Origin of the sequence: Streptomyces bugieae, from assembly GCF_036352915.1 — a bacterium.
Taxonomy (GTDB): domain Bacteria; phylum Actinomycetota; class Actinomycetes; order Streptomycetales; family Streptomycetaceae; genus Streptomyces; species Streptomyces endophytica.
The window spans coordinates 1-111,557 of sequence record NZ_JAZBJP010000002.1 but is presented as its reverse complement, the minus strand read 5'-3'; the positions used below and the strand labels follow the sequence as shown (position 1 = coordinate 111,557).

The 111,557-nt window shown below is 69.3% G+C and carries 109 protein-coding genes and 2 pseudogenes (1 of these 111 running past the window's edge); 62 read left to right on the top strand and 49 right to left on the bottom strand.

Features of this window, described 5'->3' with window-relative positions:
• Window positions 1–1,080 carry the beginning of an AAA family ATPase gene (locus V2J85_RS05745; protein WP_261957968.1) on the bottom strand. It extends 1,758 nt beyond the left edge of the window, so the window shows 1,080 of its 2,838 coding nt (coding positions 1–1,080); its start codon is at window positions 1,078–1,080; its stop codon lies beyond the left edge, outside the window.
• 570 nt (window positions 1,081–1,650) lie between these two features.
• Here V2J85_RS05745 and V2J85_RS05740 point away from each other — a divergent pair.
• The 3 genes from V2J85_RS05740 to acs all read left to right on the top strand — a co-directional run bounded on the left by V2J85_RS05740 (window position 1,651) and on the right by acs (window position 5,747).
• Entirely contained in the window at window positions 1,651–2,085 is a 435-nt protein-coding gene (locus V2J85_RS05740) for a DUF485 domain-containing protein (RefSeq protein ID WP_330820808.1), read from the top strand.
• On the top strand, window positions 2,082–3,710 hold the full coding sequence (locus V2J85_RS05735) for a solute symporter family protein (protein WP_261957970.1): 1,629 nt from the start codon (window positions 2,082–2,084) through the stop codon (window positions 3,708–3,710). The genes V2J85_RS05740 and V2J85_RS05735 overlap by 4 nt, the downstream gene beginning before the upstream one ends.
• An 81-nt stretch (window positions 3,711–3,791) precedes the next feature.
• Window positions 3,792–5,747, top strand: coding sequence for an acetate--CoA ligase (gene acs / locus V2J85_RS05730; RefSeq protein WP_330820807.1), 1,956 nt, complete (start codon window positions 3,792–3,794; stop codon window positions 5,745–5,747).
• A gap of 524 nt (window positions 5,748–6,271) precedes the next feature.
• Here acs and V2J85_RS05725 read toward each other — a convergent pair.
• On the bottom strand, window positions 6,272–6,451 hold the full coding sequence (locus V2J85_RS05725) for a hypothetical protein (RefSeq protein ID WP_261957972.1): 180 nt from the start codon (window positions 6,449–6,451) through the stop codon (window positions 6,272–6,274).
• On the opposite strand from V2J85_RS05725, the gene V2J85_RS05720 reads away from it, so the two are divergent.
• Window positions 6,450–7,094 carry a metalloprotease gene (locus V2J85_RS05720; protein ID WP_261957973.1) on the top strand — a complete coding sequence of 215 codons (645 nt, stop codon included), beginning with the start codon at window positions 6,450–6,452 and terminating at the stop codon, window positions 7,092–7,094. The genes V2J85_RS05725 and V2J85_RS05720 overlap by 2 nt on opposite strands.
• A 120-nt stretch (window positions 7,095–7,214) precedes the next feature.
• On the opposite strand, the gene V2J85_RS05715 is transcribed toward V2J85_RS05720, so the two are convergent.
• Entirely contained in the window at window positions 7,215–7,742 is a 528-nt protein-coding gene (locus tag V2J85_RS05715; protein WP_261957974.1) for a DUF1648 domain-containing protein, read from the bottom strand.
• 197 nt (window positions 7,743–7,939) lie between these two features.
• On the opposite strand from V2J85_RS05715, the gene V2J85_RS05710 reads away from it, so the two are divergent.
• The 4 genes from V2J85_RS05710 to V2J85_RS05695 all read left to right on the top strand — a co-directional run bounded on the left by V2J85_RS05710 (window position 7,940) and on the right by V2J85_RS05695 (window position 11,778).
• Window positions 7,940–8,959, top strand: a complete 1,020-nt coding sequence (locus tag V2J85_RS05710) for a terpene synthase family protein (protein ID WP_261957975.1) — start codon at window positions 7,940–7,942, stop codon at window positions 8,957–8,959.
• 16 nt (window positions 8,960–8,975) lie between these two features.
• The gene (locus V2J85_RS05705) at window positions 8,976–9,605 is read left to right on the top strand and encodes an ABC transporter ATP-binding protein (RefSeq protein WP_261957976.1); all 630 of its coding nucleotides are present in this window, start codon (window positions 8,976–8,978) and stop codon (window positions 9,603–9,605) included.
• On the top strand, window positions 9,602–10,441 hold the full coding sequence (locus V2J85_RS05700) for an ABC transporter permease (protein WP_330820806.1): 840 nt from the start codon (window positions 9,602–9,604) through the stop codon (window positions 10,439–10,441). Before V2J85_RS05705 ends, V2J85_RS05700 begins: the two co-directional genes overlap by 4 nt.
• Before the next feature lie 452 nt (window positions 10,442–10,893).
• The gene (locus V2J85_RS05695; protein ID WP_261957978.1) at window positions 10,894–11,778 is read left to right on the top strand and encodes a LysR family transcriptional regulator; all 885 of its coding nucleotides are present in this window, start codon (window positions 10,894–10,896) and stop codon (window positions 11,776–11,778) included.
• 115 nt (window positions 11,779–11,893) lie between these two features.
• Here the strand turns inward: V2J85_RS05695 and V2J85_RS05690 are convergent, their stop codons facing one another.
• Window positions 11,894–12,352, bottom strand: coding sequence for a nucleoside deaminase (locus V2J85_RS05690; protein ID WP_261957979.1), 459 nt, complete (start codon window positions 12,350–12,352; stop codon window positions 11,894–11,896).
• 215 nt (window positions 12,353–12,567) lie between these two features.
• On the opposite strand from V2J85_RS05690, the gene V2J85_RS05685 reads away from it, so the two are divergent.
• Both V2J85_RS05685 and V2J85_RS05680 read left to right on the top strand, forming a co-directional pair.
• On the top strand, window positions 12,568–13,143 hold the full coding sequence (locus V2J85_RS05685) for a TIGR03086 family metal-binding protein (RefSeq protein ID WP_330820805.1): 576 nt from the start codon (window positions 12,568–12,570) through the stop codon (window positions 13,141–13,143).
• A 375-nt stretch (window positions 13,144–13,518) separates the two neighbouring features.
• Window positions 13,519–13,680, top strand: a complete 162-nt coding sequence (locus V2J85_RS05680) for a hypothetical protein (RefSeq protein ID WP_261957981.1) — start codon at window positions 13,519–13,521, stop codon at window positions 13,678–13,680.
• A 50-nt stretch (window positions 13,681–13,730) separates the two neighbouring features.
• Here V2J85_RS05680 and V2J85_RS05675 read toward each other — a convergent pair whose 3' ends face one another.
• Window positions 13,731–14,714: a GNAT family N-acetyltransferase gene (locus V2J85_RS05675; protein ID WP_330820804.1), complete on the bottom strand. Its 984-nt coding sequence runs from the start codon at window positions 14,712–14,714 to the stop codon at window positions 13,731–13,733.
• Window positions 14,715–14,767: 53 nt separating this feature from the next.
• On the opposite strand from V2J85_RS05675, the gene V2J85_RS05670 reads away from it, so the two are divergent.
• The 3 genes from V2J85_RS05670 to V2J85_RS05660 all read left to right on the top strand — a co-directional run bounded on the left by V2J85_RS05670 (window position 14,768) and on the right by V2J85_RS05660 (window position 17,022).
• Complete coding sequence (locus V2J85_RS05670) at window positions 14,768–15,412, top strand: TetR/AcrR family transcriptional regulator (RefSeq protein ID WP_330820803.1); 645 nt, start codon at window positions 14,768–14,770, stop codon at window positions 15,410–15,412.
• 30 nt (window positions 15,413–15,442) lie between these two features.
• Window positions 15,443–16,165 (top strand): GNAT family N-acetyltransferase, encoded by a 723-nt coding sequence (locus V2J85_RS05665; protein ID WP_261957984.1) that lies wholly within the window; start codon window positions 15,443–15,445, stop codon window positions 16,163–16,165.
• A 113-nt stretch (window positions 16,166–16,278) separates the two neighbouring features.
• A complete protein-coding gene (locus V2J85_RS05660) occupies window positions 16,279–17,022 on the top strand; it encodes a hypothetical protein (RefSeq protein ID WP_330820802.1) in 744 nt (247 codons plus the stop codon).
• A 206-nt stretch (window positions 17,023–17,228) separates the two neighbouring features.
• On the opposite strand, the gene V2J85_RS05655 is transcribed toward V2J85_RS05660, so the two are convergent.
• The 3 genes from V2J85_RS05655 to V2J85_RS05645 are packed head-to-tail and all read right to left on the bottom strand — an operon-like array spanning window position 17,229 to window position 19,357.
• Window positions 17,229–18,272 (bottom strand): hydroxymethylglutaryl-CoA reductase, encoded by a 1,044-nt coding sequence (locus tag V2J85_RS05655; protein ID WP_330820801.1) that lies wholly within the window; start codon window positions 18,270–18,272, stop codon window positions 17,229–17,231.
• Entirely contained in the window at window positions 18,269–18,967 is a 699-nt protein-coding gene (locus V2J85_RS05650) for a methyltransferase domain-containing protein (RefSeq protein WP_419836745.1), read from the bottom strand. The genes V2J85_RS05655 and V2J85_RS05650 overlap by 4 nt, the downstream gene beginning before the upstream one ends.
• Window positions 18,968–19,018: 51 nt before the next feature.
• Complete coding sequence (locus V2J85_RS05645; RefSeq protein WP_261957988.1) at window positions 19,019–19,357, bottom strand: STAS domain-containing protein; 339 nt, start codon at window positions 19,355–19,357, stop codon at window positions 19,019–19,021.
• 556 nt (window positions 19,358–19,913) lie between these two features.
• Here V2J85_RS05645 and V2J85_RS05640 point away from each other — a divergent pair.
• On the top strand, window positions 19,914–21,020 hold the full coding sequence (locus V2J85_RS05640; protein ID WP_261957989.1) for an FAD-dependent oxidoreductase: 1,107 nt from the start codon (window positions 19,914–19,916) through the stop codon (window positions 21,018–21,020).
• Between the two features lie 47 nt (window positions 21,021–21,067).
• On the opposite strand, the gene V2J85_RS05635 is transcribed toward V2J85_RS05640, so the two are convergent.
• Complete coding sequence (locus V2J85_RS05635) at window positions 21,068–22,330, bottom strand: MFS transporter (RefSeq protein ID WP_261957990.1); 1,263 nt, start codon at window positions 22,328–22,330, stop codon at window positions 21,068–21,070.
• Window positions 22,331–22,681: 351 nt separating this feature from the next.
• Here V2J85_RS05635 and V2J85_RS05630 point away from each other — a divergent pair, with 351 nt between their 5' ends.
• Window positions 22,682–23,938 (top strand): cytochrome P450 family protein, encoded by a 1,257-nt coding sequence (locus tag V2J85_RS05630; protein WP_330820799.1) that lies wholly within the window; start codon window positions 22,682–22,684, stop codon window positions 23,936–23,938.
• Window positions 23,939–23,987: 49 nt separating this feature from the next.
• On the opposite strand, the gene V2J85_RS05625 is transcribed toward V2J85_RS05630, so the two are convergent.
• Window positions 23,988–24,938 carry a GlxA family transcriptional regulator gene (locus tag V2J85_RS05625; protein ID WP_261957992.1) on the bottom strand — a complete coding sequence of 317 codons (951 nt, stop codon included), beginning with the start codon at window positions 24,936–24,938 and terminating at the stop codon, window positions 23,988–23,990.
• Between the two features lie 239 nt (window positions 24,939–25,177).
• Here V2J85_RS05625 and V2J85_RS05620 point away from each other — a divergent pair, with 239 nt between their 5' ends.
• Window positions 25,178–26,005: an alpha/beta fold hydrolase gene (locus V2J85_RS05620; protein ID WP_261957993.1), complete on the top strand. Its 828-nt coding sequence runs from the start codon at window positions 25,178–25,180 to the stop codon at window positions 26,003–26,005.
• A 190-nt stretch (window positions 26,006–26,195) separates the two neighbouring features.
• Here the strand turns inward: V2J85_RS05620 and V2J85_RS05615 are convergent, their stop codons facing one another.
• A complete protein-coding gene (locus V2J85_RS05615) occupies window positions 26,196–26,594 on the bottom strand; it encodes a VOC family protein (RefSeq protein WP_261957994.1) in 399 nt (132 codons plus the stop codon).
• Between the two features lie 92 nt (window positions 26,595–26,686).
• Between V2J85_RS05615 and V2J85_RS05610 the strand changes: the two genes are divergently transcribed.
• The 8 genes from V2J85_RS05610 to V2J85_RS05575 all read left to right on the top strand — a co-directional run bounded on the left by V2J85_RS05610 (window position 26,687) and on the right by V2J85_RS05575 (window position 35,170).
• Window positions 26,687–27,676 carry a helix-turn-helix transcriptional regulator gene (locus tag V2J85_RS05610; protein ID WP_330820798.1) on the top strand — a complete coding sequence of 330 codons (990 nt, stop codon included), beginning with the start codon at window positions 26,687–26,689 and terminating at the stop codon, window positions 27,674–27,676.
• A gap of 155 nt (window positions 27,677–27,831) precedes the next feature.
• Window positions 27,832–28,476, top strand: a complete 645-nt coding sequence (locus tag V2J85_RS05605) for a protein-L-isoaspartate(D-aspartate) O-methyltransferase (protein ID WP_261957996.1) — start codon at window positions 27,832–27,834, stop codon at window positions 28,474–28,476.
• 101 nt (window positions 28,477–28,577) lie between these two features.
• Window positions 28,578–29,747 carry a sensor histidine kinase gene (locus V2J85_RS05600; protein WP_261957997.1) on the top strand — a complete coding sequence of 390 codons (1,170 nt, stop codon included), beginning with the start codon at window positions 28,578–28,580 and terminating at the stop codon, window positions 29,745–29,747.
• A complete protein-coding gene (locus V2J85_RS05595) occupies window positions 29,744–30,403 on the top strand; it encodes a response regulator (RefSeq protein ID WP_261957998.1) in 660 nt (219 codons plus the stop codon). The genes V2J85_RS05600 and V2J85_RS05595 overlap by 4 nt, the downstream gene beginning before the upstream one ends.
• A 158-nt stretch (window positions 30,404–30,561) precedes the next feature.
• Window positions 30,562–31,200 carry a GOLPH3/VPS74 family protein gene (locus tag V2J85_RS05590; protein ID WP_330820797.1) on the top strand — a complete coding sequence of 213 codons (639 nt, stop codon included), beginning with the start codon at window positions 30,562–30,564 and terminating at the stop codon, window positions 31,198–31,200.
• Window positions 31,201–31,238: 38 nt separating this feature from the next.
• Window positions 31,239–32,831, top strand: a complete 1,593-nt coding sequence (locus V2J85_RS05585; RefSeq protein ID WP_330821406.1) for a carboxylesterase/lipase family protein — start codon at window positions 31,239–31,241, stop codon at window positions 32,829–32,831.
• A 498-nt stretch (window positions 32,832–33,329) separates the two neighbouring features.
• The gene (locus V2J85_RS05580) at window positions 33,330–34,055 is read left to right on the top strand and encodes a CDP-diacylglycerol diphosphatase (RefSeq protein WP_330820796.1); all 726 of its coding nucleotides are present in this window, start codon (window positions 33,330–33,332) and stop codon (window positions 34,053–34,055) included.
• Between the two features lie 395 nt (window positions 34,056–34,450).
• Complete coding sequence (locus V2J85_RS05575; protein WP_330820795.1) at window positions 34,451–35,170, top strand: tRNA-dependent cyclodipeptide synthase; 720 nt, start codon at window positions 34,451–34,453, stop codon at window positions 35,168–35,170.
• Between the two features lie 117 nt (window positions 35,171–35,287).
• On the opposite strand, the gene V2J85_RS05570 is transcribed toward V2J85_RS05575, so the two are convergent.
• The 4 genes from V2J85_RS05570 to V2J85_RS05555 all read right to left on the bottom strand — a co-directional run bounded on the left by V2J85_RS05570 (window position 35,288) and on the right by V2J85_RS05555 (window position 38,291).
• Window positions 35,288–36,529, bottom strand: coding sequence for a serine hydrolase domain-containing protein (locus tag V2J85_RS05570; RefSeq protein ID WP_261958003.1), 1,242 nt, complete (start codon window positions 36,527–36,529; stop codon window positions 35,288–35,290).
• A gap of 423 nt (window positions 36,530–36,952) precedes the next feature.
• Entirely contained in the window at window positions 36,953–37,342 is a 390-nt protein-coding gene (locus V2J85_RS05565) for a DUF1048 domain-containing protein (protein WP_330820794.1), read from the bottom strand.
• Between the two features lie 2 nt (window positions 37,343–37,344).
• Window positions 37,345–37,674, bottom strand: coding sequence for a PadR family transcriptional regulator (locus V2J85_RS05560; RefSeq protein ID WP_261958005.1), 330 nt, complete (start codon window positions 37,672–37,674; stop codon window positions 37,345–37,347).
• A 251-nt stretch (window positions 37,675–37,925) separates the two neighbouring features.
• Complete coding sequence (locus V2J85_RS05555; RefSeq protein ID WP_330821405.1) at window positions 37,926–38,291, bottom strand: STAS domain-containing protein; 366 nt, start codon at window positions 38,289–38,291, stop codon at window positions 37,926–37,928.
• A gap of 225 nt (window positions 38,292–38,516) precedes the next feature.
• Here V2J85_RS05555 and V2J85_RS05550 point away from each other — a divergent pair, with 225 nt between their 5' ends.
• The 4 genes from V2J85_RS05550 (at window position 38,517) to V2J85_RS05535 (ending at window position 40,315) form a co-directional block, all read left to right on the top strand.
• Window positions 38,517–38,945 carry an ATP-binding protein gene (locus V2J85_RS05550; protein WP_261958006.1) on the top strand — a complete coding sequence of 143 codons (429 nt, stop codon included), beginning with the start codon at window positions 38,517–38,519 and terminating at the stop codon, window positions 38,943–38,945.
• A 191-nt stretch (window positions 38,946–39,136) separates the two neighbouring features.
• A complete protein-coding gene (locus V2J85_RS05545) occupies window positions 39,137–39,625 on the top strand; it encodes a carboxymuconolactone decarboxylase family protein (RefSeq protein ID WP_261958007.1) in 489 nt (162 codons plus the stop codon).
• A 229-nt stretch (window positions 39,626–39,854) separates the two neighbouring features.
• Entirely contained in the window at window positions 39,855–40,025 is a 171-nt protein-coding gene (locus V2J85_RS05540) for a hydrophobic protein (protein WP_261958008.1), read from the top strand.
• A gap of 158 nt (window positions 40,026–40,183) precedes the next feature.
• Window positions 40,184–40,315: a hypothetical protein gene (locus V2J85_RS05535; RefSeq protein WP_261958009.1), complete on the top strand. Its 132-nt coding sequence runs from the start codon at window positions 40,184–40,186 to the stop codon at window positions 40,313–40,315.
• 31 nt (window positions 40,316–40,346) lie between these two features.
• Here V2J85_RS05535 and V2J85_RS05530 read toward each other — a convergent pair whose 3' ends face one another.
• The 4 genes from V2J85_RS05530 to V2J85_RS05515 form a co-directional block, all read right to left on the bottom strand.
• Window positions 40,347–41,057 carry a hypothetical protein gene (locus V2J85_RS05530; protein WP_330820793.1) on the bottom strand — a complete coding sequence of 237 codons (711 nt, stop codon included), beginning with the start codon at window positions 41,055–41,057 and terminating at the stop codon, window positions 40,347–40,349.
• Window positions 41,058–41,172: 115 nt separating this feature from the next.
• Window positions 41,173–41,988, bottom strand: coding sequence for a hypothetical protein (locus tag V2J85_RS05525; protein WP_330820792.1), 816 nt, complete (start codon window positions 41,986–41,988; stop codon window positions 41,173–41,175).
• Window positions 41,985–42,494, bottom strand: coding sequence for a WXG100-like domain-containing protein (locus tag V2J85_RS05520; RefSeq protein WP_330820791.1), 510 nt, complete (start codon window positions 42,492–42,494; stop codon window positions 41,985–41,987). Before V2J85_RS05520 ends, V2J85_RS05525 begins: the two co-directional genes overlap by 4 nt.
• A gap of 1 nt (window position 42,495) precedes the next feature.
• Window positions 42,496–42,732 (bottom strand): ESX-1 secretion-associated protein, encoded by a 237-nt coding sequence (locus tag V2J85_RS05515; RefSeq protein ID WP_261958013.1) that lies wholly within the window; start codon window positions 42,730–42,732, stop codon window positions 42,496–42,498.
• Between the two features lie 435 nt (window positions 42,733–43,167).
• Here V2J85_RS05515 and V2J85_RS05510 point away from each other — a divergent pair, with 435 nt between their 5' ends.
• From V2J85_RS05510 to V2J85_RS05485, 6 genes are all read left to right on the top strand, one after another.
• Window positions 43,168–43,701 (top strand): hypothetical protein, encoded by a 534-nt coding sequence (locus V2J85_RS05510; RefSeq protein WP_330820790.1) that lies wholly within the window; start codon window positions 43,168–43,170, stop codon window positions 43,699–43,701.
• 110 nt (window positions 43,702–43,811) lie between these two features.
• Window positions 43,812–44,702 (top strand): DUF4097 family beta strand repeat-containing protein, encoded by an 891-nt coding sequence (locus tag V2J85_RS05505; RefSeq protein ID WP_261958015.1) that lies wholly within the window; start codon window positions 43,812–43,814, stop codon window positions 44,700–44,702.
• A 41-nt stretch (window positions 44,703–44,743) separates the two neighbouring features.
• Window positions 44,744–45,748: an ATP-binding cassette domain-containing protein gene (locus V2J85_RS05500; RefSeq protein ID WP_330820789.1), complete on the top strand. Its 1,005-nt coding sequence runs from the start codon at window positions 44,744–44,746 to the stop codon at window positions 45,746–45,748.
• On the top strand, window positions 45,748–46,539 hold the full coding sequence (locus V2J85_RS05495) for an ABC transporter permease (protein WP_261958017.1): 792 nt from the start codon (window positions 45,748–45,750) through the stop codon (window positions 46,537–46,539). Before V2J85_RS05500 ends, V2J85_RS05495 begins: the two co-directional genes overlap by 1 nt.
• 75 nt (window positions 46,540–46,614) lie before the next feature.
• Window positions 46,615–47,871: a cytochrome P450 gene (locus V2J85_RS05490; protein ID WP_330820788.1), complete on the top strand. Its 1,257-nt coding sequence runs from the start codon at window positions 46,615–46,617 to the stop codon at window positions 47,869–47,871.
• A gap of 46 nt (window positions 47,872–47,917) precedes the next feature.
• Window positions 47,918–48,139: a ferredoxin gene (locus V2J85_RS05485; RefSeq protein WP_261958019.1), complete on the top strand. Its 222-nt coding sequence runs from the start codon at window positions 47,918–47,920 to the stop codon at window positions 48,137–48,139.
• A 127-nt stretch (window positions 48,140–48,266) separates the two neighbouring features.
• Here V2J85_RS05485 and V2J85_RS05480 read toward each other — a convergent pair whose 3' ends face one another.
• Together V2J85_RS05480 and V2J85_RS05475 are read right to left on the bottom strand one after the other, a co-directional pair.
• Entirely contained in the window at window positions 48,267–48,947 is a 681-nt protein-coding gene (locus V2J85_RS05480) for a DUF6445 family protein (RefSeq protein ID WP_330820787.1), read from the bottom strand.
• A 197-nt stretch (window positions 48,948–49,144) separates the two neighbouring features.
• The gene (locus V2J85_RS05475) at window positions 49,145–49,432 is read right to left on the bottom strand and encodes a MarR family winged helix-turn-helix transcriptional regulator (protein WP_261958021.1); all 288 of its coding nucleotides are present in this window, start codon (window positions 49,430–49,432) and stop codon (window positions 49,145–49,147) included.
• A gap of 214 nt (window positions 49,433–49,646) precedes the next feature.
• On the opposite strand from V2J85_RS05475, the gene V2J85_RS05470 reads away from it, so the two are divergent.
• The gene (locus V2J85_RS05470; RefSeq protein WP_261958022.1) at window positions 49,647–50,372 is read left to right on the top strand and encodes a dienelactone hydrolase family protein; all 726 of its coding nucleotides are present in this window, start codon (window positions 49,647–49,649) and stop codon (window positions 50,370–50,372) included.
• 438 nt (window positions 50,373–50,810) lie between these two features.
• Here V2J85_RS05470 and V2J85_RS05465 read toward each other — a convergent pair whose 3' ends face one another.
• The gene (locus tag V2J85_RS05465; protein ID WP_261958023.1) at window positions 50,811–51,401 is read right to left on the bottom strand and encodes a TetR/AcrR family transcriptional regulator; all 591 of its coding nucleotides are present in this window, start codon (window positions 51,399–51,401) and stop codon (window positions 50,811–50,813) included.
• An 86-nt stretch (window positions 51,402–51,487) separates the two neighbouring features.
• Here V2J85_RS05465 and V2J85_RS05460 point away from each other — a divergent pair, with 86 nt between their 5' ends.
• Together V2J85_RS05460 and V2J85_RS05455 are read left to right on the top strand one after the other, a co-directional pair.
• On the top strand, window positions 51,488–51,913 hold the full coding sequence (locus tag V2J85_RS05460) for a nuclear transport factor 2 family protein (RefSeq protein WP_261958024.1): 426 nt from the start codon (window positions 51,488–51,490) through the stop codon (window positions 51,911–51,913).
• Complete coding sequence (locus V2J85_RS05455; protein ID WP_261958025.1) at window positions 51,910–52,812, top strand: NmrA family NAD(P)-binding protein; 903 nt, start codon at window positions 51,910–51,912, stop codon at window positions 52,810–52,812. The genes V2J85_RS05460 and V2J85_RS05455 overlap by 4 nt, the downstream gene beginning before the upstream one ends.
• A 31-nt stretch (window positions 52,813–52,843) precedes the next feature.
• Here the strand turns inward: V2J85_RS05455 and V2J85_RS05450 are convergent, their stop codons facing one another.
• Complete coding sequence (locus tag V2J85_RS05450) at window positions 52,844–53,461, bottom strand: VC0807 family protein (protein WP_261958026.1); 618 nt, start codon at window positions 53,459–53,461, stop codon at window positions 52,844–52,846.
• A gap of 972 nt (window positions 53,462–54,433) precedes the next feature.
• Between V2J85_RS05450 and V2J85_RS05445 the strand changes: the two genes are divergently transcribed.
• A complete protein-coding gene (locus V2J85_RS05445; protein WP_330820786.1) occupies window positions 54,434–55,747 on the top strand; it encodes a multicopper oxidase family protein in 1,314 nt (437 codons plus the stop codon).
• Between the two features lie 242 nt (window positions 55,748–55,989).
• Complete coding sequence (locus V2J85_RS05440; protein ID WP_261958028.1) at window positions 55,990–56,526, top strand: hypothetical protein; 537 nt, start codon at window positions 55,990–55,992, stop codon at window positions 56,524–56,526.
• A 98-nt stretch (window positions 56,527–56,624) separates the two neighbouring features.
• Here V2J85_RS05440 and V2J85_RS05435 read toward each other — a convergent pair whose 3' ends face one another.
• The 3 genes from V2J85_RS05435 to V2J85_RS05425 form a co-directional block, all read right to left on the bottom strand.
• Entirely contained in the window at window positions 56,625–57,248 is a 624-nt protein-coding gene (locus V2J85_RS05435) for a histidine phosphatase family protein (protein WP_261958029.1), read from the bottom strand.
• A gap of 200 nt (window positions 57,249–57,448) precedes the next feature.
• Window positions 57,449–58,003, bottom strand: coding sequence for a DUF4262 domain-containing protein (locus V2J85_RS05430; protein ID WP_330820785.1), 555 nt, complete (start codon window positions 58,001–58,003; stop codon window positions 57,449–57,451).
• Between the two features lie 280 nt (window positions 58,004–58,283).
• Window positions 58,284–58,907: a TetR/AcrR family transcriptional regulator gene (locus V2J85_RS05425; protein WP_261958031.1), complete on the bottom strand. Its 624-nt coding sequence runs from the start codon at window positions 58,905–58,907 to the stop codon at window positions 58,284–58,286.
• 126 nt (window positions 58,908–59,033) lie between these two features.
• Between V2J85_RS05425 and V2J85_RS05420 the strand changes: the two genes are divergently transcribed.
• Window positions 59,034–59,705, top strand: coding sequence for a DUF998 domain-containing protein (locus V2J85_RS05420; protein ID WP_330820784.1), 672 nt, complete (start codon window positions 59,034–59,036; stop codon window positions 59,703–59,705).
• Window positions 59,706–59,822: 117 nt separating this feature from the next.
• Window positions 59,823–60,035: a DUF4287 domain-containing protein gene (locus tag V2J85_RS05415; protein WP_261958033.1), complete on the top strand. Its 213-nt coding sequence runs from the start codon at window positions 59,823–59,825 to the stop codon at window positions 60,033–60,035.
• Window positions 60,036–60,169: 134 nt separating this feature from the next.
• Here the strand turns inward: V2J85_RS05415 and V2J85_RS05410 are convergent, their stop codons facing one another.
• The gene (locus V2J85_RS05410; protein WP_330821404.1) at window positions 60,170–60,625 is read right to left on the bottom strand and encodes a GNAT family N-acetyltransferase; all 456 of its coding nucleotides are present in this window, start codon (window positions 60,623–60,625) and stop codon (window positions 60,170–60,172) included.
• Between the two features lie 496 nt (window positions 60,626–61,121).
• Between V2J85_RS05410 and V2J85_RS05405 the strand changes: the two genes are divergently transcribed.
• Together V2J85_RS05405 and V2J85_RS05400 are read left to right on the top strand one after the other, a co-directional pair.
• On the top strand, window positions 61,122–62,366 hold the full coding sequence (locus tag V2J85_RS05405; protein WP_330820783.1) for a methyltransferase domain-containing protein: 1,245 nt from the start codon (window positions 61,122–61,124) through the stop codon (window positions 62,364–62,366).
• Window positions 62,367–62,446: 80 nt separating this feature from the next.
• Complete coding sequence (locus V2J85_RS05400) at window positions 62,447–63,193, top strand: hypothetical protein (protein ID WP_330820782.1); 747 nt, start codon at window positions 62,447–62,449, stop codon at window positions 63,191–63,193.
• A 170-nt stretch (window positions 63,194–63,363) separates the two neighbouring features.
• On the opposite strand, the gene V2J85_RS05395 is transcribed toward V2J85_RS05400, so the two are convergent.
• Window positions 63,364–63,726 carry a hypothetical protein gene (locus V2J85_RS05395; RefSeq protein WP_261958037.1) on the bottom strand — a complete coding sequence of 121 codons (363 nt, stop codon included), beginning with the start codon at window positions 63,724–63,726 and terminating at the stop codon, window positions 63,364–63,366.
• Window positions 63,727–63,849: 123 nt separating this feature from the next.
• On the opposite strand from V2J85_RS05395, the gene V2J85_RS05390 reads away from it, so the two are divergent.
• On the top strand, window positions 63,850–64,557 hold the full coding sequence (locus tag V2J85_RS05390; RefSeq protein ID WP_330820781.1) for a carbon-nitrogen hydrolase family protein: 708 nt from the start codon (window positions 63,850–63,852) through the stop codon (window positions 64,555–64,557).
• A gap of 82 nt (window positions 64,558–64,639) precedes the next feature.
• On the opposite strand, the gene V2J85_RS05385 is transcribed toward V2J85_RS05390, so the two are convergent.
• Complete coding sequence (locus tag V2J85_RS05385; protein WP_261958039.1) at window positions 64,640–64,858, bottom strand: EF-hand domain-containing protein; 219 nt, start codon at window positions 64,856–64,858, stop codon at window positions 64,640–64,642.
• Window positions 64,859–65,153: 295 nt separating this feature from the next.
• Window positions 65,154–65,801 carry a class I SAM-dependent methyltransferase gene (locus tag V2J85_RS05380; protein WP_330820780.1) on the bottom strand — a complete coding sequence of 216 codons (648 nt, stop codon included), beginning with the start codon at window positions 65,799–65,801 and terminating at the stop codon, window positions 65,154–65,156.
• A gap of 327 nt (window positions 65,802–66,128) precedes the next feature.
• Here V2J85_RS05380 and V2J85_RS05375 point away from each other — a divergent pair, with 327 nt between their 5' ends.
• From V2J85_RS05375 to V2J85_RS05365, 3 genes are all read left to right on the top strand, one after another.
• Window positions 66,129–66,656: a hypothetical protein gene (locus V2J85_RS05375; protein ID WP_261958041.1), complete on the top strand. Its 528-nt coding sequence runs from the start codon at window positions 66,129–66,131 to the stop codon at window positions 66,654–66,656.
• Between the two features lie 468 nt (window positions 66,657–67,124).
• A complete protein-coding gene (locus tag V2J85_RS05370; protein WP_261958042.1) occupies window positions 67,125–67,328 on the top strand; it encodes a hypothetical protein in 204 nt (67 codons plus the stop codon).
• A 334-nt stretch (window positions 67,329–67,662) separates the two neighbouring features.
• Window positions 67,663–68,223 carry a cysteine hydrolase family protein gene (locus V2J85_RS05365; protein WP_261958043.1) on the top strand — a complete coding sequence of 187 codons (561 nt, stop codon included), beginning with the start codon at window positions 67,663–67,665 and terminating at the stop codon, window positions 68,221–68,223.
• A 1,447-nt stretch (window positions 68,224–69,670) separates the two neighbouring features.
• On the opposite strand, the gene V2J85_RS05360 is transcribed toward V2J85_RS05365, so the two are convergent.
• Complete coding sequence (locus tag V2J85_RS05360; protein WP_330820779.1) at window positions 69,671–71,110, bottom strand: MFS transporter; 1,440 nt, start codon at window positions 71,108–71,110, stop codon at window positions 69,671–69,673.
• Window positions 71,111–71,286: 176 nt separating this feature from the next.
• Here V2J85_RS05360 and V2J85_RS05355 point away from each other — a divergent pair, with 176 nt between their 5' ends.
• The 3 genes from V2J85_RS05355 (at window position 71,287) to V2J85_RS05345 (ending at window position 74,207) form a co-directional block, all read left to right on the top strand.
• Window positions 71,287–72,222: a LysR family transcriptional regulator gene (locus V2J85_RS05355; RefSeq protein ID WP_330820778.1), complete on the top strand. Its 936-nt coding sequence runs from the start codon at window positions 71,287–71,289 to the stop codon at window positions 72,220–72,222.
• A gap of 229 nt (window positions 72,223–72,451) precedes the next feature.
• Window positions 72,452–73,126: an SGNH/GDSL hydrolase family protein gene (locus tag V2J85_RS05350; protein WP_330820777.1), complete on the top strand. Its 675-nt coding sequence runs from the start codon at window positions 72,452–72,454 to the stop codon at window positions 73,124–73,126.
• A gap of 439 nt (window positions 73,127–73,565) precedes the next feature.
• On the top strand, window positions 73,566–74,207 hold the full coding sequence (locus tag V2J85_RS05345; RefSeq protein WP_261958047.1) for a TetR/AcrR family transcriptional regulator: 642 nt from the start codon (window positions 73,566–73,568) through the stop codon (window positions 74,205–74,207).
• 89 nt (window positions 74,208–74,296) lie between these two features.
• Here V2J85_RS05345 and V2J85_RS05340 read toward each other — a convergent pair whose 3' ends face one another.
• Together V2J85_RS05340 and V2J85_RS05335 are read right to left on the bottom strand one after the other, a co-directional pair.
• Window positions 74,297–75,673 carry an MFS transporter gene (locus tag V2J85_RS05340; protein ID WP_261958048.1) on the bottom strand — a complete coding sequence of 459 codons (1,377 nt, stop codon included), beginning with the start codon at window positions 75,671–75,673 and terminating at the stop codon, window positions 74,297–74,299.
• A 731-nt stretch (window positions 75,674–76,404) separates the two neighbouring features.
• Entirely contained in the window at window positions 76,405–76,896 is a 492-nt protein-coding gene (locus V2J85_RS05335) for a MarR family winged helix-turn-helix transcriptional regulator (protein WP_330820776.1), read from the bottom strand.
• A 139-nt stretch (window positions 76,897–77,035) separates the two neighbouring features.
• Between V2J85_RS05335 and V2J85_RS05330 the strand changes: the two genes are divergently transcribed.
• The 3 genes from V2J85_RS05330 to V2J85_RS05320 all read left to right on the top strand — a co-directional run bounded on the left by V2J85_RS05330 (window position 77,036) and on the right by V2J85_RS05320 (window position 79,851).
• Window positions 77,036–77,410, top strand: a complete 375-nt coding sequence (locus V2J85_RS05330; RefSeq protein WP_261958050.1) for a DoxX family protein — start codon at window positions 77,036–77,038, stop codon at window positions 77,408–77,410.
• Between the two features lie 393 nt (window positions 77,411–77,803).
• A complete protein-coding gene (locus V2J85_RS05325; RefSeq protein WP_330820775.1) occupies window positions 77,804–78,466 on the top strand; it encodes a response regulator transcription factor in 663 nt (220 codons plus the stop codon).
• Window positions 78,463–79,851: a sensor histidine kinase gene (locus V2J85_RS05320; protein WP_330820774.1), complete on the top strand. Its 1,389-nt coding sequence runs from the start codon at window positions 78,463–78,465 to the stop codon at window positions 79,849–79,851. Before V2J85_RS05325 ends, V2J85_RS05320 begins: the two co-directional genes overlap by 4 nt.
• Before the next feature lie 64 nt (window positions 79,852–79,915).
• Here the strand turns inward: V2J85_RS05320 and V2J85_RS05315 are convergent, their stop codons facing one another.
• The 3 genes from V2J85_RS05315 to V2J85_RS05305 all read right to left on the bottom strand — a co-directional run bounded on the left by V2J85_RS05315 (window position 79,916) and on the right by V2J85_RS05305 (window position 82,301).
• Window positions 79,916–80,794, bottom strand: a complete 879-nt coding sequence (locus V2J85_RS05315; RefSeq protein WP_330820773.1) for a COG4705 family protein — start codon at window positions 80,792–80,794, stop codon at window positions 79,916–79,918.
• A gap of 211 nt (window positions 80,795–81,005) precedes the next feature.
• Entirely contained in the window at window positions 81,006–81,848 is an 843-nt protein-coding gene (locus tag V2J85_RS05310) for a COG4705 family protein (RefSeq protein ID WP_261958054.1), read from the bottom strand.
• 69 nt (window positions 81,849–81,917) lie between these two features.
• Entirely contained in the window at window positions 81,918–82,301 is a 384-nt protein-coding gene (locus V2J85_RS05305) for a winged helix-turn-helix transcriptional regulator (RefSeq protein WP_261958055.1), read from the bottom strand.
• A gap of 175 nt (window positions 82,302–82,476) precedes the next feature.
• Between V2J85_RS05305 and V2J85_RS05300 the strand changes: the two genes are divergently transcribed.
• Window positions 82,477–82,965 carry a luciferase domain-containing protein gene (locus V2J85_RS05300; protein ID WP_261958056.1) on the top strand — a complete coding sequence of 163 codons (489 nt, stop codon included), beginning with the start codon at window positions 82,477–82,479 and terminating at the stop codon, window positions 82,963–82,965.
• Between the two features lie 195 nt (window positions 82,966–83,160).
• A complete protein-coding gene (locus tag V2J85_RS05295) occupies window positions 83,161–83,595 on the top strand; it encodes a DUF6640 family protein (RefSeq protein ID WP_261958057.1) in 435 nt (144 codons plus the stop codon).
• An 87-nt stretch (window positions 83,596–83,682) separates the two neighbouring features.
• On the opposite strand, the gene V2J85_RS05290 is transcribed toward V2J85_RS05295, so the two are convergent.
• Window positions 83,683–83,970, bottom strand: a complete 288-nt coding sequence (locus tag V2J85_RS05290) for a hypothetical protein (protein ID WP_261958058.1) — start codon at window positions 83,968–83,970, stop codon at window positions 83,683–83,685.
• A gap of 617 nt (window positions 83,971–84,587) precedes the next feature.
• On the opposite strand from V2J85_RS05290, the gene V2J85_RS05285 reads away from it, so the two are divergent.
• On the top strand, window positions 84,588–86,018 hold the full coding sequence (locus V2J85_RS05285) for an NAD-binding protein (protein ID WP_330820772.1): 1,431 nt from the start codon (window positions 84,588–84,590) through the stop codon (window positions 86,016–86,018).
• A gap of 161 nt (window positions 86,019–86,179) precedes the next feature.
• Here V2J85_RS05285 and V2J85_RS05280 read toward each other — a convergent pair whose 3' ends face one another.
• Genes V2J85_RS05280 through V2J85_RS05255 form a run of 6 tightly spaced genes read right to left on the bottom strand, consistent with a single transcriptional unit; the run spans window position 86,180 to window position 95,024 of the window.
• Window positions 86,180–87,532, bottom strand: a complete 1,353-nt coding sequence (locus V2J85_RS05280) for an MATE family efflux transporter (RefSeq protein ID WP_261958060.1) — start codon at window positions 87,530–87,532, stop codon at window positions 86,180–86,182.
• Window positions 87,529–88,323 (bottom strand): thioesterase II family protein, encoded by a 795-nt coding sequence (locus V2J85_RS05275; protein ID WP_261958061.1) that lies wholly within the window; start codon window positions 88,321–88,323, stop codon window positions 87,529–87,531. The genes V2J85_RS05280 and V2J85_RS05275 overlap by 4 nt, the downstream gene beginning before the upstream one ends.
• Window positions 88,317–89,825, bottom strand: coding sequence for a class I tRNA ligase family protein (locus tag V2J85_RS05270; RefSeq protein WP_330820771.1), 1,509 nt, complete (start codon window positions 89,823–89,825; stop codon window positions 88,317–88,319). Before V2J85_RS05270 ends, V2J85_RS05275 begins: the two co-directional genes overlap by 7 nt.
• On the bottom strand, window positions 89,822–90,178 hold the full coding sequence (locus V2J85_RS05265) for a cupin domain-containing protein (RefSeq protein ID WP_330820770.1): 357 nt from the start codon (window positions 90,176–90,178) through the stop codon (window positions 89,822–89,824). The genes V2J85_RS05270 and V2J85_RS05265 overlap by 4 nt, the downstream gene beginning before the upstream one ends.
• Window positions 90,175–91,545 carry a lysine N(6)-hydroxylase/L-ornithine N(5)-oxygenase family protein gene (locus V2J85_RS05260; protein ID WP_330820769.1) on the bottom strand — a complete coding sequence of 457 codons (1,371 nt, stop codon included), beginning with the start codon at window positions 91,543–91,545 and terminating at the stop codon, window positions 90,175–90,177. The genes V2J85_RS05265 and V2J85_RS05260 overlap by 4 nt, the downstream gene beginning before the upstream one ends.
• Window positions 91,542–95,024, bottom strand: coding sequence for an amino acid adenylation domain-containing protein (locus tag V2J85_RS05255; protein WP_261958065.1), 3,483 nt, complete (start codon window positions 95,022–95,024; stop codon window positions 91,542–91,544). The genes V2J85_RS05260 and V2J85_RS05255 overlap by 4 nt, the downstream gene beginning before the upstream one ends.
• Before the next feature lie 1,143 nt (window positions 95,025–96,167).
• Here V2J85_RS05255 and dnaE point away from each other — a divergent pair.
• Together dnaE and V2J85_RS05245 are read left to right on the top strand one after the other, a co-directional pair.
• Window positions 96,168–99,764: a DNA polymerase III subunit alpha gene (gene dnaE, locus V2J85_RS05250; protein WP_330820768.1), complete on the top strand. Its 3,597-nt coding sequence runs from the start codon at window positions 96,168–96,170 to the stop codon at window positions 99,762–99,764.
• Complete coding sequence (locus V2J85_RS05245; protein WP_330820767.1) at window positions 99,761–100,117, top strand: DUF6300 family protein; 357 nt, start codon at window positions 99,761–99,763, stop codon at window positions 100,115–100,117. The genes dnaE and V2J85_RS05245 overlap by 4 nt, the downstream gene beginning before the upstream one ends.
• 130 nt (window positions 100,118–100,247) lie before the next feature.
• On the opposite strand, the gene V2J85_RS05240 is transcribed toward V2J85_RS05245, so the two are convergent.
• The 5 genes and pseudogenes from V2J85_RS05240 to V2J85_RS05220 form a co-directional block, all read right to left on the bottom strand.
• Window positions 100,248–100,523, bottom strand: a complete 276-nt coding sequence (locus tag V2J85_RS05240) for a hypothetical protein (protein ID WP_330820766.1) — start codon at window positions 100,521–100,523, stop codon at window positions 100,248–100,250.
• 161 nt (window positions 100,524–100,684) lie between these two features.
• Window positions 100,685–100,999, bottom strand: a pseudogene (locus V2J85_RS05235) (VOC family protein); the annotation flags it as partial.
• Between the two features lie 335 nt (window positions 101,000–101,334).
• Window positions 101,335–102,451: pseudogene (locus tag V2J85_RS05230) on the bottom strand (xanthine dehydrogenase family protein molybdopterin-binding subunit); the annotation flags it as partial.
• A gap of 115 nt (window positions 102,452–102,566) precedes the next feature.
• Entirely contained in the window at window positions 102,567–102,926 is a 360-nt protein-coding gene (locus V2J85_RS05225; protein WP_261958068.1) for a nuclear transport factor 2-like protein, read from the bottom strand.
• A gap of 24 nt (window positions 102,927–102,950) precedes the next feature.
• Window positions 102,951–103,736 (bottom strand): SDR family oxidoreductase, encoded by a 786-nt coding sequence (locus tag V2J85_RS05220; protein WP_261958069.1) that lies wholly within the window; start codon window positions 103,734–103,736, stop codon window positions 102,951–102,953.
• A gap of 95 nt (window positions 103,737–103,831) precedes the next feature.
• On the opposite strand from V2J85_RS05220, the gene V2J85_RS05215 reads away from it, so the two are divergent.
• Window positions 103,832–104,368, top strand: coding sequence for a winged helix-turn-helix transcriptional regulator (locus tag V2J85_RS05215; protein WP_330820765.1), 537 nt, complete (start codon window positions 103,832–103,834; stop codon window positions 104,366–104,368).
• A 101-nt stretch (window positions 104,369–104,469) separates the two neighbouring features.
• Here V2J85_RS05215 and V2J85_RS05210 read toward each other — a convergent pair whose 3' ends face one another.
• Entirely contained in the window at window positions 104,470–107,382 is a 2,913-nt protein-coding gene (locus tag V2J85_RS05210; protein WP_330820764.1) for a tetratricopeptide repeat protein, read from the bottom strand.
• Window positions 107,383–107,510: 128 nt separating this feature from the next.
• On the opposite strand from V2J85_RS05210, the gene V2J85_RS05205 reads away from it, so the two are divergent.
• The 3 genes from V2J85_RS05205 (at window position 107,511) to V2J85_RS05195 (ending at window position 111,429) form a co-directional block, all read left to right on the top strand.
• Entirely contained in the window at window positions 107,511–107,720 is a 210-nt protein-coding gene (locus tag V2J85_RS05205; protein WP_261958072.1) for a hypothetical protein, read from the top strand.
• A 765-nt stretch (window positions 107,721–108,485) separates the two neighbouring features.
• Window positions 108,486–110,864 (top strand): DNA/RNA non-specific endonuclease, encoded by a 2,379-nt coding sequence (locus V2J85_RS05200; protein WP_330820763.1) that lies wholly within the window; start codon window positions 108,486–108,488, stop codon window positions 110,862–110,864.
• Between the two features lie 16 nt (window positions 110,865–110,880).
• Window positions 110,881–111,429 carry a hypothetical protein gene (locus tag V2J85_RS05195; protein WP_261958074.1) on the top strand — a complete coding sequence of 183 codons (549 nt, stop codon included), beginning with the start codon at window positions 110,881–110,883 and terminating at the stop codon, window positions 111,427–111,429.
• The last annotated feature ends 128 nt before the right edge of the window (window positions 111,430–111,557 follow it).

The window sequence follows — 111,557 nt, the reverse complement described above, 5'->3', positions numbered from 1 at the left end:
CGCCCGGAGGTGGAGGTCCATCCGCCGGCTCGGCAGCACCACCGCGGCGACCGCCGCCGACAGGACGTCGCAGACGAAGGACAGGCCGTGCTCCGTCCCGGTCATCCAACCCGTGCCCACCAGCCGGTGCGCGGCGTCCGCGACGGCCGGCTCCGGCAGGCCGGTGACCTCAGTGATCAGGTCGGTGCCCGGCGCGTCGCCGAGCACCGCGACGGCCTGGGCCGTGGTCACGGCGTGCGGATCGACGTCCTGCATCCGGGTGAGCACGGCCGAGCCGAGGCCGGCCGGGACATGGTCGGTGATCCGGTCCGCCAGTTCCGTCCGGGGGCGCTGCCCGGAAGTCCGGAGCTCGCGCAGCACGGCATGCAGCAGGAGGGGGTTGCCGGCGGTGGCCTCCCGGCAGGCGACGGTGAACGGCCGCTCCGGGGCCTCACCCAGCACCTGGGTCGCCAGAGCCTCGACGGCGTCGTCGGCGAGGCCGTCGAGCGTCAGTCGGTGCCGGAACAGCGACTCGACGGCGGCCACGGCAGGCGCATGCGGATGGGCATCCCTGGGCCCGAGGGTGGCGAGGACGACCAGCGGCAGGTTGTCGGCCCTGCGCAGCAGGTACCGCAGCCAGAGGAGGGAGTGCGGATCGGCCCACTGGAGATCGTCGACGGCGATCAACAGCCGTCTCTCATCCGCCAGTCGGACCGACAGCCGGTACAGGCTGTCGAGGATCTCCGCGTCCTGCCCGGTCACCGTGGACGCCGGCCCGTCCGGCCGCTGCGCCCAGGGGGCGAGCACCCGGGCGGCGTCCAGAGTCCCGTCGCGGAACGGCGGAACCGACGGGTCGTCCGCAGTCAGGTGCTCGAAGAGCCGGCGGACCACGCCGAAGGGCAGGTCGCGCTCCAGCGGGTCCGCGACCGCCGACACGACGCAGGTTCCGGGGTCCTGACGGATGTCCGCCAGGGCGGCCCGCAGCAGTGCGGTCTTCCCGCTTCCCCAACTCCCGCTGATGACAGCGGAGTCACCGCCGGTCCAGGGGGCCCCGAGCAGCCGAGCGAGCGCGCTCAGCTCACGTTCCCGCCCGATCAGCACCGGACCACGCCCCGTTCCGTAGGGGGAGCGGTCTCTGCGGGGTTGGTCGGCATGTCACACCACGACTGTCTGGAGGGCGGCCCCATCCGGTGACGGGGACACGCTGTCTTACCTGGCTGTGGAGCGGCCGGCCCAACGGCGACATGCAGGGGGCCACGTTTCGCCGGGGCCGGCAGCTCTGCCCAGAAGGGTGGCCTCGGCGTGTAAGGAATCGATAATTTTCCGGTAAGGGGGCCGGGACGGCTCGCAACGGCCCGCGGCCGCGAGATCTTTCGGTGCGTTGCCCCGTACAGCGGTCCCTTAATCCTTCGGTACGGCCCGTCATCCATCGTGGCCGGTCCAGCCCCACACTTTGGCTGAACAAGGGTCATGCGACCGGGTGCCGTGCAACACCGCGTGGCTGTCAGGAGCCGGCTCATCCTGTCCCGTGCTCCGCGCCGACCCGAGTCCCCCCGCCGCTCACCGACCGGCGGGGGTGCCCGTTCACCGCCGCCGTGAACCGGCGAGCACCACCGCCCCGTGGCCAGTCCGGCTGCCGGGCCACACCGAGCCCCACCACTGGAAAGGCCCATGACCACGCACGCCTCCCTTCCCGGCAGCCCCACGGCCGACGCGCCCGGCAGCACGGGAACCCCGCCCGCCACGGACGACCTCACCGCCACGGTGTTCCGGACAGCGCAGCAGGGCCGGCCGTTCGCCGAACTCCGGCGCTCGCAGCGGGTGTTCGCCGCGGTGGCGACCACCGCGGTGCTCAGCCTGTACCTGCTGTACGTCCTGCTGTCCAGCTACGCGCCCGGCCTCATGACCGGCAAGGTCGTCGGCAATCTGAATGTCGCGCTCTTCCTGGGACTCGCCCAGTTCGCCGCGACCTTCCTGGCCGCGTGGCTCTACACGCGGCATGCGAACCGCCGGCGGGACCCCCTCGCGGAACAGATCAGGGAAGGCGTCGAGCAGGCCCGGATCCGTGCGCACAGCCACGTCGGGGCGGAGGGAACCGCGGCATGATCACTCACCTTCGACAGACAGCCCTGGCCGCCCCGGGTGCGGACGGCGGCCGTTGGCTGACCATCGGCCTGTTCCTGGCCGTGGTGGCGGCCACGCTGGGCGTCACCCTGTGGGCGAGCCGGCAGACCAAGGGCACCACGGACTTCTACACCGGCGGCCGATCGTTCTCAGGGTTCCAGAACGGCCTGGCCATCTCCGGCGACTACATGTCGGCCGCCTCGTTCCTGGGTGTCACCGGCACCATCGCGCTCTTCGGGTACGACGGTTTCCTGTACTCCGTCGGCTTCCTCGTCGCCTGGATCCTGGCGCTGGTCCTGGTGGCCGAACCACTGCGCAATGCGGGCCGGTTCACCATGGCCGATGTCCTCGCGTTCCGTCTGCGCCAGCGGCCGGTGCGTACCGCCGCGGGCATCTCGACCATCGTGGTATCCGTGGTCTACCTCCTCGCCCAGATGGTTGGCGCGGGTTCCCTGGTGGCCCTGCTGCTCGGCGTCTCCGGTGACGCGCCCAGGAAGTGGATCATCCTGGGCGTCGGCATCCTGATGATCCTCTACGTCGTCGTGGGCGGCATGAAGGGCACCACCTGGGTGCAGATCGTCAAGGCCGCGATGCTGATGGTCGGAACGCTGGTGCTGACCGTTCTGGTGATGAGCAAGTTCGGGTGGAACCTCTCCTCGCTCCTCGGCTCGGCGGCCGAGGCCAGCGGCAAGGGCCATGCCTTCCTCTCGCCCGGCCTGAAGTACGGCGCCGGCCCGACCACCAAGCTGGACTTCATCAGCCTCGGTGTCGCGCTGGTCCTGGGCACCGCGGGCCTGCCGCACATCCTGGTCCGCTTCTACACGGTGCCGACCGCCAAGACTGCCCGGACCTCGGTGAACTGGGCGATCGGCCTCATCGGCGGCTTCTACCTGATGACTCTCGTGCTGGGCTTCGGCGCGGCGGCGCTGGTGGGGCACTCGGCGATCGAGGCCGCCAACCCGGCGGGCACCACGGCCGCGCCGATGCTGGCCGAAGCGCTAGGCGGCGGCCCCGGATCCACCATGGGCGCCACACTGCTGGCGGTGACCTCCGCAGTTGCCTTCGCCACGATCCTGGCGGTGGTGGCCGGCCTCACCCTCACCTCGTCCGCCTCCTTCGCCCACGACCTGTTCGCCCACGCGGTGCGCAAGGGGAAGGCGAGTGAGCGCGAGGAGATCAGAACGGCGCGGTTCGCCGCGGTCGGGATCGGCATGGTGGCCGTCGTACTGAGCATGTTCGCCGACAAGCTCAACACCGCTGCGCTGGTGGCACTGGCCTTCGCCGTCGCGGCGTCGGCCAATCTGCCGACGATCCTGTACAGCCTGTTCTGGAAGCGGTTCAACACCACCGGCGCGTTGTGCAGCATCTACGGCGGCCTGCTGACCTCGGTGGTGCTGGTGATCTTCTCCCCGGTCGTCTCCGGCACCCCGGCGTCGCTGGTGCCCGGTGCGGACTTCCACTGGTTCCCCCTGGAGAACCCCGGCCTGGTCTCCATCCCGATCGGCTTCCTGGCCGGCTGGCTGGGCACCCTCGCCTCCCGCGAGACCGACCCGGACAAGTACGCGGAGCTGGAAGTCCGTTCCCTCACCGGTGCCGGCGCGCACTGACCCCCGGCTCCGCGACGCCGTGGCCACCGCACCGCACCCCCTGGTCCTCACCCGACGAACCACTGCAAGGAGCAGCACGTCGTGAACAACGCAAGCCTGGCGAACCTCCTCCATGAGGAACGGAGGTTCGCCCCGCCGGCCGCCCTGGCGGCGGATGCCAACGTCACCGCCGACGCCTACCAGAAGGCCGACGCCGACCGGCTCGGCTTCTGGGCGGAGCAGGCCCGCCGCCTCAGCTGGGCGGTGGCGCCGACCGAGACGCTGGACTGGTCCGACCCGCCCTTCGCCTCCTGGTTCGCCGACGGCAAGCTGAACGTCGCCTACAACTGCGTCGACCGCCATGTGGAGAACGGCCTGGGCGATCGGGTCGCCCTCCACTTCGAGGGCGAGCCGGGCGACAGCCGCTCGATCACGTACGCCGAGCTCCAGCGCGAGGTCGTCAAGGCCGCCAACGCGTTGACGGAGCTCGGTGTGCACGCGGGCGACCGGGTCGCGATCTACCTGCCGATGATCCCCGAAGCGGTCATCGCCATGCTGGCCTGCGCCCGCCTGGGCGCCCCGCACTCCGTCGTCTTCGGCGGCTTCTCCGCCGAAGCGGTCGCCGCCCGCATCCAGGACGCGGACGCCAAGCTGGTCATCACCGCCGACGGCGGCTACCGCCGCGGCAAGCCCTCGGCTCTCAAGCCGGCCATCGACCGCGCGGTGACGAAGTGCCCCACCGTCGAGCACGTCCTGGTGGTGCGCCGTACGGGCGGGCCGACCGTCTGGCACGGGGGCCGCGACGTGTGGTGGCACGACATCGTCGACCGGCAGAGCGAGACGCACACCCCCGAGGCGTTCCCCGCCGAGCACCCGCTGTTCATTCTCTACACCTCCGGGACGACGGGTAAGCCCAAGGGCATCCTGCACACCACCGGCGGCTACCTCACCCAGGTGTCGTACACCCACCACGCCGTCTTCGACCTCAAGCCGGAGACCGACGTCTACTGGTGCACCGCCGACGTCGGCTGGGTGACGGGCCACTCGTACATCACCTACGGCCCCCTCTCCAACGGCGCCACCCAAGTCCTGTACGAGGGCACCCCGGACACCCCGCACCAGGGCCGCTTCTGGGAGATCGTCGAGAAGTACGGTGTCACCATCCTGTACACCGCCCCCACCGCCATCCGCACCTTCATGAAGTGGGGCGACCACATACCGGCCGAGTACGACCTGTCGTCGCTGCGCGTTCTGGGTTCGGTCGGCGAGCCGATCAACCCCGAGGCATGGGTCTGGTACCGGGAGCACATCGGCGGCGGCCGATGCCCGATCGTGGACACCTGGTGGCAGACCGAGACCGGCGCGATGATGCTCAGCCCGCTGCCGGGCGTCACGGCCACCAAGCCCGGCTCCGCACAGCTGCCGCTGCCCGGCATCTCGGCGACCGTCGTGGACGACGACGCCAACGAGGTCCCCGACGGCGCCGGTGGCTACCTCGTCCTGACCGAGCCGTGGCCGTCGATGCTGCGCACGATCTGGGGCGACGACCAGCGCTACCTCGACACGTACTGGTCCCGCTTCGAGGGCAAGTACTTCGCCGGTGACGGCGCGAAGAAGGACCAGGACGGCGACATCTGGCTGCTCGGCCGGGTCGACGACGTGATGCTGGTCTCCGGCCACAACATCTCCACCACCGAGGTCGAGTCCGCCCTCGTCTCCCACCCCGCGGTCGCCGAGGCGGCCGTGGTCGGCGCGAACGACCCGACCACCGGCCAGGCCATCTGCGCCTTCGTCATCCTGCGCGGCACCGCTTCGGAGTCCGACGCCCTCGCGGAAGAACTCCGCACACACGTCGCCGGGGAACTCGGCCCGATCGCCAAACCCAAGCGCATCCTCACGGTGACCGCCCTGCCCACCACTCGCTCGGGCAAGATCATGCGCCGCCTCCTCCGCGATGTGGCGGAAAACCGCGCCCTGGGCGACGTCAGCACCCTCACCGATGCCTCGGTCATGGATCTCATCCAGGCCGCACTGCCCACCGCCCCGGACGAGGACTGACGACCGACGCCCCGGCCGTCAACAAGCGGTAGCGGGGCCCCGCGCGGGGTGTGAGCCCCGGGCGGGGCCCCGCGCCGTGCGGCGGCGCGACCGTCGGCCCGCCGGAGGCATCGCGGCCGCGAGCGGCAGTGCCGTCGCCGGACTCACCCTCGCCGGTGTTTCCACGTCGGGCCGTCTTGGCAATGACGACCAGAGAGTTCCACCATGCATCAAGCAAAAGACCGCTTTCTCCTGAAAAGGCTTGTCCTGGCAGGCTGTGGAGTCGCCCTGACAGCAGCCGCCGCCCTCTCCATTTCCCTGCTCTCCGGCGGGGCCAGTGCGGCCTCCGAGAAGATCTGCCTGACCGGCTCCCTCCACTTTGACTACCGGTCAGCCGAGAGCGGACCCGAAAAACCGTGGCAGACCAGACCGGTACGCAACGCCAACGTCGAACTGTGGGGCCGGGAAGGCGCGTTGGGCAGCGCGCGAAAACTCAACACCCAAGCCCTGTTCACGGATGTCGCCAACGGCGGCTTCAAGGCGTGCTACACCCCCGAGAGATCGCGGGCGATGGACATGATGTGGGTCCGGGTCTCGGCGGAGAGCAGCAGGCTCTGGAAGGTCACCAACGGCAAAGGAGCCACCTTCACCTGGAACTCTCCGATACAGACCGCCGTTTCGGCCAGCAGATCGTTGGGAACCAGGAGGCCGCGGTCCGGTGACATGCGTGCCTGGCATGCCTTCGACACCGGAAACGAACTGTGGTGGAAGCGTGGCAACCCGAAGAGCAACTGCTGGAGCGCCCGCGAGACCGACGACAACGAATGCACCGAACTGACCATGCAATGGGTCTCATCGGCACCGTCCGGTACCGTCTACGACCCCCAGCACAACACCGTCCACCTGACCGGTGACGCGCCCGACTCCGAACACACGGTGCTGCACGAGAGCGCGCACTTCCTCCAGCACAGGCTGTTCGGCGGCTGGTTCCCGCAGGTCACCCGCTGTATCAGGCACTGGGTCGACAAGGCGAGTTCCGAAACCTGCGCGTGGACGGAAGCCTTCGCCGACTCGGCCGCCGCCTACGTCCTGGGCGACTACCGATACGTCGGGCCGAACGGAATACCCATCAGCTTCGCTCACGGCCCCACGTACGACGACGGCGACACGGTCCAGGGCAACGTGGGCGGCTCACTGCTCGACCTGTGGCGCAACGTCGACGGCGGCACCTGGAACCGCACCATCGCACTGCTGAGCACCCACAACATCTCCACGTTCCGCGAGTACTTCACATTGCGGCCCACCGCACACCTCGTCACTGACGACAAGGCCCGCCAGATCCTGCGGAACCACACCATCAACTACTGAGACCTCTCCTCATGTGGCCGGCTGAGTCGGTTGTCGGTCGTGGTGGGGATCGTTGAACGACTGGTGTCCGAGGTCAGCACAGGGGGCCGCGCAGCGTGCTGCCACTCCCGCGTGCTCAGCTCACGGGGTTCGCCGATCGCGCACCGCGGCCGCCACTGTCAGAGCGGTACCGATGAGGATGGGCAGAATCATCGCGGCGAACAGCCAGCCGGGTACTTCGGGATCGGTGGTGGAACGCCACAGCACTCCGGAGCCGATCAGGAGCGAGATGCCCGTGCAGGCGTTGAGGGCCAACAATGCCCGGGCGATGCGGAGTGCCGAGGCGCGGGTGCGAGGCCGGTTGAGCGAGGACTGCACCAGCCCGTTGCCGAACGGCGCGGTCCCTTTCGGCAGCTCGGCCTGCGGGGTCACCCGCAAGGTCAGTTCCGCGCAGGCGGTCAGCAGAACCGTCGCCCCGAGGTACACGAACACGGGCACAAACGCGCTGCCGATCGACCGGTCCGTCCAGGCGTCCACCCGGTCGATGCCGATGTGCTGCGGTATACGGCTCGGCAGGTGGGGATAGCGGAGGATGCCCCAGAGGGCCAGTGCGGCGAGCAGTGTGACATTGGGAAGGAGCCACCGTCGGACGGGAGATGAGAAGACCATGGAGCCAATTGTCCAATGGTGACGGGTTATTGATGGTGCTGCCTCGCGTATGAGCCCTGACAATAAGGGTGTTGGGAAGACCGGTCGGTTCTGCCTGATCGGTCCCTGGACCGGTTTGTGCGGCTTTCCGGGTTACTTCATGAGGTGGTCCTCGTTGTCAGGACGAGCCGACGACGGAACGCCTGAAGGAGATGCGTGTGACCGCTGGGGACCGTACTCATCCGGAGGGTGTGGCACTGGATCTTCCATTGGGAGGGACGATCCTCCCGCTGGACCGGGTCAACCCGCAGCACGCGCACCTGCGTGCGCAGCACGACCAGTGGTTTGCCGAGCGACTGATCGGACGGCGACGCGACAAGGTGCTGGACCAAATCAAGCGGCACGACATGATCGGGCTCGCCACGCGGGCGGCCCCCTCGGCGGACACCGGCTATCTCCTGGATGCCGCCCTGTTCACCACGACCGGGTTCATCGTGGATGACGTCCTGGAGGATCCGGAGACCTCGCCGCTTCTGATCGACGCCTACCTGGCCGTTGCTGACGAGTCCGACATGACTGTGGAGTCGGAGGACCTGCGTCTGTGGGCGGACTCGCTGACGCAGGCACGAGCACATCTCACACCGGGGCAGAAGGCCCGTCACTGCCGAGGACTCTCCGAGTGGGTGAGGTGCCATGCCGGGAGGGGGCGGCAGTTGGAGCACACGCGGGACCTCAGCTCCTACCTGGACTTCCGCCGCACGGACTCCGGCTTCACCTTCCTCACGGTGGGTGTGGAACGCAGTATCGGTGTCGATCTGGAGCAGGTGACGTACTCGCCGGACCTGGAGAGGCTGCACGCCGCGTGCTTGGCACATGGAACGCTGGTCAACGACCTGTTCTCCTATCGCAAAGAGCGCGACGCGCCAGTTCCCATGAACGCCGTGCACGTGTTGCAGCGCACCGAGGGCCTCACCCTGCAGGGAGCCGTGGACAAAGTCTGCGGGCTGATCCGCGAAGCCGAGCGCGATGTCGACCGTCTCCTGCGAGTCTGGAAAGAGGCAGACGGAGCTGCGCAGGCGCTGTACGCCTATGCGCATGCCTGGTGGGAGCTTCTGGGGGGTCATCTGCGCTGGACGTTGGAAAGCGAGCGGTACCACGGCCGCGGCCATGTCTGGGACGGAACGGTTCCCACCGCAATGGTGCTGTACCCGGACCGCACCGTTCTTCTGGCGGCGTGAGAACGGACCGGCCGGCATGCACCTCGCGAACGGCGCCACCCTTGAGGTGCGGGGGCTGCGCCACGCCTACGGGCGTCGTGTCGTCCTACGCGGCGTCGACCTCACCGTACGGCCGGGCGCGCTGGTCGGAGTCGTGGGTGAGAACGGTACGGGCAAGTCGACCCTGCTGAAGATCCTCTCCGGTGAACTGCGCCCGCAGCGCGGCAATGTCCGCCGCGCGGGCCGCTTCGGGTACTGCCCCCAGGACGTCGTGCTCAACGACGCACTGACTGTCCGCCAGCACCTGGAGTTCTTCCGAACGGCGTTCGCCCTGTCCGACCTGCGGTACACGGACGAGATCATGGAGGTCTTGAGGTTCTCCGAGTACGCCGACGAGCGTGCCGGGCTGCTCAGCGGCGGGACGCGACAGAAACTGAACCTCACCCTCGCGCTCATGCACGATCCCCGGCTGCTGCTCCTGGACGAGCCCTACCAGGGGTTCGACTGGGAGACGTACCAGCGGTTTTGGCATCTCGCGGCCCGGCTGCGCGATGCCGGCCGATCCGTTCTGGTCGTCTCCCACCTGGCCTACGACGCCGAACGCCTCGACGAACTGTGGCGCCTGCAGGACGGTGTGCTGCACTCCGTGAGCGAGGTGCCTGAGTGAGACGACACCTCGCCCTGTTCGCCACGGCCACCAGGTATCACCTCGTCGAGCACGCCCGCAACCGCTTCGCCATGTTCCTGGTGGTCCTCTACATCCCCACCTGGGTCACCCTCTGCTACGCCAACGTCCCCGACAAGCCGACCCCGTACCGGCTCCGGGACACCGGCCGGATACTGGCGCCCCCGGGCAATGAACTCACCCAGATCTCCGGCGCCATCAACGCCGTCACCCTGATCACCGGATTCATGATGTTCGCCGCCACCTTCGCCGGCGGTCGCTTCGACCGCCGCCTGGTCATGGCCGGCTATCCCCGTACGCACCTCGCGCTCGCCAAGATCACCTCACTGGCCCTCGCCTCCGCCGCCGTCGCCGCCTACGCCACCGCCGTCATGTGGCCCGCCTGGCCCTCGCGTCAGCCCCTCCTCCTGGCCACCGTGCTCTTCGGCGACGCCATGACCTACGGCGCGCTCGGCGTCATCTTCGGGTCCCTCCTCCGCCGGGAGGTGGAGGGCATGTTCGCGATGCTTATGACCAGCGTCATCGACATCGCCCTGCAAAGCCCCCTGGCGAACTCCGGTGTCGACAGCGCCTTCGTCCGCTTCCTGCCGTCCTGGAGTGCCATGCAAGCGGCGGTCACCGCAGGCTTCTCCGACGACTCCGTTTCCGCCTACCTCATGGTCCAACTCGCCTGGTTCACCACCACCGCTCTCCTCGCCCTCCTCGCATTCCACCACCGCACCCGCAACGCCCTTCCGAAGGCAGTGCGGTCACCCACCGCCCCGCTGCCGCACCACGACACGCGGACAACTGCTCGCCGAGCCGCCGACCCACGGTGATGCCCGCCGAAGGCCGATGGGTGCGACTGGACGGGGCGGTGCTCAGCGCTGCTGCGGGGTGCGCAGTGCGTGCTCCCAGTGCTGGGTGTCCGCGTACTCGCGGGCCTCGGTGATTTTGCCGTCGTGGACGACGAACACCGCGATGTTGCGGTTGTCGTAGGGGTTGCCGTTCTTGACCGTGGCACGCGAGGTCCACTCGACCAGGTTGCGTCCTCGGCGAAGCTGTCCCGGACAATCGCGTCCTTGCCGCCTGCCAGAGCGTCGAAGTAGCGAAGAACGACCTTCTCGGCATCGGCGCGGGGCGTGTTCATGAGCGTCTCCCTCTTCCCCTGGGTGCGGTGTGAACCGCTGCGCGTTGTGAGGGGTCCAGTTCACCGCAACGGGCGGGTGCGTCCAAGGCGCACTTTGTTCGTAGACTCATCGAGGTTCGTGATGAATGAGGGGTGATCGGGGTGGAGCTGCGACAGGTCCGGTACTTTTTGGCGGTTGCCGAGGAGTTGCACTTCGGGCGGGCCGCCGAACGGTTGCACGTCGTCCAGCCCACCGTCAGCCAACAGATCCGGAGGCTGGAACGCGAGCTCGGCCTGGAGCTGTTCGACCGCACCACCCGCCACGTCACGCTGACCACCGCAGGCAGCGCGTTCCTGCCCCACGCCCGCACGATCACGGGGGCAGAGCAGGCGGCGTTGGAAACCATGGCTGCCCTGCGCGCCGAACAGGAAACGGTGCTGCGCATCGGCACCAATGTCGGCCTGGGCGTACGCCTGGAACACCTCCTCACGACGCTGGCCGAGCGGGCTCCGCACGTCACGGTGGAACTCACCAGCGCCGAGCCCGCCACGCGGCTGCAACACGTACGGGACGGCGAGCTGGACGCCGCCTTCGTCCGCGGGGTCGATCAGAGCCCCGGCCTCGACCTCATCCCCGTCTGGCAGGATCCCCTCGTGGTGGCGCTCCCCGCCGCCCACCCGCTGGCCGCTCAACAGACCGTCGACATCGCTGACCTGGCCGCCATGCCCTTGCGTATCGTCCCCCGCGCGTCCAATCCCCACCTGGTCGATCTGGTCACCGCCGCCTGCCGGGACGCCGGCTTCGAACCCGTCCTGGGGCCCGCCTTCACCACCGACCAGGACACCCTCGCCGCCATCGGTACCGGCAAACCCGCCTGGACCGTCTTCTATGCCACCCAGGCCGAACTCCTGCCGACCACCCGCACCGTCTTCCGGCCCTTCACCCCACCCGCGCCGGCCATGGACACGTACCTTGCCGTGCGCCCCACCACACCCGCCCGCCGTCTCGCCCCCCTCCTGGACGCCTGCCAAACCCATCGGACCTGAGCGCCCAACGGCGCCACTGCACCTTGACCAGCCATTGGGAGTGTTGCCAGTCGCCATCGTCGAGCGAGGCCCGGCCCAGGGTGTGGAACACCCCGTTGCCGCTGGTCGCAGTCGGCTACGGCTCCGGCTCCCCGATGTCCTCCAGCCAGAGTTCCGGTCGGGCCGCGATGAAGTCGCGCATCAGCGCCACGCATTCGGCGTCGTCCAGCACCACGATCTGCACACCGTGCTCCGCGAGCCATGCCTGGCCACCGTCAAAGGACCGGGCCTCTCCGATCACCACCCGCGAGATGCCGAACTGCCGCACGAGGCCGGAGCAGTACCAGCACGGGGCGAGCGTCGTGACCATGGTCGTCCCGCTGTACGTACGCTGCCGTCCGGCTGCCCGGAAGGCGGCAGTCTCGGCGTGCATGGAGGGATCACCGTCCTGCACACGCCGGTTTCGCCCCCTCCCGAGCAGGGCACCGTCCGCGCCGTACAGCGCCGCCCCGATGGGGATGCCGCCCTCCTTCAGCCCAACTCGGGCCTCCTCCAGTGCGACGTCGAGCAGGGCACGTTCCCGAATGAGATCCATGTCCCCATTGTTCTCTTTGGGGGTTTCGTACTCAATGGAGCGAGCGGCTGAAGGCGGACAGCGCTGGCAGAGCGACACAGACCGGGCGGCACCCGGGACGGCAGCCGGGCGTTTCCGCGTAGTGAGGCCGATAACTTGACGGTAGGTGTCAGGTATCTCCCGCAGAGTGAACCCATCGGCCCGCACACCGTCGGGCACGTACGAAAGGTGCCTCCATGAACGCGCTCGACCCCCGTCCCCCGTTCCTCAACGCACTGAAGCAGTTGGAGGAGCTGCTGAAAGACCTCGACCCCGCCCTCCTCGGCCGGCCGACCCCCTGCGACGCGTACGACTTGCGGGCACTGCTGAGCCACACGGTCGGCGCGATCCACCGGATCGCCTACATCGGCGAGGGCGGCCGCGGCATGGATGTCCCCGCGGCGGCCGGTGTCATCGCCGACACCGACTGGGCCGGGGCGCTCGGCCGGGCCCGCGCCCGCGCGGCAGCGGCCTGGGCGGACGACGACAAGCTCGACCGGGACTTCGAGGTGCCGTGGGGCGTGGCCGCGGGCCGGATCGCCCTGAGCGGCTATGTGATGGAGATCGTCACCCATACCTGGGACATCGCCCAGGTCATCGCCCCCGAGGCCGAGCTCGACGAGGGGCTGGGCCACTTGGCCTTCACCATCGCGCAGAAGGTCCTGCCGGCGGAGCCGCGTGGTGGTGAGATGCCCTTCGCCGCGGTCCGCCCCGTCCCGGACGACGCCGACATCCACCGCCGACTGGCCGGCTGGCTCGGCCGCGCCGTCTGACCCTCCCTGTCTGGGCGCGAGCCGGCTCCTTCTCGGAGGCGGCTGCGAGACGGCAACGGCTGCGAGACGGCAGCGGCAGAGGTGGGCAGCCGCTGGGTGGGGTGTGCGCAGGGCATCATCGCCGCAGAGCCTCATGTCGCGGGCTGCGCGGCCGAGGTGCCGCCAGGAGGCGAGCCCGAGCTCGTGCACCCCACGCGGCTGAGCGGCTGATGTTCTTCCGGTCGGCATGCACCGGTGCTGGGTACACGTTCGGGTGACATGGCGTTAGCTCCGTACGACGGACAGGAAAGCCTTTGTCGGATCCGCTACATCCCACGGGTGCGCCTTGATCGAAAGACCACGCGGCCGCCCGCGCACCGACAGAAGGGGCCTGCTTTGCAGCGCATTTTCCGCACGCTGGTGACCGCCGCCCTCCTCGCCCTCGCCATCATCGCGCTTGCCGCTCCCGCTCAAGCGGTTGGTCATATCGGCGGTGGCGTCGGCGTGGGCCTTGGTGCCCTGGTTGGCCTGGTGTCAGCTCTCGGTGTGCGGCTCTGACTGGTCGTTTCGGAATCAGGTGCGCAGGTGCCTCAGGCAGAGAGGCACGGTCATTCGGTGACGGTGGCGGGCACGTCGTCCCAGGCCATGGAGGACATCCGCCACCCTGACGGGGTCCGGAGGAACTGGGTGGTCTTGCGGCCGGAGCCCTCGAACCACTCGCCGTGGTGGAAGCCGGATTTGCGGTATTCGCTGAACCGGTGCGCGATCGATCCGAAGATCTCGGTCCGCTCGGCGACCTCCCATTCGCGGAATTCCGTCAGCGTCCCGTCTGTGAGCATCTTCTGCCGGGGCTCGATGAACGCGTCGAGGTCGTAGATCACGGGCTCGTCCTCGACGTTCGCGATGATCCTCCCCTGCGGAATGAAGACATCGCGGATGACCCCGAGTTCCGGCCGGCCGCCGCCGGTGTTGTTGAAGGCGCCCATGAACACGCCCATCAGCCGATCGAGCTCTGCCTGGATGCGGGACCCGGACACGTCCCCGAGAGACGGAGACGGCCATTCTTGGGAAAGGACCGACCAGACCTCGCTGTCGTGCCGCGTGCCTCGGTACGACGAATGCTGCCGCAGCACGCCGTCGCGGGTCATGCCCAGTCGGCGCGCGACGTCGATGCTGCGGGTGTTGCCCGCCGCGACCCACCATTCGACGCGGCTCATCCCGCGTTCCTGGAAGGCCCAGTCGATCAACATCCGGCAGGCCTGGGTCACCAGGCCCTTTCCCTCCCCGGCCTGCTCCAGCCAGCAGCCGATCTCGCACACCCCGGAGGCGCTGTCGAAGCGGGTGAACATGACGCCGCCGACCAGCGTGCCGTCCAGCCAGATTCCGTAGATCCGGCCGGCGTCCTGGGCCAGACGGTCGGCGTAGCGCTGGAGAGTGGCCGTGGCCGAGTCCAGGTCGGTGCTGAACGTCGCCCAGGGTATCCACGGGTCCACGGAGACCCGGGCGCGGTCGATATGGGCGAGGAACTCCGGTGCCTGCCAGGGCTCCAGGGGCCGGAGTTGGGCATGGTCGCCGAGCGGAAGGGTGAACATGGAAGCCTCGCTCTCTGGATGCATAACAAGCGTTCGGTACGTAAGCTAGCAGCATGCCGCCCGCACCCGGAGACCGTGAAGCCCGCCGCAAGGACGTATCCGAGGCGGTGTGGCACGTACTCGCCGACAGGGGCTTCGGCGGGCTGACCCTGCGTGCCGTCGCCGCTGCGATGGGGGCCTCGACCGGGATGCTCATGCACTACTTCCCGACCAAACGGGCCCTGATCACACACGCCTTGGACCTGCTGGAGAAGCGCACCGCGGAGAGGCCCCGCCGCGCGCATCCCGCCGCGGGCCTCGCCACCGTGCGCGCCATGCTCCTGGACATCCTGCCGCTGACCCCGGACGACACCGCCCGCAACCGCATCTGGGTCAGCTCCTGGGACCTCTCCCTCGCCGACGACGGGCTGACCACGGACCAGGCCGACCGCTACACCCGGCTGCGCTCGACGCTGCGCCCACACCTCGAAGCCGCACGCGACCTCGGCGAGTTCCCCGCGGCCGCCGACCCGGACCAACTTGCGGCCAGCGCCGTCGCCTTCACCCACGGCCTCGTCGTCCAGGCACTCTTCGACCCCGGCCGATTCCCCCGGGACGTACAGATCACCATGCTCGACGACTTCCTCGCCTCGACCGCGCTGCCCCGGTCCGACGGAGGCAGCCGACCGGACGCTGGTATCAGCGTGCGGTCTTACTGATCACTGAGGAATGAGGTGCGCAGTCGGCTCATGATGTACTCCACCGCCCCCCTCGACGATCCGGTGGGGCAATCACTCGGTCACCACCACGCGCACTTCGCCCGCCGACGCGGCCAGGTCGCCGTCTACCTGCCCGAAGTCGCGACCTTCTGCGCCGTGTCCGCCGACCCCACCGGGGCGGAATGGGCCGATCTGGCGCGGCTGCTCGGCCCCGGTGAGCTGGCCGACATGTTCAGCTGCCCGGCCACCCCGCCGGCCGACTGGGAGCCTGTCTTCGTCCTCGAAGGCCGTCAGATGATCCGGCCCGCCGGCAACCGCCCCGATCGTCGTCATGTCGAGACCGGCACTGATGTCGTCGAACTGGGTGCGGACAGTGTGCCCGAGATGCTCGACCTCGTCGCGCGGACCCGACCGGGGCCCTTCTGGCCGCGCACCCATGAACTGGGCACGTATCTCGGCATTCGCGACAACGGCACGTTGGTGGCCATGGCAGGCGAACGGCTCAGGCCGCCGGGATGGTCCGAGATCAGCGCCGTCTGCACGGCTCCCGAGGCACGCGGACGAGGCTACGCCGCACGCCTGGTCAACGCGCTCGTCGCACGTATCGAAGCCCGCCACGAACGGTGCTTCCTGCACGTGGCCGAGGCGAACGCCGGTGCGATCGCCCTCTATGAGGGGCTCGGCTTTCAGACCCGCAAACCCGTGACGTTCCGGGGGTTCCGCACCCCGGGACAGTCCCAGCCATACCGCTGACGAGGGGGCGACCGAGCACGTTCCCGTGGGAGTAGGGGACGGCCGCCAACCGCCTGCCATGGTGAAGGGCAGGCGGTGCACGGACTGTCGTGGGCGTCTGAGAGTCTGGAACCGTGCTGGTCAAGGGATTCGAGAACGCCCCGCTCGTCGCGGGGGAGGAATTGCTGGCGCTGCCCGGGTTCTGGGCGGGCTACCTGATGTGGTTGAGCCAGACACAGGAGTACGACCCCGTTCCGGAATGGTTCGGCGTCGACGGGGCCGATGCCGACGCGGCCTGCGATGCACTGTGCGACGAGGACCGGTGGCCCGTCTTCCGCATCCCGTTCGCGGGCGGGCACACCGCGGTGGTCCTCGGCTACAACCTTCCCGATGACCCGGGCACGGAGTACTTCATCAGCCACCCCGAGTGGGACGTGCACGGCCGCCTGGCCACCGTCGGCGGCCACCAGGCAGGCCCCGGACTCTCTTGGCAGGAGCTCGCCCATATCGCCCGGACACCCGACCTCGACGCCCCGGGAGTCCACGCAGAACACGCACGCTTCCTCCTGCTGTTGCCCGCGCTCGGCGACCAGGACTTGCCCGAGGACGCCACGGACATCCTTCGCGAGGTGCTGGCGCAGGCGGGCCTCCCCGAGACGCTGGCGGAAGCGCTCCTCGCGGACCACCCGCTGTGGGAGCCGGCTCAATGGACGCTTCCTTCGGCCTCCCCGCTGTCGGGCAGCCAGGCACCCTTCCCCGGAATCCTGGAGTGCGACGGGCCCGCGAGTCCGCGCTGTGGCACGCGCCTCGCTCAGGGCATCGCGCGAGACCAGCGCGACCGACTGGCCTACGCACTCGGCACCTGGCCCACCGTCTGAACGGCACACGCCCACCAGGCTGTCCTGGGAGGCCCGACGACGATCGGCCGTGCCAACCACCACCTCCGTCGCGCCGGGCCACACCGCCACCGGCTCAAGAGACCACGCACTGAACTGGTCCCACTGGCGCAGCTGCCACCAGGCCGTCGCCCGCCCAGTCACTGCCGCGGAAGAACCAGCTCAGGACGCGAATCGCTGCTGGAGCACTAACCTTGTTTGCGTTCCAAGTCGATGTGGGCGCGCATGAGTTCGCCCGGGTTCGTCAGCGCCGCCAAGGTGGAGAGTTCGCCGCACAGCACCGTGGCGGCCGCGATGACGGCGAGTCGGCGTGCGTTCTCTCCCGGCTCGCCCTCGGCCCGGCAGCCGAGCCGCGTCAGATTGGCCTCGACGAAGTCCAGATCCTTGCCGTTGCCGACCGTGCCCACGATCAGGTTCGGCAACGTGCACGAGAAATAGAGGTCGCCATCCCGGTCTTCGGCCACGGTCACACCCTGTGAGCCTTCGACGATATTTGCCGCGTCCTGGCCGGTGGCCAGATAGAAGGCGAGCAGCATGTTCGCGTAGTGCGAGTTGGCCGAGCGTATGCCGCCGGCGAGCAGCGTTCCGATCAGATTCTTGCGCACGTTCAGCTCTGCTACCTTGGCGGCCGTAGTGCGCAACATTTCGGTGACCACGGAGCGCGGCACGAGCAGTTCGGTTACCACATTCTTTCCACGACCCAGGATTCCATTGATGGCGGTCGCTTTCTTGTCGGTGCAGTAGTTTCCGGAAATCGATCCGTAGGAAACCCCTGGAATGTTCTCCAGGATGTACCCCAGGAGTGCGTCGGCCGCGAGCGTCGCCATGTTGTGCCCGGACGCGTCGCCGGTGGTGAACTCGAAGCGGATGAACAACAAGTTGGCCGCGATCTCGTGCCGGATGCCGACCAGTTCGGCGAATGCGCTGCAGGCGCGCACGACCTTGCTCAAGTCGTCGAACTGCGCGTCGAGCCGGCGCGCGGCTGCGTAGGCGGTCTGCGCGTCGTCGGCTTCGACGAGCACCGAGCGGGTCATCCGTTCGTCGACAAGGGTGGCGACGATACCGCGCTCGGTCTGCCGGGATATCTTCGCGCCGCGCCCCACGGAAGGCCACAGCGGTGACTCGTAAGTGGCGAGCGGGACCTCAGTCTCCGTGGTTGCTGTATTTCCTGAAATCCTCAGTGGTCCCACCCACCTCATGGGGACCCCGGCAATTCCGTGAATGTCGTTCATCGTGTACTCCCCGTCGTCTGGCGGATGGCGCGCAGGCGCCGGAACACGGGTCCGGTCGCACGCGTCTCGACTCCGCGGTCGGTCCGCAGCAGCGTAGAGCGCTGTGGATCATCAGGGCACACCGGTCCCCGCACGGTGCGGATCCCCTCGTCGGGGAACAGTTCACGGGCGGCCGGGTCGGGCTGCGGCTCGCTGATGACGGAGAGGCGGAAGCCGGCGGTGGTGAAGGCGTCGGTCATCGCGTGCAACGGCCTGCGCCAGAACTTCATCGGGACGGACTGCCCGTTGAACGTCCAGTCGAAGGTATAGCTGGTGGTCGCGAAATAGTCGGGTCGAGGATCGTCGATCGTGTAGGCCACGAAGGGGTGGTCCACCGACGCGATCAGCCGGCCGCCGGGCCTGAGCACGCGCCGCCGCCTGGCCAGTGCCAGGATCCCGGCGCTGGAGTCGATGCCGGTGACGACGGCACCGCGATCGCGCAGGGCAGCGGACAGGGGGCCTGAGCCGCAGCCGGCATCCAGGATCCGGCGACCCGCCACGTCTCCGGCGAGGGCTAACATCGCGGGCCGCGCGTAGTGCGCGTTCACGCGGTTGTTCTCGGTTTCCGCCGAGTACGCCTCGGCGAAGCTGTCGTAGTCATTCGAGACCGTCGAGGAGAAGGACCACCCGCAAGCCCCAACGCCTGTGTCCCGCAACGGTGACGACAGGTTCTCACCGCGGCTGAGGCAGGGGGCGAGTGATCGAGCTCAGGCTGCCGCCGTCGGCAGGTGCCCGGCAACAAAGTCGCCCCAGTCCTCGGCGGGAAACAGTTCCTGGGCCAGCCGCAGCAGTCGCAGCGGCTGCTGGTGCAGGCCGGTGACGGTGAGGGTCCGGTCCGTGTCCAGGCAGGCCAGCCGCTGGTGAACGAGCAGGTGGAGACCGGCGACATCCATGAACAGTGCTTCCCGCAAGTCCCAGGTCACCTGGCTGACCGACCGCGGCAGTTCCTGCGCGGCGGCGAGCAGCTCGGGGAGGGCGACAAAATCGATCTCCCCGACCGGGCTGATCACGGCCGTGGCGCCGTCGTGTGTGGTGGAGATGAGCATGGTGAGTGCCCCCCTTCAGGGGGTCGTGAGCCCAAAGACACCGGAGCGCCGGCAAGGGCGGCCCGGCAGCGATGGCGGGACCGGATGCCCGTGGAGGGGGCGATTCCCAGAACCCGTGAACCGGCCCCTCCACCACTCTGGCGGCAGGACACCGGTCAATCTCTTGTCCCGCCATCGTCGCACAGTCACGGCGGCCGGACAGCCCCCCGGGTCCATCCGCGGGCAATGTGGGGCTTGTGGTGCCAACTGCCGCATATCGCACGGTCGTTTCACCGGCAGCCGCCGCTTCGCGTAGGCCGTCGGCCCCACGTGGCACCAGCTGGTGGAATCCGCACCACAGCGGTGGCGGGCTGTGGTCCACCCCATTTCGGAGCGCTTTGTCCGCGTGGGAGCCCACTCCGAACGCAGTCAGGATCGATGTCGGGGCTGACGCGCGGTGTCGGTGATCTATCGGCGGCTGTTGGCCCGACGTCGGCGGCTCGTCGGCGCGGGCTGGCACCTTTTCGGAGGCGGCCGACCGGAGCTCACCGGACGGCCCGATCTCGAAGGAGTCACCATGCACACGCCCGTCACGATCATCGGCGCGGGACTCGGCGGACTGACGCTGGCCCGCGTCCTGCACGTCCACGGAATCCCGGTCACGGTCTACGAGGCCGAGTCCTCCCCGTCGGCGCGCACGCAGGGCGGGATGCTCGACATCCACGACTACAACGGGCAGCTCGCCCTCGACGCGGCCGGCCTGATGGACGAGTTCCACGCCATCATCCTGGAGGGCCGCCAGGCGATGCGGATCCTCGACCGGGACGGGACCGTCCTGTTCGACAAGGCCGACGACGGCATGGGTGGGCGCCCCGAGGCACTGCGCGGCGAGCTGCGGCAGATCCTGCTCGACTCGCTCCCGGCCGGCACCGTCCGGTGGGGGCACAAGGTCAGCAGCACCCGTGCGCTCGGCGAGGGCCGTTACGAGGTGACCTTCGCCGACGGCAGCACCGTCGCCACCAGCCTGCTGGTCGGCGCGGACGGCGCGTGGTCACGGGTCCGGCCGCTGCTCTCCACCGCCACACCCGAGTACGTCGGCAAGTCGGTCGTCGAGACGTACCTGTTCGACGCCGACATCCGGCACCCGGCCGCCGCGAAGGCGGTCGGCGGCGGGTCGATGATGGCGCCCACGCCCGGCAGGGAGATCTTCGCTCACCGGGAGAGGGGCGACACCCTGCACGCCTACGTGGGGCTGTCCGAGCCGCAGGACTGGTTCGCCGCCATCGACTTCACCGATGCCGCGGTGGCCGCCGCGCGGATCGCTGCGGAGTTCGACGGTTGGGCGCCGGAGCTCACCGCGCTGATCACCGACAGCGACATCGCGCCGGTGCTGCGCCCCCTCTACGCTCTGCCGACCGGGCACCGGTGGGACCGGGTGCCGGGGGTGACCCTGCTCGGCGACGCCGCGCACCTCGCGGCCCCGAACGGCGAAGGCGCCAACCTGGCCATGCTCGACGGCGCCGAACTCGGCAAGGCCCTCGCCGCGCACCCCGACGACATCGAGGCCGCGCTCACCGAGTACGAGCAGGCCATGTTCGCCCGCAGTGCCGAGGCGCACGGGATCGACTCCGACACCAACACCGTCCACGACCTGGTCAACATGTTCACCGAACAGGGTCAATGAGCCATTCGGGCTCCGCATCTGATGACCCGGGCGGAGGCGGAAGGCGATCAGGTTGACTCCGGTTCTGCCGCCGGGAGTTCGCGTCGGGACGGTATGGGGTCTCCTTCAGTGTCCGTCGCGCGCCTCCGGAGTGTGCACAGCGCGCAGATCAGGGCGCATGCGCCGAGCGAGGCGGCGGTAACGGCGAATGCTGCCGGTGGTCCGGACCGGTCGACCAGGACCCCGCCGACGGCCGCACCCAGGGCTGCGCCCAGGTTGTAGGCGGTGTTGAGCCAGGCACCGGCCTCGGTACGTGAGCCCTCGGGGACGAGTGCGTCGACGAGCTGGTACGCCGTGATCAGCAGGACGTCGGCGCACGCTCCGGCGAGCAGCAGGGCGGCCCCCGCGGCCGGCGCGGCGTACACCATTGCGGGGAGCGCGTAGCAGAGCGCGGAGGCCGCGACCAGCACGAGCGGGCGGTGGGCGAGGGCGCCGCGCCAGTGGCGCCGGCCGTACACCAGGCCGCCGAGGACGCCACCGGCTGAGAACAACGTCGTCAGCACCCCGGCCGCCACCGTTCCCCAGGCGGCGACGATCGCGATCTCGCACAGGGACAGCGCGGCTGCAATGCCCAGCACGAGCAGCAGCAAGGGCAGAAACCCCATGGCGCGCAAGGGGCTTCGGGGGCGGCCGGCGGCGGGTGATGTCGCGCGCACACTCACGGAGGCCCGCCGCAGGGCCGCCGCCAGCAGGCCGAAGCCGGTGATGACCAGCGCTGCGCACACCGTGAGAACGGTGGGTGCGGAGGAGACGGCGATCAGGAACCCACCGAGGACGGGGCCGAGCGCGAAGACGGTGGACTCCGCTGCGGTATCCAGGCTCAGCGCGCACTGCCGCTGCACGGTGTCCGTGGTCAGCTTGCCCCACAAGGTGCGCATCAGCGGGCCGACCGGGGGTGGGCACAACCCCGCCAGTACGGCGAGGCAGATGGCGAGCAGGACAGGCAGTCGGCCGGTGCAGGCGGCGCAGGCGGCGGCCAAGGCGGACAGGAGTACCGCGTAGCTGACGGCCAGGAGTATCAGCGCGTGGCGATGACGCTCGACCAGTCGGGCCCTGACGGGTCCGAGCAGGGCTCCGGTCAGTCCGAAGAGGCCGGTCGCGGTACCGGCGACGGCGTACGAGCCGGTGCCCTCCCGCAGCGTGAGCAGCAGTGGGAGGCCGAGAAGTCCGTAGCAGAGCCGCGCGAGCATGGCGGCGGCGAACAGGCTGCGAGCATGGGGCAGCGCGAGGACAGCGCGATAGGACGCACTGCCCCTGTCGGGGCTTGGCATGAGGATCTCCGATGTGGGCGTGCCGACACCTGGCCATGGCCTGGTTCGGTCACACGCGGGCATGACGGATCTACGCGCCGCTCCTTCGGCCACCACTTGTCACGAGGAGGCCGTGCGGGAGCGGACAGGCGATCTGTCATTGCGGATCGGAGAGATACACAGGCGGCAGAATATCCGCCTTCGGTATCCGCGTACCAGTCATCCAGCAGATGACGCCCGCGGTGGCAGCGGCGCGGGCGGCGTCGCCGACGACCGCAATGTGCTCTGGTGCCTGCCGTGCGCCGGGAATAGGCTGGCCCACTGGTCCTCATACGGCGTCGCCGCGGCCCTTGAAGGAGGAGCTCAGTGGACATGCCCGCTGCCAGGCCGCCACACCGCATGAAGCCCTCCGGTGGCTGCCCGCACGCCGATAACGCCCGATTACTGGCCCAGGGTGCCGTTGCGCCGGTGCTGCTGCCTGGCGAGGTCGAGGGCATGGTCGTGCTGGGGCACGAGGCACTCAAGGCATTCCTCGGACACCCGGCTGTCGCCAAGAACGCCCGACACTTCACCGCGTTGCGCGAGGGCACCCTCCCGGAGGGATGGCCGTTGGGGACCTTCGCGACCGTGCAGGGCATGACCACCGCCGACGGTACGGACCACCGCCGCCTGCGGTCGCTGGTGAGCCAGGTGTTCACGCACCGCCGGGTGGCACAACTGCGAGCCCGCATCGAGGAGTTGACCGACAGCCTGCTCGACGAGCTGGCCCGCGCTGCCGAGGCGGATGGGGGAGTGGCCGACCTGCGCCGCCACTTCGCACTGCCGTTGCCGATGAGCGTCATCAGCGAGCTGCTGGGCGTGGAGGTCGCCTACCGCGAGCGGCTCCATGAGCTGTCCTGTCAGGTGGTGACGACGGACATCGGATCGCAGCAGGCCCTCGACGCCAACCGCGAGTTCGTCGCCGTTCTCGGTGAGATCGTGGCGGCCAAGCGGCAGCACCCCGGTGGGGATCTCACCAGCTCCCTGATCGCCACCCGGGACGACGACGGAGACCAACTGAGCGAGCCGGAGCTGATCGGCACGTTGCTTCTGTTGGTCGTCGCGGGACACGAAACCACGCTCAATCTGATCACCAACGCCGTACGTGCCTTGTGCGGCCACCCGGACCAGCTGCACGTTGTCCGCAGAGGTCAGGCGTCCTGGGACGATGTGGTCGAGGAGACCCTGCGGTGGGATGCGCCCGTCAGTTACTTCCCGTTCCGCTATCCCGTGCGGGACCTGAACGTCGCCGGGACAGTCATTCCGAAGGGCACTCCGGTACTCGCCGGCTACTCCGCCGCCGGGCGTGATCAGGCAGTCCACGGACCGGACGCCGACCGCTTCGACGTCACCCGGCCCCGCCGGCCCGCAGCCGTACCCCACCTCTCCCTCGGCCACGGTCCCCACTACTGCCTCGGCGCACCACTGGCCCGGCTGGAGGCGCACATCGCGCTCAAGCAGCTGTTCGCGCGTTTTCCTGATCTACAACTCGCCGTGCCGGAGGCCGCGTTGGAACGTGAGTCCGGCTTCGTCGGAAACAGCGTTCGCGCTCTTCCTCTACGTCTGTGGCCGCGGCCCGGTAGGCCGTGAAGGTCATGCCGTGGGAGTTCCGGTCTCATGCGGCGCCCGACAACTGCGGTCAGGCGGTGGTGGTCTGCTGGAAGGCGCGCCGGTAGGCGGACGGTGTGGTGCCGAGGGCGTCGCGGAAGCGGGCGCGGAGGTTGGTGCTCGTGCCGAGACCGCTTTGCGCGGCGATCTGTTCGATGCCGAGGTCGGTGACCTCCAGGAGTTCGCGGGCGTGGTTGACGCGGGCGGTGAGCAGCCATTGATGCGGGGTGACACCGGTTTCCTGGCGCCACATGCGGACCAGGGTGCGGGTGGAGACCCGAGCGTGCCGGGCCAGAACCTCCAGGGTGAGGGTTGCGTCGAGGTGATTCAGGGCCCACGCGCGGGTCCGGGCGAGGCTGTGTGCGGTGGGCTCGGGCAGGGACTTCGCGATGTACTGGGCCTGGCCGCCGTCACGGTGCGGGGCGGCGACCAGTTCGCGGGCGATCTCGTTCGCGACGGCAGCACCGAGGTCCTTGCGGACGATGTGAAGGCACAGGTCGATGCCTGCGGTCACGCCCGCGGACGTCAGCAGGGGATCGTCGTCGATGTAGAGGACATCGCGGTCCACCCGGATGTGGGGATAGAGCCTTTCGAGTGCGTCGGCGCTGGCCCAGTGCGTGGTCACCGTACGGCCGTTGAGCAGCCCGGCCGCGGCGAGTGCGAAGGCGCCGGTGCAGATGGAGGCGATGCGGGCACCTCGGCGGAAGGCACGTTTCAGGGCCGCGGTGACTTCGGGCGCTGGTGGCTGTTGGTAGTCCCAGTAGCCGGGCACGATGATCGTGTCGGCTCGGGCCAGTGCCGGTAGTCCGGCCGTGCCACCAAGTGTGAACCCGGTGCTGGTCGTGATGCTGCCACGGGCTCCGCCGCACACCGTGAGCTCGTACGGAGTGTGGGGCCGCGCATTGAAGATCTGCGTCGGGATGCCCAGGTCGATGGGGAGGACGCGGGGCAGCGCAAGGACCGCGACGCGATGAGGAGCCATGGCTTCGATGCTACGACCGCGGGTTTCCTGGCCGGCCCGAGCCTTTGTCGGCCAGCGAGTGACTGCCCGCACGCGCGTGTCCCGAAAGTTGCGGACAGTGGCATACGAGCTTGTGGTTGATCGAGACAGGCTGGTCAACGATCGAGTCATGAGCAGCACGGCCCCACCGCCGGGCTCACGCCGACAGCGGCCGCAACAGAGCGGCACCGCACCGGCCCAGGCAAGGACACCTGACTGTCGTGACCCCCAACACCCCCACCCCGATCGGCCGGTACTTCCACGTGAACGACGGGCGGATCTACGGCCACGTCCGCGAGGGAGAAGGCCCGGCCCTGATCTTCCTCCACTACTGGGGCGGCTCCCACCGCACGTGGCGGCCGGTCATCGAGCACCTCAGCCCCACACAGGGCTTCGTCTCCCACGACCACCGCGGCTGGGGTGAGTCCACCGAGGTGCCTGGCCCTTACGGCATCGAGCAACTCGCCGACGACACCGAGCGGGTCATCGACGAGCTCGGCTACGGCGAGTACGTCGTGGTGGGCCATTCGATGGGAGGGAAGGTGGCCCAGGTGCTCGCCTCCCGTCGCCCCACCGGTCTGGCGGGCGTGGTGCTCGTCGCACCGGCTCCGCCGGCTCCGGTCGGTGTGACGCCTGAGTTCCAGGAGGCGCTGGCGCACGCGTACGACACCGACGAGACCATCGGCCGCAGCATCGATCTGGTCCTGACCCACCGCGAGCTGTCCGCCCAGGCACGCCGGCAGATTCACGAGGACAGCGCCCGGGCGGGCGAAGCGGCGCGCATGGCGTGGCCACGGCAGGCGCTGGTCGAGGACTTCACGGACCGGGTCGGTGCGATCGACGTGCCGGTACTGGTGCTGGCCGGCAGCGACGACAAGGTGGACCCGCCGCACATCCTGCGCGAGCACCTGCTTCCCGCGATCCCCACCGCCACCCTCACCGAGCTCAGCGGCACCGGTCACCTGTCGCCGCTGGAGGTGCCTGACCAGGTCGCCGCTCATATCGGCAGGTTCGTCGCCCGCCTGTCGACAGTCGTCGAACGTGGATGACGGGAAACCGGATACCGAGCCCGTACTGCGCGCCCTGGCAGCCCACGCGATCCGCGGCCGTATCAACCGCTGACACCCACCGGGTGCCCCATCGCGGGCTGCGGGAGCGGGTTCGGGGGAACGGCCATGCTCAGCAAGGCGCTGTTGGTGGTGGCCGTCGGGCCGTCGACGTTCCCCAAGCCGCTGGTCGTCAGCGTGCGAACTTCGCTATGGCTGCCGGCGTGACGGGGGTGAAGAAGTTGACGAGGTTGCCGTCGGGGTCGCGGAACAGCAGCGACCGGTTGCCCCAGGGCATGGTGGTGGGCTCGCTGACGAAGTCGGTGATGAAGGCGGTCAGGTTTTGGTGAACGCGATCCACGTCGGCGACGAGGAACTCGGTGATCACGCTGTGGTTGTCCGCCGGGCGGGCAGAGCCCGGCGCGAACAGCGGGACGGTGCGGGTGCTGGCGATCGCCAGGGTCGCGGTGGGGGTCCTGAGTTCGGCGAAGTCCTCGGTGGCCCACGTCGCCTGCACATCTGTGGCCCGCTCGTAGAACTCGACGAGGCGCGCGACGTCGCTGGTGATGATGCGGATCGAGACGAAGTCCATGGTGATCTCCTTGGCTGCGGGAGTGACTGTGCTGCGCAGACTAGGAGGAATAGAGGACAGAATCGGTCCAGTATTCGCGTTAGGCTGTGCACATGCCTCGCCCCACCGGCCGCGTCCTGACACTCCTGGAGCTGCTGCAGTCGGGCGGCACACGGACGGTGAGCGAACTGGCCGAGCGGCTCGGCGTCGACGGGCGCACCGTACGGCGATATGTGGACCACCTGATCGACCTCGACGTGCCCGTGGAGTCGGTGCGCGGCCGCTACGGCGGGTACCGACTGGCTCCCGGCTACCGCTTGCCTCCGCTCATGCTCAGCGACGACGAGGCGCTGGTCGTGCTGCTCGGCCTGGTCGCCGGTCGCCGAACGGGGTTGATGACGGCGGGGCACACGGCGAGCGAGACGGCATCGGCCAAGATCCGGCGGGTGCTGCCCCAGCACGTCGCCCGCCGGCTCGACATGCTCCTGGAATCCCTCGCCTTCACGGATCAGCCCGGTGAGTTCGCCGCCCCGGACGCAGGTGTCCTGCTCACCCTCGCCGATGCGGTGCGCCACCGCCGACCGGTCTCGATGAGATACACCGACGGCGGCGGCCGGCGCAGCGAACGCACGCTGCACGCCTATGGGATCGTCGCCCATTCGGGCCGGTGGTACGTCACGGGCCAGGACGCCCAGCGCGGCGAGGACCGGACCTTCCGCCTCGACCGCATCGCAGACGCCCGGACCCTGCCCGGCTCATTCGAGCCGCCCGTGGATTCCGGGCCGGCGGAGCGCGTGTTGTCCGGGTTCGCCACGGCTGAGTACCGGCATGAGGTGACCTTGCGGATCCACGGGACCGTTGAGCAGATCCGCGCCCACCTTCCTGCCGGCGTCGCGAGCCTGGAGGAGCACGAGCCCGCCGTGGACGACGACCGGGTGACCGAGCGCTGGCTGCGCGTCCAGCTACGGGCGGAGCGGCTCGACTGGTTGCCTCCGGTACTGGCCGCGCTCGACCGGCCGTTCGTCATCGAGCGCCCCGATGAACTGCGCGAGCTCGTGACCACGTTCGCCGAGCGCCTCGCCTCCTACGCCCGCCAAGCCTGACAGCGGGTCATCGATGTTGTGAGCGGTGGGTCACGCTACGTGTCCGTCTCTCGTGCGGGGACGCCGAAGCCTGTCGGGTGCGGTCTACGCTGGAGAGGTCGTTCCTCCCCACGTTCACCTCGCACCGCCGATGGCATCCGACACAGAGCGGCGCCATGACCGAAGCCACCCCTTCACCCGAGGATCTCGTCCAGGCCGTTCGAGCGGTCGGCGTCAGGGACGAGCGTCTCCTCGAGGCCGTACGCGCGACGCCCCGGGCGGCGTTCGTCCCCCACGGTCACCAGGCCCATGCCTATGAGGACGCCCCCCTGCCGATCGCCCACGGTCAGGTGACCACGCAGCCCTCGCTCTCCGCCCTGATGATCGAGGGCCTTGAGGTGAGCGGGGACGCACACATTCTTGAGGTGGGTACCGGCCTCGGCTTCCAGACCGCGCTGCTCGCCCGGTTGGCCGGCGATGTCGTGACCATCGAGATGTGGCCGGAGCTCGCGCATCAGGCACGGCGCAACCTCGACCGTCAGGGCATTCGCAATGTCGAGCTGCACATCGGTGACGGCAGTGGCGGCGTACCGGTCCGTGCTCCGTACGACGCGGTCATCGTCTCCGCGGCGTTCCCGGAGGTTCCCGCGCCGCTGGTCGAGCAGCTGCGTCCGGGCGGCCGCCTCGTGCAGCCCATCGGGCCGGGCGGCCGGGAGCAGGTCATGTCTTTCGTGCGCACCGCGACGGGGTTGGAGCGCTGCAGGGTCCTCACACCCGCCCACTTCGTCCGGCTGCGCGGACGGTACGGCTTCTCCTCTTGAATTCCGCGGACGGTGCGGTCGCCCGCCGCCGGCTTCGACGGCCTCGTGCGGGCGGTGGTCTCCTGCAGGGTCCGGCCCGCGTCCCCGGATAGGGTCGGGGCGTGGACCGCAGCAGCCGACAGCCGGACGACGCGTTCGCCGGGGAAGCGCGGGGCGAGCTGTCGCCCCGGGCGGCCCGGGCGCTGTGGTGGGGGTCGGCAGGTCTGGTGCTCGCCGTCCTCGGCACCTCGGTGCTCGTCGCCGGCGCGGGGCACGGCTGGCGACTGCCCGTCGCCGGGGCTCTGGTCCTCGCACAGGCCTGCGCGCTGAGGTGGCTGGGGCGCGCCCCGGTCGCCGTGCTGGCCGCGACCGCCGCGACGGGCCTCGCGGTGTGGGCGCTGCTGCCCGCGGTGACCTTGACGGGGGCGTTGCTCGCGGCGCAGGTGGCGTTGTGCGTACTGTCGGCCATCAGGCCGCGGCGGGTGTCGGTGCGGGCGCTCGCGGCGATGTGTCTGCCGGCGCCGCTGGCGTTCGGGGCGGGCGGCCCGGCGGGCCTGACGGTCTATCTGCTGACGGTGGTCCTGGCGTGGACCGTGGGACAGTGGCGCAGGGCGCAGCAGGCACGGACGAGGGCGGAGATGCGCCGGGCCGTGGTGGAGGAGCGGGCGCGGATCGCGCGCGAGGTGCATGACGTCGTGGCGCACACGCTGTCGGTCATGGTCATCCAGGCAAGCGCCGCCGATGATGTGTTCGGCGAACGGCCCGATCAGGCACGTCAGGCGCTGCGGGCCATCGAGACGGGTGCCCGCTCTGCGCTGGGTGAACTGCGGTTGCTGCTGCGGGCGTTCGGGCCCGGCGCGGGGGAGGAGGAGTCCGGGGAGCAGCGGGAGCCGGGGCCCTCGCTCGCGCGTCTGGACGAGCTGATCGACACCGTGCGCGCGACCGGGATGACCGTGTACGTAGATCGTGCGGGCACCATCGAGGGGCTGCCGGCCGCGGTGGATCTGGCGGCGTACCGCATCGTCCAGGAAGCCCTGACCAACACGCTGCGCCACGCGGCCGGCGCCGACGAGGTGAGCGTGCGCGTGACGGCCGAGGGGGAGTGTGTGAAGGTCACGGTGGTCGACAACGGGCGTACGACGCAAGGCAGTTGGGCCGTAGTGGGAGCGGGACGCGGTCTGATGGGGATGGAGGAGCGCGCACGGCTGGTGGGCGGCAGTCTGCACGCCGGTCGGCTGCCCGGCGGCGGGTTCGAGGTGGCGGCGGAGCTGCCGGTGGAGGGCGCGTCATGACACTGCGCGTGGTGGTGGCCGACGACCAGGTCCTGGTCCGCACCGGATTCCGCATGATCATCGACGCCCGGGAGGACCTCGAGGTGGTCGGTGAGGCGTCCGACGGCCAGGAAGCGGTGCGGCTGACGCGGGAACTGGCGCCCGACGTGGTGCTGATGGACGTACGCATGCCCGTCGTGGACGGCATCGAGGCGACCCGGCAGATCGTGGAGTACGGCAGCCGGGCGCGGGTGCTGGTGCTGACCACCTGGGACGTGGACGCGCATGTGGTCGCGGCCCTGCGGGCCGGGGCGAGCGGCTTCCTGCTGAAGGACATCCGCCCCACCGAACTCGTCGACGCGATCCGCCTCACCGCGCGCGGCGACGCGCTGCTGGCGCCGACCGTGCTCAGCCGCGTCCTCGACCGGTTCCTGCGCACCACGCCCGACCCGGCACCGCCGCCCTCCCTGCAGGACCTCTCCGGCCGCGAGCGGGAGGTGCTCACCCTGATCGGGCAGGCGCTGTCGAACGCGGAGATCGCCGAGCGGCTGCGCCTGTCGGAGGCCACCGTCAAGAACCACGTCACCGCGGTGCTGCGCAAACTGGGGCTGCGCGACCGTGTCCAGGCCGTCGTGGCTGCCTACGACCACGGCCTCGTGCAGCCGCGCCGCCCCTGACGGCAGTCCGCGCCCTCTCTGACGCCAGGCCGCGCCGCCTCTGACGGCACCGTCTCCTCCTCAAGGAGGAGGCCGGGGCACGATCCTCCTGTGTTCCCAGTGCCGGTCCGTTCCCGTGGCCGATCCGCGGCGGGGGTAGCCGACCATAGCGTCGAGGTGTGAACGACGACCTGGCTTGCCTCATGTATCTGCTCGCCCACGACGACGCGGCCGAAGGCCCTTACGACCGTTCCCGGACGGAGCTGCTGGTCCGGGCCGCCGCCCTGATCGACCTCGCGTTGCGCGGCCGGCTGGGGGAGACGGGCGGCACGGTCACCGTGTCCGGCACGGAACCGACCGGCGCCCCCGTCCTGGACGGCGTACTGCGCGACGCCACCGCCGGGCACGGCTGGAAGCACCTCATGCGCCGCCACCGCAAGCGGACCCTGACGGAGGTGGAGGACCGGCTCGCCGCGGCGGGACTCCTCACCGTGCAGACACCCCGCACCCGCTTCGGCACCCGGCGGCTGACCGTGGCGGACCGCGCCGTGCCCGCCGCACTCCACGCCCGCGTGTCCGCGGTGCTGCACGGGGACGGCCCCGTGCAGGAGATCCCCACCGCCGACGCCGCGCTGCTGGCACTGGCCGCGGCGGGCGGCATCCGCTCGGTCGTGTCACGGCAGGGCCAGAACCTCTTTCGGGCCCGTATCGACGCCTGCACGGGCTCTCTCGCCGCACTCGCGCCCGGCCTGGAGAAAGCCGTACGCACTCTGCCGATGACCATGATCGCCGCGCAGGGCGGCATGGGCGGCAGCTGACCGGAGGGGAGATGAGCGGGGAGATGAGCGGGGAGATGATGAGCATGCACCGCGTCCTGACCACCCTGGGATGCGCCCTGACCGCCGTAGTCGCGACGGCCTGGTCCGCGGCACTACCGTCCCAGCCCGTCCGGCCCGCTGCCACCACGGTACGGACGACCGAGCCCGCCGCCACGACGGTACGCACCCACGACGGCCCGGTGCGGGGCGCCACCCACGACGGCTACCGCACCTTCGAGGGCATCCCCTACGCGGCGCCCCCGGTCGGCAGGCTGCGCTGGACGCCGCCCCGTCGCCCGGCCCCCTGGTCGGGGGTACGGGACGCGACCCGCCCCGCGAGCGCCTGCCCGCAGCCGGCCGGCGAGGTGCCCGGCGGCAGCACCGACGAGGACTGCCTCCATCTGAACGTCACGACGCCCGACGGCGCAGGGCCCGCACGTCCCCGGCCGGTGATCGTGTGGCTGCACGGCGGCGGCTTCACCACCGGAGCGGGCAGCTCGTACGACGCCCACCGCCTGGCCACCCGCGGCGACGTCGTGGTCGTCACCGTCAACTACCGCCTCGGGGCTCTCGGTTTCCTCGCGCACCGCGGGCTGCCCGGCTCCGGCACCTTCGGCCTGGCCGACCAGCAGGCGGCGCTGCGCTGGGTCCGCGCCGAGATCGGCGCCTTCGGCGGCGACGCGCACAACGTGACGCTGGCCGGCGAGTCGGCGGGCGGCTACAGCGTCTGCGCCCAGCTCGCCTCACCCGCCGCCGCGGGGCTCTTCGACCGGGCGATCATCCAGAGCGGCCCGTGCACCGGCCGCTCCGACCGGCCGTTCGCCCCGTCCTCCGTCCCCTTGTCCACGGCGCGCGCCGCGGGCGCGGACCTCGCGACAAAGGTCGGCTGCGGCTCCACCCGCGAGGTGATGGCCTGTCTGCGGCGCGTGCACGTCTCCCGCCTGCTGGCACACCAGGGCATCGACCAACAGCCGTCCTACGCAACCCCGTTGCTGCCCGGCGATCCCGCAGCGGCGATCGCCGCCGGCCGCTTCCCGCGCGTCCCCGTGCTCCTCGGCAACAACCACGACGAGGGCAACGGCTGGGCCGCCGGGATCGTCCAGGCCGGCCATCCCGTCACCCCGGACACCTGGCCCGGCGTCGTGGCCTCCTTCTTCCCCGCCCCGGGCCAGACGAAGGCGATCGTCCGCGAGTACCCGGTGCACCGCACCGACGGCGGCCCGGTGTTCGGCGCGGTCATCGGCGACGCCAACTTCGCCTGCCCGACGGCGCGCACCGAAGACCTGCTCGCCTCCCAAGTCCCCGTCTGGCGCTACGAGTTCGCCGATGAGCACGCCCCGCCGCTCACCCCGGGCACACCGCCGTTCCCGCCCGGCGCACCGCACGCGAGCGAGCTGCCCTACCTGTTCGATCTGGGCGGCCGCCCGCGGCACCTGACCGCGGCACAGCACCGGCTGGCCAACACCATGATCGACTACTGGGCCCGCTTCGCCCGCACCGCCGACCCCAACGGCCCGTCGTCGCCGCACTGGCCCCGCCAGACGGTCCTCTCCCTGGCACCGGACCACATCGTCCCCACCCGAACGACGCGGGCCCGCCATCACTGCGCGTTCTGGAACGCCCTCGGGTGACCACGGAGACGACCGCCGTGAGGGCCGCCGGATCGGCCGACGGACCCTCACGGCACGGACCCGCGGCGTCGCCCGGGCACCTTCCTCGTCGTGGTCCTCGGGCGGTTCGTGCCAGGCAACCGCAACGACCGCAAGGCATGCCCGGGGCCTTGCCGACGGCGGCACCGAAAGACACGGCCTGGCCACGATGCTGGTGACGTTGGGGTGCGGATTGCCGGCTGCGGACGGTCGACGCGGCCAGCAGATGCGCCCGCTCATAGTTGGTGACACGGTGGTTGTACAGCGTGAAGCCAGGCCCTACGCACGGAGCCACGCGCCCGCCGGAGGCAGCGCGACGCCGTCTCCATCAGCGCCCGCCCGCCGCGGGGTGGCCGTGGGCATATCCCGCGAAGACCGTTCGACCGGCAGGTAGGGACGCTTCGATCCTTTGGGCGGGGCGGGTCCAGGGCGTTACCGGCCGGGCAGCCCTGCTCGGCCGATCACCATGGAGGTGCTGCTATGACTGCCAAGTACGGAGAGAGGACGCTCTCCTCAACCCCCGATCCCCTGTTGTGCGGAAGCAGTACGGACGATGACACTCTCTGGAAAATGGCGTGGCAGTGCCAAGAGAGGCCCAAAGGCAGCCGTTGGCTCGTAGCCAAAGGGCAACAGGGACACCTCCTTGTTCCCACCGATCGCATCAGAGGAATCGAGTGCCCGGACCTCGTGTCCGGCGCCTACTCCGACAAGGACCACAACTACTGGCAGGTGGCCTGGGACAGAGCCTACGACTGGTTCTCAAAGCCGCCTTGGGGAACCTTCGGACTGGGGATCAACGCGGCCGGGTCGCGTTCCCAGGACCAGTTGCACATCCACATGTCTCTGGTCGTCCAGGGGGTGACAGCCGACCTCAACAACGCATCGGGCGCGGTCGCCAAGGATTTCGATCATTGGCCCTACTGTTTGGTCACGGTCAATGGCTGGGACAACCAGAAGAAGCAGCGTGACCCGCGGAGCTACCGCGTGGTCCACACCAATACCTTGGATTTCAACCTCTTCGCTGCCCTCCACGACTCCGTGATCACCACCATGGGGGAGAAGATGGCCGCTCAGACGCTGATCGTCATCGGGGCGGGCGTGAGCCAGAAGGAGGGGTACTACATCCTGAACAGCCGGAAAGAGCTCACGAATCCTCCTGATGCCCCGGGAGTTGGATACTGCGACAGTGTCCTCGCCTGCAAGTGAGGGTACGCGCGGCGAGTGTCGCCAGGCAGGGCCATGGGCCTACGGCCCCGGGCCCTGCCCGCCTGTCTGCGCCGGCGCAACGCCGACGTCACGTCCGCCACTGCGACGCCCTGACCGACGAACGCAAGGCGGCTTTTGACTTCCGACCGGTCCGCCTGTCGGCGTAGTTGGCCTCGGTGCCACATCGCGATTTTCGCCCAATCCGTATAACCTGTGCGAATCTTCACCCCTTTCATCGGTTTGTAGTAACGACAGGCGAGCCTTGGCCGCACCGCAGGAATGCGTCCGGGGTGGCGTCAGACAGGCGAACGGAGGCCCGAGGACGTGGTGCGTCCCGCGGCCGTGATCGACTCGCCCGCCCGTTCGGCCGCCCTATCGGAAGGCATCGAGACACCGTGCTGCAGGCGAGCCCCGCGACCTCCAACTGCCAGGCCATATTCGGACGGCGAGAGCATGTGCTGCTGGGCGTCAGCCCGTTCAACAGCCGCTTCGGCGACGCCTACATCGCCCGCTTGGTCGCCTGGGCGCACGCGTCGGTACAGGACTTCGATGTCCTGCTGCCTGGTGTCGAGCATGCCTCCTGGATTCTGGAAGCGGTCGGTGAGTCCCGCCCCCTGGCCAAGTCGCGCAAGGAAGTGGGGCGCAGGAAGCGTGCGGTGCAGGAGGCACTGGAGGCCTGCGCGCCGGAACGCCGGTTGGCTGTCCACGACTTCGGTGACTTCGCCGACAACCCGCACTACCTCGGGCTCCGCGACGAGGTGGAGCGGGTGTTCGCGGCAGACGAGGGCTTCCGGCGCGCCTGCCTGGACATGAGCCGTCAGGCCGTCAGCAGCCGGTTGCGCACGGTCCGGGGCCCCGATGCCTGCGTCGACGACGACCAGGCGGCCGCGGCGGTGCGTTACGTGCTGGACGAACTGCCCTACGTCCTGGACGGCGCCACCATCCTCGGCCGTGAGGAGATGCTCATGGTTTATTATCGGCCCTGGCCGCTGTGGGACCGCATCGAGCGAGGTGAATTCCCCCTCAAGGTCAGCCCCCGCCAGGGATTCCTCGTCCTCCACGACTGTGAGGAAATGCGCAGTGGCCTGACGCTGCGCGGTACCGAGCCCCGTTGAGGGTGGCGTCAGCGGCTGTCTTGAGCCGGTCATGCGGATGATCGCAGAACGTGGAGACGTCGAAGACCGGCGCCTGGTCGAGGTCTTCTGCCGGAGCGACCTCGACCAGGCAGCAGGTCAGTCGTCGATTGCCTGGTAGAGGGTGGTCCAGAAGTCGTGGATGGCCCGTGCCGAATCGGGGGTGGACATCCCGGTCTGGGTGAGCAGGATGCCGATGAGCTGGTTGTCCGGGTCGGCGTAGGTCGTGGTGCCGGCTCCGCCGTCCCAGCCGAACTGGCCGACGGGCGCGTAGTCGCCGCGGTAGGTGCGCACCGCCATCCCGAAGCCCCAGCCGCCGTGTTGCCCCAGGCCGAGTGACAAATGGACGAGGTTGCGGGCCAAGGCTTCTCGGGCGGCCAGCTGCTCGGGCGTGAGGCGGTTGGTGGTCATCAGTTCAACGGCGGGCCGGGACAGGATCCGTTGGTTCCCGTGCATCCCGTGGTGGAGCAGCATCCGGAAGTAGGCGTGATAGTCGTCGACGGTGGAGTCGAGTCCGCCGCCGCCTGACTGGAACGCCGGAGGCCGGCTGTGGTGTCCCCCTTCGGCCTCGTCCGCCACGATGAACTCTCCGGTCTGCGGATCGGGAGCGCAGAGGGGAGGCAGCCGGTCGATCTTGTCGGCGGGCACGTGGAAACCGGTGTCCTCCATGCCCAGCGGATCAAAGATGCGTGCACGCAGGAAGTCCTCGAACGACTGGCCGGTGACCCTGGCGACGAGCACGCCGAGCACGTCGTCGCTGACGTTGTACAGCCACCGTTCTCCGGGCTGGTGCATCAGCGGGAGTGCGCCCAGGCGGCGCATCCACTCATCCGGCTCCGGTGCCGGCAACAGCCACCCATCCTCCTGGCCGTAAACCCCCTGCTCGAAGAGCGCGCCCATCATCGGGGAGTCCTTCGCGGTCATATCCAGGCCGAGCCCGAACGTGGACGTGAGCAGGTCCCGCACGGTGATCGGACGCCGCGCCGGCACGGTGTCGTCCAGCGGGCCGTCGGCCCGCTTGAGCACCCGCCGGTCCGCGAGCTCGGGCAGCCACCGATCTATTGGGTCGTCCAGCCGCAGCCGGCACTCATCCAGCAGGACCATCGCCGCCGCCACCGCGACCGGCTTGGTCGTCGAGGCCATCCGGAAGATGGTGTCCCGGCGCATCGGCGCGCCACCGTCAGGGCGCATCGTCCCGATCGCTTCGACGTGGGTCTCCTCGCCGCGGCTGACCAGGGCGACGAGACCGGGAATCTTCCCGGTCTCGACATGCCGTGCCAGCACGTCGCGCAGTCTGCGCAGCCCTGCTTCGGAGAAGCCGCTGTTGCCTTTTCCCGTCATGAATCCCCCTGCATGAAGTGTGCGTTGCACACAATGTTGGTTCTGTGAGGCCCGTCCCCACGTGGAGTCCATGGGCCTTGCACGGGCGCGTGAGACGTCGCCCGGTTCGCAACCCTGAGGGCGCGATCGCTGTACCGTTCCAGGCATCCACCAACGGCTCTGATGCTGACTGTCGCCGTCCTGACGCCGTCTCTGACGTGCGGCGCGAGGTAGCCGGCCGGTGGCTTTGTGACGAGCCACGTCGTCGTCTCGACATGGTTCCGGGCGTCGCAGGCCCGTATGGGGAGGCGCTGTAGGTCGAAGCGCTGCTCCGTGCCGCGTACGAAGGCACAGCCGGGCATGACCCCGTGGCCGCGTAGTGCCGGCAGTCGAGGAAAGTGGTGCCTGGCGCGCCCCCCCCGGGCGTGATGTGCTGCCTTGTTCTCAGACTGCCTTGTCTGCTTTTCCGGTGTCCTCGCCGGCGGCGCGCCCGATGGCGTCGATCAGGCGCTTCCGCGCACGAGGGGGGACGTAGCCACCCTCCGAGTAGTTCTGGACGAACGCCTCGACGAACTCCACGGGGTCCTCCCCGACGATCTCGCGGATCGGCGTTCCGTTCGCCGCGGCCTGCTCGAAGAGGTCGGCGAGGTCTTCGAACATCGACGCACTGCTGTCGCTGTCGGTCGGTACGAAGTGCATCAGGTACTGCTCGATCGCTTCGACCACCGTGCGGTAGTTCTCGGGAAGCTCCTTGACGCGCGCCTTGTACGCCCTCCAGCGCTTCTTGGGCCCGATCACCTTCGAGAGGAATCCGCTCTTTTCGCCATCGGACATGGTTACTTGCCCCCTTCGTGGAGCTGTTCCAGTCGTTCCGTGAGGAAGCTCCACGTCCTCCAGAACTCTTCGAGGTACTCCCGTCCCTGAGCGTTGAGGGAATGCACCTTGCGTGGCGGCCCCTTCTCGGAAGGGACCTTCGCCACGTCGACGAGACCGCGCTTCTCCATCCTGATGAGCAGCGCGTAGATGGTCCCTTCGGCGATGTCGGAGAAACCCTGCTCCCGCAGTCGTGCCGTGATCTCGTAGCCGTAGGCGGGCCGACCGGACAGCGACGCGAGGATGATGCCCTCCAGCGTGCCCTTGAGCATCTCCGTCATCAGCTTGGTCATGGAACACCTCCTTCCTGAGCTATTCAGTGCTGCTGACTACTGGTACACAGTAACGCTGACTACTGGTACTTAGCAAGACGGAATAGTGAGGGGGTGCAGTACGCGCAGCCGTCATCGTCGTCCGGCTCGGCCGCGGCTGGGCTGCGCAGCGGGAGGAGGGCGCGTGAAGGGTGCTGGTGGCTGTGCGGGCAGCGTCGAGGTGACAGAGACGGTCGTACGGCGGGACGTGCACCGCTGTTGCCCCAGGGCGGTCAGGCGCTCAGGGCTTGCTCGGCGGTGGGGTGGCAGGGGATGAGGGAGTCGATGCCGACCAACTGCAGGATGCGCAGCACAGGCTCCTGGGCGCCGGCGATGCGGAGCCAGCCGTCGGCGTCGCTGACCTGTTGGAAGAGGGTGACGAAGACGTTGATGCCGCTGGAGTCCATGAAGGGCACACCGCTGAGGTCCACCACGATCCGTGGTGGCACCGTGCCGTCCTTGAACACCAGGGCCTTGCTGAGGGCGTCCTTGACGTCGTGGTCGATCTCGCCCCGCACAGTCACCACATGGATGCCGTCGACCACCTGGCGCTCGACGTTGAGCCGGTTCGGCCGGCCCGCTTGCTGGATATCGGTCACCATTTCCTCGACTGTGCTTAGGCTTGCCCGGGTCAGAGGTGCGCGGACGATTCTGCCCCACCACCCTGTCCGGACGCATCAGGGCTGAGGGTGCCGAACACCCCTACGGCATGCATGGCGGCCGGCTGGGTACTGACGCACGCGTGAACTGGGGAGTGAAGCGAGGTGAGGCCGGTGGGTTCCCGAGCCGACGGGGACGGCTGTAGGGCGCTGGATGGACCTCTGATGCGTGCCGGTTACGCCCTGGAGGGGGATGACGGGTGCATCGCGGATGCGCGCCACTACGCCCTCGACTTTCTCGACCAGGCCCACGCGAACCATCAGCTGGCGGTGTCCGCACGGGCGAGAGATCTTCTTCAGCTGGTGGTCAGCGAGCTCGTCACCAACGCCCGCAAGTACGCCCCAGGCCCGGTTCTGATGGAACTGCGCGTCAACGCTGTCGCCGTCGACGTCGTCGTGTGGGACAGCGACCCCACCGTCCCCGCGGCCCGGGCCACCGACCCCGGCAGGATCGGCCAGCACGGTCTGGAGATCGTCAAGGCCGTCACGGAGGCCCTCTTCATCGAGCAGGAGCCGGTCGGCAAGCGCATCACCGCCCGCATCGCCCTGACCGACACGGACAAACAGACACCCCACCGCCCGCGGCCGACGTAGCCGCCGGGCCCCGGGGTCGGAAGGTCGGTCCCTGCGTCCTGGGCGTCGCCGGCGTCACGTCCGCCCGTACGCGTCGCCACCAGGTCCGTAGCGCGGCGGGAAAAGTTTCTTCGGATTCCTGTCACACCTTCGTTGGCTGGTCCGTCGGTGCAGTGAAGCCGCCGATCAGGCCGATATGAAGGAGTGCAGTCATGACGAACACCTCGATCTCCCGGATGCCGAACCCGGCCGAGTTCGTGCCCGAGGTGAACGACATCAGCGCCGCGTTGTTCCGGGCCACGGGTAACCGTTCGGTGCCGCGTACCACGATGAGCCTGGTCCACCTGCGGGCTGGTCAGATCGTCCGCAACACCTATCTGACGGTGTTGAACACCGGCTTCCTGCGCAAGGCCGGCGAGTCCGAGGAGCGCATCACCGCCGTTTCCTCCTGGCAGGACGCCCCCTACTTCACCGACGCCGAACGTGCCGCCCTCGCCCTGGTGGAGGCCACCCTCCAGCCCGCGCCGCACGGCCAGGAGCGCGTCTCCGACGAGCTGTACACCGAGGTCGCCAAGCACTACGACGAGAAGGCACTGGCCACTCTCACCATCGCCATCGGCCAGATCAACTTCTTCATCGCCCTGGCCGTCATCGGCAAGCCCCAACCGGTCACCTCCCTCGCGGACGAGCAGTGGGACTGACCTGAACTGACCTGAACTGACCTGAGGCGACCGTCAGGCCAGCACTGAACAGCGCCTGTTGGGTCTACGCCTCGGCTTTCTCGCGAGAACTCATGGAATGCGCTTCCTCGTATCGCGTGTACCGCTTTTGTGGCCCCACATGCCTCGGCCTGCCCCGAGCGATGAAGGTGCAGTCAGAGGAATGAAGGGAGAAGTGCGGGGCACACGGAAGCTCAGGAGGTCGATAACTATGGTTCCCCTGCTGCTTGTTCTGCTTCTGGCGCTTGTCCTCTTCGGCGCCGGGTTTGCCGTCAAGCTTCTCTGGTGGGTCGCCATCGCCGTCCTGGTGTTGTGGCTCCTCGGTTTCGTCATGCGCTCCACCACTGCCGGTGGCGGTCGCAGCCGCTGGTACCGATGGTGATCTCGACCGCATACCAAACGCACCGCTAGTAGGGCCCGGCCGGCATGGCGGCCGGGCCCTACGCCGCGCCGAAGGACATTTCCATGCCGCGAAACAGGGACAGCATGCCGTGAAACAAGGACAGCGATAAGCCCTCCACCAAATCGGCCCTCGACGAAGTGCTCGAAGAGTTCGAGCGTGCCGAGGCCGAGGAATCCGATCCTGCTGACTCAACTCACCACGTACAAAAGGGAGATGCCTGCACGGTCAACGAGGAGGCGCAGGAGGAGACGGCGAAGAGGAAGAACTGAGTGCGCGTGCCGGGGAGGCGTAGGCGCTCCGTCATTCCTGTGGAGGGCTGACGACTGAATACGGGTGCTTTCCTTCCCGCGAGGAAGACGGGCCGTCCACCCTCGTCGAACGGGCTCGCATGGCGGAGCCGGCCGGTTTACGCCGACGGCCGACGATGTGGATGACCCCGCCGACGCCGACGGCCGAGACCGAGAGGGCGATCAGGGCGATCTCCGACGCGACGGCGAGCACGGCAGCAGCCCGGCCGGCACGCACTTGCCCGTCGAATTCCGGATCGACCAGCCCCTCGGGATCTCGCACCACCTGTACGGGGTCGCCGACTCGGTCGTACCGACCGCAGGAGATGGCGTCGGCCGCAGCCTTGGCGGAACCGTCGTAGCGGACCGTGCAGCCGTACGTGGTCGTCTTTCCGTGGTGCACCGCGATCCGCGTGATGACGGCCGGACGCGCTACGCCCCGTGCCTGAAGGACCAGCGCCTGCGACGCCTCCATGGCACTCAGCGGTGCGCCGATCATCGGCACGAACATCAGCACCATGGTCACCGCCCGCAGGATGACGGACGGAGACAGCGCCATCACCGCCACCAGCAGCCAGATGCCGCCGACCAGGCACAGCACGATCGAGGGCACCAGCATCCAGCGGAACGACCCCAGCGCCCCGCCTGCGAACAGCAGTAGGGCAGCCACCGGGACGGACAGTGCGGTCAGCACCGGGCGGCGTGGGTATTCCGGATCGGCCATCCGCTTCCTCCTCACGCGCCGTGTGCCCGTCGTCATCACCTCCCCCGCTCCGTCGGTCATGGCCGGCGCACGATCGTTCCGCGAGGTGGCCGGCCGGGCCCCAGGGTGGGCGCGCTCATCCGGCACTGGCCACTCCGGGGCGGCCGTCCGCACCAGTCGCTCGGGCCACGTCCCCGCGGGCGGCACGCAGGACGACCCCCAGGAACACCGTGAACTCGCCGAGGAACACCAGCGCGATCTCACTCCCCATGGCGAGGATCGCGAAGAAACGGTACGTACCGTTCGCCTCGGCGAAGTCGGGCTCGACCCACCCGCTGGGGTCCCACGCCACCCGTACCTGCTCATCGACATGGTCGGAATTGCCGCAGTCGAGTCTGCCCGGCGCCTTGGTGACACCGTGGTAACGGATGACGCACTCGTACGAGGTGGTCTTCCCGTGGTGCTCGATGACCCGCGCGACCACGCCCGACCGCACCTCGCCCCGCATCTCCAGGACAAAACCCTGCGAGGCATTCACGGCCAGCACCGCGGTGGCGACCGCCGGCACGGCCAACAGCGCCATCATCAGCCGGCTCAGCGCCCCATCGGGTACCAGCCCGGGGACCATCACGATCAGCCAGATGCCGCCGGCCGCCCCCAGCACGAGCGAAGGCACCAGCATCCAGCGGAACGAAGCCAGCGCCCCGCCGGCCAGGACGAGCAGCGCGGCGGCCGGAATCAGCAGCGCGACCCGTCTCGGACTGGTCGTGCGCCCAGCCTTACGCGCGTTACGCGCCTTACGCGTCCGGATGCGGCGCCGCGGGGGCAGCACCTGCCCGTCGCGCCGGTGTCGCCCCGCCGGCACCAGCGCCCGGTTGTCGGCCGCCGGTTCCCCCTGCTCCAGGTCCGTCATCATGCTCCCCCCGACCGCCGAGCCAAACATCAACTTCATGAGCGCGCCAAGCCGCTGTCGGTGTTCTTGACCTCACCTTGATGCCAAGAACACCGACGGCAGGGGAAAGGGCCCGGACTGACGGCACGCCAGGGGACGTGGGCCCCTCGAACACGAGCGATCGATCGTCCGTTGCCGTGTTGGCACCGTTGAACTCGCCGTAGATGAGGCCGTCGATCGTGATCTCCTGAAAGGCGGGGAGAGAGGCAGGCCCACCCTTGCGGTGCTTGCCGCTGATGAGCCACGGTTTCGGACTGCGGCAATACCTTCTCCATCTGGCCCCTGGTGTGTTTCCAGTGGGCGTGGAAGGCCGCCGCCGCGGCGCCGGTCCAGTCGTCGCCGAGCCGGGTGACCTCCTGGTCCTGGGTCTCGATCGTGCCCTTCAGGTCATGGGCCATGTGCCGCCAGGCCTCGGCACAGGCCCGTAGCACGGACGGGTCCCCGCCGGGGTTGAACAGGTCGAAGCTCTCGATCTGCGGCTGCTGCTCCTGCTGCGGTCCGGCCATGTCACTTCCCCCCGAACTGTTGCGCCTGCGCGGAATCGGATGCCTGGTACGAGGTGGCGGTGTGCTGCAGGCCCGCGGCGTAGTGCCGCGGCCCGGCACTCAGTTGTCGCAGGGAAGTCACCGTGTGGCGGGGCATCTCCACGTACTGGGAGAGGACCTCGGTGGACTCCGACATCACGCCGAAGGCGTCATCCACGTTCTCCGCGCGGGTGGCGAAGGTGGTGATGCGGTCGTCCAAGTGGTCGGAAGAGGACGCGAAGTCCTTGGCTAACGCCGAACCGGCTCGGGATGTATCGAAAAATTCTCGTGCGGCATTGCAGCCCCCATGGTGAAACCGTACGTGATCACCGGTGCTGAAGGAGTTCGGCGGCACCGGCGCGCGCTACCGCCACCACCGGAGCCTGGTGAACGCACCGGCCCGGTGAACCGCGCCGCCGCCCCGATGTTTGCGGACCGCGTCGGGCCAGGCCAGGCCAGGCCCGACGCGGTGTAGTCCGTCCCGAGCTCAAGTGGCGCCACCATGGCGTCACCGCGGTGCCGCCGTGAGCCATCTCGCCGTGAAGACGGCGTCACGGCACCTCAATTCAAGGAAGAACGCCAGGTCAGAGTGGTGTGCGCCAAAAGGGAGCCAATCTGGCTCGCCATGGCGCCATGCGTGTGCCATGATGGCGTCATGGACCTCACGCCCTACGTCGACAACCTCCGGCAAGAGCTGGCCGTCGCCGCGGACGCCGGCGGCGACGACGCCCGCGCCCTCGCCGAGCGGCTCACCACCCCCCTGGAGTCAGCCGTCCGCCTGACGCTCCTCAACGCCCTGTCCGCCGCCATGGGCGAGGTCACGCGCGAGCTGGCGCCGGGCTCGGTCGACGTGCGGCTGCGCGGGCTCGACCCGGAGTTCGTGGTGACGGCGCCGCCCGTCTCCGAGCCGTTCCGCGAGGCGCACGAGCCGGTCGCGGAGCCCACCGTGGCCACGCCGCCCCCGCCGTCCGCGGACGCCGACGACGGCGCCATGGCGCGGATCAACTTCCGCCTGCCCGCCCACCTCAAGGCCCGCGTCGAGGGCGCCGCCGCCGTGGAGGGCCTGTCGGTCAACGCCTGGCTGGTGCGGGCCGTGTCCACCGCCCTCGACGGCGGGGAGCGTCGTGCGAGCCAGCCGGCCCGCGGCAAGGACGCGGGTGGCCGGGGCTTCACCGGCTGGGTCCGCTGAGGCCCCCGGCCCACACCACTTTCACCGGCGGATCACCGATCCCGCCGACGTCACTCATCACCCGCCTCACCAGCGGGATCAGCCACCCGAGCCAAGAGGACGGAACAGCCATGCCTGCTTACGAGACCCCCGAACCCATCTCCGCCACCCTCGAACTGGAGGTAGGCACCGCCCACATCACCGCGGGCAAGCGCACCGACACGGTCGTCGAGGTGCTGCCGCGCGACGGCTCCGACGACAACGACGTACGCGCCGTGCAGCAGACCCAGGTCACCTGCTCGGGCGGCCGCCTCGCCATCAAGACTCCCAAGAAGTGGACGCTGTTCGGCAAGCCGGGCGCCATCGAGGTGAGCGTGGAACTGCCCACGGGATCGGACGTCCGGGGCACCTCGGGCATGGGCAGCTTCTCCTGCGAAGGCAGCTTCGGGGACGTCACGCTCAAGACCGCGCTCGGCGACCTCCAGGTCGACGAGGTGGCCGGAGCCAGCCTCAAGACCGACCACGGCGACATCCGACTGGTCCGCTCGACCGGGGGCGTCGAGGTCATCGGCTCCGGCCGGATCGAGGTCGGCACCGTCACCGGCGCGGCGACCGTCAAGAACAGCAACGGCGCGACCAAGGTCGCCGAGGTCACCGGCGACCTGCAGACCAGCTCGGCCAACGGCGACATCTCCATCGGCATCGCGCACAGCAGCGTCGGCGCCAAGTGCGCCAACGGCCGGATCGAGATCGAAATCGCCCACGCCGGGGTCGAGGCGATGTCCTCCAACGGCGCCATCCGCGTCGGAGACGTCACCCGCGGCCGTATCGACCTGCGCACCTCCGTCGGCGACCTCGAAGTGGGCATCCACGAGGGCACCGCGGCCTGGCTCGACCTGCACCCCAAGTACGGCACGGTACGCAATGCGCTCGACTCCGCCGCCGGCCCCGCGGACTCCGACGAGACCGTCGAGGTGCACGCCCGGACCCTGACCGGCGACATCACCATCCGCCGCGCCTGACCGGGCGCACCCCAACTCCCGCACCTGAAAGGAAAAGTGGCATGACTGCCACCCGGACATCCGCGCCGATCGCCGCGAACGCGACGGCGCCGGCGATCACCGCCACCGGATTACGCAAGTCCTACGGCGACAAGCGCGTGCTCGACGGCATCGACCTGAACATCGCCGAAGGCACCGTCTTCGCTCTGCTCGGCCCCAACGGCGCCGGCAAGACCACCACGGTGGAGATCCTCACCACGCTCATCGAAGCCGACGCGGGCGAGGCCTGGGTCGCGGGTCGCCATCTGACCCGGGCCGCCGACGCGGTGCGCTCCACGATCGGCGTCACCGGCCAGTTCTCGGCCGTCGACAACCTGCTGACCGCCGAGGAGAACCTGCTCCTCATGGCGGATCTGCACCACCTCGACCGACGTGAAGGCAAGCGACGGGCCAAGGAACTGCTGCGACGCTTCGACCTGTCCGAGGTGGCGGGCAAGACCGCCGTCACCTTCTCCGGCGGTATGCGACGCAAGCTCGACCTGGCCATGACCCTGGTCGGTCACCCTCGGGTCATCTTCCTCGACGAGCCCACCACGGGACTCGACCCGCGCAGCCGGCGCACCATGTGGGAGATCATCCGCGACCTGGTCGCCGACGACGGCGTGACCATCTTCCTGACCACCCAGTACCTCGAAGAGGCCGACCAACTCGCCGACCGCATCGCCGTGTTGGACCACGGCAGGCTGATCGCCGAGGGCACCGCCGACGAGCTGAAGCAGCGCATCCCCGGCGGCCACATCCGGGTGCGGTTCGCGGACGCCCAGACCCTGGACACCGCCGCGGGCATCTTCGGCATCGCCACGCGCGACGAGGACTCCCTCACCCTGCAGATCCCCAGCGACGGCTCCCTCCCCAACCTGCGGGCCGTCCTCGACGCCCTGGAGACCACCGCCGTCCAGGCCGAGTCGCTCACCGTGCACACGCCCGACCTCGACGACGTCTTCCTGACCCTCACCGGTCAGCCCCGTCCCGCCGACACCGTCGCCTCGCCCAAGGGGAACGTCTGATGGCCACCATGTCCTACGCCGCCAAAGACTCCAGGACGATGCTGCGGCGCAACCTCAAGAAGGCCCTGCGCTACCCGTCCCTGACGCTCACCGTCGTCATCATGCCCCTCATGATGCTGCTGCTGTTCAACTACGTCTTCGGCAGCGCCCTGGGCACCGGCATCAGCGGCCTGCCCACCGGCAGCGGTGACTACATCGACTACCTCGCGCCCGGCATCATCCTGATGGCCGCCACGTCCGGCGCCCTGACCACCGCGATCAGCGTCTGCGCGGACAAGACCGAAGGCATCGTCAACCGCTTCCGCACGATGCCGATCTCCCGCGCCTCGTTCCTGACCGGCCATGTCGTGGCCAGTGTGATCCAGACGATGACCAGCGTCGCCCTCGTCATCGGCGTCGCGCTCCTCGTGGGCTTCCGGCCCGACGCCACGCCCCTCGAATGGCTCGCCGCGATCGGCCTGCTCGCCCTGCTCACCCTGGCGCTGACCTGGCTCTGCGCCGGTATCGGCCTGGTCGCCAAGAACGTCGAGACCGCCAGCAACATCCCGATGCCGCTGACGTTCCTGCCCTTCATCGGCAGCGCCATCGTGCCGCCCGAGTCGATGCCCACCGGCCTGCGCTGGTTCGCCGAGTACCAGCCGTTCACGCCGATCATCGAGACCCTGCGCGGCCTGTGGCTCGGCACCGAGATCGGCTCCAGCGCGGTCATCGGCCTCGCCTGGTGCGTGGGCCTCAGCCTGGTCGGCTACGTGTGGGCGCGCCGCACCTTCAAGACCGGCCCCAAGCGGTAACTACCCCTTCCTGCAAGCCACTTCATCGATGCGCACCATGGACCACACCCCACCCGACGATCACAGGAGGACCTTATGTCGTACGACCCGACGGCCGCCGACACCACCACCACCGCAGCCGCCGCCACTGCCGGCACCACTGATGAGCCGCCCACCCTGCCCACCGACCGCCACACCGGCTGCCCCTTCGACCCGCCCGCCGCACTCACCGCGCTGAGCGACCAGCCGTTGCGCCGCATGCGCTACGCCGACGGACACATAGGCTGGCTGGCCACCGGACACGCCGCGGCCCGCGCGATCCTGGCCGACCCGCGCTTCAGCTCACGCAACGAACTCCTGCACCCGCCGGTACCGGTCCCAGGGATGCCGGAGGAGCTGCCGCCGGCGCCGGTCGGCGACATCACCGGCCTCGACGCCCCCGAGCACACCCGCTACCGGCGCCTGCTCACCGGCAAGTTCACGGTCCGCCGCATGCGTCAACTCACCGAACGCGTCGAGCAGTTCACCACCGAGTGTCTGGACGCCATGGAGCAGGCCGGGCCCACGGCCGACCTGGTGGCGGCGTTTGCGCAGCCCGTGCCCGCGCTCATGATCTGCGAGCTGCTCGGCGTGCCGTACGGCGACCGCGAGCGCTTCCAGAGCCAGGTGGCGACCATCTTCGACCAGACGGCGGATGCGGAGGCGAAGGGCGAGGCCTATACGGCGCTGCTCCAGTACCTGAACGAACTGGTCCTCGCCAAGCGGGCCGAGCCCACCGACGACCTGCTCAGCGATCTGACCACCTCCGACCTCACCGACGAGGAACTCGCCGGCATCGGCGGACTGCTGCTCGCCGCCGGACTCGACACCACCGCGAACATGCTCGGCCTCGGCACCTTCGCCCTGCTGAGCAACCCCGATCAGCTCGACGCCCTGCGCGCCGACCCCGGCCTCGCCGAGCAGACCGTGGAGGAACTGCTGCGCTACCTCAGCGTCGCCGACCCGATTCTGCGGGCAGCGCTCGAGGACGTCGAGGTGGAGGGCCAACTCATCAGGGCGGGGGAGACGGTGACCGTTTCCGTGCAGGCCGCCAACCGCGACCCGCGGAAGTTCCCCGACCCCGACCGGCTCGACATCCACCGCAAGGCCACCGGACACGTCGCCTTCGGGCACGGCGCCCACCAGTGCCTGGGCCAGCAGCTCGCCCGCGTCGAGATGGCCGTCGCCTTCCCGGCGCTGCTCGCCCGCTTCCCCACCCTGCGCCTCGCGGTGCCGCCGCAGGAGGTGCCGCTACGCGACCGCTCCAACATCTACGGCGTGATCAACCTGCCCGTCACCTGGGACAAGGAGTAGCCCCATGAGCGACCCTTCCCGAAGCTCTTCGAGTGGGGAGAACCCCATGGAGCCGCTGCGTCTCAGCGTCGACCGTGAGCGCTGCGCCGGCGCCGGCATGTGCGCCCTGACGGCTCCCGAGGTCTTCGACCAGGACGACGAGGAAGGCCTGGTGGTGCTCCTGCACCCCGCGCCGCCGCCCCAGCACCGGGCCGCCGCCCGGATGGCCGCCGGCCTCTGCCCCGCCGGAGCCATCGCCCTCAACTCCCCGGACCCCACGGACTCGTAGCGACCGTGGCAGTGACCGGACCGAGAACCCCGCGCCGCGCACCGGTGGGGGGCTCTCGCGTGTGCGGACCCGTCCGCCACGCCGCCTCGGCCCTCGGGCCGGCTTCTTCCGCTGCTCCGGCGTGCTGTCAGGCCATCCAGAAGAAGACCGCGGTCATCCGCTTGTCTTCCAGGGTGCTGCCCCAGTAGCCGGTGGCGCTGTGCAGCATGTTGGCGGTGTAGAGCAGCAGCCGGTTGTGGCGGTGCGCTACGCGTACGTCCTCGGTGAAGGAATCAGGCGGGACGAAGCGGGTTCCCAGGGCGTCGACGAGGTTGTTGTGGGGCGCGGTCACCATGTTTCCGCCCAGTCGGCCGCCCGGTAGCTTCTGACGGTAGAAGCTCGTTCCGCAGTCCTTGGGCACCTGCGGGTTGAGGTAGAGCACCGCGGCGTAGCGGCTCAGCGATCGCGAATCGGTGTGTGGCCGCGGCTCGCACTCGTCCCTGCCCACGACCTGGATGCAGTTGTGATTGAGGGTGCCGCCACCAGGTGCGGTGTGCTGCCACAGCCGACGCGCACCGGTCGCCTTCATGACCAGTCTTTCGACTCTGGCCAGTTCCGCCGGTTCGAGCCCAGGCATCGTGCGCAGACCGGGCCAGCTCTCGGGCTTGTGCGGATAGCCTTCGATCCAGTTGCCGCTGTCGAGACAGCGCGCCCGGACGGCATCGACGTCCGGCAGCACGTTGTCCAGGACCCAGTAATCCCGGCCCGGGGTGGGTTTGCGGTAGGGGAGGACGGGGAGCACCGGGCTCCTCGGGGGGTGTGGGGGCATGCCGCTGACCATACGGTCGGCCGGCGCCAGGCACGCCCGCGAAGGGGTCAACCTTCCGTCAACTCCCGGCAGTCTCAAGGTCGAGTTTTGTCAAACCGGCCGCTCAGGTCACACTCGCGCAGGCCTCCCTCAGCTGCCTGGTCCCCAAGGACTCAAGTGCCCGCAGCCGCCCGGGTCACCGCAGCACCGCGTGGAGATCATTTGTGGTCGTGGCCCGCAGTAGGCAGCTCCTGACGGGCGGCCAGTCGGTCCAGCAGCCCCGTGAGTACGGCGCTCTCCGTCGCGGTGAGGTCCGCGGCGAATTCGGCGTCGGCGGACTGTGCCAGCTCTCCGCAGAAAGCGAGCAGTTCCCGGCCGTGCTCGGTGGGTGTCAGTACCTGGCGTCGGCGGTCGGCCGGGTCCCTTACCCGCTGAATCGCACCAGACTTCGCCCGCACCCGACGCGCGCCGCAGCACGAGCAGGTGAATCCGAGATCGCTGATCATGACGTGGAGCCTGATGTTCGGGTTCGGTGCCCCCGGAGGTGCCCATCTGCACCACCGGCGAGCCGTAGAGCCTTCAGCGTCCATGACTGGTTGTAGGTCCCCAGGTCTTCTGTTCCCAGGCCCTCAGCCATGTGAGGATGGCCCACACCCGCGCTGTTCTGCCGACGGCGAAGACCGGCCCGACCGGGCTCGACGATCACTACAGTCCCGTCTCATGACGACGATTACGACGCGTACGGTCGAGTATCCGGCCGACGGTTTGACGATGATCGGGCACCTCGCGCTCCCGGCCGGTGTCGACCGCCGGCCCGCGGTGCTGCTCGGACCAGAGGGCACGGGGCTCAGCGACGTCGAGCGCCGCCGGGCCGATGCTCTCGCCGAGCTGGGATATGTAGCGCTGGCCTTCGACCTTCACGGCGGGCGCTATTTGGGCGACCCCGAGGAGATGCTGGCCCGTTGCATGCCACTGCTCGCTGATCCCGACCGGATGCGGGGCATCGGCCATGCGGCGCTCGACGTGTTGCGCACCGAACCGCGGACCGACCCGGACCGGATCGCCGCCGTCGGTTACGGCACCGGGGGCGCCATCGGGCTGGAACTCGGGCGCGACGGCGTCAGCCTGCGCGCGATCGGGACAGTCAACGCACTGACCACGGGCCGACCGGGCGAAGCGGCGCGCATCCGCTGCCCGGTGTGGGCCGGGGTCGGGTCGGAAGACCCGATCATGCCGCCCTCGCAACGGGACGCATTCACAGCCGAGATGCAGGCCGCGGGCGTCGACTGGCGCCTCACGGTCTACGGCGGCGCCTTGCACGCCTTCCACCACCCGTCGGTCGACCACACCGTGCGCCCCGGCGTCGGCTACCACCCACGGCACGCGCAGCGCGCCTGGCGCGACGTCGTCGACCTGCTCGCCGAGTGCCTGCCCGTAACGGAGTGAGCTGGAGCGTCGGGACTTCCAACGTCATGACACGACAGCGGAGAAAATGACCCGGAGCCTGACAACCTGAACGGCTGCCACCATCCGGTGATTGCGGTAGGCCGTCGGTGACGACTGGCGGCCGCCCGCCGTGCCTTGCGCTCGCGGTCTACGCGTCGCCACTTCAGGATGGACTCGCGAATGTTTCTCCCGCGCGGATTCCGCCATGGCCGCAATGCACGCGAACGGCAGCTTCCCCGCGGACCGGCCGGGTCGTAGTTGCCAGGTAGTTGCCGGGTAGTGACCAGGCAGTGGCCTGGCGGGCACTTCCAGCACCAAGCCGTGCGCGATGAACTGCTCAGCAGACGCGGGGAGTTCGGCGGTATGTCGCGGCCGAGCCGCTTCGTCGTCCATCAAGGACCCGCTCGGTCTTCCCCAGTGCCCGGCGGTCACCCGCCCCTACAGGCGTCCAGAGCCACCAAGGACTCTGGTGATGAAGCTGGCCAATTGTGCGCGCATCTCTTCCCGGGGCACGCGCTCCTGTCCGGCCAGGTGCTCGACGAGATCGGCTCGGGTGGCGGCGAGCAGGGCGTGGGCGGTGAAGTCGCTGTCGGTCAGGCCGGGGACCTGCTCCAGTACGGCCTGGAGCAGTCCGTGCCACCGTTCGTAATGCTCCGCTTGGTACGGGCTGCCGGACGCGCTCTCCTCCAAGGCCAGTGCGAGGCGGCGGTTGTCGAGTTTGAAGCACAGGACGGCGTCCAGCAGGGCGGGCACACGCTGCTGTGGTGGGGTGGCGGGCCCCAGGGGTGGCGGGCCGGTTTCGACGGCTTCCCTGATCGGTTCGAGCCGTGCCTCGTACAGCGCGCGGAGCAGCCCGGCGCGGTCGCCGAACGCCCGGAAGAGCGTTCCCTTCCCGACGCCGGCCGCTCCTGCGATGTCGGCCATGGTGATGTCGTCGGGACTCTCGCTGCGGGCGAAGAGGGTGTCGGCGGCCGCGAGCACGGCCTCCCGGTTGCGGACGGCGTCCTTGCGGGACTTGCGCTCGGGCATGCGGCTCCTCCAGTTGCAAAACGGACCCCGGGTCCGTAACGTCAAAGCGGACCTTGGGTCCGGATTCTACGAGATGGAGGACACCCATGTCCGCACCGACTTCCCCGGCGGATCTCTACCGCCACGGCCTGCGGCTGCTACTGGACAAGAACACGACCGGCTGGGTCGACCTGTGGGCCGAGGACGGCGTCATGGAGTTTCCCTTCGCCCCCCAGGGCTGGCCCACGCGCTTGGAGGGCGCAGAGGCCATCGCCGCCTACATGCGCCGCTACCCCGACCACATCGACCTGCACGACTTCCCGGACCTGCGGATCCACCAGACCATCGATCCGGAAACCATCGTGGTGGAGATGCGCGGCGTCGGCCGCCTGGTGGAGACCGGCGCGCCCTTCGACATGACCTACATCGCCGTAGTGACCGTTCAGGAAGGGCACTTCACCTCCTACCGCGACTACTGGAACCCCCTCACCGTCCTCGAACCCGGCACCGACTTCACCGGGAGCAACCGATGACCCCCACCGGCACCACGTTGGTCATCGGCGCCACCGGCACCACCGGCAGCCGCACCGCCGCGCGGCTGACGGCCTCCGGCCACCGCGTCAAAGCCGCCAGCCGTCACGCCACCCCGGCCCCCGGGGCCGAGCCGGTCGCCTTCGACTGGTACGACCCCACCACCCACGCTGCCGCCCTCGACGGAGTCGACCGCGTCTACCTCATACCGCCACTGGGCGACTCCGACCCCGCGGCGACCATGCTGCCCTTCCTCCAACAGGCCCATAGCGTCGGCGTACGCCGCGCCGTGCTCCTCAGCTCCTCGGCCATCCCCGAGGGCGGCCCCGCGGTGGGAACGGTCCACCAGGCCCTGCCCGACCTGTTCGCACACTGGGCGGTACTGCGGCCCTCGTGGTTCATGCAGAACTTCACCGGCACACACGCGCACGCCCTGAGCATCCGTAAGGACGGCACCATCTGGACCGCCACTGGAAGCGGTCGGATCGGCTTTGTCGACGCCGAGGACATCGCTGCCGTCGCCGTACGCGCGCTGACCGACGAACACGCCCCCAACACCGATCTCCTCCTCACCGGACCGGAGGCGCTCAGCCACGACGACATCGCCACGACCATCACCGAGGTCACCGGTCGGCCAGTGACCCATCGCCGGCTGTCCTACGACCAGTTGCGCGATCGCCTCACGGCTCTGATGCCGGGGGAGTTCGCCGCGTTGCTGGCCGACATGGACCGCGCCATCGCCCAGGGGGCGGAGGACCGCACCACCGACACCGTCCAGCGCCTCACCGGTCGACCCCCGCGCACCTTCCGCGCCCTGCTGGAACGGGAGATGGGATCACGGCCAAGAGCTGTTCGGCTCGGCAGGCCACGTCTACTCGTTGCCCGTCGCAACCGGCTCTGACCTGCCCGAGCGCAGCCTCCTGCAACGTGCTTCAGCCGGTCGCCGCAGCGGCGCGTTCCTCACCCCTGCGCCGGGCCCGCTTGCTGTACATCATCGTCCACAGAACGAGGGCGCCGAGCACGCCGTAGATGAGAATCGGGCTCAGGACGGCCACAGTGCCGGCGCCCAAGACGTAGGCCAGCGCGATCCGGGCTGCTGCCTCCAGGCAGTAGGCCACGCCCCAGACCGTCGTCATCGTCCGTGTGGTCCTGCGGAATCCTTCGTGCTGCCACAGGTCGTTCCACCAGGCGGTGCTCGCCGCAGTGCCGTCGGTGGCGAACTTGCGGCCGAAGTAGAACATCAGGGGGCGCGGCGCCAGCAGCGTCGCCAGGCACAGCAGCCCGAACAACCCGGTGATGGCCGAGTCCTTGATCAGCAGAGCCTGGACCGAGTGGGGGCCGACGAGCGTCGCCGCAGCGGTGATCACCAAGAACACCAGGGTCACCACGGCGAACTCGTCGAGACGGCGTCGCCATATGAGGTGGACGACGCTGTCGAGAACCGGCCAGGCACCGCTTGCCAGCAGTGCCGCGAACTCGCTCCAGCCCTGATCGCGCAAGACGTTGCACGTGATGATCGGGGCGGCCACATTGAGCGCGATGGTGAGCACCCAGCCACCAATGGCGGCGCCTTGGGACCGGGCGGGTGGCCCAGGGCGTTCATCGGCTTGTGCCGCTGAGGTCTCCGGCGTGCCGGGTCTGTCTTCTGGTCTGGTCGTGTGGTCGTGAGCGAGCACGGTCCCCCCTGAAAGTTCTTGGTGTGTGGTCAGGGGAACGCCAAACAGGCGCGTGGCAGGAGACGAACTCCCCAGGCCACGCGTCAGCCCCCCGGTAGGGCGTGATCATGCATGACCGAAAACCATCTGCGCAACTGCCCCTTGGGACTGGGTCCTACGTGACGTGGTGGAGCAGGCGTTTGCGACGGCAGAGGGGCACCACGAGCGGGAGAAAGGCGAGGTAGTTGCGGAGATCTCGTTCGCGGCGGGGCAGAGTTTTCGGTGGCCGGACAGTCAGGGGAGGGGGCGTTCGATGAGGCGAGGACGCCGTCCCGTCGATGGCTGATCTTCGCCCCCTTGAGTGCGATGCGGACGCCGATGCCGATGCCGATGCCGAATCCGATGCCGATGCGCTTCCACGGTGTCATTGACGGTGATCTCCTTGCCCACGGGCACCTCATGCGCGCACCTGCGCTGCACCTGGAAGTCGCCCTTCGGTGGGAGCGGCTGCGGACGGGATCAACGAGTTCGGCGCACCGGGTGAAGCGGGTTTAACGGGTATTCGGAATGGCAGCCATAGTTTGATGCCGAGTCCGATGTCTGCCGGACTACTGCCGAGATCGGCTCAATGAGTGGCTTTCCCGGACCGGAACGGCATGCGGCAGCAACGTTGTGAACCAGCCTTGTATCCCTTGGGCGTTGGGTGAGGCGACGGACGGCTGGAGACGATGTTCGGGCGAAGGAAATTGCTCATGGCCGGTGCCACGGCTGGTGCCATGGGGGGGGGGTGCGGCCATGCTTTCACGGAGTTTCCTGGGAGCTCAGGATGCGTCGTCGACTCACGGGACAGGGCCTGCGGATACTTCGGTGACGCAGACCCCTCCGCTGGCGAAGTACGTTGACCCACTGCCCAGGCCGATGACGGCCATCTCGGATCCTTCCGTCTATCCGGGCGCCGACTACTACGAGATCACGATGCGGCAGGGTTCGTGGCGCTTCCACCGGGACGGCTCGCTCGCCTACACCATGACCCAGAGGGAAGGCGAGGACACCCCGGTCGTCAACGGGAAGGCGTACCCTTTCCTGGCCGTCGAGCCGCGACGCTACCGGCTCCGCATTCTCAACGCTTCGAACGAGCGTTTCTGGCGGCTGCGGTTCGAGGTTCCCAGGGACGTACTGCCCCAGCCCACCTTGCCGTTCTGGCTGATCGGCACCGACGGCGGCCTGCGTACTCCGCTACAGATGCTGAACTTCCTGATCTCGCCGGCCGAGCGGTACGACCTCATCGTGGACTTCAGCCAGATGCCCATGGGCACGAACGTCACCTTGACGAACTACCACGCGCCGGTCCACCACCCCGGAATGCCCGGCATGGGGCCGGTCATCTTGGAAATCATGCAGTTCCAGGTCACCAAACGATTGTCCGGAGGCGCAGACAAGACGACGCCGCCCAAGAAACTCCAGCTGCCGGCGGCCACACCCATCGAGCTGAAACCGGGCACCCGACGGCGGGAATGGGTCACATATCAGCATGAGCTCTTCGGCACGATGACGTTCAACGCGGTGCCCTTCATGGAGCCGTCCCAGGACTTCATCAAGGTGGGCTCGGCGGAAGTCTGGGAGTACATCAATCCCCACCACGACGCCCATCCGATGCATGTCCACCTCGTCAACTTCCAGGTGCTGAACAGGCAGCCGATCGACGCAGCCGGTTACCAGGCGGATTACGAAAAGTGGCTTGACGGTGGCCGCAAACCGGAGAACCGGCCGGTGTTGGCGAACTATCTCACCGGCCCACCAATTCCGCCGGACCCGGACGAGGCACAGTCCGACAAGGACACCTTCAAGTCCTGTCCGGAGACGGTGACCAGGATCATCGTTCAGGAATTCAGTCCGCCCACGGATACGATCGCGTCGATCCCGGGCAGCGGCACTCAGCTTCCGGCGACGTACGTCCATCACTGCCACATCCTTGAACACGAAGACGACGACTTGATGCGCCCGTGGACGATCGTCGGCCACGGCGACCATGCCGATGGCGACCACAATCAACGCCACAGCCAAAGCCACAGCCAAAGCCACAGCCACAGCCAAAGCCACAGCCAAAGCCACAGCCACAGCCAAAGCCACAGCCAAAGCCACAGCCAAAGCCGTAACCACGGCCGCAGCCACGGCCACTGACGGGATCGACCCACCCGCATGTGCCGGTCCGCCTCCAAGGGGCGGGCCGGCGCTGACTCCGTGGCTCGCCCCTGCCCCGGATCCTGGCGCGTACGGCGCCCGCACAAGGACGGATGCGCTCGGCCCTCGAATGCCGCCCCGCCACACACTGTCGGTCTGACGAACCGGAGCCTGTCCCTCGGGAAGCCCACACACGACAACTGTGGTTTACAGATTGAGGAGTTGGTAACTAAAGTTGTCGCATGACCTCATTCGAGATCACTCCGGAAGAACAGGTAGAGCTAGACAAGGCTCTCCACGACGCCCTCAATCCCCTCGCGTCGGCCATGCGCTCCCGGGCGTCGGGGCTGCCTGAGGACCGCATGTGGGAGGCGGACCCCGTCGAGGTGACGCTGTCCGTGCTGGCTGCATGGAAGGTCGTGGACGCAGAAGTCAAACGGCTGACGGCGATCGCAGCAGGCACCGCTGGGTCCTACGGAGCGAGTTACGAACAGATGGGTGCCGTGTGGGGCATCACCCGGCAAGGCGCCCGCAAGAAGTGGCCCGAAGCCGTCAGCCGCCCGGCCACCACAGCGGCGCGGACGAGCGGCGCACTCGAACTGTGCGGCGGAACGGCCGAACTGACGCAGGAGGACTCGTCCGGCGGCTGGCGGTGGACCGGCAAAGGCGCGGACGGAACGCATGGGGCCGCCGACGCCGGCACCTGGTACGTGACGAAGGAGGAGGCTGCGGCCCATGCGGGGGCCTTCCTGAAGGAGCACGCCCTCAGCCAGGCTTAAGGTCTGCCTCTTCGGTCATCTGCGGATCCAGAGGAGGTTGGCGGCGAGGTGGGGTCCGGCCTGGTAGGCGATGGTGGGCATCGGCCCGGCGAGCCCATTCAGATGTGCAGTTCGGGGGGAAAGCCCGTCCAGCGCAGCGCGGCGGGCAGATGTCGCATGTCGTTGGCGATGAGGACGGAGGCCGGCCGACCAGGCGCGTATCGGATGACCGTAAGTGCCGCGTTGCAGTGATTGAGGCCGAGCCAACGCCACTTCGGCGCATGCATGGCGTCCCGGACCAGCCAGGCGACGAGGAAGTTGTGCGTGACGACCAACTCGTGCCGGTCCTCCTCGCCGTCCACCGGTCCGGTGAACAGATCCAGCGCCTGGCGGGCGAGCGCAGGTCCGTGTTCCCGCTCCTCGTCAGTGGCACCAGCGAGGAAGCGGAGATAAAAGTCTGCCGATTCCTCCGGAAGCTCGCCCCTTGCTGGCATATAGGGCACGTAGTCACCGGCAACTTCCGAGACATGCAGAGGGACGCTCTTCAGTTCGTCGGCAATCAGACGCGCGGTCTCCTCCGCCCGCGGCAGCGGACCGTGGTGAACAGTTGCGAAGGGGGTGTCCCGGAGGCGTTGGCCGAGCAGCGTGGCTTGCCGACGGCCAACCTCTGTCAGCCTGCTCTCGTCCGGCGACGCCTCGCCGTGCCGGACGAGATAGAGGTAGCGGGTGGCCGTGCCGGTCATCTCGATCTCCTCTGCCCACTGGCGATCTTGTGCATCGCATCAATGGACGTTGCCTCCCTCAGCGCCGGTTCCCTTGTCCCACGCTGATCGGCAGGACCTCCACACCCTCGTTGCCGGCATCGGCCGAGACCGCGACGCCGTCCACGCCGGAGTCGTCCTGCGCTCGGCTTGCCCTGCCGTTGGGAAAATCGTCGCGAACCTCAACCGGTGGCGAGTTCAGTCCAGACCCCTGCCGGGTGCTCGGCCGGCTTCAACCACAACTGCGGCTGGGACTGCTGGTACTGCTCTTTGGTTCCCGGCTGCCAAAGGAAGCGGCCGTCCGCGTCCGGCCACACCACTTGCAGGACCGGGAACGGAGGCCGCCGGTAGTAGGAAATCGCGAGCCCGAAGAACTCCCGGTACCAGCGGAGATCCGCTGCCTTCAGGATGACGGACCGTTCCTCGATGACGCCGTGGCATTCCATGCCGCTCTCCAGCACAGCCCCAGCGGCAGCCTTGCGCCCGAGGGAGTTGAGCAGCACGTGCATTGTCTGGAGTTCCAGCCCGAACATGGCAAGCTCAGGCGTCCCGTGCGTGTGCCAGAGCCCGATCGTGTACGCGAAGCCCGGCCCTTCGTCGTCGGCAGGCACCATCACGACATTCCAACCGTGCTCCTCAACCTGCTCGACAGTCCGCAGGTCCAGGCGATCGGCCTCTGCCCGATCCCCGTAGTCATGGCAGATCACGCAACGGCAGGCAGGACGGTCGTGAGGCATGCCGGTGAGAGTACCTTGCGCGTCTCCGGCCGCACTTCGGCCCAGGCAATGATGTCCGCAGCCGCGTTCCGGGTCCTGCCTGGTCACGCCCGGTGGCCCATCACGGAAGCGGTGCAACACCCCGCGAACGGGCAGCACTTGTCCAGGGGGCGGGTCGGGAGGTAGGGGAATTCCGCCGGGATTCGACGTGGTCAAGGGCTCGGACAGCGACAGCCGGTTTCTGGACGCGCGGTGGGGGACATGCGCGCCGGCATGGGATGGCCGGGCTTGGTGGCTGGGGTCAGCGGTAGGCGGCGAGGAAGGCCCGGATGCCGGCGTCGGCGTAGTGGTCGAGTTCGGTCTGGGTGTGCTGTGGGCCACCGTGGAACATCGCCTTGTTCACCGGGATCCACAACAGCAGGCCGGAGAAGTGGTTCGCGGCCAGGAGCGCATCGTCGATACGCAACAGGCCTTGGTCGGCGAGGCGTTGGAAGGCGTCGGCCAGGGTGGTGAGTACCCGCTCGAAGCCCTGCTCGTACCAGGCGGCGCCCAGGTCGGGGAAGGTGTCGGCGTTGGCGATGATGAGCCGTCGCAGCTGGAGTACCTGGGGCTGGTTGAGTGTGGTGAGGAACTGGCGGGCCAGCCGGATCAGGTTCTCTTCCAGGGAATCGGCGTCGGCGGGAATGTCGGACACCAGGTCGATCATGGCTTCGACCCGGTCGGTGGTGGCCAGGATGATCTCGGAGAACAGCTTCTCCTTGTCGGCGAAGTGCTTGTAGACCGTCTGCTTGGAGACGGCTGCCTGCTTGGCGATGTCGTCCATGCTTGTGCCGGCGTAGCCCTTCGCCATGAAGGCCGCCGTCGCGGCCTCCATGATCGCCTGGTGCTTGCGCGCGGACCGGCCGCCGGGTTCGTTCGCTTCCATGTCTCCTCCTTGGTTCGAGACCCAACAGTACTGGACAGTCCAGTTCTTCTTTGAGTACTGTACCGTCCAGTTCTTCGGTACTGAACCGTCCAGTTCCGAGCTTGGACTCGGCATAGGGGGATCTCCATGACTCAGGCGATCGACGCTCCGTTCGCGCATCGCGCTGTCTCCACTCCGCTCGCCACCCGCGCCCTGCTGGTCGCCGGCGCCGCGGCGGGCCCGCTGTTCCTCGGCGTCGGGGTGATCGAAGGCCTCACCCGCAACGGCTTCGACTTCACCCGAAACGCGATCAGCCAGCTCAGCCTCGGCTCCCCGGGATGGATCCAGGTCGTCAGCTTCCTGCTCACCGGCGTGCTGATCACAGCCGGCGCGGTAGGAATCCGCCGGGCGATCGGCCACACCGCAGGTGGCACATGGGCGCCGCGACTCATCGGAGTCTTCGGCGCATCCTTCCTACTCGCGGGGGTGTTCACCGCGGACCCCGGCGCAGGCTTCCCGGTCGGCACGCCGGACGGTCCGGCCACGTTGAGCGCACACGGATCGGTCCACATGCTCAGCGGCATGGTGGGCTACCTCGCGCTGTGTGCCGCGCTCCTCGTGCTGGCCCGGCACTTCGCCGCCCACGCTCGGCGCGGCTGGGCTCGTACCTGCCGCATCGTGCCGGTGGGAATCCTCGCCGGATTCGCCGGCTCCGCCACCACCGTGGCTGCCTTCACCGCCGGAGCAGGCCTCGGCCTGCTCATGCTCACCGCGGTCATTGCCCGGCTGGCCGGCTTGACCTCGACCTCGGAGCGGTAGCGGCTCCGGCTTCCGCCGCAACAGCAACGTCCTAAGCCCTCATGGCAGCGACGTTCCAAGCCCCCATGGAAGCGACGTTCCAAGCCCGCACGCCCAGACAGACAGGATGCCCGCGAGATGACCGCACCGGTGAAAGGCCCCGCCAGCTACTTCCCGTCGATCGAGAAGAAGTACGGCCGCCCGATCGAGGAGTGGAAGGACTTGATCCGCTCCTCGCCCCTGACCAAGCACATGGAGCTCGTCACCTGGCTCAAGGCCGAGCACGGACTCGGCCACGGCCATGCCAACGCCCTCGTCGCCCACACCCTGAGCGAACGCAACGGAAGCTGACCCGAATACGGGTTCTGCACGACCGGTGCGTCCCGCGGAACCCGTGCTCGGTCCCGGTACTGCCGGTTCTCGTGAAGATCGAACGCGCCGAACGTGGCACGCCTCGCCAAGTCGGACGCGGCTTGCGGAAGCGGTCAGAGGGCCTTGGTCATGAAGGTGCTGTTCGGGTCGTGCTGGTAGTCCGCGAAGGGTTCGCAGCGGCGGAAGCCGAACTTCTCGTACAGCCTTCTGGCCGGCAGGAAGAACTCGCCTGAGCCGGTCTCCAGGCTCAGGCGAGTGAAGCCCATGTCTTCGGCTTCGCTGAGGATGTGCTCCAGTAGCTGGGAGGCGATCCCGCTTCGCTGCCGCGTCGGCCGGGTACGCATCGACTTCAGTTCCGCGTGGTTCGTGTCCAGTCTCTTGATCGCACCACAGCCCACCAGGCTGTCGCCGTCCACGGCTGACCAGAACGTGATCTCGGGCTTCCGGAGACTGTCGAGGTCGAGCGCGTGCTTGCTCTCCAAGGGCGTGAGGGACCGCATCTGCTCGACGTGGTCGGCTAGGAACCTGGCGATCTCCGGGCCGGAGAGGTCATCTACCGCAATCTTCAACACGCCTATCCGTTCTCCGAGTTCCCGGTGGTCCCGGTGCCGCCTTGTCGTGTCTGATCCGCTTTCTGAAGTGGCGCAGATCGAGCCTACGTCGATCGATCTGGAAGTGCGAAGCCACATGTTGAAGCGGGAAGCCACAGGTTGAAGAGCGAAGCCACATGTTTCGGATCGCCCTGGTGGCGGGGCCGTCCCCCCCGCATTGCCTTCGGCTTCCGCGGCACTGGAATCCCGACGCCGCCCTCGACCAGGGCTCATGACGCTCCTGCGCGGTCTTACCGGCCGGCCCCGCCCCCACCAGCCGACTCACCACTTGGCGCCCTACACACCGTCGCTGACCTTGATTACGGTGGGCACCGCACATGGCACAAGAGATACGGGAGGGCCCGTGGACGCCTTACGCGCCAAACACCGCAGTCCCATCGGCGATGACGGCCATCAGCCCCATCGTCCCGTCCCGCCGCCACCGCCGCCGGCCCCGGACCAGAAGTAATCCACCGTGCGCGCGCCCGCGGCCACCGCCGCTCACGCCCAGCGCCTGCTGGCCCAGGTGAAGCAGTTCCTCCACCACCCCGTACCGCCCGCCCTGGAGCAGGCACTGCGCACGGTGCCTCGGCACCTGTTTCTTCCCGACCGCATCTGGCGCGGCGACGGCCAAGGCGGCTACGACCTCATCGACCGCACCGCGGAGCCCAACCGCTGGCTGGAAGCGGCGTACTCCGACGTCTCCCTGGTCACGCAGTTCGGCGACGGTCTGCCCACGTCCTCGGCCTCGATGCCGTCCATGGTGCTGCGCACGCTGCTGCTCGCAGGTCTCGACGCCCCGTCCCGCCAGCTCAGCGTGGCAGAAATGGGCACGGCCACGGGCTTCAACGCTGCCCTGCTCTGTGCCCTGCTCGGCGACCGCGGCGTCACCACGATCGAGGTGGATGCGGCACTGGCAGAACTGGGGGAGCACAACCTCCGTGCGGCGGGCTACACCCCGACGGTGATCCGCGGCGATGCCGCGGCCGGTTGGCCGGAGGGCGCACCCTACGACCTGGTCCTCGCGACGTTCTCCGTCGACCGGCTTCCTCCTGCGTGGACAGCGCAGACCGCCCCGGGCGGGCGCATCGTCACACCCTGGAACTCGGCCTGGTGTTGCTACGGCACCCTGGCGCTGACCACCCATCCGGACGGCAGCGCACAGGGCCGCTTCCACTCGTTCGCGTCCTACCTGCCCATGCGGCGCCCTCAACCCGCTCGCGGCACCCCAGGTCCGGCGGGCGCACACGATCGTCCGCAGACCTCCGCGAGCGCGCTCTCCCCGTGGGCAGTCGCCGGCGGGGACCTGGACGCCGAATTCCACGTCGGACTCGCCGTCCCGGGCGCCTCATTCGCCTGGGACACCAGCGGCACCCACGCCCCGGCGCGCCTGGAGGTCGTCGACGCCACCGGCCCGTCCTGGGCCACCGTCGACTACGACGGGCAGCGCAGCGACAGGTTCGCCGTCACCGAGTCCGGTCCGCGACGACTGTGGGAGGAGATCACCGCCACATACGACCGTTGGCTGAGACTTGGCCGTCCGGGTGTCGACCAGCACGGTCTGACCGTGGACGCCGCAGGGGTGCACACCCCATGGGTGGAGGCAACTGGACGCCGGCACACGGTGTGCCCTGCTCAGGCAGCGGAGGCCGCCGCCGAGCCGCCGGGTATCCCGGGCGAGTTCGCCGCGTCGGTGGAGGATGGATTCCCGCTGGGGTAAGCGTAGGGCCCGGCTGTGCAAGCGGCTGGGCCTGAGAGCTCCGCACGGAATGACGTGAGGCGTCACAGTAGGCTCCCGCCATGACGCTTGGGTACTGGGAACGGCACGGCTTCGACGACCCGGCGGTGGCGGCCGACCGGGACGAACTGATCAAGTCGGCGGACCAGAACCCGGACCGTTGCGCCGCCTTCCGCAACCTGCTGCGCTCCGGGCGGCGGGACGCGGTGTGCACGGCGCTGGAGTACTTCCACTACGAGGACCGGCAAGCCCGGTGGGGTTTCGGTAACCCCCTGGACGAGTACGCCGGGGAGGTGCTGGACCGGGCCCGATGGGTGCTGCGCGGGACGCCGCTGCCTGAAGCGCGAGGGCAGGACCGGGCCAGCGCGCTCTGGGCGATCCAGAACCACGCCGAGGCTGCGGACGCCCCACTGATCACCGCCGCGCTGCGCGCCGTGGACGGTGACGTCGTCGATGATGGCGCCGTGTCCGCCGCCGGGCAGTGCCTCTACGCCTGCGATGTGCCTGAGGACGGAGAACTCGTTGCCCAGCTCGGCGCGATGGCCCTGGACGAGGACCGCCCCCTGCGCGTCCGGGTGGCGTGCGCAGGGGCGCTGGCCTCGGCGGAGTCCGACCAGGCCGCCGAGATCGCGGTACGGCTGACCGACGTCCCGGAACGTGAGCTCCAACTGGCCGGCGCGCTTGTCCTCACCGCTCACCTCGACACCCATCGCCCCCTCCTCGAACGTCTGGTGGCCACCTGGCCCCCCAACACCCCCCAGGCGGACGACATCCGGGATGCCTTGGCGGAGGTCGGGGATGTGGTGTGACGTGCTCGTAGAACTCCCGACGGCGTGATCTCCGAGGTGGTGGGATCACGTTGTTGAAGCCGGACTCCCTCACAAGCAACTTCGACGACTGGCGGAAGGTGACTGTGAGTGCCGACTCCCCTCCGGAGCAGCCGGCAAGCTGACGGTAGGCGGCTGCGGCACCGATCGGGTCATGCGGAGGCCGGTGGATCTGCCTGTCCCAGCATGTCGGCGAGGGGGATGCCGGTTCGGGCTGCTGCGATGCGACGTGCGCGCAGCTGGGCTCGGGTACGGGGGCGGAACGTGGGTTCCTTGCCGCAGCCGCAGGGTTCGCGGCCCTCGTAGCGCAGTCCGGCGTCGAGTACCGCAGCCACGACGGTCCATGCCTTGGTGTTCCCGCGCCGTGGAGCCGCGAAGTCGTGGCCGGCGCAGACCATGGGCTCTGAGCATCGGGGGCATCGGTGCTCGCCGGGCCCGGGATGCCGCTTGAACGCGACGCGGCAGGGCACGCACGCGTAGTGCAGCTTGTAGGGCTTCTCGGCGTAGTAGCACATGGGGTGAACGTACCCGGCGTTGTGGCGGCCGGCGAGACGGTTGTGCCGCCCAGGCCAGGGGACGTGGTGTCGGGCGCCGCCGTCGGCAAACCGTCGATGAAGTGGGCTGGCATGCTGAGGTTCATGAAGATCGCGACAGCCCAGTTCACCTGTGTTCCTGCGGACATTTCAGCGAATGTGCAGCAGATGGCCTCCCTCGCCGATGAGGCGCGAGTCCAAGGGGCCGAGCTCGTGGTGTTTCCTGAGCTGGCGCTGACCGGGTACGAGCTCGAAGCCGTGCGTGCCCGTCGTGATCTCTGGGTGCAGCCGGACGACCCGCGGCTGGATGCGGTCAGGGCGTCCGGTGTCGCCAGCGTCGTCAATGGTGTTGCGGCCACCGAAGGAGAGCGGCCTGTCATCGAGACGTTGGTCTTCGGCGCTGATGGCGAACTGCTTACCACCTACCGCAAGCAGCATCTGTTCCAGCACGAGCAGGATGTCTTCGCGGTAGGGCAGCGTGACGGGCGATTCGAGTGCGGAGGACTTCGTTTCGCTCTGGCCACGTGTTTTGACAACCACTTCTCCGAACTGGTCGCCCGTGGCGCCGCCGATGGGTGTCAGGTGCATCTGGCCAGCTCGCTGTATGGCACGGGCGGCGGCGTGGAGGAGCTGGCGACGGTGTATCCGGGCATCGCCAAGAACTTCGGCCTGTACGTGGTGGTGGCCAACCATGTGGGCCCGGCGGGCGAGTGGACCGGCTGCGGCCGCTCCGCGCTGTGGGCTCCGGGCGGCGCCCTGCTCGCGCAGGCCGATGCTGCCACGCCCATGGTGGTCACCGCGGAGATCGGGTAGAGCGGGGCCGGCCCATCGGTGCACTGGAATCGATGGGATGACGAACCGGGTCCGGCAGGTTCATGTGCCGGACCCGGGAGTGTCAGCCATTCATGGCCGCCCAGAACTCCTCGAAGGACATCTGGCGGTCGCCGTTGGTGTCGAGCGAGTCGATCAGCTCCTGGGCCTGCGCCTCGGTGATCTGCGAGCCCTCCAACTCCGCCACGACCTTCCGGTATTCGTCCGCGGTGACCTGGCCGTCCCCGTCGAGGTCGTAGCGCTCGAAGACCTTGCGCGCCGCCGTCTCCACGATGTCTGCCATGTGCTCCGCCCTTCTGTGATCTTCACTGACATGCCCAGACTATCCGTCCGCTCGGAGAGACACGGGCGCGCCCATCCTGCCCGGTGGTTTGTCGCGCACCCCTGGCCGGGAAATCGGTCCACTGCCGGATCGGTGGCCCGAGTGGGTTCTCGGAGTCCCCTCGCCTCATGCGACCACATCGGACCGCGAGCGGGCGGTGAGCCCTGATCATGAGTCGCCACTTGATGCCGGACGGCTTCCCGTCCGGCAGGTTGGATGCCGTCGTGAGCTCGCGCGGTCGGCCGGACAGCCGTGCCTAGGCTTTGCGGGCGAGTAGTTGAACCTCTTGGAACTGCCGTCGGTCGGTGGGCTGAGGCTCGCGAACCATCCGGGCCACCTCGGCCAACCCGGACTCGCGCAGCATCGTGGCAAGGTGATCAGGCCACCACCGATAGGCCGGCGCGACGGTGTGATCGAAGACCTGCGTCGGGTGAGACGGATCATCGCTTGCCGAAAAGCCGAGCAGAAGGTGGCCGCCAGGTGCCAGCACGCGGTGGAACTCCGCCAAGATGACCGGGAGTTCTTGCGGCGGGGTGTGGATGATGGACCAACGTGAGAGTACGCCGGCCAGCGTGCCGTCAGCGATGTCCGACGCGGCCATCGAGCCCACGTCGAACCGCAGGCCCGGATAGGCCTGTCGAGCCAGCTTGATCATCTCAGGAGAGGCGTCGATACCGAACGCCGCCAGCCCCAGCTCGTCCAGATGAGCGGTGATATGGCCAGGCCCGCACCCCAGGTCTGCGACCTGGCCGTCCCCACTGGCACGTACGACCTCGGCGAAGGCGTCCAACATCGCACGGTCCAGGGGCCGGTCACGCAGCGAGTCGCGGAACAACTGCGCATAGGCGAGGGCAGCAGCGTCGTAGGCATCGCGGGTGGCACTGAGGGCGTCGTGTTCGACCATGCTCAGGACAGTAGTTCCTGGCGTTGAGTCGAGCCGAGGGAATGACGATCTTCCCTCCTGTCTGTCTGTCCGGGCTCCCGCTGGTGGCTTGGTGTGCAGCCCTGGCCGGGCAATCGGTCGACTGTCGGATCGGTGGCTCTCGGGAGGTCGAGGGCGGTCGAGGGTGGTCGGTGGGTGCCGCCGCACCAGGCGGGTGACCGTCGTACACGAATCCGGTGATGTCGTGACGATCTCAAGACATTCCACCGCCCGATTGGTGGGGATGAGTGAGGTTGGCCAGGGTTTCGGCGGATTACCCGTGAACCGCCATGCAGAAAGGGAGTGTTCATGAGGCGTATCACCCGGAAGTTCGCCGTCACCGCTGCTGTCGCTGCGTTGGTGGGTATGGCGGGAGGGGGAGCGGCGCAGGCGTTGTCACCGACTGCCGCGGCTGTGGCGGCGCCCGGCTACCACGCGCCCTCCGCATGCCGTCCGGCGAACCACACCGCCAAGATCACGGTAGGGCCTGCCACCACGGGTCACCGTCACTACCGCGTCACCCTGATCGCGGCGCCCGGGTACGAACCGTGCAGGCTTGCCGGTTCACCGACTGACGTGCGGTTCTACCACCACGGTGCCCTGAACGCGGTCACTGCCGGCCAATACGGCCCGCAGGGCGCGGTCGTGAACTTCGGTCCGGGCCATCCCGTCCACTTCGACATCCAGGTCCCGTACGGTGCCGGTGGCGCTCCCGCCGACGAGGCAACCTTCACCCTCAAGGCTCCGGACGGGGTGATCCCCGGTGAGTCCACCGCCTACGGCCCCCTCACCGTGGGCGCGGGCACCGTCATCGGTCCGGTTCGACCCGGCGCCTGACCTTCAGCCGCACACTCTGCCGGCATTCCGCAACGCTTGCTCCTGCGCAATGCCGGCGAGCCGCCCTATCCCGTTGGAGACGTAGGAGCCCGCATATGAGGACGCGGGCCAACCTTGTACGAAGCGGATCTCGCGTGTCGAAACGCGGGTGTGGTGGCCGCCCCGCCGTGCCCGACGCGCCACCTCCCGCGGCGGGCTCGGCAGGGCCCGGCGCCCGGCTCGCCGCCCGCACACAGCCGGGTGACCATGGAATACGGGACCGGTCGGGGGACCAGGCACTGGGAGGCACCCGTGGCGCACACCCCGACAACCGACGTACTGATCGCGGGCGGGATGGTCGCTACCGAGGTACCGCCGACCGGCGACGTGGGCCCGGGCACTTCCCACCGCCCAGAGTCCCGGGTCGGACTGCATACCGTCGCCGTCCTCGCCCCTGGAGCCGTACCGACGACCGCCCACCCTCTGCCCGTGCCTGGATATCACGACACCGCCGGGGAGTTCGCCCGGCTCAACCGCCGTGACGGCCCGACCGGGTTCGTCATCCGTCCGGACGGACAGCTCGGCGCCCGCTTCCCTCTCGCCGACACCGCGGCTGCCCTCTCCGACTACTTCGCGGGCCTCTCGGCGAGGTGGGTACGACACTGGCCGGACTCGATGACGGTTGTGCCCTGAGGAAGACCTCGTGACGGCGCGAAACGCGCTGGAGCGGGCCGGGTGGGTTGCACCCGACCGGCGGTCACATCGCTCTCACTCTCGAAATCTGCTACGACGCACCGGGCGGCCGAGGCGAGTGCCTCACAACTCACGCCCCGTACAGGCTTGTCTCCACCAGGCCGGGCCGGGCAGAGTCGTTCACCATGCGTCGCACGAACTGCCGGCTGGGCGCGTGTGCCCGTCTCGTCTTGCCCGACGGGCGCACCCTCACCGTGCCCGAGGCGGCGCAGGGGCCGACCATGGAGAACCCGGCCCGTTTCCATGCCGAACTGACTTCGCTCCTGGAGAGAACATGAGCAGCGCCCTTCTTGTGATGGACGTCCAACAGGCCATCGTGGACTTCGTCGATGACGGCTCCGGATACCTGCCACGGCTGCGCAGGGCGATCGACGGGGCCCGGGCGGCGAACATCCCCGTGATCTACGTGGTCATCGCCTTACGTCCCGGCTTTCCGGAAGTCGGCACGCGCAACAGGGCTCTCGCTGCCATCGCACGGGCCGGCCTCTACGTCGAGGGCGCCCCAGGCACCGAGATCCACCCTGAGGTCGCGCCGCAGCCGGGCGACGTGGTGGTCACGAAGAGACGGGCGAGTGCGTTCTCAGGCAGTGATCTCGACGTGGTGCTGAGGGCACGCGGTATCGACAGCCTCGTGCTCACCGGCATCGCCACCAGCGCTGTGGTGCTGTCGACCCTGTGTCAGGCGAACGACCTGGACTTCGGCCTCACCGTGCTGCCCGACGCCTGTCTGGACACCGACCCGGAGCTGCACCGGGTCCTCATCGAGCGACTGTTCCCGCAGTGGGCGGATGTCGTCCCCGTCGACGACTGGCTCAAGACGATCGCCCCTCAATAGCGGCAGACCAGGCGGACGACAACATGGGCGGCCGGCTTCGGCGGGCCTGCCTGTCTGCGCGCGGGGGACGCGACGCCGCTTCGTAGTTGCGCGAATCCGGGCTGTCGAAGGCGGCCTCCGGCGGCAGAGCCCGGTGGCCGGATCGAAAGGCTCGTATGAACCGTCACGGCAAGCACCGTTGCAGGGCTAGCCCTCACAAAGGGGCTTTCCGAGATTCATGGCTGTCTCGGATGCGTCCTTGTGGGTCAGGGCGACGACCAATGCCGTCAGGGGGACCATGAGGCCGGCGACGATGACGAAGAGTGTGGGAAGCCAGCTCTGCCAGCCGGAAGTGCGGGGGAGTCCACCACGCCGCTGGGCGCGGGACACAAGTAGGTGAACGAGCACTGCCGAGGTGGCCGCGAGGAGGCCGCCGTAGGCGGATGCGAAGTGCGTCCACGGCACCGCCATGTAGCGGCAGGCAGCCGACTGGTGGTGTATGTGGGCACTGGACAGCGCGAGGCATGTGGCGAAGCAGGCGATCGCGGTCAACGAGAGCAGGGGCACGGGAAGGACCTGTGTCCAGCGTAGTGCGGGGCGATGCGGTCGAGCCTCGTGCTGTGTGACTGCCTCGGCCATGCCTATCAGTACCAATCCGGGTGTGGGCGGGCGATGTGGACTTGCTGCTGTCCTTCGGCCTTTTTTCGTTGCGGGGGAGTCGGCCTTGCAGGCTCTGGATGATGTCCCCGGGCCTGGCATCGGAGCGGGGGACCGGTGCTGCGTTCCTTGACCGTGCCCACCCGTATGTCAGACACCGGCGACCCCCGTTACGTTTGCTCTTTCCCCGCACCTGGCTCTGTGCCCGGCCGGTGCTCGCTCCCTACCTGCTACCTGCACACCGTACGAAGTGGCCGACAGGACCACCAAAGACCGCCTCTGAAGGGGCGGTTCTGGATCGAAGCCGCTGAAACCGAGCGGAGCCGGAAGGGCCTGCACGAAGTTGACGTGCGCGCCCACCTGGCCGGAGGGGCGGTGGTGATCCTCCGTTGACTCGGCGACGACCGCACCACCGCCATATGGCCGGCTGAGGACGGAAACCTGGCTGTCCCGGACCACACGTAGGGGCCGAGGCGCCGGGTTCAGCCGTCCCGGCGCCAGATCGTGCTGCCCAGGTCGGCGCCGCGGACGAGCTGGACGCGCCAGGGGGCGATGCGGATCACGTGGTATTGGGGGTCGTCCGGCCCGCCGCGCCAGTAGTGGACCGGGTCGTAGCCGACGCCCGGCGGCCCGCCCCTGAGGTAGAGGTCCCAGGCGTGGCGCCGGGCACCCTCGTCTTCGGCCCAGGCAGAGACGCTGTCGACGAAGAGGGCGTTCTGCCTGGACCTCGGAGAAGTCGTGGGTCCTGGTGGCCACGAGGGGTCTCCCTTACCCAGGGGTCGGCGCGGCGGTCGCGTCCGAGGGCGGCACCTCAGATCGCGTTGTGGGTCTCCGGACGGCCCGCGCCGTCCGTACGGTCCGTGCTCACGGCCACCGGCACCGTGCCCGCCCGGCCCCCGTCCCGCAGCCCGAACGCGCCGATGGCGACGGCGAGCAGGGCGGTGGCGAGCGGGACGGCGAGGGCGGCGTGGTAGCCGTCGAGCAGGGCGGCGGGGCTGCCCGAATCCGTGGCGGCGACGTTGACCGCGGTGGCGGCGGAGAGGCCGAGCGCGGCGCCGAACTGGAAGGAGGTGTAGAGCAGGCCGCCGGCCAGGCCCTGCTCGGATTCCGCTACGCCGTCCGTGGCGACGATGGTGAGCGGTCCGTACGCCAGCGAGAAGCCGAGGCCGAGGAGGATCAGGCTCGGCAGCATCATCGGGTACGTCCAGTCGGCGCCGACCGGCAGGAACAGGCCGTACGAGAGCGCCGCCAGCAGCAGTCCGCCGAAGATCACCCGGGCGTTGCCGAACCGGTCCACGAGTTTGGGGGTGAGCGTGGGCGACAGGATCGCGTCGATGCCGATGACGATCATCGCGAAGCTCGTCTGGAGCGGGGACCAGCCGCGCAGTTCCTGGAGGTAGAGCACCACCAGGAACTGGAAGCCGAAGAAGCCGGCGGCGAAGAGCAGCCCGACGAGGTTGGCGCGGACCAGCGAACCGCGGCGGAGGATGCCGAGGCGGACGAGCGGGGTGGCGGCGCGGCGCTCTACGGCAGCGAAGGCGGCGAGGAGGGTGAGGCCGGCGGCCAGCGTGCCGGCGGTCCAGCCGACGTCCGCGTGCGAGGCGCGTTCGACCCCCAGGACGAGCAGCACGATGGCCGCGGTGACGGTGATCGCGCCCGCCAGATCGACGCCCTGCCCGGCCCGGTCCTCCTGCGGCGACTTCGGCACGAGGGCGAGCGCGGCGACCAGGAGGGCGGCGGACAGCGCGACCGGCGCGAAGAACACCCAGCGCCAGTCGGCCGCGGCGAGCAGCCCACCGACGACCAGGCCGATGGAGAACCCGCCGGCCGCGGTGCCGGAGTAGATGAGCAGGGCCCGGTCGCGCTGCGGCCCCTCCGCGAAGCTCGTGGTGATGATGGACAGGCCGGCCGGGGTCATGAAGGCGGCCGCGACACCGGTGACGAACCGAGCGGCGATCAGCATCCAGCCCTCGGTGGCGAAGCCGCCCAGGCCGGAGAAGAGCACGAAGACGGACAGCCAGAAGACGAACATCCGGCGGCGCCCGAAGAGATCGGCCGCGCGTCCGCCCAGCAGCATGAAGCCGCCGTAGCCCAGGACGTAGGCGCTCATGACCCACTGCAGCTCGCCGGTGGACATGCCGAGGTCCGCGCGGATCGACGGCAGGGCCACGTTGAGCATGGCCACGTCGATGCCCTCCAAGAAGATCGCCCCGCACAGGACGAACAACACGCCCCAGTTTCTTGCGCTCATCTGCATCTCTCGATCCCTCGGTTCCTCGGTGACGTGGGTGGATGGGGGCGGGGGACGAGGTCGTCTCCCGCTCCACCACCCTCGATCGGCCGGGGAGGGGGAACAACAGCGAAGATCGCAATGTTCGTTCAGGCAGGCTTACCGATCCGGGGACTTCCGGGGAGCGGAGGTTGTCCATGGAGCGCGACGAAGTGGAATGCTTTCTCATCCTCGCCGAGGAGTTGCACTTCGGCCGCACGGCCGAGCGCATGCGACTGTCCCGGGCCCGGGTGAGCCAGCTCGTGCAGCGGCTCGAACGCCGCATCGGCGCCCCGCTGTTCGTCCGTACGAGCCGCCGGGTCGCCCTCACCGCCCTCGGCCGGCAGCTCCGCGAAGACCTCGAACCCCATCACCGCGCGATCGACGCGGCCCTGGCCAGAGCCGCCGCTGCCGCGCGCGGCGTCAGCGGGGTGCTGCACGTCGGCTTCTCCAGTCCGCCGGCCGGGGAGGTGGTGCTGCGGGCGGCCGAGGCGTTGCGCGCGAGCCACCCGGAGCTCGACGTGGAGATCTGCGAGGTGCCGCTGTCCGATCCGTACGGGCCGCTGCGCAAGGGCGAGTTCGATGTCCAGCTCACCGAGCTCCCGGTACGCGAGGAGGACCTGGGCGAAGGCCCCGCGCTGCTCACGGAGGAGCGGGTGCTGGCCATCGCCTCAGGTCATCCGCTCGCCGCCCGAAGACTGGTCTCGCTCGAAGACCTGGCCAAGGTGGTGCTGCTGACGATCGCCGGTGAACTCCCCGATTACCGGCTGGAGCACCATGTCCCCGCGCGGACACCAGGCGGCCGCCCCATCGCGCACGGCCCGAGCGTCACCAACATGCAGGAGGCGCTGATGCTCGTTGCCGCCGGCAAGGGCGCCTTCCTCACCGCCGCACACACCGCCACCTACCATGCCCGCCCCGGCATCTGCTACCTCCCCTTCGACGACGCGGCCCCGGTCGGTTACGGGCTGGTCTGGCGCGCCGGCGACACCACCGGCGCGGTGCGGGCCTTCGCGCGGATCGCGCTGGAGGTGGCGCGGGCGAACCTGACCGGCGGGGAGTTGGACTCGGCAGACCTGACCGGAACCAACTGAGAGGCGCACAACTCACCTCCGACTGACCATTTCCGAAGGAGTTGGTTGTGGCGGTTCGTGGTTGAGGGCGGCGTCGATCGAGGTCTGCACCGACCCGCGCGGGATGGGTCCTTCGCCCTTCCCATGCCGGAATGGGGCCGGGAGCCAGCCCCTGACACCTCGTCACCTCGCATGGGCTGTGCCGCCCCTCGATATTGACACTACATACGGTCGACCGCATGCTTTAATAATGACGTCGACATACTTCACCGAGGAGACCGACCCGTTCTGCCTGGCCACGATCGATGCTGCGGCGATGCTGTTCGATGCCCCCTGGCAGCGCTACGCCGTGATCGGGGACAGCCTCTCCGCAGGGACGGGAGACAAGAGCGTCGGCTACGGGAACCAGGGCTGGTCCGATCGATTCGCGCACATCCTGCGGCAGGTGCGGCCTGATCTGGCCTACCTGAACACGGCGGTGATCCGGGCCACGACGGTTGACACCCTTGACCACCAGATCGACGGGATGCGGGACTTCGCCCCGGACCTGCTGCACCTCCCGTGCGGCGCCAACGACCTCCTGCGCCGCTCACCGGATTTCGGGACGATCGAGCAGGACATGCGGAAGATGTACGACCTGGCGGCTGAGACGGGTGCGCAGCTCACGACGTTCACCCTGGGGCGCGCCTACGCCGTGCCGGTCTTCCCCGACTGGACGGAGCGCGTGCTCACCCTGAACGACCTGACGCGCGCCCTTGCCGACGAGTATGACGTCGTCGTTGTCGACATGTGGGATCACCCGGTCAACTCCCGGGAGAACCTGCTGAGTGCCGATCGCATCCACTTCTCCATGTCGGGCCAGGCCGTCATGGCGAGCGAGATGGTCAGGGCGTTGGCTGCCACCCTGGCCCGCCGCACGCCCTGAACGACGGTGTGGCAGGGCGAGGAGGAGGCCGACGTGGTGTGGCGAGGGAGGCCATGGGCCCCTTCACCACACCGCGTTCGCCGCCGGCGCCCGGCTCTCGCCCGGGCGTCATGGGCCGCCGTCCGCCACTGACGCAGATCCTCGGCCCCGCGCATGTGGTCAACGCTCCTGCCGGGGCCCATCAACGCGTCCGCGCGCCAAAGCGAGAACGCTTCCTCCAAGATCGCTCAAGATCGCTGCGACGATGGCCGGTGTCGCCGGCGTCAGGCTCAACCCCTTCTGCACGAGTTCGCTGAAGCGGTGCATGAGCCTTGTCGGCCCGGAGTATTCAGAGTGCTTGGATCCATGCGCATCGAGGTGGCTGACTCGGGGTGGAGCCCGTACGGATGGATGGGTGGGTCCTCTCGGTGGATCGCCCACAAGAGGTACGATCGACCGTATGGACACTGGGGCGCGAACGTTCGTCAGGCGGGCAGATGCGGTGTCGATCACTGACAAGCGCCTGCTCAAAGGGGCACGGGCGCGTGAGACCGCACTGCGGCGCGCCGTCGACATCGCCTCCCTCGACGGGCTGGACGACGTGAGCTTCGGCCGTCTCGCGACCGATACGGGCATGAGCAAGGCGGGCATCCAGACCCTCTTCAGGTCCAAGGAAGTGCTCCAGCTCGCGACCATCGACTATGCGCGCGAAATGTTCATCGATGAGGTCATCCGCCCGGCGAGGGAAGCGGCTCCCGGAGTCGACCGGCTGCGCTCCCTGATCGAGCACTGGATTGATTACGCCAAAACCCCGCTGTTCGAAGGTGGCTGTTTCCGCGTCGCGAACATCGCCCGTTTTGACAGCAAGCCGGGAACGATCCGCGACGCCCTGCTCCGCAACCAGCAGGAATGGCTCGACACCATCGGGAAGGAATTGCGGAACGCCGTCGCATCCCACGAGATCGCGGAACTCGACATCGACCTCGCGGTCTTCCAGATCGATTCCGTGCTCTGCGCGGCCAACACGGCTCTGCGTCTCGGAGACGAAGACGTCATCGCCAAGGTTCGCCGCACCGTCGAAAATCTCCTGAACACGGCCTGAACACTCCACGCGCCGAACCGTGCGGCGCACGAGGTGCCGGCGCCTCCCGGGACTCGATCCCCGGAGGCGCCGGCACCTGCTGCACGTCGTCATGCCTTCGTCGTCGGCGCCTTCGGGAGGAGGAACACCAGCAGGGCCGCGAGCGCCGCGATGGCGCAGGTCGTCAGGGACGTCAGCGCGAAGGCGTGTCCCGCCGCGTGTACCTTGTCGCCCGAGGCGGCGCCGGTCTGGAAGGAGTGGAAGAACACCGCTCCGACGACCGCCACGCCCAGCGCAGCGCCGACCTGCTGTGCGGTGGACAGCGAGCCCGAGGCCATGCCCGCGGACTGCGGATCGATCCGCGCCAGGACCGTATTGAGCAGCGGAGTGATCAGCAACCCGCCCCCCACGCTCTGCAGCATCAGGGTCGGGATGATGAGCAGGGGTGTCAGACGCGGCCCGGAGAGCAGGACCACGGCGGTCGTCAGATAGCCGATCGTGAGGACGACCGCGCCGACCTCCAGTACGCGGCGTCCGTACTTCGGGACGATCCGGCCGGCGATCATGCTGCAGACGAAGAAGGTCACCGCCGCCGGCGTGTACACCAGCCCGGCACCGAGCGCCGACATGCCCAGCCCGTCCTGCATCGAGACGGACAGCGCCAGGTAGTACGAGGTCAGAAGCGCATACACGGCGAGGACGAGGACGATACCGAGCGAGAACGAGCGCTGCGCGAAGAGCGACAACTTGATCAGCGGCTCACCGCCACGCCGCTCGACGGCGCGCTCCAGCGCGACGAAGAGCACGAACGCCACCGCGCTGCACGCGATGCACGCCCATGTCCACCAGGGCCAGCCCGAGTCCCGCCCCTGGATGAGCGGGTAGGTGAGCAACAGCAGGGCCGCACTGAGGACCAGAACGCCGGGCACATCGAGCTTGCGGGTCTGCTCCGCCCGCGACTCCGGTACGTACTTGAGGGCCAGCAGGATCGTGACGATCCCGATGGGGATGTTCACCCAGAACACCGAGCGCCAGTCGGAGCCGAAGAGGTTGGCGCCGATCAGGAGGCCACCGATCAACTGGCCGCTGACCGACGCCATGCCGATGACGACGCCGAAGACACCGAAGACACGGTGTCGGTTCTGCGCTGAGACCGTCAGCGTGATGATGGCGAAGACCTGCGGAACCATCAGCGCCGCGCCGAGCCCCTGGACGATGCGGGCACCGATGAGCACGGCCGGATCGCCCGCCAAGGCACAGGCGATGGAGGAGAGCGTGAAGACCGTCGTCCCGATGATGAAGACGCGCTTGCGTCCGTACAGATCGGCGAGCCGGCCGCCGGTGATCATGAAGACCGCGTAGCTCAACTGGTAGCCGGCGAGGACCCATTGGATCTCGCTCGCGGTCGCCTTGAGATCGGTCTGGATGGCTGGGCCGGCCACGACGACGATGAACGAGTCCAGGATCGCCATGAACATACCGATCATGACGGTCGACAGTGCGGCCCAAGGCACCGCATCCCTTGTGCCCGGCTGCGCGTTGGGCGCCGCCTTCAGTGTGTGGCTGGCATTCGACATGTGAGGCAATCCCTTTCGCGGCAAAGCGCACCGGCTCAGCGGTTCCGAGCTCCACCAAAGAATACGTGCGACCGTATGTTCACTGCAATCGGTTATCCCTTGAGTCAGCGGGAACGCCTTCGGGCTGCCGGGCCGGCGGGTGGCGCATCAGTAGGTGGGTGTCAATGCCCGGCCAGGAATAACGATTGACGCCATGTCAGGCCGCCTGGTGGTCAACCCGCCCCGGCCAACGATGTGTTCGCTCGCGCCCCCAGGGCCGGGACGTAGTCGTTCGTGAGCGGGATGCGTGTGCAGCTGATGCGGTGGGTGGGGGAGCTTGGCTCGGAGCGCGACTCGGCGAACCGCCGCCGACGAGGGGGCGGGTGGGGCGGCGGCATGGGCGCGGATGGTGAGGGGGCGGGGGAGTGGCGCGGTGATCGCCATGAAGGCGAGGGAGTTGGTGATGATCGAGGTCGCGTCGGCGAGCGCCGCGCTCTGCCTGGCCGGCGAGGTGCCCACGTCGTTGCCGCATCGGAAGTCGACGGCGAGCAGGCCGCGGACCCGGCCCCGGGCCCGGATCCGGGTCAAAGTCGTCGCTTGGGTCCGCGGCCACCGCTACCTCGCGCCCCCGCCGGCCTGGCCGGCGGTAGCGGACGATGCTTTCAGTCGTTTGTGGTGGCCGGGCAGGCGTTGTCGGGGCCGATGGCGTTGCTGATGCGGCGGCCGATCTGGCGCAGCTGCTTCTGCTGGGCCTTGGTGAGCGGGTCGAAAACCAGGCGGCGCACCTCCGCGACATGGCCGGGGGTGGCGGCCGCGACTTTGTCCCAGCCCTGGTCGGTCAGCACGGCCAGGGTGTATCGGCCGTTGGCGGGATCAGGGGTGCGGCGGATCCAGCCCTCCTTCTCCAGGCGTTTGGCCGTGTGGGAGAGGCGGGAGAGCGAGCCGTCGACGAAGTTGGCCAGGGCGCTCATCCGCAGGGTGCGCTCCGGGCTCATGGAGAGCCATGCCAGGACCTGGTACTCGAAATGACTGATCCCCGCGTCGCGCTGCAGCTGTCTGTCCAGAGCGGCCGGAAGTCGTGTGCCGGTGCTGACCAGGGCCAGCCACGCTTCCTGTTCGTCGTCGTCCAACCAGCGGGGCTCGTCTGTGCTCACACCCCCACTCTAGCTTGAACCATCAACCCCACGGGCGCGCTCGATGGCTTGAAGCTTCATGTCAGCTCACTTGACCCTTCAAGTCAGAATGGCCTAGCTTTTGAGTTGAAAGTTCAACCAATCGTGGAGGAGTCACCTCATGAACACCACCTTGTGGATCATTGCCGGCGTCCTGGCCATGGCCTTTTTCGCGGCCGGCCTGATGAAGCTCAGCCAGCCGAAGGAGAAGCTCGCCGCCTCCGGCATGGCCTGGGCCGAGGACTTCTCCGTTGGAGCGGTCAAGGCGATCGGTGCCGTCGAGGTGATCGGCGCGCTGGGTCTGATCCTGCCGGCCGTGCTCGGTAAGGCGCCGGTCCTGGCGGCCTGGGCCGCTCTCGGGCTCGCGGTGACCATGGTGGGCGCGGCCGCAGTGCACCTCCGCCGCAAGGAGGCGAAGGCGGTCCCGGTCAACCTGGTGCTGTTCATCCTGGCCGCCGTCGTGGCCTGGGCGCGCTTCGGCCCCTATGCCTTCTGATCTTTCGCACTCTTGAGAGGAGAGGGTGCTGAGTCCGTATGTCGGTGAAGTGGAGCGCTCCACGCAGGCCGCGGGGCTGGCCTCGACGCCGAGAGTTAAGGCAGGTACGTCACGTCGGAACCGTTCCGGGCCTCGAAGATGATCTCTGGGCAATGTGGTCACGTCCCGCATGCATCCGTCGCACGCCGGGGAGCTCTGGTCCACGTCGGTCGTCTACAGTGACGTAGACCGTCTACGCGCCTGTAGTCGCTCAGTGTCGTGTGCGGCGACCCGGTGTGCTCCGCGATGCCGCACGGCGGCCGCTCGCTGTCGAAGTCTTCGAGCCGGTTCTCCTGGAGGCAGCGGAGTGCGCGGGTCGCCGGAGATGATCCCGAGCCTGTGAGGTGAACTTCCTTGTGCCCCACCCTCCTGGTCGTCGAGGACGACCACGCCTTGAGGGACGTGCTGGTCCGCGGTCTGCGCGATGAGGGCTTCGACACGCTGCCCGCCCGGGACGGAGCCACCGCGCTGCGCCTCATCCGCGATGCCGTCGATGCGGTGGTGCTGGACGTGGGGCTGCCCGACGCCGACGGGCGGGACGTGTGTCAGGCCATGCGGGCGCACGGGTTTCTGGGCCCGGTGGTCTTCCTGACCGCGCATGGCCGGCTCACCGACTGTCTGAGCGGGTTCTCGGCCGGCGGTGACGACTACCTTTCCAAGCCGTTCCATCTGCCCGAGCTCACCGCCCGGCTGCGGGCGGCCCTCAAGCGTTCCGGGCCGGTTGCACCTACCAGGGCCGGCGATCTGGTCCTGGACCCGGGGCGGCACAGCCTGACCGTGCGTGACGTCGAGGTGGCGCTCACGCCCACCGAATTCCGTCTGCTGGCCACGCTGATGTCAGGTCTGGGGGCGATGGTGCGCAGGCGGGAGCTGGTCCGGGCCGGCTGGCCGGACGGCGCCCAGGTCAGCGACAACACGCTTGATCAGTATCTGAGCCGGCTGCGGCGCAAGATCCGTGATGCGGGCAGCCACCTGACGATCAGCACCGCGCGGGGCATCGGACACTGCCTGTCATGACCCCACGCCGCTCCCGCCTCACCGCCGTGGCCGCCCGCTGCTGGCCGCGCACCCTGCGGGGTCGGCTGTCGCTGGTGGCGCTCACCACCGCCGCGCTGGTCATGGTGATCCTCACCGTCGTGTTCAACGCGATCGTCCGCCAGCACCTCCGGCAGCAGGCGGACGACGAGCTGCGCACCCGGGCCGCCGCCGTGGCCGCGACCGTCGACACCCGCCATGACCCGGTACGCGTGCTGGAGACCGGCGACGACGCACTCCTCGATGCCAATGTGTGGGTCTACGCCGGCGCCCGCGTGCTCGAACATCCCGCCTCGGCCCCCGCCCATGGCACGGTCAGCCGTGCCGCCGCGCATCTCGCCGCACGGGCCGGCGCGCGGTGCGCCACCCTGGAATCCGCCGCCCCCATACGTCTGTGCGCCGAGCCTGCGGGACACACCCGGGCCGGCGCTCCGCCCGCCACCGTCGTCACCGCCATGGACCTCGGCCCCTACCGCGCCTCGGCGAGCACCCTGCTGGTCGCCTCCCTCGCCCTGGACGGCACCGTCCTGGCCTGCACCTATGTCCTGACCCGGCTCGCGGTGCGCCGCGCACTGCGCCCCGTGCGGACGATGACCGACCAGGCCACCCAGTGGGGCGCGGTCGCCTCCGGGCAGCGGTTCGGCGGTGCGGGCCGCCCCGTGGAGCTCGCACGGCTCGGCGCTTCCCTGGACGAGCTCTTGGACCGCATCCGCGCCGTACTGCGCCACGAGCAGCAGCTGACCAGGGAGCTGTCCCACGAACTCCGCAACCCGCTCGCGCGGATCACCGCCGAACTCGACTGGTGGCGGGCACGCCCCCGCACCACCGCCGACACCCGCACCACGCACGCGGCCATCGCCGACGCCGCAGACTCCATGCGCACCATCTGCGACACCCTGCTCGACGAGGCACGCGCCACCGCGCACACCGCTCCCGGCACCACTGATGTCATGGGCGTGCTGCGACGTCTCACGGATCGACTCCGCATGCCTGGGAAGGTGCCCGTCACGGTCACCGGCCCGAAGACACTGACGGTCGGCGTCCCGGCGGCCCTGTTGGAGCGCATGGTCGGCCCGCTCGCCGACAACGCACTGCGCTACGCACACGCGCGCGTCACCATCCGGGCCTCCCAGGAGCCCGGGGGCGTCCGGGTGGCGGTCGTCGACGACGGCCCCGGGGTACCGGCCGACTTCGCCCCGCAGCTCTTCCAGCCGGGCCGACGGGCCGACCCGGAGGACGGCCACGGCGGAGCGGGCCTGGGGTTGCCGCTGGCGCGGCGCCTGGCCCGCTCCGCCGGCGGCGAGGTGGGCCATGACGCCGAGCACACGCCTGGCGCGAGGTTCGTGGTCGACCTGCCCGGCGGCTGAACCCTTCCCTGAGGGGCGCCGGCGGGCGAAGCTCGGTCAACCCGCCGATGCCGCTCCCCTCGGGTCAGGACACCTCGCTCAGGACCTCGTTCCGCGGGACGAGGTTCCTGCGCTCCTGCACCTGCGCGTACCCCATGAGGCCCACGAGGATCGCGAGGAGTACGGCGGACGAGCCCGCCGTGCCGAGGTCGAGTCCGCCCTTGGCGAGGGGCTTGGTGAGGAAGTCGCCGGCCGTGGCCCCGAGCGGGCGGGTGAGGACGAAGGCGATCCAGAACAGCAGGACGTTCGGCACGGCGGGCACCCGCATGAGGGCGACGAGAACCGCGAGCACCCCCGTGACGAGCAGTGCACCACCGGCATAGCCGAGTCCGGAGCTGTCGGAGAGGAAGTCGCCCATCGACGTGCCGAGCGTGTTCGACACCAGGATCGCCGCCCAGAACAGGGCCTCCGCACGGAAGGTGACGATGTCTCGGATGGCGAAGGTCAGCCCGGTCGCCTTCCAGATCAGGAAGATGACGATCAGCAGTGAGATCAGGATCGCGGCACCGATGGGGTATCCCAGCCCCAAGCCCTGCGGCCCCCAGCCCAACGACTTCGCGCCGTCGGTGAGGTACTTGGCGCTGGCGTCCCGGTTCATGAAGTCGGACATCGTGGTCCCGGCCATGCTGGTCGACAGGATCACCGTCCAGTAGAAGAACGGGTGGTAGCGCTGGGACCGGAGCTGTACGACCAGCGTGACCACGAAGATCAGGAACAGCGCGACGGTGGTGAGGAAGTACCCGAGCTTGAGGGTCTGGGCGAACAGGTCACCGGCCGTCTCACCGAGGGTGGTCGCGGCGATCTTCATGACCCAGAAGGCCAGGGTGACCTCCGGCAGCTTCTTCATGACGTACCGGTTGCTGCCGGCGACATCCGGATCGGTCAGGACTTCGGGCTTTTCCACTGTCGGTCTCTCCTGGTCGACGGATTGGAGGCGTCGTCTTGTTGGGGTGCGAGCATCGTCGTGCAGTAGTACGTCGCACGCCGCCCGACGCTCTCAACTCCGGCCTGAACGCATCCTGAACGCCGCTCTGCCGCACACGCACGAAGGGCCCCGAACGGGTGAACCGGCGCGCGTACGCGGCAGTTGGCACCCGCCGGGGCGACGCCCGTGATCAGCCGGCCCGCGGGGTGAGCCGCTCCGGATCGGCCACGTCCCTCCGGGTCACCGTAAGGAAGACCACCAGGCCGAGGATGACCGCCAGGAAGAGCACGCTGGTGATCACGGTGCCCAGGCCGAGCCCGCCGTCGGCGGTCGGCTGGGACAGGTAGTCGCCGATCGACGCGCCCAGCGGCCTGGTCAGGATGTAGGCGATCCAGAAGCTCCACACCGCGTTCAGCCCCAGGGTGAAGTGCGCCACCGCGACCGCGGCGATCGCCAGGGCGAACAGACCGGCGGAGATCCAGTACCCGAGGTCCATACGCTCGGCGACCAGGTCACCGGCGGCCGTGCCCAGGGCGAAGGTGAACAGGACGGCGAGCCAGTAGAACGACTCCCGGCGGGTGGTGTCGATGTGGTGGATGGAAAGGGTGCGCTCGCTGCGGTACCACGCGACGAACACCACAGCGAGGAGGATCGCGAAGGCAATGGTGCTCGTCTCCAGCGGCACACCCAGGTTGTCGGTGAGGTTGTCGCTGATCAGCGTGCCCACGATGCTGATCAGCGCCACCGCGAGCCAGTAGACGCCCGGGCGGTAGGCGCGGGTGCGGAACTGCGCCACCAGCACCGCCACGAGCAGCACGCTCATCAGCAGCGACACACCGGTCAGGCCCAGGCCCAGCTTCTCGTTCAGCAGGTCGGCCGCGGTCTCGCCGACCGTGGTGCACAGGACTTTGATCACCCAGAAGTACACGGTGACTTCGGGGACCTTGTTCCAGCGAAGGCGATGGCCGGCGGGGAAAGAGGCGGCGGTCGCCGACTCGTGCGTCTCGACCGCCCCAGGGATATCAGCTGTCATGGTGCCCGACCGTGTCACCCGCAACCTGAACGCATCCTGAGCACGCGCGCCCCGGCGTCGATCGTCCGCTCAGCCCTGGGCCCAGGCTTCCTCTTCCTCGCGTGCTGCGTCGTAGGCGTGCCGGGCGGCGGAGACGGCGGGGAGGTGGGCAGCGGACCAGTCTGTGATGGCCTTGAACAGCGGTGTCAGGGTGCGGCCCAGGTCGCTGATCTCGTATTCGACCCGCGGGGGGATCTCGGCGTGGTACGTGCGGACGACCAGGCCGTCACGTTCGAGCTGGCGCAGGCGCTGGGTGAGGACCTTCGGGGTGATGGTCGGCAGGTGCCGCTGCAGCTCGTTGAAGCGCAGCCGGCCGTGGTGGTCGAGGACCCACAGGATCGGTGTGGTCCAGCGGCTGAACACCAGATCGATCACCGGGTTGATCGGGCATGCCTGCTCCACCGGATCGCTCATGACTCGCCCTTCCCTCATGGCGCACGATCACGACCAGGGTACTTTCCTATAGGAAACCACTATACCCAGGAAACTAGCCTGGTGGTGCGAACAGCGACCCCGCTTCCGCGGAGGCCGCACCAGGCTCGCCCCTTGCGGAGGCGGGCCGTCCCATGACGACGAAGGACGCACCACCATGACGTTCCCGGCACTCCCGCACCGTGAAGGCGAGCGACCCCGGACGGGCCCCGAAGTCCCGCATCTGCAGTTGAACCAGACCAGTCCCGCCGCGGTCAGGGCCGAGCTGCTGCGGTGGATGGACGCCGCACTGCCCGGCACCACCTGGGGCCGCAGCAAGGTCTCCGCCCCGAGTTCCCGCGCGCTGTTCCTCGACGGCACGCCTCCTGCCCCGGGGGCGCTGCTGATGCCGCCGCGCGGTGACGAGGAATTCGCGCATGTGCACGCCGACGGCAGTCTCCATCTGGCGCTGGACCCGGCCGACCACGCCGCTTTCCTGTCCTCCGGCTGGGGCGAGAAGCACCCGCTCTACGACCGCGGCATCAACGTCGTGATGCTGTACGCCCCGCGCGACCAGGCCGAATTGTGCGTGGCCCAGCAGGTCATCGCCGCCTCCTACACCTACGCGACGGGCCGGGTGCCGACGTCCGACACCGCCGCGGCCTGACACCGCGCCGTCCGCTCCCCCCGCTCCCGACCTCTTCCCGAGCCGGTCGGGCATCCCAGCCCTCCCGGCCTCCCCGGGCCGGCCCACAACGGCCGGCCCGAACGAGACGAAAGGCCACTTCCGATGCGCAACTCCCGCTCTTCCACGCCTGCTTCCGGCGGAGCGACCGCCCGGTCCGCCACCCGTTCACGTACCGTGATCGGCAAGGTGATGCTCTCGCTGGTCGCCGTGTTCACCGGTGTTTCGCCCTACGTCGCCGACTGGAACGAAACGCACGTACTGAATCCGCTCTGGCCCGCACACGCCAAGTTCCACAATGGTCAGACGATGGCCATGGGTACGCTCCTCGGCCTGACCACGCTGTACTTCGTCTGGCGCCGCCGGGGCGATGCACGTTCCCACCTGCGTGCCGCGGTCGTCCTGGCCGCCCTGTACTGGGTCAGCCAGGCGGTGGCCATCTTCTACCCGGGTGCCGCTTACTTCGACCCGCAGTTCGACAAGCCGGACATGTACGTCGCCGGTCTGCCGGTGCAGGCGGTCATCGAGATCGTCGTTCTGGCCCTCATCGGGGGCGCGGTCCTGCTCTTGCGTCCGGCGCCGTGCTCCGGTGCGCCGGAGAGCAACACCTGACCTCCTCGCCCCAGGGCCCCGAACCGGCTGTGGAGCTACCTTGGCCCGGCGGAGGACCGGGTACGTCCTCGTGGTGCAGGCGGTCGGTCAGTGTGCCGAGGCCACGACCTCTCCGGCCGTGACCTGGGGTGGGTTGGGCATCAGCGTCGCGAGGTTGTCGCGCACGAATTCCGCCGCGGTGGAGACTGATTGTTCGGCGCCGGCCTGGTCGTGGAAGATGCTGATGGAGACCATGACGCCGTTCCCGGCGTCGATCCAGTAGTAGGCCACGAAGCCGGGGACCTGGCGCATGAGCGGTACGAATCCTTCTCTGACGATGCGTCCGGCCGCGGCTGGGTCGGTCACCCCTTCGTAGCGTCGGACTGCTGCGTACATGGCCGGTCTCCTCGTGGGGGCAGGGTCGTGCTTGCTGGAACGCCGTACCCCTGCGGCGGCTGCCCGGCTCGTAAGGAATCCGGAAATCACCTGAAGGGCCGTCTTGGGTGATCCGAACGGCGTCCCGGCGCGGTGTGGTCGCATTCCCGTGCCGTTCGGGGGGCGGCTGTGGGCCCGTGCCACCGAGGGTGAGAGCCCTGGCGTCCGGCTGCCGCCGCTGCGTTTGAGCAGATGTCTGAATCACGGGCGCCCAGAGCGTGGCGTCTGTTCATGGTGCGCGGGAACGGGTCGCTCCTACCGTCGGTATACGCGAGATCCAGCGCCGGGCGCACCCCGCGTTCCGCGCCGGTCGGCCCCGGCGGTCCCGGCCTTGGGTGCCGCACCACCATCCGAGGGGAGCAGACCCTTGAACGCTGACGGCAGGCAGCCCGTCCGGCCGCCCACCGGCACCCTCCACCACGGACCGGACGGCCTCGCGCCCGGGAGAACGCCTGCGGTGCGCGGCCGGTCCGCGGATCCGAGCGAACTCAGGTGCCACTGCGGCCGGTTGCTCACCAGCTGTCCGGGCTGCCGGTCCCCCCGTTGCCTCGACTGCGACCCCTACCGATCCGATGACTGTGCCTTCGATCTCTGAGCAATCCCTCGACGGCGCCGCCACCGAGGAGGCCGACGCATCGCCGCATTCCGCGGGCGGCCCACGACGCGAAATCGCGGCACCGCAGGGGTACTTCGTCGTGATCGGCAGCGATGAGGCGCGCCGGGTCTGCGGTGCCCTGCAATCGGCGGGACACCGGGTGCGCCACCTGGCACAGCCCACGGATGAGGATCTGCGCCGGGCGCTGGCTCAGGATCTGCCGGAAGGCGCGGTCGCCGGGGTGGCGATCCTGCTCGATGACGACGTCGAGTCCCTGCGCTACGCCCTCGCCGTCGAGCACATCCGTCCAGGCATCAAGCTGGTGGTGACCGTCTTCGACCGGACGGTTGCCGAGCAGCTCGTGCGCGTGGTCCCGAACTGCCAGGTCACCTCGCCGGCCGAGGTCGCCGCCCCGGTCCTGCTGGCCGCCTGCCTCCAGCCGGACCTGCTGGCCCTGAGCCGGACATCCTCGGGCCACGTCGGTGCCCGCTGGGAGAAGGACGGCGTGTGCCTCGAGACGTACCGGCCACCGCGCTCCCTGCGGTACCGGGCCCGGCTGGGGAAGATCAGAGGACAGCTTCGACCCCACGACGGCAGCTCCCGCATCATGCTGACCGGTCTCGCCGGACTTCTCGCCGTGCTGCTCGCGGACTGGAGCTGGGCGGTGACCCTCAACCACCGGCCACCGGTGGAGGCCTTCTTCGAAGCGGTACGAACCGTCGCCGCCGTCGGCCCCGCGTCCGCGCACGGATCGAGCGCCTATCTGCTGTTCGCCGCATTCGCCATGCTCGTCACCATCGTCTTCACGGCCGTTTTCACCGCCGGTATGGTCGACCGCCTCCTCGCTCCCCGCTCGATCGGCATGGTGGGTCCGCGGGCCCTTCCCCGCGCGGGCCACGTGGTGGTCGTCGGGCTCGGGCAGGTGGGGCTGCGGCTGTGCACCCGGTTGCAGGACCTCGGCATCGGCGTGATCGCGGTCGAACGCGACCCGGCCGCCCCCAACCTCCGCCTGGCCAAGGCCCTCGGCGTTCCCGTCCTCATCGCCGACGCCACCGACAGGTTCGTACTGCGCAAGCTCAGCCTCCACACCGCTCAGGCGATGGCCGCCGTCGCCTCCGACGACCTGGACAACATCGCGGTCGCTGTCGCCGCACGCGCAGTCGCACCCGATCTGCGCGTGGTCATCCGGGCAGGTGACCACGAAGCCATCGCCGAGACCCAGTCCCTGTTCAGGATCGGCACCGTCCACGATCTGGGCAGTCTGAGCGCCGCGTACACGACCGCGAGCCTGACCGGGCTCCGCCCACGCGGAGTACTCGCCCACGGCAGAAGGCTGTGGGTGGAGCACGGCGGCGGAACCTTCACACCGTGGCCGCACGCGCTCCGGTGCGATCACCAACCGGACGCTGCCTGAGCGGTGGGATCCACTGCGCCGGAGGAACGCGGAGGCACAGCGGGTTTTCCGTCCAGGAGGAGGGGCATACGCGAGATCAGTCCCCGGCTGGGTTCCCCCGTCCAGCCGGGGACTTCGTCCCGTGCGGAACGGGGCCACGGGCGAGGTGCGGCGGCGGTCGCTCAGCGTCGTACCGCCCCCGTCACCAGCCAGGCCTCGCCGCGGGCCCGCCAGGCGAGGGTCGCCAGGCGGGCGAGCATCCATACGCCGATCGCGAGCCACAGGGCCACGAGTCCGCCGCCGGTCAGGCGGACCGCGCCGGCCGCCGGGAGGAAGACGAGGGTGGTCAGGACGCCGGCCACGGCGAGGAAGCGCATGTCGCCGGCGCCGATCAGCACCCCGTCGAGCACGAACACGGGTCCTGCCACGACTTGGAGGACGGCCACCACTGCGAGCGTGCTCAGCAGGAGGGACCGCACGTGCGGCTCCACGCCGAACAGTGCGGGCAGCCAGGGGCGGACGGCCAGGAGCGCGAGGCCGACGCCTATGCCGGCGACGATGCCCCACTGGGTCATCCGCCAGGTCGCCGCACGGGCCGCGGGCACGTCGCCGGCGCCCAGGCACCGGCCGGTGATCGCTTGCCCGGCGATGGCGATGGCGTCGAGGGCCAGTGCCAGGAACCACCACACCTGGAAACCCACTTGGTAGGCGGCGATCTCATCGTCACCCATCGCCGTGGCGACGACCGTGCCGGCGACCAGGACGACGCGCAGGGTGAGCGTACGGACGACGAGGTTCGCCCCGGCCGTCGCGGCGGCGCGCAGCCCTGCCAGGTCGGGGCGCAGCGGGGTCCCGTGGCGGTGCGCGGCGCGCAGCACCGTGGCCACGTAGACGGCGCCACCGACGGTCTGGGCGACTACGGTGCCCCAGGCGGAGCCGGCGATGCCCCAGTGGAGGCCGTAGACGAAGGTGGCGTTGAGCGCGGCGTTGCCCGCGAAGGTGGCCACGGAGACGACCAGGGGCGTGCGGGTGTCCTGCAGCCCGCGCAGTACGCCGGTGCTGGCCAGGGCCACGAGCATGCCGGGTACGCCGAAGAGGCTGATGCGCAGGTACGTCTCGGCGTGCGGGGTGACGGCCGCGGAGGCGCCGAAGGCGTCGACGATGGCGGGGGTCAGTGGCCAGCCCGCGAGGATCACGAGCAGGCCGATGCCGACGGCCAGCCAGATGCCGTCGAGCCCTTGGCGGATGGCCTGGTCGAGTCGGCCGGCGCCGACGAGTCGGGCGACGGCGGCGGTGGTGCCATAGGCGAGGAAGATGCAGATGTTCACCAGGGTGCCGAGCGCCTGCCCGGCGACACCGAGGCCGCCGAGGGGAGCGGTGCCCAGGTGCCCGACGATGGCGGAGTCGGTGAGGAGGAAGAGGGGTTCGGCCACGAGCGCGCCGAACGCCGGCAGGGCAAGGCGCAGGATCTCCCGGTCGTGGGCGCGCGCGGAGGTCCGCCGGGTGGCGGGGGCTTGGTCGGGCGATGGGGTCATTCGGTCTCCGGGGTGTCGGGCCAGCCGGGGGCCGTGCCGGGGCGGCGGTCCAGTTCCTCCGCGATGGTGCGCAGGAGGTCGGCGCGGGCCGACCGGTGCGAGAACGGGAAGAAGTGGCCGCCGGGCAGACGGTGGACGGTGAAACGGCCGCGGGTGCAGGCACCCCAGGCCTGGACCGCTGCCCAGGGCACCACGGTGTCGTCCGCGCCGGCGAAGGCGGTGACCGGGCAGTCGAGGACGTTTCCGGCGCGGTGCCGATAGGTGTCGGTGAGGGCGAAGTCGGCCCGGAGGGCGGGCAGGAGGAGCTCGAACAGCTCCTCGTTGTCGAGGACGGGTGCCGGCGTGCCGCCGAGGGTGCGCAGCCGGGCCCTGAGCTCCTCGTCGGTGGGCTCGCGCCCCGGTGGTGAGCCGGTCCGCCCGGCCGCGGCACGGGCGGCCACGGGGAAGACATGGCGGACGGGCGCGCCCTCGCGCTCCAGGCGGACGGCGAGTTCGAAGGCGAGGACGGCGCCGAAGCTGTGGCCGAGGAGTGCCAGGGGCCGCCCGGCGTGGGGCCGGACGGCGTCCATGAGGTCGGCGAGGAGGGCGTCGAGGTCGGTGTGGGGTTCCTCGTCCGTGCGCAGGCCGTGGCCGGGTGGTTCGAAGGCGAAGGCTTCGACGGTGGCGGGCAGGTCCTCGTCCCAGCCGGCGAACAGGCCGGCCGAGGCGCCCGCACCCGGCAGGCAGAACAGCGCGGTGGCCCCGGGGTGCCGCGCGGCCGGCGGCGACGGGGAGGGGAGGAACGTCACCACGGGGCGGGCACCTCCCCGTGCCCGGTGGTGCCGTAGCGCTCCTGCAGCTCGCGGGTGAGGCCGGGCAGCAGGGGCGCGGCCCATGTGGCGAGGGCCCGCAGGCCGTGCAGGGCGAGGGTGGGGTCGGTGCTGGCGCGGCCGGCCAGCAGGCCGAGCAGGTGGGCGGTGGTCTCGGCGGCCTGGCGGAGGCTGAAGGTCTCCATGCTGTAGGCGCGCACCATGCGGTCGCGGTAGCGGCCGAGGATCTCGGTGGTCGTCGGGTCGGGTGGGGCGGGCCGGTCGTACCCGGCCAGGGCGGTGTGCAGCGCGGCGAGGGGCCGTCGCAGCCGGGCGTCGACGGTGGTGAGGAAGTCCGCCTCCGAGAAGTCGGCGGGTTGGTGTTCGGGGTTGGCGAGGGCGAGGTGGAAGCGTACGGCGTCGGCGCCGTGCTTGGTGACGAGGTCGCGGGCCCAGACGAGGTGGCCCCGGCTGGTGGAGAACTTGGCGCCCTCCAGGTGGAGGAACTCGTTGGTGATGATCGCGGCCGGTTCGATGAGGCCGCCGTGGGCGAAGCCCAGGCCGAGATGGGCGAAGGCGAAGTAGAAGGTGTTGTCGTAGCCGAGGAACTGCACCAGTTCGTACCCGGAGTCGCGGGCCCAGACGTCCGGTGCCGGCCGGGCCGGGGCGAGTCCGGCGCGGGCGGTGGCGGCCATGTGGGTAAGGCCGGGCAGCATTTCGGCCCAGACATTGAGGACCTGGCCGGGGAAGCCGTCGACGGGGACGGGGATGCCCCAGTCGGCGGGGTAGCTCACGGGGAAGTCGGGCAGCGGCCGGGCCAGCATCTCGTCGACGAAGCGCAGGACGTGCGGCCGCATGGTGGACCGGTGGCGTGCGTAGAAGGCCTCGAACCGGCCCCGGTAGTCCTCCAGGGGCAGCACGAGGACATCGGCCTCGCGAGGTTCGGTGACGGCCTGCCCGGCGCCGGTGGGTGTCTGATACAGCAGCGTGGCGGGCTCGTTGGGGTGTCCGCACGTCTCGCAGATCGCGCCGCAGGTCTCGGCGAGGCATGCGGGGCAGTACCCGGCGGCGAACCCTTCGAGGAGGTGGCGCCCGGTCGCCGGGTCGTAGGGGAAGGTCCAGGTGCGCCGGGCGAGGCGGCCGGCGCGGTGGAGACGGGCGAAGAAGTCGCGGACCCGGGCGCGGTAGGGCTCGTCCGGGGTGGTGAAGGCGTCGACGGCGATGTCGGCGAGGTGGAGGGTCTCACGGATGTCGCGGTTGCAGCGTGCGGCCAGGTCGGTGGGTTCGACGCCCAGCCGCCGCGCCGTGGCCACCACGTAGCTCTGGTGGTCGTCGCCGCCCGTGACGTAGAGGGCGGTGTGGCCCAGCATGCGCTGGGCCCGGCAGAAGACGTCGGCGGCGAGGTAGGGGCCCGAGAGGTGGCCGAGGTGCAGGTCGCCGTTGGTGGTCGGGGGAGTGGCGGTGACGAGGAAGGAGCGCGGGCGCTCCGCGCGGTCGGCGGTCACGGGGCCGCTCCGAAGGAGCCCATGGACCACACGGACACCATCTCCAGTTCCTCCCCGGCGGAGGTGTTCTCGAAGTGGTGGCGCCGGTGGGAGTCGACGACGAAGGCGTCGCCGGGGCCGATGGCCGTGCTCTCACCGTCGAGGTGGAGCAGACCGGTGCCGCTCACGACGTAGAAGTGCTCGTGGTCGGCGTGGGAATGGGGCGTGGTGGTGGTGCCGGGGGCGACGGTGCACACGCCCATGCCGGTGTCGGACGGGCCCGTCGATCCCCAGGGCAGGATCCGACGGAAGTCGCAGCCGTACTCCTGTGTCGTCGGGGCGTCGGCTCGGCGCTGGATGGGGGTGCTGCTCATGCGTCGGCTCCTTCCAAGGCGTCGGAGAGGGGAAGCTGTCTGCCCCCGCCAGGCTCCGGCCGGGGGCCGAAGACGGAGTCGAGGATGCGGGCGGCCCGGTGGGCGAGGACGGACAGCAGGGTGCTGCTCAGACCGTGGGAGTGCTCGGCGGCGCCGTGCAGGAAGATGCTGGGCCGGCATTCCGCGGTGGTTTCCACGGAGTAGTCACGCCGGATGCGCAGGGTGCCGTCGGGGGCGCGCAGGAGCACGGGTTCGAGGCCGGTCAGCAGGTCACCGGCTTCGCGGAAGTCGTAGCCGGTGGCCAGGACGACGGCGTCGAACCGGCTGGTGAGGGCCTGCCCGCCGGCGGGGGCGCGCAGGGTGACCAGGGCGGTCGGGCCGTCCGCCCGGCAGGCCGCGAGTTCGGTGAACCGGCACAGGCGCAGCCGTTCCTCGCCGCGGACGCGCTGGTCGTAGAGGAGCTCGGCGATGGCGTGGATGTCCTCGTCGTCGACGGCCGCATAGTTGGTGGTGCGCAGTTCGGCCAGGATGGTGTGGCGGCGGGTGGCGTCGGCGGCGTGGAAGAGGTCGACGGACGCGGGGTCGAAGATCTCGTTGGCCAGCGGGCTGCTGTTGGCGGGGGTGAGGGCGAACCCGCGGTGGGCGAGGGTGACGTCGGCGTAGGGGAACTCGCGGGCCAGGTAGCGGAAGACCTCGGCGGCGCTCTGGCCGGCTCCGACGACGAGGAAGCGGTGCGGCAGGTCGCGGCCGCGCTGGTGGAAGCGGTCGATGCTGGGCAGGAAAGTGCTGCTGTGGAAGACGACACCACTGTCGAGGGCGTCGCGCTCGACTCCGGTCGGAACGACGGGCCGGCCGCCGGGTGCCAGGGACACGTGGTCGGCGGTGACGGTGTGCTTGTCCCCGGTGATGTCGCGGTAGTCGACCTCCAGGTGGGTGACGCTCCCGTCGGTAGCGGTGACCGGCCGGATGCGTTCCACGAGGTAGCCGTAGGAGACGTGGTGGGCGAGCCGGTCGGCGGCCCAGCCGAAGTAGTCGGCGTATTCGCGCCGTGTGGGGTGCAGGGTGCCGAGGTTGAGGAACTGTTCGAGTCGCCCCTTGCTGACCAGGTAGTTGGTGAAGGAGAACGGGCTGGTCGGGTCCTGCGGACTGACGAGGTCCTTGAGGAAGGCGATCTGCATCCGGGTGCCGTCCAGGAGCATGTCGGGATGCCAGCTGAAGGCGGGCCGGACTTCCAGGCAATGCAGGCGGGCGCGTACGGAAGGCGCACGGGTGGAGTCGCACACGGCGGCGAGCGACAGGTGGGACGGGCCGAAGCCGACGCCGAGCAGCCTGTGGTGCGGGTACCGCCGTAAGGAGGTGACGGTCACGCTGATCGGCCCTCCTGGTCGGCGCGGGAGGCGGCGAGGTGGTGGACGGTGCCCTGGCGGGTGAACAGATCGCGCAGCGCGAAGGAGAATCCTTGTGCGCGGGCGAGCGAGGCGACCTTGAGCGCCGCCAAGGAGCTGCCGCCCAGTTCCAGGAACGGGGTGTGCACGTCCACCGCGTTGCTGCTGGTGCGCAGGACGGTGGCCCAGATGTCGGCCAGGGCGGCCTCGTGCGGGGTGCCCGGTGGGACGACGGGCCCGCCGGGAGTGGTCCGGGGGACGGTGGTTGGCGGTGCCGCCTCCTGTGCGGGGCGGGGTGGCAGGGTGCCGGCGACGCGGTCGAGGAGTTTGCCGAGGGGTTCGCCGCCGCCGTCGGCGATGGCTTCCAAGACGTCGCGGAACGCGCCCATGACGCGGTCGACGGTGTCCTGGTCGAAGTGGGCGAGGTCGTACTCGGCCTGGAAGGTCAGCTCGCCCTCGGCCATCACCCCGATCGTGAGGGGGTAGTTGGTCCAGCCGAGGTTCCGCTCGTGCCGGACGGTGATGCCGTCGCGGCCGGCCCAGCCGATGCCGTGGGGGATGTTCTCGAAGATCAGCAGGGATTCGAAGAGCGGGCTGCCGCTGGGGACGTCGGGGCGTTCCTGGATCAGTGGCAGGGGGTAGTGCTCGTGGGCCCGGGCGGTGACCTGGGTGCGCTGGACGTCGTGGAGCCATCCGGCGATGGGCCGCGCGGGGTCGAGGGCGAGCCGCATCGGCAGGATGTTGACGAAGATGCCGGCCATGTCCTCGATGTGGGAAAGGCCGACGGGCCGGTGGGTGATGGTCATGCCGAAGCACACGTCGTGCCGTCCGCTGAGCCCGGAGATCACCGTCGCCCAGGCGCCCTGGATGAGGGAATTGAGGGTGAGCCGGTGGGCCCGTCCGTAGGCCGTGAGCCTGCCGGTCAGGTCCGCGCCGACGGGGTAGGCGGCGCCCGCGTGCATCTCCTGGGGACTGGCGGACAGGCCGGGCCGCGCCGTTCGGCCGATCGTGGTCGGCCCGTCGAAGCCCGCGAGGTGCCGGCTCCAGTAGTCCCGTGAGGCATGGCGGTCTTGGGCGCCGACGAACGCGACGTAGTCGCGGAAGGGGCGGGTGGCCGGCAGCCGGGGCGGGGTGCCGCGGCGGTGGGCGTGGTAGATCTCCAGGGAGTCGCGCAGGAGCAGGAAGAGCGACCAGACGTCCAGGATGAGATGGTGGTAGCTCATGACGAGCCGGTGCCGGCCGGCGCCGGTGCGGATGACGGCCAGCCTGAACAGCGGGGCCTGTTCGTAGACGAAGCCGCGGCGCCGGTCCTCGGCGAGGTGGGCGTCCAGCAGGGCGCCGTGCCGCGCCTCGGGCGTGCTCGACCAGTCGAGGACGGTCCACTCCAGTGCGGCCTGCCGCTGGACGACCTGCAGGGGCTCTGCCAGGCCCTGGACGGCGATCCACGACCGCAGGATCTCGTGGCGGTCGACGACCTCCTGCCAGGCCCGGTGGTAGGCGTCGAGGTCGAGCTCGCCTTGGAGGGTGTAGAGGAACTGCTCGACGTAGACGCCGGAGTCGGGGTCGAGCAGGGAGTGGAAGAGCATGCCCTTCTGCATCTCGGTGACGGGGTGCACGGTGGCGACGCCTTCGGGGTCGGCGGCGGTCCGCCGGACGACCTTGAGGTCCTCGTCGGCCACGGTGAACGGCCCGGCGACGAATGCGCCGTCGAAGTCGCCCCGGCCACGGCGCTGTTCCTCGACGGCGGCGGCGGTCTCCGCGATCGTGGGCGTGGCGAAGAACTGGGTGGAGCTCAGCCCCAGGCCCTTGGTATTGGCCTTCGCGCTGATGAGAAAGCCTTGGATGGAGTCGCCGCCGAGCGCGAGGAAGTCGTCGTGGATGCCGACCCGCGGCAGGGAGAGCACCTCCTCCCACAGCTCACACAGGTACAGCTCGAGCTCGTTGCGCGGCGGGTGGTACTCCTCCGACAGCTCCAGTCGGATCCCGTCCCGGTCGGCCAGCGCCCGGCGGTCCACCTTGCCGTTGTGCGTGAGCGGGATGGCGTCGACGACCGTGAACGCGGCAGGGATCATGTAGTCGGGCAGCGCTCCGGCGAGGCGGGCCCGGATGTCGGCCGCGGTCGGGGGTGTGCCGTCGCAGGTGAGGTAGGCGACGAGGCGCTGGTGGCCGCCCGCGCCTCGGCGACCCACCGCGACGGCCGCGGTGACCCCTGGCACCTGGCGTAATCGGGCCTCCACTTCGCCCAGTTCCACCCGGTAGCCGGCGATCTTGACCTGGTCGTCGAGGCGGCCGAGGAGCTCCAGGCGGCCGTCGGCCGCCAGCCGGCCCAGGTCGCCGGTGCGAAACAGCCGGCCGTGCGGGCTGTCGGTGAACTTCGCCTCGGTGAGGTCGGGCAACCGGTCGTAGCCCTCGGCCATGCCGGTGCCCGTCAGGCACAGCTCTCCGCTCTCGCCGTCGGGAACCGCCCGCAGGTCCTCGTCCAAGATCAGCGGCGTGAGTTCGGCCGGCCTTCCGACCGGCACGAAACCGTCGTACGTGGTGCCGGGCAGGCATTCCCAGTAGCCGGCGTACAGCGCTTCGGTGAGGCCGTAGACGTTGAACAGCCGGGCCGGGAGGCCGATGGAGAAGAAGGCCTCCGGGAGCGACCCGGGCATCGCGTCACTGCTGCAGAAGACGTACTTCAGTGAGGTGAGGGAGGCGAAGCGGGGGTTCTCCAACATGCCGGAGAGCAGGGCCGGCACGACCATCAACGTCGTTACGCGACCGGTGTCGAGCCATTCGACGAGGCGGTCCGGATCCTTGTGCTCACCGGGTGGGACGACCACGGCGGTGCCGCCGGCGAGCATGGGCCAGAAGACCTCGCGCACCAGGTTGGTGATGCTGAGTGTGGTCCGCAGCAGTTGCCGGTCACCGCGCTCCAGGGGGAACGTCCGCTGCAGCCACTGCTGTCCGCTGAGCAGGGCGCGGTGGGTGAGCATGACGCCCTTGGGCACGCCCGTGGAGCCGGAGGTGTAGAAGACGAACGCGAGGGCGTCGTCGGCCAGGTGCACGGGTGCGGCGAGCGGTGCGGCGGCCTCGTGGAGCAGGTCCTCGACGGCGACCGCACGCACACCGGGCGGGCAGGGCGCGCCGATGAGGGCGCGTTCGGTGAGGAGGACGCGGGCGCGGGAGAACTCCAGGATCGTCCGGCGGCGTTCGGCCGGATCCTCGGGGTCGGCGGGCACGCAGACGGCGCCGGCGCGCAGCAGCCCGAAGAGGGCCGACCACAAGTGGAGGGACCGGGTCAGGTGCAGGCCCACGCGGTCACCGGGCCGCACGCCCAGGGACGCCAGTCCGGCCGCGACCCGGTCGGCACCGGTCTCGGCCTGTCCGAAGGTCAAGGTGGCATCGCCGTGGAGCGCGGCGATGCCGTTCCGATCCGTCCGTGCCTGGGTGGTGAGCAGATCGTGCAGAAACGGCATGGAGAAACCACCGATCTCCGCCAGTCGCGGGAGGTCTGTAAGGGACTGCGCTGCACACGTAAGGGTGGTGGAACGGGCGTCTCGATCCTGTGCCACAGGCATGTTTAATTGACCCACGAGGAACGCGAAAGGGCAGGAACCGGACGTCTGCCTGGCCGCGGATCCTGTGCGGTGACCGCCCGATACGGGGGTGGACTTCGCGTGCTTGAAGACCATGGCCAGGGCGGCGGTGCGGCAGCCGGAGCCGCGCTCGGCCTCCTCCCCGGCCGCAGCCGGACGGCGGAGAAGACCGACGCCCCTATGGGGTTCATGATGCGCAGGTGCATCCAGTGTTCGGCCGGAAAGTCACAGAATGCCGGCGACTGGTCCTGGCCATCGGTGCTCGCGGACGGCCTGGCTTCAGGCAAGCGAATCGGACCGCGCCGACCACCGCGAGATGCGCTGGACCGTGCGAGGCCCCCGGTCCCGCTCGGGAACCGGGGGCCTCGTCAGTGCGCAAGGCGCACTTTCACGATACGGCTAGGGACCAGCCGCGCCGTGCCTTGGGCGTCGGTGGAAACGGTGCCCAGGACGTGGGTACCCGTCGTGAAGGTGACGGGCTGATCGGCGACCGGCGGGCCGGTGAACAGATCGGTCAGCGTGGCGGTCTGCCGAACGCGAGCCGGGCGGGAGCCGCGGGCTGCTCACCCCGAGGTGGGATGTGCAGCCCGTCGGTTCGAATTACGGCCTACATTCCCGCGTCACGGGGCGGCGAAACACGCCTTCAACGGACTTATGGGGTGCGGCGCTTGTGTATCACCGATTCCGCCTCACAAACGTCCGAGGGCCCGGCGCTCTCGTAGAGGCCCGGCCGTCGTGTTCCCCCGTACGCGGCGCCCGAGGCCGCGGCGTACCACTCGCCCCTTAGAGCATTGGCCCGCCCGAGGCCTCTTGACTGAGCGTGACGACGGGAGCCTCTCCCGCCCTCGCACCGCACGGCGTGCGACGGGTGGCGCGGCGTGTCGGTAAAACTTTGCGCGATACCTCAAGGTCGTTCCGTGGCAGTCGAGTTGATCTGCCCGAAGGGCTGCGCAGACGGCGTTTCGCTGGGGGCCTCAGGGATAAGGTGACGGCTTCCCCGACCTGCCCGGAGGTGTCCGCCCAGTGTCCGGCAAACGTTTTGTCCACCTGCACAATCACACTGAGTATTCGATGCTCGACGGTGCTCAGAAGCTCAAGCCCATGTTCGCCGAGGTCGCCCGGCAGGAGATGCCGGCCATCGCGATGAGCGACCACGGCAACATGTTCGGTGCCTACGAGTTCCAGCAGGTGGCCAAGGACTACGCCGGCGTGACGCCGATCATCGGCATCGAAGCGTACGTGGCCCCCTCCTCCCGGCACAGCCGGCAGCGCGAGTTCTGGGGGCCGGGTGGCCAGCGGGCCGTGTCGGACGACGGAGAGGGCAAGGACGTCTCGGGCGGCGGCTGCTTCACCCACATGACCATGTGGGCCCAGAGCGTCGAAGGCTTGCGCAACCTCTTCTGGCTCAGCACCCAGGCCAGCTACGACGGCCAGTTCCCGGCCGGCAAGCCGCGCATGGACCGTGAGCTGATCGCCGAGCGCCCGGCGGGGATCATCGCGACGACCGGCTGCCCCTCGGGCGAGGTCCAGACCCGCCTGCGCTTGAACCAGTTCGCCAAGGCCAAGGAGGCCGCAGCCGCCTACCAGGACATCTTCGGCCGGGACAACTACTTCCTGGAGCTGATGGACCACGGCCTGGCCATCGAGCGGGGCGTACGCGAGGGCCTGCTGCGCCTGGCGAAGGAGCTGCACCTGCCGCTGCTGGCCACCAACGATGCGCACTACGTCACCCAGGATCAGGCCGACGCCCACGACAACCTGCTGTGCATCGGCGTGGGGAAGAACAAGGACGCCCCGAACCGCTTCCGCTTCAGCGGTACCGGCTACTACCTCAAGACAGCCGACGAGATGCGGCACCTGTTCGCCGAGCTGCCCGAGGCCTGCGACAACACCCTCCTGATCGCCGAACGGGTCGAGCCCTACGACGAGGTCTTCGACTTCGTCGACGAGATGCCCCAGTTCCCCGACGTGCCCGACGGCGAGAGCCAGGAGTCGTGGCTGCGCAAGGAGGTCCTCAAGGGCCTGGCCATGCGCTACGGCACCCCCATCCCGCAGCACGTCCTGGACCGGTTCGAGACCGAGATGGCCGTCATCGGCCCGATGGGGTTCTCCTCGTACTTCCTCGTCGTGGCGGACATCTGCCGCTACGCCCGCGACAACGCGATCCCCATCGGCCCCGGCCGTGGTTCGGCGACCGGCTCGATCGTCGCCTACGCCACCCGCATCACCGAACTGTGCCCCCTGCAACACGGCCTGCTCTTCGAGAGGTTCCTCAATCCGGAGCGCATCAACCCGCCGGATGTCGACCTCGACTTCGACGACCGTCAGCGCGATCAGATGGTCCGCTACGTCACCGACAAGTACGGCGACGACTACACCGCCATGGTGAACACCTTCGGCAAGATCAAGGCCAAGAACGCCATCAAGGACAGCTCCCGCATCCTGGGCTACCCCTTCGCCCACGGTGAGCGGATCACCAAGGCACTCCCGCCGGACCAGAACGGCAAGTCCATCCCGCTCGACGGGCTCTTCGACTCCGCCCACCCCCGCTACGGCGAGTGCGGCGAGATCCGTCAGATGTACGACAACGATCCTGACGTCCGCCGGGTGATCGACACAGCTCGCGGTGTGGAGGGTCTGACCCGCGGTACCGGCGTGCACGCGGCTGCCGTCATCCTGTCCAAGACCCGGCTGACCGACCGCATCCCGCTGCACATGCGCGCCAAGGACGGCGTGAAGATCACCGGGTTCGACTACCCCAGCTGCGAAGGCATGGGGCTGATCAAGATGGACTTCCTGGGCCTGCGGAACCTGGGCGTCATCGACCAGGCCATCGCCAACATCCGCGACAACCGCGGCGTGAAGCTGGCCACCGTGGACGCGCTGGACGGCGACCCGACAACCGTCGTCATCCCCTTGGACGACGCCAAGACCTACGAGCTGCTGGCCGAGGGCAACACCTTCGGGGTCTTCCAGCTCGACGGCGGCGGCATGCGCACCCTGCTGAAGCTGATGGAGCCGACCCGGTTCGAGGACATCGCCGCGGCCCTGGCCCTGTACCGACCCGGACCGATGGCCGCCAACGCCCACACCCACTACGCCTTCCGCAAGACCGGCAAACAGCCCATCGAACCGATCCACGCCGAGCTCGAAGACGCCCTGGAACCGATCCTCGGCACAACCTTCCACCTGCTCGTCTACCAAGAGCAGATCATGGCCATTGCCCGGCGATTGGCCGGCTACACCCTGGGCGGCGCCGACCTGCTGCGCCGCGCCATGGGGAAGAAGAAACCCGAGGTCCTGGCCGCTGAGTGGGAGAAGTTCCACGACGGCATGGCCGCCAACCACTACTCGGAGCAGGCCATCAAGGCCCTGTGGGACGTCATGCTCCCCTTCTCGGGCTACGCCTTCAACAAATCGCACACCGCCGGCTACGGCCTGGTCGCGTACTGGACCGCCTACCTCAAGGCCAACTATCCCGCCGAGTACATGGCGGCCCTGCTCACCTCCGTCGGCGACGACAAGGACAAGGCCGCCGTCTACCTCGCCGACGCCCGCAAGAACGGCGTGCGCGTCCTGCAACCGGACGTGAACGCCTCGGCCGCTGAGTTCACCGCCATCGGCGACGACGTCCGCTTCGGCCTGCGCTCGGTGCGCAACGTCGGCGACAACGTTATCGACGCCATCGTCCAGGCCCGCAGCAAGCACGGCAGGTTCACCGCCTTCGCCGACTTCCTGGACAAGGCGGAGATCGCCGCGCTGAACAAGCGGGCGGTCGACTCCCTCATCAAGGCCGGCGCCTTCGATTCCCTCGGCCACACCCGCAAGGGCCTGGCCGCGATCCACGAGGGTGCCATCGACTCCGTCCTCCCGGTCAAGAAGGCCGCCGCCTACGGCCAGGACGACCTGTTCGCCGACCTCGGCACCACAGATGCCGACACCCCCGCCTTCGGCTTCGACTTCAAGATCAGTGAGACCGAGTGGCCGCGCCGGCAGTTGCTGGCCGCCGAGCGCGAAATGCTGGGCCTGTACGTTTCGGCACACCCTCTCGACGGGGCGGAGCACATCCTTGCCGCCCACCGCGACGCCTCCATCGCCGAGCTCCTCGGCTCCGGGCGCACGACGGGGGAGATCAAGCTGTCCGGCCTGATCGCCGGGGTGCAGCGCAAGATGACCAAACAAGGCAATGCCTGGGCCATCATCAACCTCGCCGACCGCGACGGCTCGATCGAGGTGCTGTTCTTCCCGGGGGTCTACCCACTCGTCCAGCACGCTCTCACCGAGGACAACGTGATCTCGGTGCTGGGCCGGATCGAGGAGCGCGACGGCACTCTGAACATCCACGGCCGGGAGTTGACGGCAGTTGACGTCTCATCCGCCGAGGGTGGCGGTCGGCCGCCGGTGCAGCTCTACATGCCGGTCCACCGCGTCAACTCGTCCGCCGTCGCGGAGCTGAAACGCATCCTGAGCGCCCACCCCGGGGACTCGCCCGTCCATTTGCGCGTCAGGTCCCCCCAGCAGACCACGGTCTATGCGCTCGGCAGGCTGGTGGATGCCTCCACCCTCGCCTCCGACATCAAGGGGACCTTCGGTCCCGAAGCCTGGGCGGGCACGGCATGACCGCCGAGAAGGCGGAGGACCGCCCCGCACGGCCGGGTGCCGAGGACGCCTCGGCCTGCCCGCGATGTGGGCAGCCCGGCCTGATGACGGCCCGCTATCCCCACGCATGGCACGGACAGGCCGGGAAGCGGATCCGCGGCTTCAAAGAGGTGATCCTCTGCGCAGGGTGCGAAGGAGGCGAGGCCGCTGGGGCCCTGCTGGCACTGGTCGACGTCCATGGGCAGGTGTGCCCGGAGGACACGGCGGCCTTCCTCCGCCTCGCCCTCGACTGGGTTGAGACCGCCCGGCGTCAAGAGCTTGACGTCGCCGCTCTGGCGCGCGAGGAACAGCGCTGGCACAGCGGGGAGTTGTGAGGAGCCGGGAGATGGCTTCGGCTGCGGATACCCGCGCGACGCGCGGCAGAGCCGCTCGGGCTCGACCCTCGGCCGCCGGGCCCCTGCCACGGATCCAGTGAACGGATCGGCCGCGCTCGCGCGCCGTGCCTCAGCGGGTGGCGGAGGTCAGGTCAAGGATGCGGGCCCGGTAGGCGTTGATTTCGTCAGACGTGAGCGCGAGTCGGCCGGGTCCCGGTTGGTTGGCGGGCCGGGTGGTGCCGTGGACGATGGCTTCGTACATCGGGCCGGGCAGGTTGAGCAGCAGCTGGCCCTGCTCGGCGGTCTCGATCACCATCCACGAGTCCTCGTTGTTCTCGTCGTGCGGGTCTGTTGCCTCGATGGTGCTGACGGCGGTAACGGTCAAAACGGGGGGTATCTCGCTCATCCACCCTCCCTATCAGCCATGCGGCGCCAAGGCTAATCGTCACTTCAGCGGCAGGGATCTGGGGCTCGGGCGGCAGACATGACGTGGAGTGTCAGTGGCTGCCCGTAGCGTCGAAGGGGAGGTCGGAATTTCTGACTCAGGACGCTAGCGTCATGAGCATGTACTTCGCCCTGGCCCACGTCGGCGGGCGTCGCACCGAGAGCCTGGAGACGCGCGACCAACTCCGCCTGATGGGCCGCAGAGGTGGTGGCGAGATCGAGGTGCATACGGTTCTTCGTCGTGGTCTTGGGTTCCGGGACGGGAACGACGTCGACGCAGACGGCGACCGGGTCCGGCCAAACGGGGCCGCCGGCGGGGCCGACGCAGGTGGTCACGCCGGGGCTGTAAGCAGTCCAGCCGAGCGCCTCGGCCCAGAACCGGCCGACGGCCGAGCCATCAAGGGCCTTGATGTTCACCTGAACAGGTCGCAGTGCCATGCCGGCGATCCTAGGCGCCCGCTCTCCAACGACATCCGCGCCGTTGCCGAACAGTGCCTCAGTCCCACTCTCCCCCTGTGTCTGCCAGCGCACCGCGCTCGGGGTACCGGGCAATGCAACGTGCCCTGCGGGCCGTAGGGAATGCGCCGGGTTGGCCAAAATGCTACTCCCACCGCGCGACGGGCCCCGAGATCAAGGGGCGGACCTGGGTTGTGTAGGCGTGCGAGGTGGCGTCGTGCTGCCTCCGCCAGCCGCGAGTAGTGAGGCGTGTGCACTCGGGCTGCTGGTGTGTGCCGAAGTCGTCCTCGGTCTCCGCGCGGGAGCGTCTTCCAGGTTCATGCACCACGAGCCGGGCGCTCGCCGGATGAGGTACGGGCGTGGCGGTCGAGTGCGAGCCAGACACGGTCCCGGGTCACCGGCATTTCCGTGAAGCGGATGCCGGTGGCGTCGCGCAGCGCGTTGGCGAAGGCGGGGGCGACGGGGTTGAAGGGGCTCTCGCTCATCGACTTGGCTCCCAGCGGCCCGATGGCGTCCGTGGTCTCCATGAAGTGGACCATCGGTGCGTGGGATGTCGGCGTACTGGGGGAGGCGGTAGCGGCGGAAGGCGGCGGTGGTGACCTCGCCGCGCTCGTCGATGCGTACGTTCTCGAAGAGGGTGGCGCCCAGTGCCTGGGCGACGCCGCCCTCGACCTGGCCCCGGCACTGCATCGGGTTCATGACCTTGCCCGCGTCCGCGGCGTGGACGCTGCGCAGGATACGGATCTCCCCGGTACCGGGGTCGACGGCGATGCGGAACCACTGGGCGTTGAAGGCGACCGAGCGTGGGGATCCGCCCCAGCGGCCGTCCGCGGCCAGCTCTTCCGCAGCGCCCTTCTCGTGGGCGACCTCGACGAGCTCCTTCAGGGGCACGACCCGGCCTGCGCAGTCGAAGGCCTCGGCGCCGAGTGTGCACAGGTGCCGGGCCACGCCCGTGTGCCGGGCCGCGAAGGTCTGCAGCCGCTCGGCCAGCGCGGTCGCCGCCAGGAGGACCGCCTTGCCCGCGACCACGGTGCCGGCCGAGCCGAAGGCGCCCGTGTCGTGGCGTACGACATCCGTGTCGGACTGCCGGATGGCGATGCGGTCCTCCGTGGTGTTCAGGGCGCCGGCGGTGATCTGTTTGTGCACGGTGGTGGTGCCGTTGCCGAACTCCGCGGTCCCGACTGCGATGTCGTACGTTCCATCGGTGAGGAGGGAGACCCGGGCGTCGGCGTAGTGGCCGCCGGGCGGGCCCGTCGCGATCATCGCCATGCCCGTGCCCTGGCCGACCAGCCAGCCTGCCGGGGCCTGTTCGGCGCTGGTGTCCTCGGCGATGGCCTTGCGGACGACCGACAGGCACTGGTCGAGGCCGTAGGAGGCGATGTGCAGGTCCTCCTCCTCGCCGATCGGGCTGAGCATGTGCTCGCCGGGGCCGATGTCGAAGATCTCCTCCAGGTCGACAACCTCAGACATCGGTCTCGTCTGGGGAGAGGGGCCTCTTCTCGGCCAGGAGATCAGCGGAGTCACCGCGGGATCGAGACGCCCAGGCGGATCAGGGCTCGATGACCAGACGCTCGATCAGGTCGTCGCGGAGGGCGAACCGATAGCGGAGGTCGACGCTGCCTCCGGGGAAGTTGCCTTCGAGGTGGTGCGTGGCGACGTAGTGGGTGGGACCGGTCTGTTGCGCATCGGTGAGCTCGATGGTGTAGGTGAATTCGGTGGCGGAGTGGTCCAGCCACTGTTCGATCGCGGTGGCGCCCTGGTACGTCCTGCCGTCGTCGGTCACGGTGGCGTCGCTGGTGAAGGCGGTGACTGCGGTGGCGGTGTCGTGGTCTTTGTGGGCCTTCAGGCAGCGGGTGATCGCCTTGGGCAGGTCGCTCGGGGCGATGGTGCGGGGCTGATGGCTCGGCATGACGGTCCTCTTGACTGTGGGGGCTCAGATGGTGGGAGTGGTGCCGCCATCGATGACGTGTTCGGCGCCGACGATGGCCGAGGCGCGGTCGGAGACGAGGAAAGCGACGAGTTCGGCAACTTCCTCCGGCCGGTTGGGGCGGCCGAGGGGAATGCCGCCGAGCGAGTCCATGAGCTGCCCCAGGGCGGCTTCCCGGGTGACGCCGGCCTCCTGGGCGATCCGGGTGACCAGGTTGTCGGCGGCGGTGGTCTGGATGAAGCCCGGAGAAACGGTGTTGACGCGGATGCCATGTGGGGCGACCTCGTTGGCCAGGCCCTTGCTGTAGGTGGTCAGTGCCGCTTTGGCTGCCGCGTAGGCCAGGGTGCCGTTCCACAGCGGCATCCGGCGCTGGATCGAGGTGACGTGCAGGATCACGCCCTTGCCGCTCGCGATCATGCCAGGCAAGAGGCCGCGGTCCAGGCGGACGGCGGCCAGCAGGTTCACGTTGAGCTCCCTTGCCCAGTCCTCCTCGCCGAGCGCCGCGAATCCGCCGGCCGGCGCCTCGGAGCCGCCGAGTGTGTGGACCAGGACGTCGACACCTTCCAGGCGTGCCCCCACTTCGGCGATCACCTGGTCGGTCCCTTCGGCGGTCGACAGGTCGGCGGCGATGAAGGTCTTGTCCTCGACCTTTTCGGGGCGGCTGCGGGCGGTGACAAGCACGTCGGCGCCTGCCTCGGCGAGCCGCCGGGCGATGGCGGCCCCAGTGCCCTTGGTGCCGCCGGTGACCAGGGCGCGGCGACCTTCGAGTGATTCGCTGATGGGGCTGGTCATGGCGCCTTCCGATCCCAGGTGCGCACGTACGGGGCGACGCACAGTTACTGCTAAAGTAGAAGCTACTGACTTCGACTTTAGCAGTAACCGGAGGGATGGTCACCGTGGCGAGCCGCATCAGGCTGGAGGACCGGGAGTGCCCGCTGTCCACGACGGTGGAACATGTCGGCGAGTGGTGGACGCTGCTGATCCTGCACGACGCGTTCGACGGCTACACCCGCTTCGACCAGTTCCAAGAGAACCTGGGCATCTCCTCGAGCATGCTCACGGCCCGCCTGAAGACCCTCGTGACGGACGGATTGCTGGAGCGTCGGCCTTACCAGACCAACCCGGTCCGCCACGAGTACGTGCTGACCAACCTCGGGCGCTCCCTGCGCCCGGTGATCGTCGCCCTGGCCGCGTGGGGCAATTCCCAGCTGGCGCCGCACGAACGCAGCATGATTCTCGTCGACGCGGAAAGCGGCGAAGAGGTCGAGCCCGTGGTCGTTGACGCCAGGACCGGACGCCGTCTCGACGACAGCCATGCCTACGTCTTCGCAGCGGGTCCTGCGGCCGGCGACGCCATGCGCAACCGCTACGCCCACGGGCGACCAGCGGCCCCCACGGCGGGCCCGGAGGCGGGCCATCCGTGAACGCCCATCCGTGAACGCTCAGTCACACCAACCGCCTTGACCACAGCCGTGAAAGATCTTCTGGCCAAGGCCGGCACCCGTCTGACCGGACCCGTGCCGTCTCAGGGTGTGCGTTCGTCGTCGGTCGCGGCGTCGAGTCTGGCGCGGAGGTGCGCGGTCGTGGGATGCGCGGGGCCGAGGGCCTTCGTGGCGATCTCCAGGGCTTGCCGCTGCAGGGTCAGGCCTTCTTCCCGTTGGTTGAGGGAGAGCAGGGTCTGGGCGAGGTTGTGCAGACGTACTGCCAGTTCTGCGTGGTCTTGGCCCAGGGCCTTGGTGGTGAGGGCCACGGCTCGTCGAGCGTGGGGTAGCGCCTCTTCGTACCTGCCGAGTCGGTGCAGCGTGTACACGAGATTGCTGGCGTAATTGGCGCAGGTGGGGTGATCGCGGCCGAGGGCTTTTTCGGCCGCTCTCAGTGCCTGCGTCTTCAGGCGGTACGCGTCTTCGTGCCGGCCCAGTTCGTCGTAGATGGTGGCCAGGTTGTTGGCGAAAACGGGGAGTTCGGGGTGCTCGGGTTCCATGGTGGCGGTGGCGATGTCCATCGCCTGCCGTCCGTGTTCCAGAGCCATGGGTAGCTGTCCGGTACGCCGGAGGCTCTGGGAGATGTTGCTCAGCCGCAGTGCGGTGTCGGGGTTGTTCTCGCCCAGCACGTCACGGGTGATGTCCAGCGCTTCCCTGTCCAGGGCCAGTGCCTGTTCGTATTCGCCCTTGGCTGTGCGCAGGAGGGACAGATTGCCCAGGCGGACGGCGGTGCCGAGGTGGCCGGGCCCGAATGCCTCCTGAGTGATGCGCAGGGCGTCCTCCGCGTAGCCCAGGGCTTCGTCGTAGCGACCGGTTGCCCTGAGGGTCGTGGCGAGGTTGCTCATCCGCAGTGCGGTGTCGGGGTGGTCGTCGCCGAGGGCGGTCTGTGTGATCTCCAGGGCCCGCCGTTCGAGTTCGAGGGCTTGCGGGTAGTGCCCGAGAGCGGTGTGGACGGCGGCGAGGTTGCCGAGGCGGATGGCGGTGTCGGGGTGGTCGTCGCCGAGGGCGGTCTGTGTGATCTCCAGGGCCCGCTGTCCGAGTTCGAGGGCTTGCGGGTAGTGCCCGAGAGCGGTGTGGACGGCGGCGAGGTTGTCCAGGCGGGAGGCGGTCTCGGGGTGGTCCTCGCCCAACGTGTCGCGAGTGATCTCCAAGGCCGTCTCGGAGGGGGCGAGAGCCTCATTGTGGCGGCCCAGATGAGTCAGCGCGTGGCCCAGGTTGCAGAGTGAGGCCGCCGTGCTCAGATGCCGCTCTCCGTGGATCTCCTGGTTGAGCCGCAACGTCTCCCGGAACATGGGCTCGGCCTCTGCGTAATGTCCGGCCTCGCTCAAAGTCACCGCGAGGTTGTTCATGTGGGTCAGGGTGTCGGGGTGCCTGGGGCCGTGGAGGCGCTGGGAGAGTGTCAGGGCACGTCGGCGCAGATCCAGCGCGAGGGTGAGGTGGCCGCGGGAGTGGAGGTACGTTCCCGTCCGTCCCATCAAGTGGGCCAGTTCGGGAAGCGGTTCGAGACCATCCCGGTGGGCGACGACGGCTTCCACGTGAGGCAGGAACCGGTCCCAGAGCGGCCAGCCGGTGACATCGTCCGGGGTTGACTCGGCGGGCGCGGCGTCATCCAGCAGAGCGACCGCAAGCGCGCTGGCGTCACCGGCCTCGTCAGGGGCAGGCAGGCTGTCGCCCGCGTCGGCGCGCAGGACGGCCTGGAGCAGCCGGTGCACGGTGACCTCGTCAGCGGTCAGGGTGACCAGGCTGTACGCGGCGAGTACGCCCAGCGCCCGCACCACACGCAGGGGTGAGGGCAGGGCACCGTCGAGCACGGTGCGGGGCAGCGGGCTGGGTGCGCAGTACGCGAGAACGCGCAGCAGCAGCACCGCGTCGGGGTGGTTGTGCCGGAGCGTGGAGAGTGTCACCGACCACAGGCGGGCGATGGTCTTCTCCTGCTCGTCGTCCACGGGCGGCTGCTCGGCCAGCATCCCTGCCAGGTCCTCACGCAGCAGGGCGAGGTAGGTGCCGGGCGTCATCGCGGTCTGCGCCATGAAGGCCCCGGCCTGCCTGAGTGCCAGCGGTAGGTCGCCCAGTTCCACGGCCAACTCGGTCAGCGCAGCGACCGCTTCTTCGTCGCTGTGGCCGGTGAGTTCCTTGAGCAGGGCCACCGCATGCTCGCGGTCAACGGGACCGAGGTCCAGGAATGCGCTGCCCCGCTGCCAGGCCAGGGTGCGCCGGGTGGTGATCAGGACCTGGCCCGTCGTCAGCCTCGCGATCCACGGCTGGAGATGGACGCCGTCCTCGACGTTGTCGAAGACCAGCATCCAGCCCGTCCGCTCCTCCAACCAGTGCGTCGCCCACGCGGCCGCCTCGGAGACCGGCAACGTCTTCACGATGTCCCGGTCCAGCTCACCGGCCAGCCCGGCCAGGCCGGTCTCGATGGCGTCGGGACCGGTTGCGTCGATCCACCACACGGGGTTCGGGCCGGCCGCCCTCTGCGCCCACGCGTGGTGGAGGACCAATGTGGTCTTGCCGGCCCCGCCCATGCCGCGCACGGTGATCGGCGGCAGTCCCGTGCCGGTCCAGGGAAATGTGGCCAGGCGTTCCAGTTCCGTCTCCCGCCCGACGAACGGCTCCGGCTTGCGCGCACGTAAGTTGCTGACGAGGGCCGTGAGATCGGGTTTCCGCGGAGTTGTGGCTTTGGCGGAGGCCGCGCTCGACCACAGCTCGTGGAGTTCTCCCTCGATGTACTCAGCCCTGAAGCCCAGCGTTTGCGCGATGGCCGCGACCGTGTGCCAGGACGGCGGCGGGTGGCCGTCGTTGAGCGCGTTGCTGACCGTCGTCCTGCCCAGCCCTGCGTTCCTGGCCAGGGTGCTGGTGGAGCCCTTGAAGCGGGCACCCATGCGGGCCTGCAGAGTCTGTCGCAGGCGGCTCAGCGCCTGCGCACCGTCGTCGGCCGTTGCCTCGGCATCCGCCATTCCTCGTCGCCCCCCCCGAGCCACCGTACGGATCTGTTCATCTTCGTACGGCTGCACCCTGCTGCACACGTGATTGGGCAATGTCGCTGCACCGGCCCCCGGTACCAGCAGTCGAAAAGGAGCCTGCCGTGCCCATTTCCGTCGTTGTGGCGGTGACCGTCCTCGCCGTCTCCGTTGCCGTGATCATCGCCGTGCTCGCGGCCGTGACCGCCGGCTTCCTCGCCCGCAGGGAGGGCGCATCCCCGGCAGCAGCCGTCAGCCGGGCGGGGATGGCCTTCGCGGCCACCCTGTCGCTGCTGGCGCTCTTGACGACCACCGTCCGAGACCTCCTCGGATGACCGCCGTAGCGGGCCCGCACAGCATCTGGGCGGCCGATCACCCTCGCGCCGCCGAGGGCCGTGCGGGACAGCACCACGCCCCCTCGTCGTTTGCGTACTGGTCGTTCCCCCGCCTCGTGTCAGTTCCAAGTGACGTGCAGAGAAGGGGAGTTCACGCTCTAGGACGTTCGCACAGGTTGCCGTATCTTCTCCAAGCACCGGGATCAACGGAAGCCACTTGGGGGAGTCGCTGTGGGGGACCAACACAGGCAGTCGGGATCCGACGCAGAGGAAGGATCCGACGCGCGGACCGGATCCGGCGGCCCGAAGCCCCCGCCACGGCAGCAGCCCCCAGACAACGTCCCGCCGATACCACAAGCGCCACCCGCGCCACCCGCGCCGCCGGGCCCGCCCCCGGTGGTCCCGCCCGCCTCCGGTGAATCGACTGAATCGACCCGGTCCACCCCGGCGATACCCGAGCCCCCTGCGGTGCCTCCAATGCCGGCCCAACCACCCACTGTGCCCACCGCCGTGCCTCCGCCGCCCGCCCAGCCGCCCGCGGCGCCTCGGTCGCTCCGGCCGTCGTGGCTGGCCACCGCATGGCGCCGGCCAGGGCGTGCCATGCCCCTCATCGCCATGGGCGTCGCCTTGATGGTGCTGGCGAGCCTCGTGTACGTCGTGTGGCCGAGCGGGTCCGGCGGGTCCGACCGGGAAGCCTCGATCTCTCATGTGTCGCCGGCCCATCGGGGGGCGTCGGCCGCACGGGCGCTGAGCGCCCTTCCGGCCGTGAACCTGTCGACCGCCTACGCCCCTGCCGAGCACCGGCCGGTGACCCACGCGAACCTGACGGTCACCGCGTCGGGACAGGCGTCGGGAACCCTGAGCGAACCCGTGGCCGGCAAGTCCGCGATCGCGTGGTCCGGTGACCGGCTCTACCTGAAGGGCGACTCGGACTTCTGGGCGCAGCAGGACCCGTTGTACGGCACGGACCTGACCAGCAGCGGCCACTGGATCGCGCCGAAGAAGCGCTACGGCTACTACATGCTCGACAGCTTCGGCGTGAACGCGGGCTCCCTGTCCCCGAAGTCGCTGGCCGCGCTGGTCACGCAGGTCACCTCCGATCCCGAAACGGTGCAGCAGGACGCGGGGACGATCGAGGGGCGCAAGGCGATCTCGTACACGGCGCAGGGCTGGACCGTCATCCTCGCCAGCAAAGCTCCGTACACCGTCCTCGCCATCGGAGGGGAGCCCCACCAGGAAGGGCCGGTCAAGTCCGCTGCCTGGCACACGGCCCGGCACGCCACGGACGGGGCGCAGCCGGCGGGCCGCCGTGCGGTGGTTGTCCCGGCCGACTACTCGGACAGTGACTACAGCTCGTACCTCTTGATGGTTCCGAAGCCCGCCACCAACGAGCAGACGACTGCGGTCCGTTCGACCGCGACTGAGGCCGCGTCCGCCGCTGTGCCTCCCGCCACCTCGTCCGAGGTGGTCTCCAAGTCCATGGGACCGAACTTCACCATCACCAACAACAGTGGGTACCTGTGCACGACCAACCCGTGCTCGTACTCCTTCACGGTCACGAACAGCGGGGACGAGGCGGGAGCGGCCACCCTCTATCTCAGCCTTCCGGCCGTGCCCGACCAGCCCCACCCGCTCGGTACTCTGCAACCCAAGCAGTCCAAGCAGGTCAACGGCTCACGCCCCAACATCGCTCCCCCCGGGAAGACCGTGAGGCACACCGACTATGCCTGGGTGTACTCGTCCGCCGAGTACGGCCCGGACCCCAAGGTGGGCAGCCGTCTGCACGCACGGAACCTGCGGCCGGGCGACGTCTCCGTCGGGACTCCGCTGAAGCCCGCCGCGGCGAAGCTGCTCGACCTGATGACGAAGGACTCTCCGGCCACCGACACGGGAGCCGGTGACAAGGCGGTCGATGCGCTCAACGGGGCCAACAACCAGGGTGAGTTGCCCGATCTGGCGGCGATCGCCGGCTCCGGCCGCCTGGAGAACCCCGAGGACCTGCGCGAAAACCTCCCCACCACCGACCAGGTCGACAACCGGCGTGCGCTGCAGCAGGTCGCGCAGCTGCTGAAGTCCGATCCGCAAGCGAGAGTCACCTGGGCCGGGCCGTACAAGGTCGACGGAAAGACCTACCGGGCCGACTACCTCTACACGACGACCCGCCAGGGCCAGAAGATCAAGCGCGCCGTGCGCGCGAAGACCGTGCGGAGCCTGGAGCAGCTCGGGCCGCAGATGAGCCTCGGCGCCGAGCAGCTCAACGGCGAGCGGCCGGGTTCCGGGAACGCCAAGAGCGAGAAGGCGCCGCCCGGCTTCGAACGGGTCCTCCAGATCAACCTCGAACCGGCCGTCGGCCCGCTGTTCGCGCTGGCCTCCACTGCCGACCTGGAGAAGTTCCTGTCGACGGGCCAGCAGTTCCGGCAGGCGCGGGAGAGCCTGTGCGAGCGGAACGGCGGCGGCCCACGCGTCGACCGCCTGGTCATCGTCAACGAGTCGGGCACCCACCAGTGGACGAACCCGCGCAGACTCGGCGCGCGCTGCGCCCGCCCCGGCGGGGCCCAGGCTTCTCCCAGCGCGCCGAGCAGTGACGCCCCCGACGACAAGCCGACCTGCCTGACGCAGCGTCCGCCGAACGGTGTCGTCGAGTCCAGCGGGACGGGCTGGATCTACTACGCTCCCACCGGGCCGCGCAAGCGTGCCACCGCGGCCACCGCGTGCCTGAAGAACCCGGTGGGCAAAGGCAAGCCCTCCGACCGCAACAGCCCCGGCATGGACGAGGCCCGTAAGCGCGCGAAGGCTCTGTACCCGAACGCGGACGAGGGAAAGCTGGTCAACAGCTGCCACCTGATACCCAGGGCGCTCGGAGGCCGCGGCCTCCAGCGCAACCTCACGCCGTGCTGGGCCACACCGGTGAACGTCGGCGCCATGACACGCATCCAGTCCTCGGTCACCGGTTTGCTCGCCAAGGGAGGCATCGTGAAGATGACGGTGCTGGCCAAGTACAAGGACAAAGACAAGGGAGTGATCCCGTACGCGTTCACGTTCAGCATCACCGCCTGGGACTCCCGCGGCAATCCGTATCCGCTCGCGGTCCCCGGCGGTGGCACGATCCAGAACGTCAAGGACGGGCACTCCCTCAGTCCCTGACAGGTGGTGAGGCAGCATGCGCGATGACATCGCCGCGTTCGCGCGGATCGCCGGGGTCGCGCCCGGGGCAGGGTCCGCGCTGCCCTGGGGCGCATCCCGGACGGCGTTCGGTCTCGAACTGCCCGCCGACTACCGGGCGTTCGTCGACGCCTTCGGGGCCGGGACGGTGGGCAGCCGACTCACGCTGTCCACCCCCTGGCCCCTGCACGACGCCGAAGCCGGGATCACCGGCCTGCGGGCGATGCTGGACGAAGCCGCCGAGATCGGCTCCCTCCTGCGCGACTTGCGCGAGGAATTCCCGGCCCTGTTCCCCTACGCCTTCCACCCCGAGCCCGGCGGCCTGCTCGGCTGGGCCGGCGGTGTCGGCGGAGAGCAGTGCTTCTGGCTGACCGAGGACCCGGACCCGGATGCCTGGCCGGTCGTGGTGTGGGACAAGGCGGACTGGCGCCGCTACGACATGGGCATGGTCGCCCTGTTGATCCGCGCCCTCACGAAGGCGGACCCGTTCCTCAGCGACCTGGTCGCCCCTGAGCGCGGGCGACCCCTGTGGAACCCGAGAGGCTAGTTGTGCTGTCCCGGGACGTTGGTGACAGGCGACATGCCTTGAGTGGTCCTTGAAAGAGGCGAGGGCCTTCTGGCTCGGTGTGGATTGCGACATCTACCGCCGAGTGCAGGAGGCCCTCGTGATCCACC

Bases quoted from the DNA above. Each gene is read 5' to 3' on its own strand.
- V2J85_RS05740 (WP_330820808.1), top strand. From the start codon at position 1,651: ATGACCACGCACGCCTCCCTTCCCGGCAGCCCCACGGCCGACGCGCCC.
- V2J85_RS05735 (WP_261957970.1), top strand. From the start codon at position 2,082: ATGATCACTCACCTTCGACAGACAGCCCTGGCCGCCCCGGGTGCGGAC.
- V2J85_RS05720 (WP_261957973.1), top strand. From the start codon at position 6,450: ATGCGTGCCTGGCATGCCTTCGACACCGGAAACGAACTGTGGTGGAAG.
- V2J85_RS05725 (WP_261957972.1), bottom strand. From the start codon at position 6,451: ATGTCACCGGACCGCGGCCTCCTGGTTCCCAACGATCTGCTGGCCGAA.
- V2J85_RS05715 (WP_261957974.1), bottom strand. From the start codon at position 7,742: ATGGTCTTCTCATCTCCCGTCCGACGGTGGCTCCTTCCCAATGTCACA.
- V2J85_RS05705 (WP_261957976.1), top strand. From the start codon at position 8,976: ATGCACCTCGCGAACGGCGCCACCCTTGAGGTGCGGGGGCTGCGCCAC.
- V2J85_RS05690 (WP_261957979.1), bottom strand. From the start codon at position 12,352: ATGGATCTCATTCGGGAACGTGCCCTGCTCGACGTCGCACTGGAGGAG.
- V2J85_RS05685 (WP_330820805.1), top strand. From the start codon at position 12,568: ATGAACGCGCTCGACCCCCGTCCCCCGTTCCTCAACGCACTGAAGCAG.
- V2J85_RS05675 (WP_330820804.1), bottom strand. From the start codon at position 14,714: ATGTTCACCCTTCCGCTCGGCGACCATGCCCAACTCCGGCCCCTGGAG.
- V2J85_RS05670 (WP_330820803.1), top strand. From the start codon at position 14,768: ATGCCGCCCGCACCCGGAGACCGTGAAGCCCGCCGCAAGGACGTATCC.
- V2J85_RS05665 (WP_261957984.1), top strand. From the start codon at position 15,443: ATGATGTACTCCACCGCCCCCCTCGACGATCCGGTGGGGCAATCACTC.
- V2J85_RS05655 (WP_330820801.1), bottom strand. From the start codon at position 18,272: ATGAACGACATTCACGGAATTGCCGGGGTCCCCATGAGGTGGGTGGGA.
- V2J85_RS05645 (WP_261957988.1), bottom strand. From the start codon at position 19,357: ATGCTCATCTCCACCACACACGACGGCGCCACGGCCGTGATCAGCCCG.
- V2J85_RS05640 (WP_261957989.1), top strand. From the start codon at position 19,914: ATGCACACGCCCGTCACGATCATCGGCGCGGGACTCGGCGGACTGACG.
- V2J85_RS05635 (WP_261957990.1), bottom strand. From the start codon at position 22,330: ATGCCAAGCCCCGACAGGGGCAGTGCGTCCTATCGCGCTGTCCTCGCG.
- V2J85_RS05630 (WP_330820799.1), top strand. From the start codon at position 22,682: ATGCCCGCTGCCAGGCCGCCACACCGCATGAAGCCCTCCGGTGGCTGC.
- V2J85_RS05625 (WP_261957992.1), bottom strand. From the start codon at position 24,938: ATGGCTCCTCATCGCGTCGCGGTCCTTGCGCTGCCCCGCGTCCTCCCC.
- V2J85_RS05615 (WP_261957994.1), bottom strand. From the start codon at position 26,594: ATGGACTTCGTCTCGATCCGCATCATCACCAGCGACGTCGCGCGCCTC.
- V2J85_RS05610 (WP_330820798.1), top strand. From the start codon at position 26,687: ATGCCTCGCCCCACCGGCCGCGTCCTGACACTCCTGGAGCTGCTGCAG.
- V2J85_RS05605 (WP_261957996.1), top strand. From the start codon at position 27,832: ATGACCGAAGCCACCCCTTCACCCGAGGATCTCGTCCAGGCCGTTCGA.
- V2J85_RS05595 (WP_261957998.1), top strand. From the start codon at position 29,744: ATGACACTGCGCGTGGTGGTGGCCGACGACCAGGTCCTGGTCCGCACC.
- V2J85_RS05585 (WP_330821406.1), top strand. From the start codon at position 31,239: ATGAGCATGCACCGCGTCCTGACCACCCTGGGATGCGCCCTGACCGCC.
- V2J85_RS05580 (WP_330820796.1), top strand. From the start codon at position 33,330: ATGACTGCCAAGTACGGAGAGAGGACGCTCTCCTCAACCCCCGATCCC.
- V2J85_RS05570 (WP_261958003.1), bottom strand. From the start codon at position 36,529: ATGACGGGAAAAGGCAACAGCGGCTTCTCCGAAGCAGGGCTGCGCAGA.
- V2J85_RS05565 (WP_330820794.1), bottom strand. From the start codon at position 37,342: ATGTCCGATGGCGAAAAGAGCGGATTCCTCTCGAAGGTGATCGGGCCC.
- V2J85_RS05560 (WP_261958005.1), bottom strand. From the start codon at position 37,674: ATGACCAAGCTGATGACGGAGATGCTCAAGGGCACGCTGGAGGGCATC.
- V2J85_RS05550 (WP_261958006.1), top strand. From the start codon at position 38,517: ATGCGTGCCGGTTACGCCCTGGAGGGGGATGACGGGTGCATCGCGGAT.
- V2J85_RS05545 (WP_261958007.1), top strand. From the start codon at position 39,137: ATGACGAACACCTCGATCTCCCGGATGCCGAACCCGGCCGAGTTCGTG.
- V2J85_RS05540 (WP_261958008.1), top strand. From the start codon at position 39,855: ATGGTTCCCCTGCTGCTTGTTCTGCTTCTGGCGCTTGTCCTCTTCGGC.
- V2J85_RS05530 (WP_330820793.1), bottom strand. From the start codon at position 41,057: ATGGCCGATCCGGAATACCCACGCCGCCCGGTGCTGACCGCACTGTCC.
- V2J85_RS05525 (WP_330820792.1), bottom strand. From the start codon at position 41,988: ATGAAGTTGATGTTTGGCTCGGCGGTCGGGGGGAGCATGATGACGGAC.
- V2J85_RS05520 (WP_330820791.1), bottom strand. From the start codon at position 42,494: ATGGCCGGACCGCAGCAGGAGCAGCAGCCGCAGATCGAGAGCTTCGAC.
- V2J85_RS05510 (WP_330820790.1), top strand. From the start codon at position 43,168: ATGGACCTCACGCCCTACGTCGACAACCTCCGGCAAGAGCTGGCCGTC.
- V2J85_RS05505 (WP_261958015.1), top strand. From the start codon at position 43,812: ATGCCTGCTTACGAGACCCCCGAACCCATCTCCGCCACCCTCGAACTG.
- V2J85_RS05500 (WP_330820789.1), top strand. From the start codon at position 44,744: ATGACTGCCACCCGGACATCCGCGCCGATCGCCGCGAACGCGACGGCG.
- V2J85_RS05495 (WP_261958017.1), top strand. From the start codon at position 45,748: ATGGCCACCATGTCCTACGCCGCCAAAGACTCCAGGACGATGCTGCGG.
- V2J85_RS05490 (WP_330820788.1), top strand. From the start codon at position 46,615: ATGTCGTACGACCCGACGGCCGCCGACACCACCACCACCGCAGCCGCC.
- V2J85_RS05485 (WP_261958019.1), top strand. From the start codon at position 47,918: ATGGAGCCGCTGCGTCTCAGCGTCGACCGTGAGCGCTGCGCCGGCGCC.
- V2J85_RS05480 (WP_330820787.1), bottom strand. From the start codon at position 48,947: ATGCCCCCACACCCCCCGAGGAGCCCGGTGCTCCCCGTCCTCCCCTAC.
- V2J85_RS05475 (WP_261958021.1), bottom strand. From the start codon at position 49,432: ATGATCAGCGATCTCGGATTCACCTGCTCGTGCTGCGGCGCGCGTCGG.
- V2J85_RS05470 (WP_261958022.1), top strand. From the start codon at position 49,647: ATGACGACGATTACGACGCGTACGGTCGAGTATCCGGCCGACGGTTTG.
- V2J85_RS05465 (WP_261958023.1), bottom strand. From the start codon at position 51,401: ATGCCCGAGCGCAAGTCCCGCAAGGACGCCGTCCGCAACCGGGAGGCC.
- V2J85_RS05460 (WP_261958024.1), top strand. From the start codon at position 51,488: ATGTCCGCACCGACTTCCCCGGCGGATCTCTACCGCCACGGCCTGCGG.
- V2J85_RS05455 (WP_261958025.1), top strand. From the start codon at position 51,910: ATGACCCCCACCGGCACCACGTTGGTCATCGGCGCCACCGGCACCACC.
- V2J85_RS05440 (WP_261958028.1), top strand. From the start codon at position 55,990: ATGACCTCATTCGAGATCACTCCGGAAGAACAGGTAGAGCTAGACAAG.
- V2J85_RS05435 (WP_261958029.1), bottom strand. From the start codon at position 57,248: ATGACCGGCACGGCCACCCGCTACCTCTATCTCGTCCGGCACGGCGAG.
- V2J85_RS05430 (WP_330820785.1), bottom strand. From the start codon at position 58,003: ATGCCTCACGACCGTCCTGCCTGCCGTTGCGTGATCTGCCATGACTAC.
- V2J85_RS05425 (WP_261958031.1), bottom strand. From the start codon at position 58,907: ATGGAAGCGAACGAACCCGGCGGCCGGTCCGCGCGCAAGCACCAGGCG.
- V2J85_RS05420 (WP_330820784.1), top strand. From the start codon at position 59,034: ATGACTCAGGCGATCGACGCTCCGTTCGCGCATCGCGCTGTCTCCACT.
- V2J85_RS05415 (WP_261958033.1), top strand. From the start codon at position 59,823: ATGACCGCACCGGTGAAAGGCCCCGCCAGCTACTTCCCGTCGATCGAG.
- V2J85_RS05400 (WP_330820782.1), top strand. From the start codon at position 62,447: ATGACGCTTGGGTACTGGGAACGGCACGGCTTCGACGACCCGGCGGTG.
- V2J85_RS05395 (WP_261958037.1), bottom strand. From the start codon at position 63,726: ATGTGCTACTACGCCGAGAAGCCCTACAAGCTGCACTACGCGTGCGTG.
- V2J85_RS05390 (WP_330820781.1), top strand. From the start codon at position 63,850: ATGAAGATCGCGACAGCCCAGTTCACCTGTGTTCCTGCGGACATTTCA.
- V2J85_RS05385 (WP_261958039.1), bottom strand. From the start codon at position 64,858: ATGGCAGACATCGTGGAGACGGCGGCGCGCAAGGTCTTCGAGCGCTAC.
- V2J85_RS05380 (WP_330820780.1), bottom strand. From the start codon at position 65,801: ATGGTCGAACACGACGCCCTCAGTGCCACCCGCGATGCCTACGACGCT.
- V2J85_RS05375 (WP_261958041.1), top strand. From the start codon at position 66,129: ATGAGGCGTATCACCCGGAAGTTCGCCGTCACCGCTGCTGTCGCTGCG.
- V2J85_RS05365 (WP_261958043.1), top strand. From the start codon at position 67,663: ATGAGCAGCGCCCTTCTTGTGATGGACGTCCAACAGGCCATCGTGGAC.
- V2J85_RS05360 (WP_330820779.1), bottom strand. From the start codon at position 71,110: ATGAGCGCAAGAAACTGGGGCGTGTTGTTCGTCCTGTGCGGGGCGATC.
- V2J85_RS05355 (WP_330820778.1), top strand. From the start codon at position 71,287: ATGGAGCGCGACGAAGTGGAATGCTTTCTCATCCTCGCCGAGGAGTTG.
- V2J85_RS05350 (WP_330820777.1), top strand. From the start codon at position 72,452: ATGACGTCGACATACTTCACCGAGGAGACCGACCCGTTCTGCCTGGCC.
- V2J85_RS05345 (WP_261958047.1), top strand. From the start codon at position 73,566: ATGGACACTGGGGCGCGAACGTTCGTCAGGCGGGCAGATGCGGTGTCG.
- V2J85_RS05340 (WP_261958048.1), bottom strand. From the start codon at position 75,673: ATGATCGGTATGTTCATGGCGATCCTGGACTCGTTCATCGTCGTCGTG.
- V2J85_RS05330 (WP_261958050.1), top strand. From the start codon at position 77,036: ATGAACACCACCTTGTGGATCATTGCCGGCGTCCTGGCCATGGCCTTT.
- V2J85_RS05320 (WP_330820774.1), top strand. From the start codon at position 78,463: ATGACCCCACGCCGCTCCCGCCTCACCGCCGTGGCCGCCCGCTGCTGG.
- V2J85_RS05310 (WP_261958054.1), bottom strand. From the start codon at position 81,848: ATGACAGCTGATATCCCTGGGGCGGTCGAGACGCACGAGTCGGCGACC.
- V2J85_RS05305 (WP_261958055.1), bottom strand. From the start codon at position 82,301: ATGAGCGATCCGGTGGAGCAGGCATGCCCGATCAACCCGGTGATCGAT.
- V2J85_RS05300 (WP_261958056.1), top strand. From the start codon at position 82,477: ATGACGTTCCCGGCACTCCCGCACCGTGAAGGCGAGCGACCCCGGACG.
- V2J85_RS05290 (WP_261958058.1), bottom strand. From the start codon at position 83,970: ATGTACGCAGCAGTCCGACGCTACGAAGGGGTGACCGACCCAGCCGCG.
- V2J85_RS05280 (WP_261958060.1), bottom strand. From the start codon at position 87,532: ATGACCCCATCGCCCGACCAAGCCCCCGCCACCCGGCGGACCTCCGCG.
- V2J85_RS05265 (WP_330820770.1), bottom strand. From the start codon at position 90,178: ATGAGCAGCACCCCCATCCAGCGCCGAGCCGACGCCCCGACGACACAG.
- V2J85_RS05255 (WP_261958065.1), bottom strand. From the start codon at position 95,024: ATGCCGTTTCTGCACGATCTGCTCACCACCCAGGCACGGACGGATCGG.
- V2J85_RS05245 (WP_330820767.1), top strand. From the start codon at position 99,761: ATGACCGCCGAGAAGGCGGAGGACCGCCCCGCACGGCCGGGTGCCGAG.
- V2J85_RS05240 (WP_330820766.1), bottom strand. From the start codon at position 100,523: ATGAGCGAGATACCCCCCGTTTTGACCGTTACCGCCGTCAGCACCATC.
- V2J85_RS05225 (WP_261958068.1), bottom strand. From the start codon at position 102,926: ATGCCGAGCCATCAGCCCCGCACCATCGCCCCGAGCGACCTGCCCAAG.
- V2J85_RS05220 (WP_261958069.1), bottom strand. From the start codon at position 103,736: ATGACCAGCCCCATCAGCGAATCACTCGAAGGTCGCCGCGCCCTGGTC.
- V2J85_RS05215 (WP_330820765.1), top strand. From the start codon at position 103,832: ATGGTCACCGTGGCGAGCCGCATCAGGCTGGAGGACCGGGAGTGCCCG.
- V2J85_RS05210 (WP_330820764.1), bottom strand. From the start codon at position 107,382: ATGGCGGATGCCGAGGCAACGGCCGACGACGGTGCGCAGGCGCTGAGC.
- V2J85_RS05195 (WP_261958074.1), top strand. From the start codon at position 110,881: ATGCGCGATGACATCGCCGCGTTCGCGCGGATCGCCGGGGTCGCGCCC.